This window comes from Pseudomonas sp. P1_A1 (assembly GCF_056406935.1).
On record NZ_JBFTZE010000015.1, the window covers coordinates 1 to 112,704 of the forward strand.

Genomic DNA, 112,704 nt, shown 5'->3' on the forward strand with positions numbered 1-112,704 from the left:
GTATGTTGAGTGCCTTGCAAAAGCTGAGATACAAAATGTCTACGAGCACAGGTTTGTCTCTAGATTTATGAATTTTGCCTCCAGATTGGATCCGGAGTTTTTGAAAAAAACGTCTTTCAAAGAACTCGCTTTGGTTCACGTAAACGCAGGTGAGCCTTACCAGACACATCGTGATCTAATGATGCGTTGTTATACAAAAAGATTTGAAATTCAAAGCGCCCGAATCGATCTGTCCTGATGTCTTATATATAATTTTGACGACTAAGGGTTGGGGCCAACAAAGAGGCAGATTTATTTTCATAAAATAAATCTGTCCCTTTTTATATTTTAACCACGCTTATTGACTTCGTTTGATCGAACGATTTTGCTATCGCTTCAGCTTGTCCGGATATATATCGACACCCATAGCAAATGAAAGACCCTCATCAGCCGCCAATCGTTGCTCTTCGACATGCATAGCAAGGGATAAATAGATCAGCGCGGAGCGACTTAGAATTACCAGTCGCTTAGCCTTTTCAATCAGATCGTCCCTTTCAATTTGATGTGCGAGATAATCCTTAAAAATATCAGCAGGCTCACTGAATCTGGTGAAAGGATCGACTACCTTGGCATACTTGTGCTCTAAGTGATTTCGGAGAATATCAAGATCTTTTGCGCTTGGATGCGCAACGTCGCGTAAATCTTCAGAGTAAATGTCTTGCGCTAGCCAGTACAAACCTCTAAGAGGAAGATTTCGTGACGACTCGAAAATCTCACGAATCTGCTTTGGCTTGCCCTTGCCTTTAGACTCTTCGAACCAGATAGATCTAAAATAGACCTGACGCTCACTGATTCCAAGTTTCCAATAGGCATTAACAAAATATGCGACCTTATCTAGTACTGAGTAAGCGGATCGGAAAGCAGTCTTGATTTTCTCTAAAGCCATGGAATAGAGTGCGTAGTCCGCATTAAAAGACAAAGAAACGTCTCTATCCGCAAAATGTACTGCATGATCTGTGCTCCCTTCATAGAGGCAAAGCCGTGCGTAAGCAAACTCTTGCTTAAGCTGATTGAAGAATGCCAGAAAGGTAATCCCTATGTCGTTTGCGCTATGAGTAGGTAAATTCAGCACATCATGCCCAGCAATTGAATACGCACCTAGATCATTCATTGGATTTAGAAATAGGTTTCGATCCAAGCACCATCGGCGGTATTTTCGCTCTTTCTTAGTTTTACCGATAGACGTCTTATCAAGAACACTTAGCTCGGGAACTGAATCCCCCCTAAGCATGGCCCCGGTCATATCCCTATATACTGTGAAGTATTGAATCGCCTCTTGATACGTGGCTCCGTCTCTACCAACGCCTCCATCAACTGCCGTAGCTAAAGCATCGTGAGCATGCACCAGAAACCAGTATGCATGCCCATCGTCGTAAAGAGCCTGTCCGTATGTGATTAGTCCGCGTCCTAGATTACCTCGGGCCATACCTAAGACGGGTTGTTCAAATAGTGCCTTTCGCCACTCATCCAATGCATCGACAAACCGTCCGGCTGCACTAAGAGAATTGGCAAGGTTGCAGTGGAGCTGTGCTCGACGCGCTGATGGTAATAATGCGTATCCCTCGTGCTGTATAGCCGATCGGAGCCAATATACTTGTTTTAGTAACTCTGGTTGATCCCAAGACCAAGCATCTTCAGGTGACATGCATTCCAAACGATGGAGCGCGGCCCATGCGTTCGAGCAGTTATACCGCACTAGGCAGGCATCAATTGGCATACAGTTCGGCTCGATGAGTGCCGATAACTCAATCGCCCGTTTTAGCACCCGAATGTTACCTTCTTGGTCAGCGGCATCTACCAATTGAGCTAAGGCCTCACATGCCTCGGCAGACGCTCCCGCATCTTCGCAAAAATGCTCAACCGCTTTAATACGCCTGTCGAGGCCGCCCGACTCACATGGTTCGTCGCTTTCCATTCTATTCCCATCCCCGTCGATTTGGATTAGCGAGCCTTATGGCCCCTGAATTCCCCTGAACTTTTAGGTACTCGACGACTTCTTGTAGCCGGAAGCGGGCTTGGGCCGAGTGTCCGCTTAAGGCCGACATTTCCCCCCGGTCACAGTGATTTTTTGACCCATAGTTGTCTTTCGCGAATGACCAACACTATCCAGAAGCGGACGCCAACATGACGTTGCCCATGAATGGTTTGAAGGAGGCGAGGTGAGCCACTCAGATCTTCGCTTCGATTTTCTCGACCATTTCGGCAATACTATCCCCCGTAATTGAGTTGTCTCGCCTCCAGTCTCCTCCATTTTTGGACTTCTGGACATAAAGGCTCTCACCGTCATTGCAAATCCTAAACGAAGTGTTGCCTCTAAGTACTGGCTGTCCTCCGACAACTGACCAGTCAGGAATATCAGATTTAATATTGTTAAGGTGGGTATGAAAAGCAGAGGCTGATGGATACCTTTTCGATGGATCGATATGGGTTGCCTTTCTTATTGCTCTCCTGAGGTTTTCGGGAACCCAAGAGGGAAGTGAAAAAATATTTAAAATCTTTCCTCTTCGGATTTTTTCTCGAATGCATGCATCAATAAAAATAGCCTTGTCGGGCCTGGACGTTAGGCGATCATGCTCGCGTCTTTCTGCTTTGTTTAACCATGCCATTTCCTCATAAGGTAAGTAGCCGCCTAGGAGCTGATAAAGAATTATTCCGCACTGGTATATATCCCCGCCAAATCCATATGAGTCTGCAGCAATCGATTCAGGTGGTCTATAGAGTACAGCATGGCTGGAAGCGGGGATTGAGTTGAGTCCTTCTGGAATATACTTAATTGACCCAAAATCACCGATTATTGATCTTCCGTCCTCGCCCACATATATATTGGACGGCTTCAAATCTCTGTGTAGATAGCGGCGTTGGTGCAGATGAACTACACCACTCAAAATCTGTCTAGTGCGCTCAACGGCCTGCAGGTTGCCATGCTCGGTCTTTTCTAGCGCATCGTCAAGGTCGCCACTTGAACAGCGAGGAGTCACAAAATAGGCCCATTCCCCATCAAGCAAACCAGCATTCTTGACTGGAAGGATGTTAGGCGCCTCAATTGCCGCCAGGGTGCTAGGCTCTGCGTGGTATTTTGCGTCGCCGCCCCAGTAGTAGAACTTTACAGCGACCTCGTTTTTCAGAATCCTATTTTCGCCGAAGAAAAGATAACCGTTTCCACCTTTGGTTATCTCTCGCGTAAACTTTATATCCTTACTTAAGATGTTAAGTTGCGCCTTTATTCGCGGAGGCACACTAACGTTGTCAATGAGGATCTCGCTCATACATCTAGTCTCCGGATGTATAGCGCGGCAGATTTAAATGCGTCCTCTTGATATTTCTTAAGATCTACAGGCAATTCAAATGGAATTTTCTTTTCTGCGGCAGCTATTCCCTGGCCTGTTTCAAATCGGACCTCAGCAATCCCGTTGAGTTGAATAAGTGACTCCATTTTGAATGAAATTGCACCCCCCGCCTTTGGCCCTTTCTGCGCACGCTTCTTAATCACCACCAGGTCAATGTCGTGCTGCCTAGAAAAGTTTTGAAAGGTTTCAAAAAACGACTTAATGTGATCGCTGGACTCGTCATCCCCAAGTTTAATTCTGCGGGGTTCGATATTCAGATGCACGTACCCTAAGTCTGTCTTTTCCAGTAGAACAATAATTGCCTCGGAACCCTTCAATTCGACACCACAGATCTTATCCATGAAATTCCTTTTTAGAGCTAAGAATTGCCGTTGAAAATAATTTTAGAAATTAATTTGTAAAAAGCTAGCAGATGGCCATAGAGACGTCTACGCCACCTTTGGCTGATTTCCGCCGTGCTTCACAGGGCACCAACGAGTCGAATGCAGGCAACCTCGACCGTCCGGCTATTGGCCGATTTCTGCCTGTCGCCACCGGCAGCTATAGGTCGAAACCGACTAGCCCACGGTGGAGAAATCAAGCCAGGCTCCAGCAAAGCCTTCCCCCACGTTTGCCTTTTTTGAGCGAAATTTCTGGGCAAGGTCTTCGGAAGTTTCCTTCAAGTTGTGGCGGTTTTCGTGAACTGGTGCGAAAGGAATTCAACCGATAGCCTTTGGTGGTCACTGCACATTCAGTGGCAGGGTGTAGGAACCCTCCAGACCATGAGAAACGCTTTGGCGTCGACACCTGATTTGCGGCTGTTACCATGCGCCCGTAATATCAGTAGCGGCGGCTGTGCGCGGGCACGCTTCGGTGTGGTCGAGTTCTCTGGTCTCGATATTCCTACCCCGCGTATAGCTGCCACCCAAGCCTGTAGGACGGCCGATGGTAGCTCCACTTCTACCAGAGGTTTAAAAATGAAAAATCTTCATCCTGATCCACCCTACGAAAAACCAATTCCCCACCCCAAAAACCGCTTCATGGCGTTGACCAGCAACTGCACCGACATGCCCACCCTGTTTGTCGACACCCACGCGCCGCTGGACATTCTGACCGAAGCTGCTAGCTACCGAATTCGCGCCGTCACCCAAGTGCTTGAGAACCTGTCCATGCGTGGCTCGGTCGAGTGCGATTCGATGATTCTCAGTGATTTTGCGTTGCTCTGTGCCATTCCGCTGCGCGATGGCTGTGATGTGCTGGATGTGATTGGGCGGCGGTTGCGGGCTCGGTCTTCGGAGTAGCGTCTAGCGGCTTTTGTGGCGAGGGGGCTTGGCCCGTCGCCACAAAAGCAAGGTCAAAAGATCGCAGCCTTCGGCAGCTCCTACGGGATGTACGGCAAATCACCGATGTCCGGCAACCAACGCTTCCTCGGTTGTCGGCACCGCCAGGCTATCAATCACATGCACGCTATACCCCGGCACATTCTTCGCGTGGTGTTTGGCTTGGGAGGCCATTTCCGCTAGCTGGCTCGCGTCGAGTTGTCCGCAGGCCTGTGGATGCAGATGCACCACGCCGATGGACAGCGACAGTAGCGGAAACTCCTGGCGCACACCCTGGCGGTTGGGGGCGATGAAGCAGCCGGCTTCGAGGTGTTCGCTGCGGTAGAAGCGTCGGCATTGGCTGTGGAAGTCGTCCAGCAATTGGTTCAGGCGTTTGCGCCAGTCTTCGGGGCCGAGCACCAGCAGGAAGTCGTCACCGCCGATATGGCCGACGAAGTCGCGGGATGGGTCGACGCGGTCGTTCAGGCATTGCGCCAGGCACAGTAGGACTTCGTCCCCACGACCGTAGCCGTAGATGTCGTTGAAAGGTTTGAAGCTGTCGATGTCCACGTAGCAGATCACCGATTCCCGTTCCTGTTGCAGCAGGCGTGTCAGGCATTGCTGGATGGGCACGTTGCCTGGCAGCAGGGTCAGTGGGTTGGCGTAGCGGGCTTGCTGGATTTTCAGTTCGGTAATCAGTTTGAGCACGTCGATCACTCGGCCCAAGCCCAGATAGCCGCCGTTGAGGGTGATGATGAAGTCTTCTTCGATGCGCTGGCGGGCGCGGCTGGTGATCAGGCGGCTGACCTGTTGCAGCGACTGGCTCAGCTCCACGGCGAGGAAGTCGTCGCTCATCAAGCGGCTGATGGGTTTGCGGGCGAACAGGTCGGTGGCAAAGGGCTTGAGCAGGGCATCCGAAAGCGAATGACAGTGAACGATGCCGCACGGCCGGCCTTGCTTGTCGAGCACCGCCAGGGAGTTCAGGTTGGCTTGGCGGCGGAAGGCTTCCAGTACGGTGGCGGTCGGGGTGTCGCTGGCCATCGCTGGTTGGTCGTTGAGTAGGGCGCTGAGGTCACTGGCGTCCTCGTTCAGCATCGCTGCGGCGGTGTTGGGTTTGGGCATCAAGGTTCGGGCATCGCGGGGCGGATGCTCCTGGGGCCGGCAGAGCAGATAGCCTTGTACAAGATCGACGCCCATTTCGGTCAGCACGGCGAGTTCTTCTGCCAATTCGATGCCTTCGGCGATCACTTTTGCCCGGGACGCCTTGGCGATCTGCAGGATCGAGCCGACGAATTCACGCTTGAGCGCGTCCTGATGAATGCCGTCGATAAAGTGTCGATCGATCTTGACGTAATCCGGGCGCAATTCAGACCACAGCCGCAAGCTTGAATAACCCGCGCCCAGATCATCCAGCGCAATCGAAAAACCCATCGCCCGATAGTGATGCAGGGCGGTTTGCAACAACTGGAAATCGTCGGTCGGGGTCTGTTCGGTGAGTTCGATCACCACCTGGCTCGGCGGTATGCCGAAATCCTGCAGCAGTTGCAGGGTGCGCCCGGGTTGGTGGGCGGCTTCGAGCAGGGATTCCGGTGAGACATTGAGGAACAGTTTGCCGGGCAGTTGCTGTTCATTGAAACGTCGGCAAGCACTTTGGCGGCAAGCGATTTCCAGTTCGCTGAGGCGACCGGCCTGGCGAGCGACCGCGAACAGGGCGATGGGGGAGTGCAGCGGGCTGTTGGAGGGGCCACGGCTGAGGGCTTCGTAGCCGATGATCTGTCGTTCAGAGAGGGAGATGATCGGCTGGAACAGGCTGTGCAAACCGCTTTGAGTCAGTATTGAGCTCAAGGCACTCAGCTGTTCGGTTGTGGTCATGGCGATCTCTGGCGATAAAAAAAGGACCGGGAGCGCAAAGCTCCCGGTCCTTTATTTCACGACAGAATGATGTCTGTTTGATGACGCTCCGGGGAGCGTCAGCATTAAATTGCCATCATCTTGTTTGTAAGCACTTAGTGCTTGGCGACCGCGGTGTTGAGTTTCAAGTAATCCAGCAGAATCCGCCCGGTCTCGCTCAGGTAGGCGTCGTCTTCTGGCTTGGTCTTGTCCGGCTCGGCCGCGATGGCATCTTCGTCTTCTTTCTTCAGCTCTTTGAGCGGCTCTTCACCCTTGGCCTTGCGACGGATGTTTTCCATGGCCAGTTGCTTGGCTTCGATATCGGCGTGTTGTGCACGACGGTCGGCTTCATTGAGGCTGACGGTTTTTTCGGCCATCAGCTTCTGGGCCAGGGCCAGTTTGTCGCGGATGAACACGAACTCCGCGTCTTTGGCCGTGCGCACGTCATGCTCGGACTTAAGCGCTGTGATGAACGGTTTGAACGGGTCGACCGCCGGCTTGATGGCCGCACGGATGGTGTCCCACGGCATGGCTTCCGGCAGGGCGCTTTCGCCGATTTCCTTGGTGTCGATGATCGACGGGTAATCGATGTCCGGCAGTACGCCTTGATGCTGGGTGCTCTGGCCGGAAACCCGGTAGAACTTGGCCAGGGTCAGTTTCAGTTCGCCATGGTTCAGCGGCTGAATGGTTTGCACGGTGCCTTTGCCGAAGGTCTGGCCGCCGATGATCAGTGCACGGTGGTAGTCCTGCATCGCACCGGCGAAGATCTCCGACGCCGAGGCGGACAAACGGTTGACCAGCAACGCCATCGGGCCTTTGTAGAACGCGCCCGGGTTTTCATCTTCCAGCACATCGACCCGGCCGTCGGCATTACGCACCAGCACGGTCGGACCTTTGTCGATGAACAGGCTGGTCAGCTCGGTGGCTTCCTGCAAGGAACCGCCGCCGTTGTTGCGCAGGTCGATAACCACGCCGTCGACCTTGTCTTTCTGCAGCTCGGTCAGCAGCTTCTTGACGTCGCGGGTGGTGCTCTTGTAGTCCGGATCGCCGGCACGGAAGGCCTTGAAGTCCAGGTAGAAGGCCGGGATCTCGATGACGCCGAGCTTGTAGTCCTTGCCATCCTGCTTGAGGCTGAGGATCGACTTCTTCACCGCCTGATCTTCAAGCTTCACCGCTTCGCGGGTGATCGGCACGATCTTGCTGGTCTGGTCATTCGGCGCGTTGCTGGCCGGAATCACTTCCAGGCGCACCACGGTGCCTTTCGGCCCACGAATCAGTTTGACCACTTCGTCCAGGCGCCAGCCGACCACGTCGACCATCTCTTTGTTGCCCTGGGCCACGCCGATGATCTTGTCGGCCGGAGCGACCTGCTTGGTCTTGTCGGCCGGGCCGGCAGGCACCAGGCGCACGACTTTGACTTGATCGTTATCGCTCTGCAACACGGCGCCGATGCCCTCCAGGGACAGGCTCATGTTGATGTCGAAGTTCTCCGCGTTATCCGGTGACAGATAGTTGGTGTGCGGGTCGTACGACATGGCGAAGGTGTTGATGTACGCCTGGAAGATATCTTCCGCGCGGGTCTGATCCAGACGCACCAGCTGATTCTTGTAACGCTTGGTCAGGGTTTCCTGAATCTGCTTTGGCTCTTTGCCGGAAATCTTCATCCGCAGCACTTCGTCCTTGACGCGTTTGCGCCACAGGTCGTCGAGCTCGGCGGTGGTCTTGAGCCAAGGGGCATCCTTGCGGTCGACCAGCAAGGTTTCCTTGGCGGTGAAGTCGATCTTGTCGACGCCCTTGTTCAGCTCGGCAAGGGCAAAGTCCAGACGCGCCTTGACGCGGTCCAGATAGCGCTTGTAGATGGTGAACCCGGCGTTGAGGTCGCCGCTCTTGAGGAAGTCGTCAAACTGGGTTTTCCATTTGTCGAATTCGGCAATGTCACTGGCCATGAAGTAGCTGCGCGATGGATCCAGCAGCTTGAGGTAGCTGTCGTAGATGATCGCGGAGCGCGCATCGTCGAGCGGCGGCTTGCTGTAATGGTGACGCTTGAGCAATTCGACGACGTTCAGACTGGCGATGACTTCGTCGCGATCGGGCTGAAGCTTGTCCCAGCTGTTGGCTGCGAACGAATTGCTCGACATCGGCAAAAGACCGAGACCAATGACAAGAGCGAGGGCGGTGCTGGGGAAAAAATGCTTCATGCTGATTCGACGCGGGGACAATTGATCACGCATATTAGGCCGTCTTTGAAGTCGCCGGTTCCCACAAGGGCCGGTCGCATAATGCAAGAAAGCCCGGCGCTATAGCTTCGGGCTCAGTCCAGACTCACTATGGAGGCACTGTGAAAGCATTGCAAGGCGTTGAGGGGCGAGTGGAGTGGGTTGAGGAGCCGAGTCCTACGTGCGATGTAGGACAAGTTCGTATCCGAGTGGCGGCAGCGGGACTCAATCGAGCCGATTTGTTACAGAAAGCGGGCCTGTATCCGCCACCGCCGGGAGCCAGTCAAGCGCTGGGTCTTGAGTGTTCGGGGGTGATCAGCGAGGTCGGCCCGGGCTCGTCCTGGCAGGTCGGCGATCGGGTTTGCGCCTTGCTGGCCGGGGGTGGGATGGCCGAAGAGGTAGTTGTCGACGGACGGCATGTGTTGCCGGTTCCCGAAGGATTGTCCCTGGCCGAGGCCGCGGCGTTGCCGGAAGTGTATGCGACCGTCTGGCTGAATTTGTTTCAATTGGCTTCGCTCAAACCGGGTGAGAAAGTTCTTCTGCATGCCGGAGCAAGTGGAATCGGTTCAGCTGCCATTCAGCTGTGCAAGGCGTTTGGTAACCCGTGCTGGGTCAGTGTCGGCTCCGAGGATCGTCTGGCCTACTGTGAAGCGCTGGGTGCCCAGGGTGGAGTGGTGCGTAATAAGGATCTGGACCGCCTGAACGATTTGGGGCCGTTCGATGTGATCCTGGATCCGGTGGGTGGCAACTACGCGGCATTGAACCTCAAGCTGCTGGCTCGCGATGGCCGTTGGGTATTGATCGGTTTGATGGGCGGTCGTGAAGCGCAGCTGGATCTGGCGCAGGTGCTGGCCAAGCGCGTGCAACTGCTGGGTTCGACCCTGCGCAATCGCGACGAGCAGTTCAAGGCCGATTTGTTCAGCGATCTCAGCCAGCACGTCTGGCCGCTGTTTGCCGAAGGGCGTTTGAGCCCGCAACTGGCCAGGACGTTTGCGATCGAGGACGCCGAAGCGGCGTTTGCGGAGCTGGCGACCAATCAGGTGTCGGGCAAGTTGGTGCTGGTGATTGACGACAGCCTGAGCTGAAATCGGGTTGGCTGCCAAAAGATCGCAGCCTCGCTTCGCTCGAAGCGAGGCTGCGATCTTTTGCTTTTACTTCCAGATATGGATCGGCCAGCCGGCTTTTTCGGCGTGTTCGAGCAACACTGGATCCGGATTCACCACATGCGGGAAATCCACCTTCAGCAGCAGCGGCAAATCGTTGCGTGAATCCGAGTAGAAACTCGCGCCTTCAAGGTTTTCCTCTTCGGCGTCCAGCCATTCCAGCAAGCGGGTGATCTTGCCTTCGCGGTAGGTCAGGGTGCCCACCGTGTTGCCGCTGTACACCCCGTGCGCCACTTCCAGCTCGATGCCGAGAATTTCGTCGATGCCCAGACGGTCGGCAATCGGCTTGACCAAATGCGTGCCCGAGGCCGAGATCACCAGAATCCGGTCGCCGGCCTTGCGGTGGGCGGCGATGGTTTTGGTGGCGTCGCTGAAAATGATCGGTTCGATGAAATCTTCCACCCAGGGCGCTACCAAGTGCTCGAGCTCTTGCGGCGTGCGACCGATCAGCGGCTCCAGGCTGAAGGCCATGTAGTCCTCCATGGCCAAGTGGCCCCTGCCGTACGCATCCATCAATTCCTTGTCGCGACGCAGGAAGGATTCGCCATCGACCCAGCCGAGGCGGGCCATCTGTTCGCTCCATAGCGAGGCGCAGTCGCCGTGGATCAGGGTTTCGTCCAGATCAAAAATTGCCAGGGCCATCAGTACGGTTCTCTCTTCAACATCAGCAAGGTCATCAGGCTACCTCACACAGGGCTGTCGGATCGATGGAAAGTGCCAGGCGCTGACCATCGGGATGCAGGTCGGACGCCGAGCGGTTCAGCACATCCACCACCAGTTCCACCCCCCGAGCTTCGACCCGATAGCGAATCACGTTGCCCAACAGGCTGTGGCTGCGCACCTGTGCGTCGAGTTCGCCGTTCAGGCTCAGCTCGATGGCCTCCGGGCGGATCGCGATGCGGTGGGTGATCGGCCGCTGCAACAATTTGCTGGCACTGTCGGCGTCCAGCAGGTTGTAGTTGCCGATGAAGCCTGCGGCGAACACGTCGACGGGTGCGGTGTAGAGGGTTTCGGCATCGCCACTCTGTACGATCTTTCCCTGATTCATCAGGAAGATTCGGTCAGACATGGTCAGGGCTTCTTCCTGATCGTGCGTGACGAAGATCGTGGTCAGGCCGAGTTCGCGCTGGATCTGACGGATCTGTTCGCGCAAGTGCTTGCGAATCCGCGCATCCAGCGCCGACAACGGCTCATCCAGCAACAACAGGCGAGGCCGGGTCACCAACGAACGAGCGAGGGCGACACGCTGGCACTGGCCACCGGACAGCTGATGCGGGTAGCGGGCGGCGAAGTCATTGAGCTCTACCAGTCTCAGCACTTCGGCGACGCGTTTTTGGCTGTCGTCGGCGTTGACCTTCTGCATGCGTAAACCGAAGGCGACGTTCTGCTCCACGGTCATGTTCGGGAACAGCGCATAACTCTGGAACACCATGCCGATTCCGCGTTTCTGCGGGCTCAGTGGGACGAGGTCGTGACCTTCCAGCAGAATCTGGCCACCGTCCACCGAGGTCAGGCCGGCGATGCAACGCAGCAGCGTGGACTTGCCGCAACCGGACGGGCCGAGCAGGGTGACGAATTCGCCTTTCCTGATTTCGCAGTTGATGTCGCTGAAGACGGTGGTGCCTGAGTAATCTTTCTGAAGATGTTGGACGCTTACATAGCTCATTCGCTTTTGTCCTTGTTCAAGATATTGGCCACCCAGGTCAGAACCAGCACAAAGAAGAAGTAGGAAATCACCAGCGCACTGGTGAAGTGGCCGCTGCTGTTGCGCATGTTGTTGAGGTAGACCTGCAAGGTTTCATAGCGGGTGCCGACGAGGATGTTGGCGAACACGAACTCACCGAACAGGAACGAGAAGGACAGCAGCAACGCCACCATCAGACCCTTGCGCAGGTTCGGCAGCACCACCAGGAAAGCTGCTTGAAAAGTGCTGGCGCCGAGCAATTGCGCGGCGTCCATCAGGTCGCGCAGGTTGATGGCTTGCAGGTTGTTGGTGATCGCCCGGTACATGAACGGCAGCGCCACGGTGAAGTAGCAACCGATCAGAATCCATGGCGTACCCACCATCGCGAACGGCCCCGAACCGTAGAGCTGCAACAGCCCCACCGACGACACCACCGGCGGCACCGCGAAGGGCAGCAGGATCAGGATGTTCATCAGCGCGTCGAGCTTAGGGAAGTGGTAATGCACCACGAACAGCAGTGGCAGGATCAGCACCACCGACAGAATCAGCGAGCCGATACAAACCAGCAACGACTGACCGAATGCATCGAGAAAGCGCGGATCGCTCCATAGCTGGATGTACCACTTGAAGGTAAAGCCGCTGGGCATAATCGTCGCCGACCAACTGCTGGCGATCGAGTAGATCAAGGTTCCGAGCAGCGGCAACAACAGAATGGCAAACAGCAAATACACGATGACCCGGTGGTAGACACCGACGGGCCCCAGTTCAGCGCGAGACATGGTAGCTCCTCTTCAACAGCAGCTGATGCACGATGGTCACCAGGGTCATCAATGCCACCAGCACCACGGCCAAGGCGCTGGCGAGGTTCGGGTCGAGGGATATGTCGCCGGACACCATGGCCGCGATGCGGATCGGCAACACGTTGAAATTGCCGGTGGTCAGCGCGTAGACCGTGGCGTAGGCGCCGAGGGCGTTGGCCAGCAGAATCACGAACGTGCCCAGCAGTGCTGGAGTCAGCACCGGCAGACCGATGTGCCGCCAGAATTGCCAGCCGTTGGCGCCGAGCAGCGCGGCAGACTCACGCCAGTCTTCGCGCAGGGCATCGAACGCCGGGTAGAGCAACAGCACGCCCAGGGGAATCTGGAAGTAGGTGTAGAGAATGATCAGCCCGGTTTTCGAGTACAGGTTGAAATCCTGAATGATCCCGGCCTGTTTCAGCATGATGGTGAAGGTGCCGTTGAAGCCCAGCAAGATGATGAACGCGAAGGCCAGGGGCACACCGGCGAAGTTGCTGGTCATGTTGGCGAACGCATTCACGAAGTTGCGCAGTTTCGAGTCGACCCGGCGCAGGGAATAGGCGCCGAGCACGGCAATGACGATGCCGAATACGCTGGACCAGAAACTGATCTCGAGGCTGTACTGGATCGCTTGCAAATAGAACTTCGAATTGAAGATTTTGCTGAAGTTGGCCAGGCCCCAACCGAACTCTTCCGATTGCAGGCTGTTGATCATTACCCAGAGCAGCGGGGCGATCTCGAACACGAAGAAGAAAATCGCGAAGGGCACCAGGCACAGAGCGGCCAGCCATTTACCGCGGGTCATGGCATTCACTTGAGCAGCTCCCGGCACACAGGTTTGTCGTGGGGCACGCCCAGCAGTTCGCAGACGGTGCCGCACAGTTCGGTCTGTTTCGGTGCAGCGCCTTGGTTGAAGCTGAAGGCGTCGCCGAGGACGAACAGCGGCACTTCGCGTTCTTCAGGCAGCAGGCCGTTGTGCGAGCGGTCGTTGTTCATGCCGTGGTCGGCGGTCACCAGCACCTGGTATCCGGCGTCGAGCCAGCCTTGCAGGTAGTCGGCGAGGATCACGTCCGCCGAGCGGGCGCTGTTGCGGTACTGTGGGGTGTCGAGGCCGTGCTTGTGCCCGGCGTCGTCGATGTTCATGGGGTGGACCAACAGAAAGTTCGGCGCATGGCGCAGGCGCAGGTTTTCCGCGTCGGCGAACAGGTGCGAGTCCGGGTAATGGTCGCTCCAGTAGAAGTGACCGTGCTGGATCGGCAGTTTCGGGTCGTCGGTGTGACGGTCCCGGGCAGCCACGAACGGTGAACGGTTATACAACTCGCTGACCCAGTGATAGGCCGCGGCGGCGGTTTTCAGGCCGGCGTCGGTGGCGTAATGGTAGATGCTGCGCTGGTTGGACAGGCGTGAGACGTTGTTGTGAACGATGCCGCTGTCGATCGGCGCAACGCCGGTCAGGATGCATTCGTAAAGTGGTCGGGACAGGGCCGGCAGTGCACATTCCAGTTTGTAGAGTGCCGCGCGTCCTGCGCCAACGTAAGCCTGCAGATGCCCCATGGCGTGGCGCGCGACTTCGTAGTTGAGGCCGTCGAGCACGACAAGGATGACGTTGTGCTTCATAGGGGGCGAAGACTCCGAAATCGAAACTGAACGTCGTAGGAGCTGCCGAAGGCTGCGATCTTTTGATCTTTCATTTGAAACTCAAGTGACCCCAAAAAAGATCGCAGCCGGCGGCAGCTCCTACGGCTGTTTTATTACGGCATATTGATGATGACTTCTTCCTGCCACTTCTGAGGCAGCGACTTGGAGGTCTTTTCCCACGCATCCGCGTCTTTGATCGGCGTGACTTTTTTGTACTGCTCGTTAGGCAGCAGCTTGGCCTTGACCTCTTCCGGCAGAGTCAAATGCTCGGCGCGAATTGGACGGGCRTTGCCTTTTGCCAGGTTGATCTGGCCAGCGTCGCTGAAGATGTATTCGCGGGCCAGTTTGGCGGCGTTCGGGTGCTTGGCGTATTTGTTGATGATGGTGGTATAGCCGGAAATCACCGAGCCATCGGATGGAATCAGCACGGTGTAGTCATCCGGATTCGCCATCTTGGCCTTGTAGCTCAGGCCGTTGAAGTCCCAGACCACGCCGACTTCGATTTCACCCTTTTCCATGGTGGCGATCGTCGGGTTGGCCATGGACAGGCGGCCTTGCTTGGCGATGTCAGCGAACAGCAACAGGGCCGGCTGAATGTTTTTCTCGTCACCGCCATTGGCGAGGGCGGCGGCCAGTACACCGTTGGCAGCCTGGGCTGCGGTGCTCACGTCACCGATGGAGACTTTGTACTTGCCGCTCTTGAGGTCGGCCCATTTGGTCGGTGCTTCGGAACCGTGCAGCAGCTTTTTATTGATGATGAACGCGATGGAACCGGTGTAGGCCAGCGCCCAGTTACCGTCCTTGTCCTTGGCCCAATCCGGAACCTGTGCCCAAGTACTCGGCTTGTAAGGTTGCACCACGCCTTGCTTGACCGCGATCGGGCCGAAGGCGGCACCGACGTCGCCGATGTCGGCTGTGGCGTTGTCTTTTTCGGCGGCGAACTTGGCGATTTCCTGGGCCGAGCTCATGTCGGTGTCGATGTGTTTCAGGCCGTATTTCTTGGCCAGGTCCTCCCAGGTGCCTTTCCAGTTGGCCCAGTCATCGGGCATGCCGACGCTGTTGACTGTGCCTTCCGCTTTCGCAGCGGCTTCGAGTGTTTTCAGATCGTTATCCGCCGCCATGGCGGCAGTGCACAGGGCAATGGTCGAGCCTAACAGTGATGCCAGGAAAAACTGTTTCATCCGAAGCTCCTTTGGGCGTTTTCAACGCTGCGATTGCGGTTGTGTTGGTCTAGGTCAGCAATACCTGAGCCAATTTAGGCGTCCTGGATGACATTTTGATGTCGACGACCGGTCGGCCTGAATTTCCTGCGCTCGGATATGCGGGGTGCGAGATAAGCGTAGACCATGGCTAAAGGGCTGATATGAAAGGGACTTGGCCATAAAATTGCAGGTGTCTGGCGCAACCGTTCGGCGGCTTTGTCATCTGTCAGTCATCTGCAGTGCCTAGGCTTGCAGGCAGTTGATGAACCCTGGTTTCAATCACGGTTCTGCCCTGAATCAGTGCTGGTCTAGTCCAGATAGGTAACGTTGATGCGCATCGAGACAACCAAAGCGGTGACAGCGATCGGGCAGGTTCTGCAAGAACAGCTCGACCATGGCCTGTTGGCGCCCGGGAGCAAGTTGCCGGCCGAGCGCAAGCTCAGTGAGTTGTTCGGTACTACGCGGATTACCGTGCGTGAGGCGTTGTTGCAGTTGGAGGCCCAGGGCCAGATTTATCGCGAAGAGCGCCGCGGCTGGTTCGTGTCGCCACCACGGCTGGCTTATAACCTGATGCAGCGCAGCCACTTTCACGCGATGGTCAGCGCCCAGGGGCGGGTGCCGTCCACCGAGGTGATTTCCGCGCGTTTGCAACCGGCATCGGCGGCGGTGTGTGCCTGGCTGCAGTTGCCGGCGCTGTCGAGCGTGATCCAGATCTGCCGCTCGCGACGGATTGACGGGCGATTGGTGCTGTATGTGGAGCACTACCTGAACCCGCAGTATTTTCCGGGGATCCTGGATTTCGATCTGAATCAGTCGATGACCGAACTGTATGCGCGGCATTACGACTTGCACTACGGGCGGGTGCGCTTCGAGATCGTACCGACCGCGCTGTCGGTGGACGCCGCGGCGGCTTTACGGGTGTCGGTGGGCAGCCCGGGGTTGCGGATTGCCCGGGTCAACTACGATCAGCATCAGCGGCTGATCGATTGTGACCTGGAGTTTTGGCGCCATGATGCGATTCATGTCGGGGTGGATGTGGTTTGAACCCCATCTACGCAGATTGTTCGCCACCGGGGGTGATCACCTGAATGCTCATGCGCGGTGTCGCCAGATCCAGTCCGGCCTCATCCAGATGCCGCTTGAGCGACAGGTTGAACGCCCGGGACACTTCCCACTGCTTGATCGGCGCAGTCTTGAAGCGCGCGCGAAGAATCGCATTGCCTGACTCGAAACTTTCGACCCCCTGGATTTCCAGCGGCGACCAGATGTTGCGCCGTTGCAGCGGGTCGGTGCGCATTTTCTGGCCGACGTCGCGCATCAGTTTGATTGCCTCGTCGATGTCCATGTTCGAGGGCACCGCCACCCGGAAGATCGCGTAGCCGAACTCCCGGGAGTAGTTCTTGATGCTTTTGATTTCGCTGAACGGAATGGTGTGGACGATGCCGTCGATGTCCCGCAGGCGCACGGTGCGGATGGTCAGGCCTTCGACGGTGCCCAAGTGACCGCCGACGTCCACATAGTCGTCGATGGCCAGGGAGTCTTCGATGATGATGAACAGCCCGGTGATCAAGTCGGCCACCAGCGATTGCGCGCCGAAGCCGATGGCCAGGCCGATGACACCGGCGCCGGCCAGCAGCGGCGTGACGTTCATGCCCATGTTCGCCAGCGCGACGATCAGCGCAATGATGAAAATCGCCACGAACAGCACGTTGCGGATCAGCGGCATCATCGTCTGCGCGCGGGCGTTGGCCAGGCCTTTGCGTGAGTGGGTGAGGGCGTGATGCACGGCGGTGTCGCTGAGGATCCAGATCAGCCAGGCAAAAATCAGCGTGCCGCCGAGGCTGAACAGTTTGACGCTGACTTCATGGCCTTCGCCTTCGGTGAAGCGAATCAGCGACATGCCCCAGACCCGCAGGCCGAGTTCGATGAACGCCAGCCATACCAGTAGATGGGCGAGGGTGTAGAAGAAGCTTTTCAGACGATCCGAATACAGCGCATGGCGCTTGGGGCCGCGTTGAGGCTTGAGTGAATGACGGCGCACCAGCCCGTTGATGACCATGCACAACACCAGCAGCACGGTGCAGATCAGCGACTGACGCAGCGCGGTGCTGGTGTCGCCGGCAGAGACGAAGGTGGCGAACAGTGAGATGCCCACCAGCACCAGCGCCGGCAGATACCAGAACGTCCCGAGGATTTCGATCGTGTCGCTCAAGGCGCGGCGGGTCAGGCGCCGAGACAGCGGCTGGTTGCGGATCAGGTGCGCGATGGGCCGGCGGAAACGCAGAATGAAAAAACCTGTGAAGATCGCCGCCAGTACATTGGCGAACGTCGCCGCCGTATGGGCCAGATGCTCACCGAGGCTGGCGATCAGGCGCGGGTCGTTCAGGGCTTCACCGAAGGCGGCGAAACTGCCGATCAGCCACAACGGGCGGAAGGCCTGATGCCGCAGGATGTACAGGGCGCGATGACGATGCGGGCCATCGAGCAGGGAAAACGCGATGACGCAGATCGCCGAGAAACAGGTACCGACCACCAGCGCATAAGCCAGCACCATGGCCAGGCTTTTGCCCAATGACGAGGGCAGGGCGTAGGTCATGTAAACCGTCATGACCAAGGCGATCATCCACGGCCCGAGTTTGCGCAAGGCAAAGCGCAGCATGTCCAGGGCCTTGGGGTGTTGCGGCAGTTCTTCGGTGAGGCCGAAGCGCATGCGCACCCGGTGGCCGAGCCAGATCAGGGCGGCGGCCAGCAGGCTCCAGACCATCAGAATCATGGCGAAGGCAAAAATGATTGGCAGCCATTCATTGGCCGGCAGCATGAGTGCCACCAGTTCATCCTTGGCCAGGTCGACTTCTTCGGACCAGCGTGTGAGGGGGCTGTCGGCGCCGGAAAATTGCTTTTCGAAACTGGCCAGGGTGCCGCCGATCAGGCCCAGCACGCCTTCTTCTGTGGTCGGTTGGGCTTTTTTGCTGACGTCGCGCAGCTTTTTCAGGTCCGCCAGCAGTTTGGTCCGCTGCTGATCGTTTTCCAGCGACTTGATGACTTCGTCCAGCGACTGTCCCAGTGGAGCTTGCGCTTCGGGCTGGGTTTTTGCCGAGCCGCTGAGCAGCCCCGGCAAGCCGGCCGCCTGGGCAGGCGTCAGCGGCAGCAGCGTCATCAGGCAGACAAGGAACAAACAGGGCAGGGCAAAAAGACGAGCGAACACTAGGCGGTCAACCTCGGATGAGCGAATCGGCCGAGTGTACGAGCCCGTCAAAATCAATGCGAGCCGGGCGTAAGGATTTATTCGTTGAGTTTGGCGAGGATCTTGTAGATCACGGTGGCGAGGATCATCAGCATGCCGACCCACATCGCGAACACACCGGCGTTCTTGTCGCGAAAGTTGAAACCGATGGCCAGCATGATCATCCCGGAAAGAATCGGGATCAGCATGGCGTGAAACGAAGACATCGAGATCATGGTGACAGCCTTGTCGGAGGGGTTACTGCAAGTCTAGGCGGCTTTCGGACGGGCGTTGGTGATGTGTGGCAGGAATGGATCGCAAGATCATTGTGGCGAGGGAGCAAGCTCCCTCGCCACAAAAGTTGCCTTTTAATCACAAGGGCTATGGCAACTCGTGGCAGGCGTAAAACGCGCTCAGCACTTTGACCAGGTGTGCCAGGTCATGACTGCCGCACAGCTCGCGGATCGAGTGCATGGCGAACGTCGGCAGGCCGATGTCCACGGTGCGCACGCCCAGGTGGCTGGCGGTGATCGGGCCGATGGTCGAGCCACAGCCCATGTCGCTGCGCACCACGAAGCTCTGCACCGGTACTTCTTCGGCCATGCACAAATGACGGAAGAACCCGGCGGTTTCGCTGTTGGTGGCGTAGCGCTGGTTGCTGTTGACCTTGATTACCGGGCCGGCGTTGAGTTTCGGGCCGTGATTGGCGTCGTGCTTGTCAGCGTAGTTCGGGTGCACGCCGTGGGCGTTGTCGGCCGAGACCAGCAGGGATTTCTGAATGGTCCGTACGAATTCATCCCCTTCGGGCAACAGGCGACGCAGGGTTTGCTCAAGCATCGGACCGTCCGCGCCACAGGCCGAGCAGGAACCGACTTCTTCGTGATCGTTGCAGACCAGCACGCAGGTTTCGTCGGTTTCGGTCGTCAGCAATGCTTGCAGGCCGGCGTAGCACGACAACAGGTTGTCCAGGCGAGCGCCCGCGATGAAATCGCCATGCAGGCCAATGACCGCAGCGCTTTGGGTGTCGTAGAAACTCAGCTCGTAATCGAGCACCACGTCGGCGTTCAGGCCATGTTCGCGGGCCAGCTGATCGGTGAGCACGGCGCGGAAGTCCACGCGCTCGTCACCGGCGAATTGCGCGAGAATCGGCGGCAATTCGGTCTGGGCATTGATTGCCCAGCCCATGTTGGCTTCACGGTTGAGGTGAATGGCCAGGTTCGGAATGATTGCAACGGGGGCCTTGAAGTCGATCAACTGGCTCTCGACCTTGCCGTCGCGGCGGAAGGTCACGCGGCCGGCCAACGACAGATCGCGGTCGAACCATGGCGCCAGCAGCGCACCGCCATAGACTTCGACGCCCAATTGCCAGAAGCCCTGGCGTTGCAGTTCCGGCTGGGGTTTGACCCGCAGGCACGGGCTGTCGGTGTGCGCGCCGACCAGGCGAATGCCGCCGTGCAGGGGCGAGTGACGACCCATTTTGAACGCGACGATCGAAGAGTCGTTACGGGTGACGTAGTAACGGCCATTGGCTTCGGTGGCCCACGGCTCGCGCTCGTCGAGGCGCACAAAACCGGCCGCTTCCAGGCGCTGGACAAGGCTTGCGGTGGCATGGAACGGGGTAGGGGAGGCCTTGAGGAAGTCGATCAGGCCTTGGTTCAACTCTTCGCGCATAAGAAGCTCCAGACAGCAGTGGCGCCAGTTTAACGTATTGAAAGCGCAAAGTGCGGTGGGCCTGATGTTGGCGGCGCGTGAGATTTAATGTGGCGAGGGAGCTTGCTCCCGCTCGGCGGCGCAGCGGCCGCAAATCCTGCTTGCGCAAGTGCTCCGCACTCCAGCGGGAGCAAGCTCCCTCGTCACAACAGCCCGCCTCGCCACACAGCTCACTCGCTACAGAGGCTCCCTAGGCACAGTCAGAACGGTGCCGGGCACTCGAAGCGCAGGCGTTCGCCGCTTTGCGGATGAGTGAAGCTCAGCATGCTCGCGTGCAGGCACAGGCGTGGCCAGGCAGCCAGGGCTTGCGGATGGGCGTAGAGCCCGTCACCCAGCAGCGGGTGGCCGATGGAGAGCATGTGCACGCGCAACTGGTGAGAACGGCCGGTGATTGGCGTCAGCTCGACGCGGCACCAGTCGCCACAACGCTCCAGTACACGCCAGAAGGTCAGGGCGTGCTTGCCGAATTCGTGGTCCACCACATGCCGTGGCTTGGTCGGCGGATCGTAGCGCAGGGGCAAGTCGATGCTGCCACTGTCCAGTTCCGGTTGTCCCCAGCACAGGGCGGTGTAGGCCTTTTCGGTTTCGCGGTCGTGAAATTGCCGAGACAGCTCGCGATGAGTGTCCGGGTCACGGGCCAGCAGAATGATGCCGGAGGTTTCCCAGTCCAGCCGATGGACAATTCGCGCTTCCGGGTAGCCGTTTTCTTGCAGACGCGTAATCAGGCAGTCCTTGTTGTCATCGGCCCGTCCGGGAACGGAGAGCAACAGGGTCGGTTTGTCCACCACCAGTACGGCGGCGTCCTGATAGATGATGCGGATGTTGGACAACGGCATTAAAACAGCCTCGTAACAAACGCCAACGGCGACTCAGGCCCCCTCCAGTCATGGAAGGGCCCTGAGCCGCCGTGGCTCCCGCCGGATCGACTCAGCGATCGGGCAGGGTGATATTGAGTTCCAGAATCGAGCAGCTGCCCTGGTTTTCCAGAGCGACGTGCACGTCATCGGACCCGATATTGACGTACTTGCGGATCACTTCCACCAGTTCCTTCTGCAAGGCTGGCAAGTAGTCCGGCGTACTGCGTTGGCCGCGTTCATGCGCCACGATGATCTGTAGACGCTCTTTCGCTACCGAGGCGGTACTGGGCTTTTTGTTGGCACGAAAGAAGTCAAAAAGGTTCATTACCTACCTCCAAAAAGTCGCTCGAAGAATCCCTTCTTCTCGACATCGAGGAAACGATGGTCCACGGTCTTGCCCAACAGACGATCGACAGCATCGCTGTACGCCTGGCCGGCGTCGCTCTGGTCGTCGAGAATCACCGGTACGCCCTGGTTGGAGGCCTTGAGGACGGCTTGCGATTCTGGAATCACGCCCAGCAGGGTCACCGCGAGGATTTCCTTGACGTCTTCGACGCCGAGCATTTCGCCGTTGACGACGCGCGTAGGGTTGTAGCGGGTCAGCAGCAGGTGTTCCTTGATCGGGTCTTCGCCGTTTTCGGCGCGACGGGACTTGCTGGCCAACAGGCCCAGCATGCGGTCCGAGTCACGTACGGAGGAGACTTCCGGGTTGGTTACCACGATCGCTTCATCAGCGAAGTACATCGCCAGGTGGGCACCTTTCTCGATACCGGCCGGGGAGTCGCAGACCACGAATTCGAAGTCTTCTTTCAACTGCATCAGGACTTTTTCTACGCCTTCCTGGGTCAGCGCGTCTTTGTCGCGGGTCTGACTGGCGGCCAGCACGTAGAGGTTTTCCAGGCGCTTGTCTTTGATCAGGGCCTGTTGCAGGTTGGCTTCGCCGTTCACCACGTTGACGAAGTCATACACCACGCGGCGCTCGCAACCCATGATCAGGTCGAGGTTACGCAAGCCGACGTCGAAGTCGACGATAACTGTTTTGTGACCACGCAGAGCGAGGCCGGTACCGATAGCGGCGCTGGTGGTGGTCTTACCCACACCACCCTTGCCGGATGTAACCACGAGAATCTTGGCCAAGGTGTTTTACCCCTAAGGAAAAAGGACGTTTAGCCCCTGAAAAACATCTCTTGAAAAACTACTGCAGTCGGACAGCCTTGGCTGGAATCCGGATCTGAGCGGTACTTACCCCCGGTAAACACTGCTTTTAGCCTTTTTCCTACTTCGTTTGAGCCGTTTTCGCTACGTTTTAGAGATGCTTGGAAAATGCGGCAGTATCCGTTAAAGCCGAATGATGTTCAACACGTCACCCGACAGGCTGACTTGTACGCCTGCGCCCCACAACGGATCGCGGCGCAGGTCCTCGGAAACCTTGTAGTGACCGGCGATGGAGACCAGTTCAGCGGTCATTTGCTGACAGAAAATCCTGGCTTTCGTATCACCTTTGACGCCGGCCAGCACACGACCGCGCATCGCGCCGTATACATGGATGTTGCCGTCGGCGAGAAGTTCCGCCCCCGGGCTGACCGATGAAATCACCACCAGATCGCTGCCCTGGGCATAAATCTGCTGGCCACCACGTACTGGCGACGTGATGATTTTTGTTGGTTTGATGGTCGGCTCCGGTGGTTTTTCCGGTTTCTTCGCTACGACGCCTTCGAGCGGGTCGAGCGGGCGTTCCCGCGCGCCGGACGGCGGCAGCACTGGCAGATCGACCGCAATGGCGGCGGCGATGTCTTCAATGCGGCTGGCACGGATCGCCAGGGTGCGCAGGCCATGCTGGCGGCAGATGCGCATCAATCCCGGCAGGTCGACCGAGCCTTCGCTGGCCGGGAGTTTGTCCAGGGCCAGTACCAGCGGCGCATTACTGAAGAAGTTGGGCGCCTGGGCGACCTTGGCGGCCAGTTGCCGATCAAGGTTCTCGAGGTCGTTACGGGCCAGTTCCAGCACCGTAATGGCCAGCATGCTGCCCTTCAACTGGAACACGGGATCTTGGTCTAGCGGTTCGGTTTGGCTCATGGTCGGCATACAACGGCTTGTCACTAAAAGTGCCGAGACTTATAACGAGAACGCCCGCAGGCCGCAAGCCGGGTCGAACGATGTAGAATGCGCGGCCATTAACTTTCCGGAACCTTTAATGGAACGCCCGCGATTTCGAACAGCATTTCTTTCTCCGCGTTTCTGGCCGCTGTGGTGTGGCCTGGGGCTGTTGTGGCTGATTGTGCAGTTGCCGTATCCGGCGTTGCTGGCGATCGGTCGCGCCCTGGGCGCATTGATGTACCGAGTGGCCGGCGACCGACGGCGCATTGCCAAGCGCAATCTTGAGCTGTGTTTCCCTGAAAAATCCGCTGCCGAGCGCAAGCGCCTGCTCAAGCAAAACTTCGCGTCCACCGGCATCGCCTTCTTCGAGATGGCCATGAGCTGGTGGTGGTCGCGCAAGCGTCTGGCGAAACTGGCCCATGTCGAAGGCCTGGAGCATTTGAAACAGGCTCAGGCGCAAGGCAAGGGCGTGATTCTGATGGCTGTGCACTTCACCACGCTGGAGATCGGCGCGGCGTTGCTCGGTCAGCAACACACCATCGATGGCATGTACCGCGAACACAAGAATCCGCTGTTCGACTTCATCCAGCGCCAAGGCCGCGAGCGGCACAACCTCGACTCGCTGGCGGTGGAGCGCGACGACGTGCGTGGCATGCTCAAACTGCTGCGCGCAGGGAGAGCGATCTGGTACGCACCGGATCAGGACTACGGCGCCAAGCAAAGTATCTTCGTGCCGCTGTTCGGGATTCAGGCGGCGACTGTCACCGCCACCAGCAAATTCGCACGCTTGGGCAAGGCGCTGGTGGTGCCGTTCACCCAGGAGCGCCTGGCTGACGGCAGCGGTTATCGACTGGTGATTCATGCCCCGCTCGAAGGCTTTCCCGGCGAGACGGAAGAGGCCGATTGCATTCGGATCAACCAATGGGTGGAAGGTGCGTTGCGCGAATGTCCGGAGCAATACCTTTGGGCGCATCGCCGCTTCAAGAGCCGCCCACCGGGCGAGCCGAAACTGTACGCCAAACGCGGTTGAGTCACCGATCCCTTTAAGCACCATGGAGTGTTGCAATGAGTCCTGCTGAACCCGTTACAGGGTTGATTCTTTCCGGCGGTGGGGCTCGCGCGGCCTATCAAGTAGGCGTGCTGGCGGCGATTGCCGAGCTGCTGCCGCTGGGGGCGGCGAATCCGTTTCCGGTGATCGTCGGCACCTCGGCCGGTGCGATCAATGCGGTCAGCCTGGCCAGTGGGGCGATGGATTTTCGTGGCGCGATTGAGCGTCTGACAGCCTTCTGGCAAGGTTTTCGCAGCCATCTGGTATTACGCAGCGATTGGCCGGGGGTGATTCATCAGGCCACCCGTTTTGTCAGTCACAACCTGATGGGCATTGGCTCGCCGGTGCCGGTGGCCCTGCTTAACAGTTCGCCGCTGCGCCGCTTGCTCAATCACAAACTGCACATGCCCGGGATCGCCGAAGCGATTGCGCAAAAGCAATTGCGGGCCGTAGCGGTTACAGCGTTCGGCTACGAGTCCGGCCAGGCTGTCACGTTTTATCAGGGCGGCGGCACCATCGAATCCTGGTTGCGCCATCGGCGAGTCGGCGTGCCGACCCAACTGACTGTCGACCATCTGCTCGCCAGTTCCGCGATTCCATTGCTATTCGCACCGGTAAAAATCGGCGAAGAATATTTCGGCGATGGCGCGGTGCGTCAATCGGCACCGATCAGCCCGGCCCTGCACCTGGGTGCCAGTCGCGTGCTGGTGGTGGGCGTCAGCGGCAACCCGCGCGGGATCGATCCGCAACAGCCGCTGCAACGTGCCTACACCGGTCAGCAGCCGACCCTGGCGCAAGTCGGTGGGCACCTGCTCAACAGTACGTTCATTGACAGCCTGGAAAGTGACATCGAGTTGTTGCAGCGTCTGAACCAGTTCAGCCATCTGCTGCCCGACAGCATGTCAAGTCGTGCATTGGGGGCGGCCCCGGTGGAAGTACTGGTGATTTCGCCGAGTCAGCCGATCGATGAGATTGCAGCGCGGCATCGCCAGGAACTGCCGGCGGCCTTGCGCCTGTTTTTGCGCGGGCCGGGGGCGACCAAGACCAGCGGGGCGGGAGTGCTGAGTTATCTGCTGTTCGAGGCGGGGTATTGCAGCGAATTGATTGACCTGGGGCGGCGCGATGCGTTGGCCAAGCGCGATGAGTTGTGCCGGTTTCTGGGGTTGTCATAAAGCAAAAGATCGCAGCCTGCGGCAGCTCCTACCCCGGATGCGCACGTCCGTAGGAGCTGGCGAAGCCTGTGATCTTTTGACTTTAAATCAGAAGTGGAACTTCACCAGGAAGCTCGTGTTGCTCTGATCAGTTTTGAAGTACTGGCTGTCCTTGATCCCGTACTTGTCCGACCAATAGTCGTACTCGACACCCACATACAACTGCTTCTCGCCAATGTTCAACGCTTTGCCCAAGTCGTATTTGATCTGCGGGTTGAAGTGCAGGTTGGCGTGGTAGGTGCCTTTGCTGTTCTGGTCGTTGTCGACCACCCAGTCCATGAAGCCATCGATCAGGATGTTCGAATCGCCCACCGGAATGGTGTAGGACCAGACCGGGGTGATCTGCCAGACGTTGTCACCCGGGCGGCTGCCTTCGGTGTGACGCTGGTAGAAGTTCAGCTGGAAGTAGTCGAAGCCAGGAATCGCCAGGTCGAAACCAGGACCGATCAGGTAAGACTCGGTATCGCCTTCACCGAACTCGTACGTCATGGCCAGCAGCACGTCCTTGACCGGACCGAACTCCAGTTTCTGGTCGAAGATCTTGCCAAACGACAAGCGTGGGCTGATTTCGCCGTAGTAGGTGTTCGAACCGACGCCGGGGTCGTCCTTGCCGTTGTAGAAAATCTTGTCGACGAACACGAAGTTGTCGCCGTATTTCCATGCATCGGCGTGCTCGAAAGTGACGGTTTGCTGAATGCGCGGGTTGACCTGGAAGTCCTTGCCATAGAGGTAGGTCAGGCTGTTGTTCTGCCATTGCAGCAAGTCGCCGGCCATGGCCTGGCCCCCGGCCAGCAAGGATCCCGCGAGCATCAGGCTGGTGCACGTACGTTTCATTCGGTTGCTCCCAAAAAGTAGGTGGTTCCACGTTATTTTTCTAAGGTCGGCGCTCTGGTGTGGCGCCTTTTCTTGCTGCTGTAAAAAAATCATCCATTCGGTCAGCTTTGGTGCTGTTAGCAAGAGCTGAGCCAAGGCTTTCAAAAAGCCAAAAAATGCCCGTTCGGCTGTTCTAAAACAGTCGATCGAGCGTCTTTTCGGGAAGCCTTGGTACTGTCCAGAACCGGGGTAAGTTGGCTTTCTGGTCAGGAATTAAATCCGGGCTTTTTTTTAGACCGGATTCGGGCGGCCGCGGAGAATACTGACTCCTTGGCCAGGTCTCAAGTGCCCCGCAACAGAGCACTGGCGACAGGTGTGGGGCATTGCTGAACGACAGACTTGTCTGGGTACGAATCATCTGTTGCTCCCTCTTGTTTTTATTGTTTTGTGGCGAGGGGGCTTGCCCCCGTTGGGTCGCGAAGCGGCCCCGGTATTTCCCCAGCCATGCCTTGTCGGCAGGTTTTGCGACTGCTTCGCAGCCGAGCGGGGGCAAGCCCCCTCGCCACGGGGAGCGCCTTCACAGGTTCGATTAGTGCGTGTGGGCGTGGCAGTCGTTGACGGCTGCGCGTTCGTGACCGCCGAGGATGTTGAACAACAGGTTCAATGCCAGGGCGCTAAGCGTGGCCATGGCGATGCCGCTGTGGGTGATCGGGCTCATCCACATTGGCAGGTGGGCGAAGAATTCCGGGCGCACCACCGGGATCAGCCCCATGCCGATGCTCACCGCCACCAGCAACTGGTTGCGCCGGTCACCGATGTCGGCTTCCTGAAGAATCTTGATCCCGGTGGCGGCGACCATGCCGAACATCGCAATCGCCGCGCCGCCCAGTACCGCTGGTGGAATCGACGCCACCAGGAACGCGGCTTTCGGCAGCAGGCTCAGCACGATCAGTAAGCCACCGGCGACGATGGTCACCGAGCGGCAACGTACGCCGGTCATTTGTACCAGGCCGATGTTCTGAGCGAATGAGGAGTGGGTGAAGGTGTTGAAGAAACCGGCGAAAAACGAAGCACCGGCATCGCACAGCAAGCCACGACGCAGCATCCGCGGCGTGACGTCCTGGCCGGTGATTTTGCCCAGCGCGAGGAACATCCCGGTGGACTCGACGAAGATGATTACCACCACCAGGCACATGGACAGAATCGGTGCGAGCTCGAATTTCGGCATGCCGAAATGCAGCGGGGTGACGATTTGCAGCCACGGCGCCTGGTCCATCCCGCTGAGGTCGACCATGCCGATCACGCCGCAAATCACATAACCCAGGCACATGCCGATCAGCACCGAAATATTGACCCAGAAACCGCGCATGAAGCGATGGACCAGCAGAATGGTGGCCAACACCAGTGCGGCGATGGCCAGGTAAACAGGCGAACCGAATTGAGCTGCGCCAGCACCGCCACCGGCCCAGTTCACGGCCACGGGAAACAGCGACAAACCGATCGAGGTGATGACGGTACCGGTCACTAGCGGCGGGAAGAAGCGCACGACTTTGGACATGAAGGGCGCGATGAGCATGCCGAAGAAACCGGCGGCGATGGTCGCGCCGAAAATCCCTTGCAGACCGATGCCGGTCATCCCGGCCATGGCCACCATGCTGCCGACCGCGGCGAAACTGGCACCCATCATCACCGGCATGCGAATGCCCATCGGGCCGATGCCCAGCGACTGGACGATGGTGGCGATGCCGGCCACCAGCAGGTCGGCGTTGATCAGGAAGGCGATTTCTTCACGGCTCAGGCCGGCGGCCTGCCCGATGATCAGCGGCACTGCAATGGCGCCGCCGTACATCAGCAGAACGTGTTGCAGGCCGACCAGAATCAGTTGCACAAGGGGTAAACGTTGAATGGCGGGTGCGTCGGGGATGCGCGCTTCGGATAGCTCGGACATGCAACACCTCGGATCTTTTTTATTCTTGTGATTTTTGTATCAGGGGGACCTGTGGCGAGGGAGCTTGCTCCCTCGCCACACAAGCCCTATCTCCATTACTTGGTCGGAGCTCCCTGAACAATCCACGCGCCGATCAGGTCACGTTCCTGCTGGGTCATCTGGGTGATGTTGCCCAGTGGCATGATCTGGCTGGTGACGGCTTGAGCCTGGATGCGCGCAGCGTTTTGGCGGATCTGTTCTGGCGTGTCGAACATCACGCCGGCCGGTGCGGCACTGAACAGCGGGCTGGTGGGTTTGGCCGAGTGACAGACCGCGCAACGCTCCTGAATGACGCTGTGAACCTTGTCGAACGTCGGGCCCTGATTCGAGGCTTGGGCCGGTGCAGCGGCAGGCGCATCAGGTTTCGCCGCTTCGGGTTTGGCATCACCGCCCAGGGCGGTTTCCGGCAGCGGCTGGTACTCGATGGTCCCTGGTGCCTTGGCCACTTCAGGTGCGCTGGACATCGGCGCCGGGCCGGTCACGTAGGCCAGGCAAATCATGCCGACCGCCGCAACGGGCAGGGTCCAGGCGAATTTGTGGCTGTCGTGACGGGTGTTGAAGTAGTGACGCACCAACACCGCCAGCACCGCGATCCCGGCCAGGATCAGCCAGTTGTACTGGCTGCCGTACGTGCTCGGGAAGTGGTTGCTGATCATGATGAACAGCACCGGCAAGGTGAAGTAGTTGTTGTGCCGTGAACGCAGCAAACCTTTGGCCGGCAGCGCCGGGTCGGGCGTGCGGTTTTCGGCGATCGCCGCCACCAGGGCGCGCTGGGCCGGCATGATGATGCGGAACACGTTGCCGACCATGATGGTGCCGATGATCGCGCCGACGTGCAGGTACGCACCACGACCGCTGAACACTTTGCTGAAGCCGTAGGCGGCGCCGATGATCAGCACGAACAGAATTACGCCCAGCAGGGCAGGGCGTTTGCCCAGTGCCGAGTCGCAGAGGAAGGAGTAGACGAACCAGCCGATGAACAGCGAGCCGAGGCCGATGGCCACGCCTTCAGGGCCGCTCAGGGTGCTGCCTGGAGCCAGCAGGTACAGCGTCGGGTTGGAGTAGAACACCACGCACAGCAGCGCGATCCCCGACAGCCAGGTGAAATAGGCTTCCCATTTGAACCAGTGCAGGTTGTCCGGCATGGTCGGCGGAGCCAGTTTGTATTTTTCCAGGTGGTAGATACCGCCGCCATGGATCGCCCACAAATCGCCCGCCAGGCCATTTTTCGGGTTGACCCGATTGAGGTTGTTTTCCAGCCAGACGAAATAGAACGACGCGCCGATCCAGGCCACGCCAGTGATCATGTGAACCCAGCGCACGCTCAGGTTCAGCCATTCCAACAGATGTGCTTCCACAGTCTTTACCTCTCGCCTGTCACCCTTGTTGTCGAGTGATCAGACCTTCTCTTATTGGTGGGGGGCGAGGATCAAACACTCATCCTCTTGGAAAAAATGCTCATCGCAGTTATTGCCTGTGCCACTGCGATCAACCACCAGGAAGTCATCCCGCTTTTCGATCGTCAGCACCGGGTGGTGCCAGACGCCGCGATGGTAATTAATGCCCTGCCTGCCGTTGGTGACGAAGGCGCGGACCAAGCCTGATACAGGTGCATCGCCAAGTGGCGCGACCACGATCAGAAAGGGGTTGCCGAGCAGCGGAATGAACGCCTGACTGCCCAGCGGATGGCGCTCCAGCATGCGTACCGTCAGCGGCATGTCCTGCGCGTCGGCGCGGAAGATGCTGATGATCGCCTTGTCCTCTGGCGTGGCGGTTTCCACCGTCGCCAGTTTGTGGAAGCGCATGGTCGAACCGTTGTTGATCATGAAGTGATCGCTGCCGTCGGTTTCGATCACGTCACCGAAAGGGGCGAAGGCTTCTTTGGTCAGCGGTTCAATCGTCAATGTGCGCATGCTGGTCTTCTTTTCCAAATTCGTTTTCGGTTCACATCGCTCGCGCGTCTTGCGCGATCCCTGTAGGAGCTGCCGCAGGCTGCGATCTTTTGCTTTTGAAGATCAAAAGATCGCAGGCTTCGCCAGCTCCTACAGGGGTTGGCGTTCGGTCGTTATTTAGCGACCTTGCCGAGAACGCGCAGGCGGCTCACACCACCATCCGGGAACACGTTCAGGCGGATGTGGGTGATCGGGCCCAGCGCCTTGATCTGCTCGGCGAAGGTGTGTTCGGCGTGCATTTCCAGCTTCTGGCTTGGCAGCAGTTCGCGCCAGAACAGCGATTGGGTTTCGATCTGGCTGTCGGTGCCGCCCTTCACGAATGCGCCCTGGATCGAGCAACTGTCCGGGTAGTTGCCCTTGAAGTGCAGGGTGTCGACGATGACTTTCTCGACTTCACCGGCATGGCCCAGCGCGACGATCACCCAGTCATTGCCCGGGGTACGACGACGTGCGGTTTCCCAGCCATCGCCCATGTTGATGCCACGGCCCGGGTTGAGGATATTGCTCATGCGGCCGAAGTGTTCGTCGGAGCAGGCGAGGGCGCGACCGCCGTTCAGGGCTGCAGCCAGGTCGACTTGTTCGTTGTCGCCAACGGCCGACCAGTCGCGGAACGGGATGCCGTATACGCGCAGACGGGCCACGCCGCCATCCGGGTAGATGTTGAAGCGCAGGTGGCTGAACGCCTGGTCATTGTTGATTTCGTGGTAGTGGTGGCTGTTGCCTTGCAGCTCGACGGCCGACAGCACTTCAGTCCACTGGGTGTTCTCGTCCGGCTCGCCCGAGGCCAGGAAGCAGGCTTCCAGGGAGGCCGATGGCGGGTAGTTGCCGGTGAAGAATGAAGTGTCGATGTCCACGCCTTTGATCGAACCCGGTACGCCCAGGCGGATCACCGCGCTGTCGTAGCCTTCGAAGCGCTTGCGGCGCGACTCCCAGCCGTCCATCCACTTGCCGTTGTCATCGAACACGCCCTCCTTCCACACGGCCGGGGTCGGCTGGAACAAACGGTTGGCGTCTGCGAACCAGTCATCGGTGACCGAGATGATTTTGGTCCCCAGACGGGCGTCGGCCAGGTTGACGAACTTCTCGAAAGGTACGGCGTAAGCTTTCATTCTTCTTGTCTGCCTTTAAATAAGTTGGCTTGGGATGCTTGCAGGGCCCGGGGCGTTTTTTGCGTTCGTCAACGTCGGGCCAGGCTTGCTATAGGGTCAGTAATCGGAACAACGCGATCTTGTTGATCTCTGCCAGCGCGCATTTGAATTCGGTGTCGACCGGGTTGTGAATGCGCGTTTCGAACGCTGCGAGGATCTGATGCCGGTTGCTGCCTTTTACCGCCATGATGAAGGGAAACTTGAACTTGGCTTTGTAGGCGTCGTTCAGCTCGGTGAAGCGTTCAAACTCATCGCTCGAGCATTGGTGAATACCGGCGCCAGCCTGTTCATGGGTGCTGGCTTCGGTCAGTTGGCCCTGGACGGCAGCTTTGCCGGCCAGGTCCGGGTGCGCGTTGATCAGGGCCAGTTGGCTGGCGTGATCGGCGCTTAACAGGATGTCGCTCATGCGCTGGTGCAGGGTTTCGATCTGGTCGATCGAAGCGTCCTGGCCCAGGTCGAATGCCTTCTCGGCCACCCATGGCGAGTGTTCGTAGATGTCGGCGAAGGCGGCGACAAATGCGTCGCGGCTCAGGGTCGAGGGTTTCAGTGTCTGGAAGTGTCTCATTTGGCAGCCCCTTGGTACGGATGGGTTTGCTGCCAGTGGCGAGCGATGTCGACGCGGCGGCTGAACCACACCTGTTCGTGGCTTTTAGCGTATTCGATAAAGCGTTTGAGCGAGGCCAGGCGCGCCGGACGGCCGATCAGCCGGCAGTGCAGGCCGATCGACAACATCTTCGGTGCCTCGGCGCCTTCGGCATACAGCACGTCGAAGGCGTCCTTCAGGTATTCGAAAAAGTCGTCGCCCTTGTTGAAACCCTGGACCTGGGTGAAGCGCATGTCGTTGGTGTCCAGGGTGTACGGAATCACCAGGTGTGGCTTGCCGGTCGGGTTGTTCGGTTCCCAGTAGGGCAGGTCGTCATCGTAGGTGTCGCAGTCATAGAGGAAACCGCCTTCTTCCATCACCAGCCGGCGGGTGTTCGGGCCGGTGCGGCCGGTGTACCAGCCCAGCGGGCGCTCGCCGGTGATCTCGGTGAGGATGCGGATCGCTTCGAGCATGTGCTCGCGTTCCTGCGCTTCGTCCATGTACTGGTAGTCGATCCAGCGATAGCCGTGGCTGCAGATCTCGTGGCCGGCCTCGACCATCGCGCGGATCACGTCCGGGTGACGCTGGGCGGCCATGGCCACGGCGAAGATGGTCAGCGGAATGTCGAAGGCCTTGAACAGTTTCAGAATCCGCCAGACGCCGGCACGGCTGCCATACTCGTAAAGGGATTCCATGCTCATGTTGCGCTCGCCTTGCAGCGGCTGCGCCGAGACCATTTCCGAGAGGAAGGCTTCGGACTCTTTGTCGCCGTGAAGGATATTGCGCTCGCCACCTTCCTCGTAGTTGAGCACGAAGGACAGGGCGATGCGGGCATTGCCCGGCCAGTGTGGGTGAGGAGGGTTACTGCCGTAACCGATCAGGTCGCGTGGGTAGTCAGCGCTCACTGCAGTCTTCCTTCTTGTTCGTGTCGACTTGGTCAAAGTCAGGGTGTGTGTGGCGGCCTGGCGATGAGAGGGCAGGCTGGCGTCACAGCGATGGGTTGATTGTATACAACTTTATATTCACTTTGTAAGCCTGATTTTTTGCCTTTTTCACTGACCGTCCTCTTTGAAGGATACTGCAAGAAACCTGCCCAAGTGGTCAGCTAATGGATGGAAGGTCCACTGATCTTATGGTTCGACGCAAGATTTGCTGGCAAACCCTGAATGACGTGGACGGTGGTAAAAATGTCGTTTTTATTGTGTACAATTTTTTTGAAAAATGTCTTAATCAGTCGCTCGCCGCAACTTTTCGTGCTCCGAAACGGTGCGGTCTCCTTTTCAACTGACTTCGGGAGGCGCGAGGCCTGACTGCTCCACGCAGGCAGGCGCGCAGAATCAATGGGACGTTTGACTACACACGTTTTGGACGCTGCACACGGTTGCCCCGGCAGTTCGATCAAGGTCGAGCTGTACCGCGTTGAAGGTTCGCAGCTGGAACTGGTCGCCACGGTGCTCACCAACAGCGACGGCCGGGTCGATGCTCCGTTGCTGCAAGGCGATGACTACCGTACCGGGGTCTATCAGCTTCAGTTTCACGCGGGCGATTACTACCGTGCCCGTGGCGTTCAGCTGCCGGAGCCTGCGTTTCTGGATGTGGTGGTGCTGCGGTTCGGTATCTCTGCCGAACAGGATCACTACCATGTGCCGTTGCTGATTTCGCCGTATAGCTATTCGACCTATAGAGGAAGCTAGGACTTTTCCCCCCCCAAAAAATCCTGCGCATATAGCTTCTTTGGTCTTTTGCCCGCTCACACTGCGGGCTTTTTTTGCCTGGTGGAAAGTCAAAAGATCGCAGCCTTCGGCAGCTCCTACATGGAAACGCATTCCCCCTGTAGGAGCTGTCGAGTGCAACGAGGCTGCGATCTTTTGCCCTTAGCGGCTCAACAATGAGGCCGCGCCCGCACCGCTGAACAACCCGGCACTGACCCGGTTAAACCAGCTCTGCCCCTTGCCACTGCGCAGATACCGCGCCGCGCCATGAGCCCCCAGCCCATAAGCCAGCTTGCACAGCAGATCCAGCACGGTCCAGGTGGCAATCATCACCAGCAACTGCGGCAGGAACGGTTGTTCGGCACTCAAAAACTGCGGCAGGAACGCGGCAAAGAACAAAATGTCTTTCGGGTTGCTGGCGCCGAGCATGAACGCGCGCCCGAACAGTGCACGAAAGCGTGGCACCGGCGCAGCCTGGGGCACTTCGGCGCCCTGGGAGGGTTGGCGTGATTGCTGCCAGCTCTGCCAAGCGAGGTAGAACAGATACAGCGCGCCGACGATTTTCAGGGCGCTGAACAGCTGTTCCGACGCCAGCAGCAATGCGCCCAAGCCGAGCGCCGAAGCGCTGAGCAGGCAGATCGAGGCAAACACGCCTCCGAGAAACGCCGGGTAAGAACGGCGCAAACCGTAATTCAGACTGTTGCTGATCATCAGCAAAGACAGTGGCCCCGGTATCAGGATCACCACCAGCGCAGCGCCGCTGAACAGCAGCCAGGTTTCCAGACTCATCACTTTCCTCCCTATGCACAAAAGCCCCACCCGACGGGGTGAGGCTGGTTTGAAACGCGTCCCGCGTGACGCTTACAAGAAGATGAACTTGGCGATGAAGATCGCGCAGAGCACCCACAGACTGACGGATATTTCCTTGTACTTACCGGTGCCGGCCTTCAGCGCCACGTAAGTGATGAAGCCCAGCGCGATGCCGTCGGCGACCGAGAAGGTCAGCGGCATCATGATCGCGGTGACGATCGCTGGAATGCTGTCGGTCGCTTCGTCCCACTCGATGTGCGCCATGCCGCCCATCATCAGCATCGCTACATAAATCAGCGCACCGGCGGTTGCATAAGCGGGGATCATGCCAGCCAGCGGTGCGAAAAACATGGCGGCAATAAATAGCACACCTACGGTCACGGCGGTAAGACCAGTCCGACCACCAGCGGCTACACCCGCGGCACTTTCCACGTAACTGGTGACCGGCGGAACACCCACCACCGCCCCGAAAACACTGGAGGCACTGTCGGCTTTCATGGCGCGGGACAGGTTTTCGATCCGACCGTCAGCGTTCACCAGGTTGGCGCGCTGGGCGACGCCCATCAAGGTGCCGGCCGTGTCGAACATGTGCACGAAGAGGAAGGCCAGCACCACGCTGATCATGCTGACGTTGAACACGCCGGCGATGTTCATGGCCATCCAGGTCGGTGCCAGGCTCGGCGGGGCCGACATGATGCCCTCGTAGTGCACCAGGCCCAGACCCCAGCCGGCCAGGGTCACGGTGATGATGCTGATGAGAATCGCGCCGAACACTTTGTGGTAGCTGAGCACGGCGATCATCAGGAAGCAGATGGCAGCCAGCAGCGGACCGGGCTCGCGCAGGGAGCCGAGCTTGATCAGAGTGGCCGGGCTATCGACGACGATGCCCGCGGTTTTCAGGCCGATCAGCCCCAGAAACAGGCCCACACCCGCGCCCATGGCAAAGCGCAGGCTCACCGGAATGCTATTGAGCAGCCATTCACGAATCCGGGAAAAGGTCAGGAACATGAACAACACACCGGACACGAACACCGCGCCGAGGGCGGTTTCCCAGTTGTAGCCCATGGTGCCGACCACGGTGTAGGTGAAGAATGCGTTCAGGCCCATGCCCGGCGCCAGGCCCACCGGCCAGTTGGCGTACAGGCCCATCAATAGGCAGCCCAGCGCGGCGGCGATGCAGGTGGCCACGAACGCGGCACCGTGATCGATCCCGGCGTCGGCCATGATGTTGGGGTTGACGAAGATGATGTAGGCCATGGTGATGAAGGTTGTCAGACCGGCGATCAGCTCGGTCTTCACCGTGGTGCCGTGCAAGCTGAGTTTGAAGATGCGCTCCAGCCAGCCATTGCGTAACGGCGGCGAGAGTTCCAGCGTCGAGGCTTCGGATTTGCGGCTTTCCACAGCGAGTACTCCTCAAGAGTTTTATTGTTATTTCCAGGGCCGGACCCATGAGGGTGGCAGCGACCCTTTGAGGTACTTGCGAATTTGTTGACCTTATGGTCAGGAACTCGCACGAAGCGAATTATGCTTTTGTATACAAATAAAGCAAATAATGTTTTTGATTTTGTAGACGAAAAGTTTGTTGATTGGGATATATCGGCTATAGACGATCGTTCCCACGCTCTGCGTGGGAATGCCGCCATGGACGCTCTGCGTCCGCCGTTGATGTGACGCAGAGCGTCACGGGATGCATTCCCACGCAGAGCATGGGAACGATCAGCTTGGAAAGACCTGGGCTTTACCCAGCGCGAGATTCACCGTCAACCATCCATTCACCGCTGTCTCCCCAGCCTCGGCAAACACCCGCTCGAGCAATTTCACCTGCTCGCGCCGCAACGACTGCTCGAACCGCGCGCCTTCGACGGTCAGTTCCAGCAGCCGCTTACGCTTGTCGGTCTCGGACGCCACGCTGTTCACCAAATGCATTTCCACCAACTGCCGCAGCGGAATGTTCAGCGCCTGCTTGGTCACGCCGAGCAACGCCAGCAACTCCTTGACGCTCAGGTTCGGATAACGCGCGATGAAAAACACGATGCGCTGATGCACCCGGCTCAAGCCGCGACGCTCGAGCATTTCATCAGCCTTGGCGGTGAAGGCCTGATAGCCGAAGAAGAACGCTTCCATGGCTTGTTGCTGGGTGGTGGGGTTTTTAAGGTCAAGCATGTTGACGTATCCGCTCGGTCTGTCGTAATTTCGGTCAATCAGTTTGACTCATTCTCCTCAGGCCTCGCTACCGGTGACCCCATGGCTTTTTCCGAACGTGTCTCGCGCCTTAAAAGTTCTTTGATCCGTGAAATCCTCGCCGCCGCCCAGCGCCCGGAAGTGATGTCGTTCGCCGGCGGTTTGCCGGCCGAAGCCATGCTGCCGAAAGTCGAGTGGGCGGACATGCCGCTGTCCATGGGCCAATACGGGATGAGCGAAGGCGAGCCGGCACTGCGTGAAGCGCTGGCGGCCGAAGCCCGGGCGTTGGGCGTGCCGTGCGAGGCGAGTCAGGTGCTGGTGGTCAGCGGTTCGCAACAAACCCTCGATCTGGCGGCCAAGCTCCACATCGACAAAGGCACCGAAATTCTGCTTGAAGCGCCGACCTACCTGGCGGCGTTGCAGATTTTTCAGCTGTTTGGCGCCGACTGCATCACCGTCCCGCTGGAGGCTGATGGCCCGAGCCTGGCGCAACTGCGCAGCCGTCTGGAACAACACAAGCCAGCGTTCATCTACCTGATCCCGACGTTTCAGAATCCGTCGGCGGTGCGCTACAGCGAAGCCAAGCGCGACGCGGTGGCAGCGTTGCTCGACGAATTCGGCGTGACCCTGATCGAAGACGAACCCTACCGCGAACTGACCTTCGATGGCGGCAGCGCCACGCCGATCGTCAGCCGCTTGACCAAGGCCAGCTGGATCTACACCGGCACCGTGTCGAAAACCCTGTTGCCGGGCCTGCGGGTCGGTTACTTGATTGCCAGTCCGGATCTGTTCCCGCATTTGCTGCGGCTCAAGCAATCGGCCGATCTGCACACCAACCGCATCGGGCAGTGGCAAGCGCTGCAATGGATCGGTACTGAAAAGTACCAGCAGCACCTGGGCGAGTTGCGGGACTTCTACCGGGTTCGTCGGGATGCGTTCCAGTCGGTACTTGAAAAGCACTTTTCCGATCTGGCGGATTGGAACGTGCCGCAGGGTGGGCTGTTTTTCTGGCTGACGCTCAAGCAGCCGCTGGATACCCGCACGCTGCTCAAAGCTGCGCTGGCGGCGGATGTGGCGTTCATGCCGGGCGAACCGTTTTTCCCTGAGCCGGATAACAACCCCGGCCATCTGCGGCTGAATTTCAGTCACATTGACCCGGCACGGCTGGACGAAGGGCTCAAGCGATTGGCAGCGGTGGTGCGTCAGGCCAAGGCAGCGCAAGCAGCCTGAGGCTGTTGGTGGGAGAGGGGTAGAAACGAATAAACCGGCCAATCGGCCGGTTTATTTTTGTTCGGGTTTTGCGGTGTTTATACCGGCGCCACAGAAGCGTCAGACCGCAGCAAACCGCTTATCCAAATAATCAATGATCACCTTGGACTCATACATCCAGGTGGTCTGACCATTCTCTTCGATGCGCAGGCACGGCACTTTGATCTTGCCGCCTTGCTCCAGCAGGGCCTGGCGATCCTGTTCGTTGTTCTTGGCATCGCGCAAGGCCACCGGAACGTTCAGGCGACGCAGGGTGCGGCGGGTTTTCACGCAGAACGGACAGGCGTGGAACTGATACAGGGTCAGGTCCTTGGCGGCTGCTTCGACCTGAGCCTGAGCGGCGGCGGGGCGCTGCTTCTTGCCAGGGCGGGTGATGAAATCGATGAAGATGATCAGTTGGCCGAGGCCGACACGAAGCGCTTTGACGAACACGGTAGAAGTCTCTCAGGGCAAACAGAAGGCGCGCAGCTTACCTGATTTTTCGCAGGCGAAAAAAAACCGGCGATCAGTGCCGGTTTTCTTCGTGCTGCGAATTACTTGATCAGGCTGAGAAACTCGCTGCGGGTGGCCGCGTTTTCGCGGAACTCACCGAGCATCACCGAGGTGATCATCGTCGAATTCTGTTTCTCCACACCGCGCATCATCATGCACATGTGCTTGGCCTCGATCACCACAGCCACGCCCAGGGCGCCGGTGACTTGCTGGACCGCGTCGGCGATCTGGCGGCTGAGGTTCTCCTGGATCTGCAGGCGGCGAGCGTACATATCGACGATCCGCGCGACTTTCGACAGTCCCAGTACCTTGCCGCTCGGGATGTAGGCAACGTGCGCCTTGCCGATGAACGGCAGCAGGTGGTGCTCGCACAACGAGTAGAGCTCGATGTCCTTGACCAGCACCATCTCGCTGTTGTCGGAGCTGAACAAGGCACCGTTGGTGACCTCTTCCAGCGTCTGTTCATAACCGCGGCAGAGGTACTGCATGGCTTTGGCGGCACGTTTTGGCGTGTCGAGCAGGCCCTCGCGGGAGGCATCCTCGCCCAATTGGCCGAGAATCTCGGTGTAATTCTGTTCCAGGGACATGAAACTACCTGTGGGATTTAACGCAAAGGGCAAGGGTACGGTGGCAAACACGGCGCTGCAAGCGTGAAGCGACAGCTTTACTCGTCGCGACCTTCCATCATGGTTCGTTTAAGCATCACGTAAACCGCTCCAGCGCCGCCGTGTTTCGGCTGGCACGAGGTGAAGCCGAGCACCTGTGGATGCTGACGTAGCCAGGTGTTGACGTGACTCTTGATCATCGGCCGCTTGCCGTCCAGACGCACGGCTTTGCCGTGGGTGACGCGCACGCAGCGGATTTCGAATTTAGTTGCTTCGGCCAGAAACGCCCAGAGGGTTTCACGGGCCTTTTCCACGTTCATGCCATGCAGGTCGAGGCTGCCTTCGAACGGAATCTGTCCGATCTTGAGCTTGCGCATCTGGCTTTCCTGAACACCGTCACGCGCCCACATCAGCTCGTCTTCCGGGCCGACATCAATCACAAACTGATCGGACAGCCCGTCAACGGTGGTCGCATCGGTGCGCACAGTGGCGGCCTGGCGCAGCTTGGCAATTTGCGCGCGGTCGGCCTTGGGTTTGCCGGTTTCGGCGCGATCGTGCTTGATCGGCTTGACGCCTTGGATCGCGCTTTTGAACAGGGAAAAATCGTCGTCTTGCATGTCAGCCTCCGCGAAGGGGGGGCAGTTTACCCAAGTCGGAGCGCTATCCATAACAATTGAGGCCCGTCAAAACGCCGGGCCTTTGATTCAGTCGTGTTTTTTCATCAGGTGCGGGGCGATGTTCAGCTCTCGCGACTGGCGCGAACGGCGACGGCAGCGGCGCCATAGCAACACGCCGAGGTACAGCACGAACACGCCCACCGCCAGAATGATCGACGAGCCCAGCGGGCTGGCATTCAACTCGCCCAACGCCGGTGGCCGCCCCAGCAGGCTGGCCGCGCCGGCCATCGCCAGCAATACACCGCACATCGCCAGCAGGGCAGCGAACGCTGCGCCGAAGCGAAATCGCCAATTGCGTTGGCCCTTGGGCCGCAAGCGGCGTGCATCAAAACCATCGGATAACTTCATTCCGACCTTCCTCAATGGGTATCGGCCCTTCGACCGGGAGTTGACCGGGATGTTCCTGAGGCTAGGGCAATTACGGCAAATGAGAGGCTTTTGCGGATGAGCGGCGGTATGGGCCGCTCATCGACGGTCGATCAGATCAGATCAGATCGCGGGTCAGGGCGAGGGTGGCGAAGTTGTCTGCCATGATCGCCATTTCGGTCTGCTGAACGTGTTCGGCGCTGAGGATCCCGCCCTTGCAAGGCAAATCCCGCGTCGCGCAGGCGTCTTCCACCAGGGTGCAGCGAAAGCCCAGGTTCTTCGCCGCACGCACGGTGGTGCTGACGCTGGAGTGACTCATGAAACCGCAAACGATCAGGTCGAGCGAGCCCAGTTGTTGCAGGCGATCGTACAGTTCGGTGCCGTGAAACGCGCTTGGCAGCAATTTGCCGATGACGGTTTCGTCGCCCTGTGGCTCCAGGCCCGGGATGAACTCACCTCGTTCGCCCTGGGGATCGAACAGCCCACCGACAGTGCCGAGGTGACGCACGTGCACGATTGGCCGACCGGCTGCACGGGCAGCGGCCAGCAGGTGTTTGATGTTCGCGACGGCAGCATCCATGCCGCTCAGGGCCAGCGGACCACTGAGGTATTCTTTCTGGGCATCGATGATGACTAGGGTCGCATGACCCAGATTGGCCGCTGCGTAACCACGGCCGCTGAGTTGAAACATCGTTTTTGGAACGGACATTCTGGGGCTCCTTCGGGTGGGGCTTTTGCGGCATTGTCCTCTGGCTGAGCGCTTCTGTGAATCGCTTCCATCGCAGGCACCGCCGTTGCTGGCTCGCAGCCTTGTCAAGATACTCGTTCTGTTCAATAGCTGGCTGGAAAAATAGAAGGGTCCTACATCTGATCCGGTGTTTTTCCTGCGTCGTCGCGGCGCCTTTTGGCTGTTAGAATCGTCAGTCGTTTTTTCTGGAGTTTACCCCGTGATCACTTCCCGACTTCGTACCCTGCGTGACCATATCCGTTGGGCCGTCAGCCGCTTCCATGGGGAGGATCTGTTTTTCGGCCATGGGACCGACAACGCCTGGGACGAAGCCCGTCAACTGGTATTGGGTGCGCTGCACTTGCCGTGGGAAATCGCCGACAGCTATCTGGACTGCCGTCTGGAGGACGATGAGCTGGTCAATCTGCAACGCTTGCTCAAGCGCCGCATCGAAGAACGCATTCCGACCGCTTACCTGCTGGGCGAAGCCTGGTTCTGCGGCTTGTCGTTCATTGTCGACGAACGCGTGCTGATCCCGCGTTCGCCGATTGGCGAGCTGATTGAAAAACGTTTCGAGCCGTGGCTGGGTGCCGAACCTGCGCGCATTCTCGACTTGTGCACCGGTTCCGGTTGCATCGGTATCGCCTGTGCCTATGAGTTCCAGAACGCCGAAGTGGTTTTGGCCGACCTGTCGTTCGAAGCACTGGAAGTGGCTAACCAGAACATCGAGCGCCACGGTGTCGACGAGCGCGTGTTCACCGTTCAGGGCGATGGTTTCGATGGTTTGCCAGGGCAACGTTTCGACCTGATCGTGTCGAACCCGCCTTACGTCGATGCGGAAGATTTCGCCGACATGCCGGACGAATACCAGCATGAACCGGAGCTGGGCCTGGCCTGTGGCGACGATGGTTTGAACCTGGTGCGCCGCATGCTTGCCGAAGCGGCGGATCATCTGACCGAGAAGGGGTTGTTGATCGTCGAGGTGGGTAACAGCCAGGTTCACGTCGAGGCGTTGTACCCGGAAGTCGATTTCGCCTGGCTGGAGTTCGAGCGCGGTGGGCATGGGGTGTTCATGCTGACCGCCGAGCAGTGCCGCGATCATCAGGCGCTGTTCGCTTCTCGCGTCTGACCGTTAAAAGCAAAAGATCGCAGCCTTCGGCAGCTCCTACAGGTGTACACAAACCAGTGTAGGAGCTGCCGAAGGCTGCGATCTTTTTAGGCCTGGCTCCGATTACCGGTGCGTGGCAATCCAGATCAACAACCCCGCCTGAAACACCGCGAACGCCACCAGACAGGTAATGGTAAAGCGCAACCCGGCGTCTTCACGCTTGTACTTGCTGACCTTTTCTTCGTGTTTCTTCAGTTTGACTTCCTGTTCCGCCAGGTTCTGCTCGGCTTGCTGGAGCATCTGCGCGGCTTCGAGGATTTCCACCTGTTGCAGCTTTTCGCTGTTCCAGTCGCCCAGCAAATCACCGATCTGCACCTCTTTGACGCTGCCCTTCAAATGCTGGGCATCGGCGTAGGCCACGTCAAAACCGTGCACCCGCAGAAAGTGATCGCGGCGCAGGCGCGTGTCTTCGTTCAACGCATCCTTGTTGTTCAGGTCAGTGCCGTCGACGGTGTAGGCGGGCCATCGTTTCTTTGCCCAAGTGATGCCTTGAGCCGCCATATAGCGCCCGATGCCACGGTTCATCGGCTCTATCTGCAAGCCGCTATCCGGAGCGAAATGCACGCGTTTGGCGGCGTGATCGACCCACACATCCAGATGATTCTGTTCTTTGCGTACCCGTTGGCCTGGCAGCTTGATGGCCATGCGCAGCAGGCTGTGCTCCTTGCTGTTGCGTTCGGCGTAACCGAATTCGACAAAGCGCAGCGGTCGGCCGCCGGTGTTACGGTCGGTTTGCAACGGCGCCAGGCGGAGCATTTTGTGGTGCTCGACGTGGACGTCCGCCCACGGCAGCTCGACCGCTGGCGGTGTGTCTTTTTCAGCGGTGGAGTCGGGTGAAGTCTGGGTATCAGTCATAACGGCGAGATCCTGTCCAAGCCCTGTTGCCGCCAGTCATAGCGCTGGCGACAAAGGCTTATCGGCCGTTTTTTTCAGGACTGGAGCTTAACTGGGGCGAAGTCCGTCAATAAATCCGAGGATTCGTGCGCCGAGTTCCGCCGCCAGGGGCAATTGCGGATCTTTATAGGAGGCCAATTGCCGCTTCACGTCGTTGGGCACGATGCGCATGACGTGGTTCATGCCTTCGATCAGTGCCAGTTCGGCGTCCGGTTTGGCGGCTTTGAGCGCCCTGGCGTCACCCACGCCGACCTGGATGTCGTTGCTGCCCTGAATGATCAGTGCTGGCATCTTCAGTTTGGCGAAGGCCGCCGCCGGGTCTTGGCGGAACAGTGAAATCAGGTACGGCTGCACGCTGGGGCGGAAAATCACCTGCAACTGCGGCGGCACGTTGTCGTCGGTGTGGCCGGCCTTGAGGCTGTCGAGCAGTTCATTGCTGCGCAGCATCAATGGCGGTGGCAGGCGATTGCTCAACTGCTGGCGCAGCACTTGATCGATCGGCCGGGCGCTGCCGGACAGGGAAATCACCGCCGCGGCGTCGACACTTGGCGCCGCCAGGCTGGCAATCAATGCACCTTCGCTGTGGCCCAGCAAAATCAGTTTGCCCAGGCGCGGATCGGCCTTGAGCTTCTGCCCCCAGGCCACGGCATCGGCCACATAGGCTTCCACCGACAGGTTGCGTTCATCCGGCGTGGCCGCAAGGCTCGCCGCCACGCCGCGTTTGTCGTAACGCACACTGGCGATGTTGTGTTTGGCCAGCACCCAAGCCAGCCGTTTGAGGCTGTCGTTGCGCCCGCCGTCGGGGTTGTTTCCGTCACGATCCGTAGGACCGGAGCCGGAAATGATCAGGACAACCGGTACTGGCGTGTCGGACTTGGGCAGCAACAGCGAGCCGAAAAGCTCGCCACTGCCGGTGTCCAGGGTGATGGGACGTTGCAGGACGGTGGCCTGGGCTACATTGGAAAGAAGACCGGTAAACAGGGTAAGGCTCAAGGCTAGAACTCGCAGCATCATCACGCCATCATCAACAAGGTGCCGGTTGGACTCGCAGGCACCCATAAGGTTCGAGGATGAACTACTTGGGTAGCCTGCGTATACTGGCGCGCATTACGTATTTTAGGTTCGATTTCACGGAGCGTCCTGCATGTCCGGCAATACCTACGGCAAGCTGTTCACTGTCACCACCGCGGGCGAAAGCCATGGTCCGGCGTTGGTCGCCATTGTCGATGGCTGCCCGCCGGGCCTGGAGATCTCCCTTGAGGACCTGCAGCGCGACCTGGACCGCCGCAAGCCCGGCACCAGCCGCCACACCACCCAGCGCCAGGAAGCCGACGAAGTCGAAATCCTCTCCGGCATATTCGAAGGGCGCACCACCGGTTGCGCCATCGGCCTGTTGATCCGCAACACCGACCAGAAGTCCAAGGACTACTCGGCGATCAAGGATCTGTTCCGTCCGGCCCACGCCGACTACACCTATCACCACAAATACGGTGAGCGCGATTACCGCGGCGGCGGTCGCAGCTCGGCCCGTGAAACCGCCATGCGCGTGGCAGCCGGCGCGATTGCCAAGAAGTACCTGGCCACCCAGGGCATCGTCATTCGTGGCTACATGAGCCAGCTCGGCCCGATCGAAATCCCGTTCAAGACCTGGGATTCGGTGGAAGAGAACGCTTTCTTCAGCCCCGACCCGGACAAAGTGCCGGAGCTGGAAGCCTATATGGACCAGTTGCGTCGCGACCAGGATTCGGTCGGCGCGAAGATCACCGTGGTCGCCGAAGGCGTGATGCCGGGCCTCGGCGAGCCGATCTTCGACCGCCTCGACGCCGAACTGGCCCACGCGCTGATGAGCATTAACGCGGTCAAGGGCGTGGAAATCGGCGCCGGTTTTGCCAGCATCGCCCAGCGTGGCACTGAACACCGCGATGAAATGACCCCGGAAGGTTTCCTCAGCAACAACGCCGGCGGCATTCTCGGTGGCATTTCGTCGGGTCAGCCGATCGTTGCGCACCTGGCGCTCAAGCCAACATCGAGCATCACCACGCCAGGCCGTTCCATCGACATCCATGGCAACCCGGTGGAGGTCGTTACCAAGGGCCGTCACGACCCGTGCGTCGGCATCCGCGCCACGCCAATCGCCGAAGCGATGATGGCCATCGTGCTGATGGACCACTTGCTGCGTCACCGCGGGCAGAACGCCGATGTGCGCGTGAGCACTCCGGTGTTGGGGCAGCTTTAATGGCTGATCTGAAAGCCGCTGCAGTCTGATGACGGTGGCGGCGCTCCCGTACTGGCGGCTTTCCAGCTTCTACCTGTTCTATTTCGCCTTGCTCGGTTCGACAGCGCCGTTTCTGGCGCTGTACTTCGATCATCTGGGTTTCAGCGCCGCGCGCATTGGCGAACTGGTGGCGATCCCGATGCTGATGCGCTGCGTGGCGCCGAATATCTGGGGCTGGCTCGGTGACTACACCGGGGGACGGCTGGCCATCGTGCGTTTCGGCGCGGTGTGCACGCTGCTGACGTTCTCGCTGATTTTCGTCAGTAAAAGCTACGCCTGGCTGGCGATGGTCATGGCCTTGCACGCGTTCTTCTGGCACGCGGTATTGCCGCAGTTCGAAGTCATCACCCTGGCTCATTTGCGGGGGCAGACCTCGCGCTACAGTCAGATTCGCCTGTGGGGTTCCATCGGTTTCATCATCACCGTGGTGGCGCTGGGCCGATTGTTCGAATGGCTGAGTCTCGACATTTACCCGGTGGCGCTGGTGTTGATCATGGCCGGGATCGTCGTCAGCAGTCTCTGGGTACCCAACGCGCAACCGGTTCAGGGTGAACGGTTGACGGGGGAGGGATTCCTCCAGCAATTGCGCAGCCCCGGGGTGTTGGCGTTTTACGCGTGCGTGGCGTTGATGCAAATGAGCCACGGGCCGTATTACACCTTTCTGACCTTGCACCTTGAGCGACTCGGTTACAGTCGCGGGCTGATCGGCATGCTCTGGGCGGTCGGCGTGGTCGCCGAAGTCTTGATGTTTCTGTTCATGAGCAAGATTCTCGCGCGCTTCTCGGTACGCCGGGTGCTGCTGGCGAGTTTCCTGCTGGCGGCCCTGCGTTGGTTGTTGCTCGGTTCGTTTGCCGAGTTCCTTTGGGTGTTGCTGTTCGCCCAGGTGCTGCACGCCGCCACCTTCGGCAGCTTTCACGCCGCTGCCATCCAATTCGTGCAACGTAGCTTCGGCGCGCGCCAGCAAGGGCAGGGCCAGGCGTTGTATGCCGCGCTGGCCGGCACCGGCGGTGCACTGGGTGCGTTGTATTCCGGCTACAGCTGGAATGCCCTCGGCGCCACATTGACCTTTAGTATTGCCAGCCTCGCAGCCTTCGCCGCTGCCGTTATCATTGCCACACGTATGCAAGAGGACAGGCCATGAGCCTTACCCGTGAACACCTCGCCCAGGAAATCATCGACGCCGGGCGCTTTCTGTATGGCCGCGGCTGGTCGCCGGCCACCAGCAGCAATTACTCGACCCGTCTGTCGCCGACCGAAGCCTTGCTGACCGTGTCCGGCAAGCACAAGGGCCAACTGGGCCCGGACGATGTGCTGGCCACCGACTTGTCAGGCAACAGCCTGGAACCGGGCAAGAAACCGTCCGCCGAAACCCTGTTGCACACTCAGCTCTATAGCTGGCGCCCGGAGATCGGCGCGGTGCTGCACACCCATTCGGTGAACGCCACGGTGCTGTCGCGCCTGACGCCGGAAGACTTCATCGAGTTCGAAGACTACGAGCTGCAAAAAGCCTTCAGCGGCGTTTCGACTCACGAGTCCCGGGTGCGCGTGCCGATTTTCGACAACGACCAGGACATTGCGCGGCTGGCCGCCAAGGTGCAGCCTTGGCTCGACGCCCACCCTGATTGCGTCGGCTACCTGATTCGCGGTCATGGCCTCTACACGTGGGGCGCGCGCATGAGCGATGCACTGCGGCAGATCGAGGCTTTTGAATTTTTGTTCGAGTGCGAGTTGAAGACGCTCTCCATCTTGAATCGTTGAGGAATCGCCCATGAGCAGCCTGTCCGTTTACCACGTCAGTAGCCCCGACCTGCCGAACAAGGTGCTGACCCACTTCGAAGACATCGCCTCGACCCTGGCCGAGCAGGGCGTGCGTTTCGACCGTTGGCAAGCCGCGGCGAAAATCCAGCCCGGCGCCAGCCAGGAAGAAGTGATCGCCGCGTACCAGGAGCAAATCGACAAGCTGATGACCGAGCGCGGTTACATCACCGTCGACGTAGTCAGCCTGAACAGCGATCACCCGCAAAAAGCCGAGCTGCGCGCCAAGTTCCTCGATGAACACCGCCATGGCGAAGACGAAGTGCGATTTTTCGTCGCTGGCCGTGGCTTGTTCACCCTGCACATCGACGATTACGTGTACGCCGTGCTCTGCGAGAAGAACGACCTGATCTCGGTGCCAGCCGGCACAAAGCACTGGTTCGACATGGGTGAAAACCCGCATTTCGTCGCAATCCGCCTGTTCAACAACCCCGAAGGCTGGGTGGCCAACTTCACCGGCGATGACATCGCCAGCCACTTCCCGTGTCTTGAGGACTGAACCGATGCCGATCAAAGCGATTCTCACCGACATCGAAGGCACCACCAGCGCGGTGAGTTTTGTGTTCGACGTATTGTTTCCGTACGCGGCCAAACACCTGCCGGACTTCGTTCGCGAAAATGCCGAACGCGCTGACGTCGCCGAACAGCTCGCCGCTGTTCGGCGTGACAGCGGTGACCCGCAAGCCGACGTCGAGCGGGTTATCGACATTCTTCTGGGCTGGATCGCCGAAGACCGCAAGGCCACGCCGCTCAAGGCGTTGCAAGGCATGGTCTGGGAGCAGGGGTATCAGGCCGGGCAGTTGAAAGGCCACGTTTACCCGGACGCCGTTGAAGCGCTGAAGCGCTGGCATCAGGAAGGCTATCAACTGTTTGTTTATTCCTCGGGGTCGATTCAGGCGCAAAAACTGATTTTCGGTTGTTCGGAGGCGGGGGATTTGTCGCCACTGTTCAGCGGCTATTTCGACACCACTTCAGGGCCCAAGCGCGAAGCGCAGTCCTACGAGCGCATCACCCAGGCGATTGGTGTCGAGGCTTCGCAGATTCTGTTTCTGTCCGACATCGTTCAGGAACTGGATGCTGCGCGCACGGCCGGCATGGCAACCTGTGGCCTGGCCCGTGAAGGCGGGGAATTGGCAGGGCATGTGACGGTGGACAGTTTTGCGCGGATCAGTCCTTCTGCCTTTTAAACATCAGCCGTAGAAACAACTCAGGCCGTGAAGCGAAAGCTCTCACGGCCTGATCGTTTATAGCGCTGTGAAGGTTTATGCCGAGTGATAGGTCGGCAGCGCGAACCGTTGCTGGCTTTGCAGCATGGAGATCTGTGGCAGTTCGCTGGCCTGTTCGGCGATGTCACGGCGAATCGCGCTGATCACCCACGACAGCTGATCGCCGGCATGCAATTGCTGGTAGGAAATCGAACGTTTGAAGACTTTGCCTTCCTGACTGCGCAGGGTCAGCAGAATGCCGCCATCAGGGCGTGGCTGGGTGGTCACTTCGAAGTTGGAGAACAGCGACGAAAATTTTTCCTGGATCAGGTTCATGTCTATCGGCTCCGTGATTGCTTGAAGGGCAACATGGAGAGGTAGTTGCAGTGATTGTGCCAGTGTCTGATTTTTTTAAAATCTATATAAATCAATAACTTAAATATTCATGTTTTTTTTGCTTTCGTGCAATTTGCATGAATGACCATCGTGCATCCTGCATTTTGCGTGGTCGCCGTCAACTCGATGGAACCAATCACAACGCCAGTGTTCCGCTTTTCCAATGTTCGGCCGAACGCTTCGGTCGCGGATACAAAACATTGCAAAAACCGCGTGTACAGCTCAAGAAGCCCTGACGTATTTTCGGCCTCAATCAACGCCACCCGACAATAAAAAGATCGAACGGGAGCAACCATGAGCCGCGCGCTGCACGACACGATTACCTGGGGCATGATGCTCCGCAAGCTGCCTTCCATTGCCAAAGCCATCCCCCGCGTGGTGAAGGGCATGAAAGTCGCCAACGTCAAGGATCCGACCCAACCGTGTGGTCTCGGCTGGAGCTTCGAGCAGGCGACGTTGCGCAACCCCGATGGCCCGGCATTGCTGCAGGGCGACGTGATACTTACTTATGCACAGGCCAATCAGTGGGCCAATCGCATCGCCCATCACCTGATTGCCCAAGGCATCGGCAAGGGCGATGTGGTCGCGGTGTTTATCGAGAACCGTGTGGAACTGCTGGTGACGATATTGGCGGTGGCCAAGGTCGGTGCGATCAGCGCCTTGCTGAATACCTCCCAGACCCGCGATACCCTGGCTCATAGCCTGAACCTGGTGGCGCCCGTAGCGATTGTGGTCGGAGAAGAGCTGGTTCCGGCCTTCAATGCGGTCCGCGAGCGGGTGGCCATCGATGCGGCGCGCATCTGGTTTGTCGCCGATCAAGACACTTATCGCGATCCGGGCAAATCGCCCGATGGTTTCATTAACCTGATGACGGCCAGCTGCGGCACGTCCGCCGACAATCCCGCCAGCAGCCGACAGGTTTTTTTCGACGACCCTTGCTTCTATATCTACACCTCGGGCACCACCGGGTTGCCCAAGGCCGGGGTATTCAAGCACGGCCGCTGGATGCGCAGCTCCGCCAGCTTCGGGCTGATCGCCCTGGACATGCAGCCGCAGGACGTCGTCTATTGCACCTTGCCGCTGTACCACGCCACCGGGCTCTGCGTGTGTTGGGGCTCGGCGATCAGCGGGGCGTCGGGGTTTGCCATCCGCCGCAAGTTCAGCGCCAGCCAGTTCTGGAGCGACGTGCGCAAATACCGGGCGACCACCCTCGGGTACGTCGGCGAGCTGTGTCGCTACCTGGTGGATCAACCGCCCAGCGTCGACGACAGTCGGCACAGCGTGACGAAGATGATCGGCAATGGTCTGCGCCCTGGCGCGTGGAGCGAGTTCAAGACGCGGTTTGCCGTCGACCATATCTGCGAGCTGTACGCCGCCAGCGACGGCAATATTGGTTTCACCAACATCCTCAACTTCGACAACACCATTGGCTTTTCCCTGATGTCCTGGGAGCTGGTGGCGTACGATCACGACAGCGGCGCCCCCACGCGGGATGCCAACGGCTTCATGCGCAAAGTGGCCAAGGGCGAGCAGGGGCTGTTGTTGGCGAGGATCGACGACAAGGCGCCTCTGGACGGCTACACCGATCCGCAGAAGACCGCAAAAGTGGTGCTCCATGACGTGTTCGTGAAGGGCGACCGTTACTTCAATACCGGTGACCTGCTGCGCAACATCGGTTTCGGTCACGCGCAGTTTGTCGATCGCCTGGGTGACACCTACCGCTGGAAGGGCGAAAACGTCTCCACCACCGAGGTCGAGAACATCCTGTTGCAACACCCGCACATCGCCGAAGCCGTGGCCTATGGCGTGGAAATCCACAACACCAACGGGCGGGCGGGAATGGCGGCCATTACACCGGCCGAATCCCTGGCGACCCTGGATTTCAGTGAGTTGCTGGCGTTCGCCAGGCAACAAATGCCGGCCTATGCGGTGCCACTGTTCCTACGGGTGAAAGTGAAAATGGAAACCACCGGGACCTTCAAATACCAGAAGACCCGGCTCAAGGACGAAGCCTTCGACCCGAGCCAAACCGGCGATGACCCGATTTATGCCTGGCTGCCGGGCACCGAAACCTACGTGCGAGTCACCGAGCAGGTGCTGGCGGATATTTACGGAGGCAAGTACCGCTATTGAACGTGTCGTTATTGAATCTGGCTATGGTCCTCCATGAGAAAAAACAAGTGACAGGTTCCGGGCTGCTCGGGAAACTATCGGCTTTCCGATTGACCGAATGTGGAGTCCCCAATGTCAGACAAAAGCCGCCAGATGACCCCCGAAGAGGCTGCTGAATTTGCCGAACAGGTGTTCAACAAAGCGCGCGAGGGTGATGCGGCCATGATGGCTGCGCTGCTGACCAAGGGCCTGCCGCCGAACCTGCGCAACCACAAGGGCGACACTTTACTGATGCTCGCCGCGTACCACGGCCATGTCGACACGGTAAAAGTCCTGCTCGAACACAAGGCCGATCCCGAGATTCGCAACGACAACGGCCAGAGCCCGATTGCCGGCGCGGCATTCAAGGGTGATCTGGCAGTGGTCAAGGCGTTGGTTGAGGGGGGCGCTGAAGTGGAAGGTTCGTCCTTCGACGGTCGCACTGCGCTGATGATGGCGGCGATGTTCAACCGCGTCGAAATCATCGACTACCTGATCAGCAAAGGCGCCGATCCGAAAGCCAAGGACGCCAATGGCGTGTCTGCGCTGGACGCGGCCAAGACCATGGGGGCGGTGGATACTACGGCTCAGCTGCAGAAATTGCTCGGCTGATCACATTAAAAGATCGCAGCCTTCGGCAACTCCTACAGAGCGCACGTCATGCCAATGTAGGAGCTGCCGAAGGCTGCGATCTTTTCGTCTTTGCGCTTAACCTGCGCTATCCTTCGCGCCCTCAAAATTCCCTCGCTACAGGATCCACCTCATGAAAACCGCACTCGTCGAACTCATCAGCAAAATCAGCTCCGGGTGCATGGGCGAGGACGAAATCCTGAAAATCGCTGACGAAGCGGCTCAGGCCTACGCCGATCCCGAGGCTTTTCTGGCGGCCAATCCAGACATCAACTACGACGAGACCTTCCCGATCCCGTTGGGCGAGTGGGTTGTCGTCGGCAGTCTGCCGGAAACCGTGCTGTTTCAGGCCGACACCTACATGGACCTGTTCGCGCAGATCGTCGCCTCGTTCGGCCCCGGCGTTGAGTTCAATATCAAGCCCAAGCAACTGGCCAAAACCGAAGCTCTCACGGCACTCAATCGCATTCAGGTGCAGATGAGCAGCCTGAACAAGGAAAACGGTGGCTACACCTTGATGAATTTCAGCCAGTTGCTCGACGACGAGCTGCAAGTGGTGCTGGTCTATGGCAACGACGTGCCACGGGTGCTGGAGTTGTGCGCCGAAGTCGGCATCGCCGCCGCGCCCACCCTGGAAGCCCTGAAAGTGGCCATCCACGTCTGAAGCCGTCTACAACGGTAATAAAACGGAACCCTCGCCAGGCCCGACTATCCTAAGAGTGCCTACCATTTTTTTGGAGCGACACCATGGGTTCCACGTTCAACACCCTGATCGGCCTGATTATTTTTGCCCTGGATATCTGGGCCATCATCAACGTGCTTAAAAGTGGCGCCGAAACCGGGATGAAAGTCCTTTGGGTGCTGTTGATCCTGCTGCTGCCGGTGCTGGGCCTGATCATCTGGGCCATCGCCGGGCCAAGGGGCGATGTGCGGATCTGACCGGTTTCGCGCAAGCAACACCGAACCTGTGGGAGATTCTATGTCGCGGGCAAGTCGAATCGTCGCACCGCCGCTCCCACAGGGATTGGGCCGAGTCATCACGTGAGGTTCGACCTGTCATGTTCCGCGACGTAGAATGCGCGCCTTTCCCGGCCAATCGAGGCGATCGATTGGCCATCATGGGCGGGTAACCGTCCGTTGCCACCCGCATTCATCGGAGCACTTCCCATGAGCAATACCCCAACCAGCGAGTACCTGGAAACCCTCTACGAAGGCTATGGCCAGCGTTTTCGCATGGAAAAACTGCTGCACGAAGTGCGCACCGAACACCAGCACCTGGTGATTTTCGAAAACCCGCGCATGGGCCGGGTGATGGCGCTGGACGGCGTGATCCAGACCACCGAAGCCGACGAATTCATCTACCACGAAATGCTCACCCACGTGCCGATCCTCGCCCATGGCACTGCCAAGCGCGTGCTGATCATCGGCGGCGGCGACGGCGGGATGCTGCGTGAAGTGGCCAAGCACCGCAGCGTCGAACACATCACCATGGTCGAAATCGACGGCACCGTGGTCGACATGTGCAAGGAATTCCTGCCGAACCACTCCAAGGGTGCGTTCGATGATCCACGCCTGAACCTGGTGATCGACGACGGCATGCGCTTCGTCGCCACCACCACCGAAAAGTTCGACGTGATCATTTCCGACTCCACCGACCCGATCGGTCCGGGCGAAGTGCTGTTCTCCGAAAACTTCTACCAGGCTTGCCACCGCTGCCTGAATGAAGGCGGTATTCTGGTGACCCAGAACGGCACCCCGTTCATGCAAATCGAAGAAGTCAAAACCACCGCCGGCCGCCTGCGCAGCCTGTTCCCGGACTGGCACTTCTATCAAGCGGCGGTGCCGACCTACATCGGCGGCGCGATGACCTTCGCCTGGGGCGCAACCGATACCGCCTATCGCAAATTGTCCCGCGAAACCCTGCAACAGCGCTTCGCCGGCAGCGGCATCGTCACCCGCTACTACAACCCGGAAATCCACATCGGTGCCTTCGCCTTGCCGCAATACGTGCTGCAAGCGGTGAACAAACCCAGCAACGACTGACGCTTCGTCGACCGGAAAAGGCCGTCGCCGGTGTGAAGCACGCGGGTGACGGCCTTTTTCATGTCTCGCTTTTAGGATCCCTTGGAACGATCGGCCAATGCACGAGTCGAGATAGATGTAAGCCCATCGATGGGTTTTATCGAGGAGGCACCGATGCAAAAGTGGAAAATCACTTTCGTGGACGATCACGGTGAAACAGTCGACGAACTCTTCGAGTGCGAGGAATGCCCGAACAGCGAGCAAGCCGCCAAACTCATTCTCGACCGGCGCCTGCCGGTCGCTGCCGAACTGGACCTCAATGATCTGGAGGGTCGCACCGATGATCCGACCGTCAAAAGCCTGAAATCCCAGTACAGCATTGAAATCCTCAGTATTACTCCGATCTGATACACCTCTTGTCACATTCACCAGCAGGCCTTGGCAGCGGCTCTGTCTTGCGGCTACTCTGCAAGCGAGATCAGCGAATGACTCGCTAAGGTCTGGTCTTGTCAGCTACATGCTTGTTTCCCGGCGGCAACCTCTGTTGCCGTATCGCTCTCACCAATCGGTTGAAAGTGCAGGGAATACGGAAAGTCTATCCATCAGTCTGAGGGGGACGTTTCATGAGCACAGCCTATCAAGAAGACATCAGCAGCAGCGTGCTGCGCCGCATGAAAGAAGGCGGTTTCGACTTTTCACGTTTCCATCCCATCGAGTTCTACGCCATTTTCCCGGACGAGGAGCGGGCCCGCAGGGCAGCAGGTCATTTTTGTGGTGAATCCTTGAATGCCCAGATCAGCGTGCGTGACGACGGCGCGTGGTCGCTGGAGCTGAGCAAAGTGATGTACGCCACCTACGACGGGATCGGCGACTTTGAGCAGGACTTCGAGGCGGTGGTCGAGCCTCTGGGGGGCATCATCGAAGGATGGGGCGTCAAACAGGAGATACGAGGGCTACTCGCATAAGCTTATGAACAGTGACACTTAGTAACGGCTGACCTTTGGGTTGGCCGTTTTTGTTTCGATCTTTTTATTTCGCCACATTTCAAACGGACAAAAAAAGCCACCTGAACAGGCGGCTAAAAGGGAAGAACGATAAGTTTTGCAACGAATGCACGGATTATCCGCATCTCCCTCCCGAGCAGTGAAATCAACTCTGACTATGCTGCTGATAGGCGACAGCATTGCTTCGCCATGAAGCGGGGGCGATCAGGGTGGGGCAATTACCGCACAGGATTGGTGCGGTGCGCGCAGCGACATTATCCAACTGATTGATATCAAAGCGTTTATGCCGATGGCACGGGCCTTGCGAAGGTCTGGACGTCCGGGTGACAAGGAGTACGGCATGATCCGCACCTATTTTGATGAGATGTACGATGCCGGCGGCCAGGTCCGTCCGCATTATCGGGAGTTTGCCCGTTGGCTGGCCGAAACGCCTGACGAGCTTCTGGCACAACGGCGACGCGAGGCCGATCTGTTATTTCATCGTGCCGGGATTACCTTCACGCTCTATGGTGATGAGCAGGGGACAGAGCGCCTGATTCCCTTCGACACCATCCCCCGCAGCATCCCCGCCAGTGAATGGCGGGTCGTCGAACGCGGCTGCATTCAGCGGGTCAAGGCATTGAACATGTTCCTTGCCGACCTCTATCACGAGCAGCGCATCATCAAGGCCGGCATCATCCCGGCCGAACAAGTGCTGGCCAACGAGCAGTATCAGTTGGCGATGCAAGGTCTGGATCTGCACCGCGATATCTATTCGCACATTTCCGGCGTCGACCTGGTGCGCGATGGCGACGGCACGTACTACGTGCTCGAAGACAACCTGCGTACCCCCAGCGGCGTGAGCTACATGCTCGAAGACCGCAAGATGATGATGCGCCTGTTCCCCGAGTTGTTCGCGGCCCAGCGCATCGCACCGATCGACCACTACCCGAACCTGTTGCTCGACACCCTGAAGAGCTCCAGCCCGATCGACAACCCGAGCGTGGTGGTGCTGACGCCGGGGCGTTTCAACAGTGCGTTTTTCGAGCATGCGTTCCTCGCTCGGGAAATGGGCGTTGAACTGGTGGAAGGCGCGGACCTGTTCGTGCGCGACGACAAGGTGTTCATGCGCACCACGGACGGGCCGAAAGCGGTCGATGTGATCTACCGTCGCCTCGACGATGCGTTCCTCGATCCGCTGGCGTTCAACCCCGATTCGATGCTCGGCGTTCCGGGGCTGCTGTCGTCCTACCGCTCCGGCAATGTGGTGCTGGCGAATGCCATCGGCACCGGAGTCGCGGACGACAAGTCGGTGTATCCCTTCGTCACGGACATGATTCGTTTCTACCTCGATGAAGAGCCAATCCTGAAGAACGTGCCGACGTGGCAGTGTCGTAATCCTTCTGAACTGTCCCACGTGCTGGCCAACCTTCCGGAGCTTGTGGTCAAGGAAACCCAAGGCTCCGGCGGTTACGGAATGCTGGTGGGGCCGGCGGCGACGGCGGCGGAAATCGAGTCTTTCCGCGAGCGGATCAAAGCCAAGCCCCACGCGTACATCGCGCAACCGACGTTGTCGTTGTCGACCTGTCCGACCTTTGTCGAAAACGGCATTGCTCCGCGCCACATCGACCTGCGTCCGTTTGTATTGTCTGGCCGCGAGACCCGGGTTGTGCCCGGCGGTTTGACCCGTGTCGCCTTGCGTGAAGGCTCCCTGGTGGTGAACTCGTCCCAGGGCGGCGGAACCAAGGACACCTGGGTGGTCGAGGATTGAAGGAAGCCTGCCATGTTAAGTAGAACTGCCTCGGATCTGTATTGGATGTCGCGTTACCTGGAGCGGGCGGAAAACCTCGCGCGGATGCTCGACATCAGTTATTCGCTGTCGCTGATGCCCCAGGACGGTCGTGGCGACGGCTTGCACGAACTGGCCATGCCGTTGCTGATCACCGGCACCCTGGACGATTACCTCGCGCGCCACGGCGATCTGCATGCCGAACGGCTGCTGCATTTTTTCGCCCTGGACGCGGCCAACCCGGCGAGCATCTACAGCTGCCTCGGTGCCGCGCGAGCCAGCGCCCATGCGGTGCGTGGGCGAATCACCGCCGACATGTGGGAAAACATCAACGCCACCTGGCTGGAAATTCGCGGGATCGCCGAGCAGGGCTTAAGTCGCTACGGCATGAGCCGTTTCTGCGAGTGGATCAAGGAACGTTCCCATCTGTTCCGCGGCGCTTGCTACGGCACGATCATGCGTAATGACGCGTTCCGCTTCATTCGTCTGGGCACCTTTATCGAAAGGGCCGACAACACCTTGCGCCTGCTTGATGCCCGTTACGAAATGGCCGGCGATCAAGCCGAAGCAGTCAGCGACGGTACGGCCCACGCCTATTACCAATGGAGCGCCTTGTTGCGGGCCTTGTCATCGTTCGAGGCCTACACCGAAATCTACCGCGACGCCCCCGGCGCCCGGCATGTGGCCGAGCTGTTGTTGCTGCGCGCCGATGTGCCGCGATCCCTGCGAGCCTGCACCGAAGAGGTCGATCAGATTCTCGCTCAACTACCGGGGGCCAACGGCCGTCCCGCACAACGCCTGGCGGCGGAAATGGACGCGCGCCTGCGCTACACCGGTATCAACGAAATCCTCGACGAAGGCCTGCACACCTGGCTGACCGAGTTCATCCCGCTGGTGCGCCAGTTGGGCAATGCCATACACAGTTCCTATCTGGAGGCTGCATGAGACTTTCCATTAGCCACGAGACCGCCTATCACTACGAAGATCAGGTGCGGGCGAGCATCCAGTACCTGCGACTGACACCCCACGACAGCGAGCGCCAGCACGTGCTGAGCTGGCAACTCGACCTGCCGCGCCCGGTGCGTGCGCAACTCGATCCGTTCGGCAACATCCTGCATGTGCTGACCCTGGACGAGCCGCATGAGGCGATCATTATCGGCGCCCGTGGCCAAGTCGACATCGACGAGCTGCGCGAAGCCGAGCACGAGAGTCAGTCGGCGCTGCCGTTCCTGCGTTTTACCCGGCTGACCGAAGCCGACGAAGCCCTGCGCGCGTTTGCCGAGAAGGCGTGCAAGCAACGGCGGGATCGCACGGCGCTGATCGATTTGATGCATGGCCTGAACCAGCACATGACCTACACGCCAGGTGCCACCGAAGTGGAGACCAGCGCCGCGCAAGCTTTCGCCGGGCGTTCCGGGGTCTGCCAGGACCATACCCATGCGTTTCTCGCCTGCGCCCGCAGCCTGGGCATCCCCTCGCGTTATGTGTCGGGGTATTTGTACAGCGAGAACAGCGAGCACCTGGCCAGTCACGCTTGGGCGGAAGCCTGGCTGGATGACGCCTGGTATAGCTTCGATGTGACCAACGAACTGGCCCGGCCTGAGCGTCACCTGAAACTGGCCGTGGGTCTGGACTACCTGGACGCCTGCCCGGTGCGTGGCATGCGCCGTGGCGGTGGGTATGAGCAGATGCATGCCAAGGTATCGGTCTCGCCGACGCCTGCGCCGGTGATCTCCGTCCAGCAGCAGTAAGCTACACCGATCGTTCCCACGCTCCGCGTGGGAATGCCTCTACGGACGCTCCGCGTTCGGCTTTGGATGTGACGCAGAGCGTCACGGGCTGCATTCCTTTGCTGCGCGTGGGAATGATCACTGACTACGGCTTCACTTTGCGTCCCGCCATGTGCTTCAAATACCCCACCAACAACTCCAGATCCCCCTCCGGCAACACCGTCGTCGCAAACGCCGGCATCTTCGCCTGCGGCCACTGGCGCAAGCTCTGCGGGTCACGAATGTAACGCTTGAGGAAGTCCGCGCCGAAATACTCGGTCGGGTTGAACGGAATATTCAGGTCCGGCCCGAACTGCGCGTCCCCCGCGCCATTGAGTCGATGACACGCCAGGCAATTCTTCTGAAACAGCGCGAAGCCCTTGTTCACCGGATCGTCCGCCTTCAGCGCAGGATCGGGTAACAGGGCAGGGAAGCGCTCGGCCACCGGGGCCATACGCTTGATGCTCGCGACTTCGAACGGCCATTGCTCGGGGCTGATATTGCCCGCCTGTGGATCGGTCCAGACCAGATAGAACGGCCCGGCACTGGGCTTGCCCTCGGACAGCGGCGGCCACGGCTTGGCCGGGTCTTCAATCGCCAGCCAGGCCCGCGCGCCCTGGGTGTTGAGCAACGGCGCGGCGGCCAGTTCGGCGGCAAAACCGTCCAGGGCCACGGCTTGCAAGTGGTCGTCAGGCTTGATGCCCGTCAACAACGCTGCCAACGGCACGGCGCGATAGCTCATGTCCCGTTTATAGGAAACGTCGTTAGTGATCGTGATGGTTTGAGCCTGAGGATGCTTGAGCAATTCCTCGGTCTGCCAGGTGCGAGGGCTCGCGCCCACCTCGAGATTCAGCTGCGCGGCAGACAGAGGCGTGCTGAGCAGCAAGGCCCCAAACAGAATGAGCGCTTTCAAGTGATCGTCGTCCATGTCGTGGAAGTGCCGCAAAGGTTGGCACAGCCACGCCGGCCCGGATAGCGAGCCAGTCACATTTTTATCAGGCGAAATGAAAACCCCAGCTGCTCGATCAGCCAAGCACCTTGGTCAGGTTCGGCAAAATCAACAACAGCGTAGTAGCAAATAGAATGAGCCCGGCTTGACGTACTTTCGAATGTTTGAACATGGCTTGACCGCCTTTTTTGTTATTTCCTGGTTGCCTGCCTGCATATCTCCATGACGGCAGAGCGCTGCACTTCCTGTAGGACGAGAGCCTCGGCAAAACCCGACGACAACTTCGTACAGGTTTACATTAGGGCCCGCGTCACGCTTGGCTTAGATCCATTTCGTATGGGCTTAGCGCTAATCGCTGCTAAAAAGACATGAGGCCTATGGCCAGCTTCTTGGGCGCCCGTTGGCTAGACAGCTTGGTGACGCGAATCGATTAATCCGATAGCTGACTACCGTTCGTCTGAGCGTGACCGTCAACCCCAATGAGCGCTGTGGTCATTGAATCCACGGCTGCTCGGCATAAGGTGAGGGTATAGAGATCACCCTCAGGTTCGAGAACGCCATGACCCAAGCTTTGATATTCGACGCGTTACGCACGCCCCGTGGCAAAGGCAAGCCCAATGGCGCCTTGCACAGCGTCAAGCCGGTGAACCTGGTGGCCGGGCTGCTGACGGCGTTGCAGCAGCGCACCTCCCTGGACACCAGTCAGGTCGACGACGTGGTGCTGGGCTGCGTGACGCCCATCGGCGATCAGGGCGCCGACATCGCCAAGACCGCCACACAGGTGGCCGATTGGGACGTCAGCGTGGCCGGCATGCAGCTCAATCGCTTCTGCGCGTCGGGGCTGGAAGCAGTGAACCTGGGCGCGATGAAAGTGCGTTCCGGCTTCGAAGATCTGGTGGTGGTCGGTGGCGTCGAGTCGATGTCCCGCGTGGCCATGGGCAGCGACGGCGGGGCCTGGGCGCTGGACCCGGAAACCAACTTGCACAGCCATTTCACACCCCAGGGCGTGGGCGCCGACCTGATCGCGACAATCGAAGGTTTCAGTCGTCAGGACGTTGATGCCTTCGCGTTGCACTCGCAGCAGAAGGCGGCTCGGGCGCGGGCGAATGGTTCCTTCAACAAGTCGCTGGTGCCGGTGCAGGACCAGAACGGCATCATCCTGCTCGATCACGATGAGTTCATTCGCGCCGATTCGACCATGGAAGGCCTGGGCAAGCTCAAGCCGAGTTTCGAAATGATCGGGCAAATGGGCTTCGACGCCACGGCATTGCGGGTGTACAGCCAGGTCGAGCGGATCAACCACGTTCACACACCGGGCAACAGTTCCGGGATCGTTGATGGCGCGGCATTGATGCTGATCGGCTCCGAAGCGAAGGGCCGGGCGCTGGGCTTGCAGCCACGGGCGCGGGTCGTCGCCACGGCGGTCACCAGCACCGACCCGACCATCATGCTCACCGGCCCGGCGCCAGCGACCCGCAAGGCACTGGCCAAGGCCGGGCTGCGGGTCGAAGACATCGACCTGTTCGAAGTCAATGAAGCGTTCGCCTCGGTGGTGCTCAAGTTCATCAAGGACATGGCCATCGACCCGGACAAGGTCAACGTCAACGGCGGCTCCATCGCCATGGGCCACCCGCTCGGCGCCACCGGTTGCGCGATTCTCGGCACGCTGCTCGATGAACTGGAAACCCGGCGCCTGCGCTATGGCCTGGCGACATTGTGTGTCGGCGGCGGCATGGGCATTGCCACCATCATCGAACGCCTCTGAGCCCTAGGAACATTGCCATGACCCAAGCCATTCGTTATGAAAAGGGCCAGGACCGGATCGTCGTCTTGACCATCGACATGCCGGGCCAGAGTGCCAACACCATGAACGCGGTCTACCGCGAAGCCATGGCCACCTGCATCGAGCGTCTGGTCGCCGACAAGGATGCGATTGCCGGCGTGATCATCACCTCGGCCAAGAAAACTTTCTTCGCCGGTGGCGACCTCAATGAGCTGATCAAGGTCGGCAAGCCCCAAGCCAAAGCCTTTTACGACATGGTGCTGACCCTCAAGGGCCAATTGCGCACCCTGGAAACCCTGGGCAAACCGGTGGTTGCCGCGATTAACGGTGCGGCGCTCGGCGGCGGCTGGGAAATCTGTCTGGCGTGCCATCACCGTATAGCGCTCGACAACCCGTCGGTGCTGCTTGGCCTGCCGGAAGTTACCCTCGGCCTGTTACCGGGCGGCGGCGGGGTGGTGCGCATGGTGCGCATGCTGGGCATCGAAAAAGCCCTGCCGTATCTGCTGGAAGGCAAGAAAATCCGCCCGCAACAGGCGCTGCAAGCGCGGTTGATCGATGAGTTGGCCGTCGATCACGATGAGCTGATGGCCAAGGCGCGGGCATGGATTGTTGCTCATCCGGTCGCAGTGCAGCGCTGGGACGTAAAGGGTTATCAGATCCCTGGCGGCACGCCGTCGGATCCGAAAGTCATGCAGATGCTGACCATCACGCCGTCGATCCTGCGCAGTAAAACCCAGGGATGCCTGCCCGCGCCGGAGAAAATTCTCTGCGCCGCAGTGGAGGGTGCTCAGGTGGATTTCGACACGGCGCACCTGATCGAAACCCGCTACTTCACCGAACTGACTACGGGCCAGGTGTCGAAAAACCTCATCGGCACCTTCTGGTTCCAGCTTAATGAGATCAATGCCGGCGGTTCGCGTCCTCAGGGCATAGCGCCTTACGTAACGAAGAAAGTCGGCGTGCTCGGCGCCGGAATGATGGGCGCGGGCATTGCGTTTGTCAGCGCCTCGGCCGGTATCGATGTGGTGCTCAAAGACATCAACCTCGCCGCGGCAGAGAAGGGCAAGGCCCACTCGGCGGCGCTGCTGGACAAGAAGGTTGCTCGGGGCCAGTTGAGCCGGGAGCGGCGCGAGGCGATTCTGACGCGAATCCATACCACCGAAAACGATGCGGACCTGGCCGGTTGCGATTTGATCATCGAAGCGGTGTTTGAAGATCGCGAGCTTAAAGCCAGGGTCTCATCGGCAGCGCAAACCGTCGTCGGCCCAGATGCGGTGATCGCCTCCAACACCTCGACCTTGCCAATCAGTGGCCTGGCCACCGCCGTGCCGGACCAGACGAAATTCATCGGCCTGCATTTCTTCAGTCCCGTGGAGAAAATGCCGTTGGTGGAAATCATCAAAGGCGTCCATACCAGCGACGAAACCCTGGCTCGTGGTTTTGATTTCGTCCTGCAAATCAAGAAAACTCCGATTGTGGTCAACGACAGTCGCGGTTTCTTCACGTCGCGAGTGTTCGGCACCTTCACCCACGAAGGCATCGCCATGCTCGGCGAAGGCGTGAGCGCGCCGATGATCGAGACCGAAGCGCGCAAGGCCGGCATGCCCGTCGGGCCTCTGGCGATCTCCGACGAAGTTTCCCTCAGCCTCATGAGTCATATCCGCCAGCAAACCGCCAAAGACCTGCAAGCGGAAGGGAAACCGCTGATTGAGCACCCGGCGTTCGCCGTGATTGACTTGCTGCTCAAGGAATTCAAGCGTCCGGGCAAGGCCGCTGGAGGTGGTTTCTACGATTATCCGGCCGCCGGGCAGAAACATTTGTGGCCGGAGCTGAAAACCCGCTTCGAGAAAGCCGACGGGCAGATTTCGCCGAAGGATGTGCGTGATCGGTTGCTGTTCATCCAGGCCATCGAAACCGTGCGTTGTGTAGAGGAGGGCGTGCTGACCTCGACGGCGGATGCCAACGTTGGCTCGATCTTCGGCATCGGCTTCGCAGCCTGGACCGGCGGTGCGCTGCAATTCATCAACCAGTACGGTGTGAAAGACTTTGTTGCCCGCGCCCAGTACCTGGCCGAGCAATATGGCGAACGCTTCACGCCGCCTGCGCTGTTGCTGGAGAAAGCCGCCAAGGACGCGTTGTTCTAAGGGGACGTTCTAAGGGACCGATGACGCCTTCCGGGGCTTGCCTTGCCACCGTGTTTCAAGGCAGGCTCTGGGGTGTGCATTATTCCCACCACGTGTCAGGTATTTTTTATGTCGTTACGCATCTGCATTCTGGAAACCGACATCCTGCGTCCAGAACTGGTCGATCAATATCAGGGTTACGGGCAGATGTTCCAGCGTCTGTTTTCGCAGCAACCCATCGCGGCCGAATTCAGCGTGTACAACGTGATGCAGGGCGAATATCCCAGCGATGATCAGACTTTCGATGCATATCTGGTCACCGGCAGCAAGGCCGATTCCTTCGGCACCGACCCGTGGATTCAAACCCTCAAGACGTACCTGCTCAAGCGCTACGAACGTGGCGACAAACTGTTGGGCGTGTGCTTCGGTCATCAATTGTTGGCGCTGCTGTTGGGCGGCAAGAGCGAGCGGGCGACCCAGGGCTGGGGCGTCGGCACCCACAAATACAAACTCGCGGCCAAGGCGCCATGGATGAGCCCGGTGAGGGAAGAACTGACGTTGCTGATCAGTCACCAGGACCAGGTCACCGCGCTGCCGGAAAACGCTACAGTGATTGCTTCTAGCGACTTCTGTCCGTTCGCCGCGTACCACATCAACGATCAGGTGCTGTGCTTCCAGGGGCATCCGGAGTTCATTCACGATTACTCGCGGGCGCTGCTGGATATCCGCCAGGAAGCGCTGGGCGAGCAGATTTATTCGCAAGGTATGGCGAGTCTTGAACACGAGCATCACGGCACTACCGTTGCAGAGTGGATGATGCGGTTTGTGGCGCACAAGCCTGAGACTGACTCGGTTAAGCCTTAAAAGCTTCGCGGGCAAGCCTCGCTCCTACGGATAACCCCGTAGGAGCGAGGCTGCCCGCGAATTTTGCAGACGCCTCGGTTCCGACTACAACCACCCAGACTTTTTGAAGCTCGCCCACAAACCGACGCACCCAACGGTAATAAACCCCAACACCGCGAAATACCCGTAATGCCAAGTCAACTCTGGCATGTCCTGGAAGTTCATCCCGTAAATCCCCGCGATCGCCGTCGGAAACGCCAGAATCGCCGCCCATGCCGCAAACTTGCGCTGCACCACGCTCTGGCGCGACGCCTCCAGCAACACCCCGACCTCGATGGTCTGGCTGGCAATGTCCGCCAGGGTCGTCAGGTCTTCCATCTGCCGCGTGACGTGAATCTGCACATCGCGAAAATACGGGCGCATGTTTTTGTCGATAAACGGAAAACTCAGCTTTTGCAGTTCCTCACCGATCTCCACCATCGGCGCCGCAAACCGGCGCAAGCGCAATACATCGCGACGCAGGCCGTGGAGTTTCTGGATATCGCGCTCGTTCAGCGAACCGCAGAGGACATTGCTTTCCAGCTCATCGATCTCGGCATGAATCGCTTCGCCCATCGGCTGGTAGTTTTCGATCACGAAATCGAGGATGGCATAGAGTACGAAATCTTCCCCATGCTCCAGCAACAGCGGACGTGCCTCACAGCGTTGTCGGACATGGGCGTAGGACGCCGAGTGACCATTGCGCGCGGTAATGATGTAACCCTTGCCGGCGAAGATATGCGTCTCGATGAACTGCAATTTGCCTTCATGGCGGATCGGTGAATACGTGACGATGAACAGCGCATCGCCGAACGTTTCCAGCTTCGGTCGACTGTGTTTTTCCAGGGCGTCTTCGATGGCCAGTTCGTGCAGGTTGAACTGGCGTTGCAGGTTGAACAGCTCCTGCGCATTGGGCTCTTCGAGGCCGATCCACACAAAGTGGCCAGGCTTGGCCGCCCAGGCAGCGCCTTCGTCGAGGGTAATGTTGGTGACTTTCTTACCGGCGCTGTAAACCGCAGCAGCAACGACTCTACCCATGATGGTGATTCACTTCTTATTGGCCGCTTTCTATTGGTAAAGACTGGCGGTGCCAGGCAGGTTTCAGCTTAACCTTGTCTACTGCTTGAGAGTCAGCAAAATCTGCAGAGTTCGCAGGTAAAAGAAAACCCGCACAGGGCGGGTTTCATTCAGGTGGCTTGCAGCTGCCGATCCATCGAGTCGATGCACTCGCGCATCTGTTCGCGGCACTGGGCGATCAGCATCGGCATGTCATCCAGACTCAATCCAGCCGTAGGAATTGCCGGCAATGAACGGATCAGAATTTTCCCACTGCGCCAGCGGTTCAATCGCATGTGTTTGACGTAACTGCTGACACACACCGGCACGATTGGCACACCGGCGGCAATCGCCATCTGGAACGCGCCTTTCTTGAACGGCAGCAGCTCTTCGCCCAAGTTGCGGGTGCCCTCGGGGAAGACCCAGATCGAGGTATCTTCATTTTGCAAGGTGTGAGTGGTGGTCAGCATCGACTGGCGTGCCTTGAGCGCATTGCCGCGATCGATCAACACATTGCCCGCCAGCCAGAACAACTGCCCGAACAGCGGCACCCACTTCAGACTCTTCTTGCCAATGCACACGGTACGGCGGGGCACCACGTTGCCGAACACAAACAGATCGTAGTTGGACTGGTGGTTGGCGATGATCACGCAGCTGTCAGGTTTATCCATCAACGGCCCGACATCGGCCTTCACCCGCAAACGCAAAATACACATTGCCGGCCACGCATACAGACGGGCGCACAAACGGCTGTTGTCTGGATTGAACGGGCGGCACAGCCCGAGAATCACTCCGAGCACACCGGCCAGAATAAAGTGCAGGCCCATCAATAACATACGAAACACAAACAGCATTTAAAGGCCCACCGGGACAAAAGGTGGCGCAGTGTACGGATGTGCACTGTTTTCGGCAATTGCCGCTATAGAAGCGGGAGATAGCCGATGTTTGAGCGCATGTATCCGATTTGTAGGTCAGATGCGGCCTAGAGCGGTTGTAAGGTTTTAAACCAGACACCCAAGAAAAAGCCCGACACGACGGTCGGGCTTTTCGGTGCAACGCGTTCGGGCTTAGCCCATGTGCTCCTGATCCAGGATGATCGCGTTGTCCAGCGTCTCCAGCAGCGCCTTGCGCGTTTTCAACTTGGTGTTCTTGTGGGCGATCATGTTGAGCTTCTTCAACTGACGAGCCGCCGCCAGCGCCGCGCCTTGCAGCTCTTCGGCCGACACCACCTTATCGAGGAAACCGGCATCCACGGCGCTTTGTGGGTTGAACATCTCGGCATTGATCACCGCGCGATGGAACGCCGACTTGCGCAGACGATCACGGGCCAGTTCGATACCGGCGTGGTGCATGGTCATGCCGATCTGCACTTCGTTCAGGCCAATGCTGAACGGGCCATCGACACCGATGCGATAGTCAGCCGACAACAGAAGAAACGCACCCTTGGCCACCGCGTGCCCAGGACACGCCACGACCACCGGGAACGGATGCGACAACAGGCGACGAGCCAGGGTCGAACCGGCAGCCACCAGGGCCATGGCCTCGTTAGGGCCGGCCGTCATCACCTTCAAATCATAACCACCCGACAAAATCCCCGGCTGACCGGTAATGATCACCACCGCCCGATCCGCTACCGCCCGATCCAGCGCAGCGTTAAACGCGACAATCACGTCCGGAGAGATGGCATTGACCTTGCCATTGCTCAAGGTCAGGGTCGCGATACCGTCTTCGAGATGGTAGGAAATCAACTCACTCATGACGCCAATCCTTCTAATAAAGTAGGGCAGACGTTACCCACCGCTGTAGGCCAGGTAAAGCGCCGTGACTGACCCGCCAGTCACCCTTTTCCCGCCCGCCAGGCACAGCCCGCCCCGCCCACCGCGCATTAGCCTCTATATAGAAGGGGAGGCGAAGCCGGAGATTGGCAGGTTTGCCATGCCCTTGAACGCCCCCAAAGCGCTAATCGCGTTAAGCGCATGAAAATTCTGAAAAAAATATTTGCCATCAGAAAAGCTTTCGACTACATTAGCGCGCCTCGACAGACTGAATAAGTCTGACGAGATACGGTGAAGTGTCCGAGTGGCTTAAGGAGCACGCCTGGAAAGTGTGTATACAGGAAACTGTATCGAGAGTTCGAATCTCTCCTTCACCGCCAAATTCGATATACACAAAACCCCTGATTTCGAGAGAAGTCAGGGGTTTTGTGGTTTCTGGCGTCTGGATTTCATGCATTAGACTGCCAAACTCCTCGAGCGGAATCGACCTCGGTGCCCAAACCCTCGCGTCAGTTTCGTTGTTTCAGCCATTGATGACAGCTCTGAACAAGGACATCCCATGATCACCACCACTACCCACACCATCGAAGGTCGTCAAATCACCGCGTACCTGGACATCGTCAGCGCCGAGTCGGTGCAGGGCGTTAACGTGATCCGTGACATGTTCGCCGGGATGCGGGATTTTTTTGGTGGACGCTCTCAGACGTTGGAGCGGGCGTTGAAGGATGCGCGGATTCAGGCGACCGACGAGATCAAGGAGCGGGCACGGGCGCTGCAGGCGGATGCGGTGGTGGGGCTCGATTATGAGATCAGCATGCCGGCCGGCAAGGGTGGGATGGTGGTGGTGTTTGTGACCGGGACGGCGGTCAAGCTGAGGTAGGCTGCGCGGTACTGGCCATTCGTCGGGCATGTAACGATCTGAACCACAAGTCTGGGAATGACCGGCTAGTCTCAAAAACCAGGGTGGTCGATATTTTTCAGGCAAAAAGGGCTTGCCGGTATCGACCCGTTTTGAGAGGAGCGAAGATATGGCTGAGCCGTATATCGAAGACGACGGTGCAGAGTTTCCAATCAATGATTGCGTGCAGTGTGGTCAGACGGACTATGTGCCGAGCTTCGGCGAAGACCGTATCAAAATCAATAAAATCAAATCTGCAGTGCCTAGGACCCGGGGGCCGAAATCGAAATTTATGCCCAAGCTGGGGGCGCCCTCCAGGAAGTAATCCGATCACAGCACGAACCCCGCCATTGAGCGGGGTTTCTTATTTCTGATGGGCAGGAAAGGTGGCTCGGTGGCAATGCCGAGAAATGTCCTACAACTTTGCGAGCGCTGGTATTTTTTTCACAAACTTTTCACACCGGCCTACGTAGGCTCAACTCATCCGTTAGAAAGCAGTACCCTGGCCCGTCTCCCCAGCGGGCTTTTTTTTGCCTGTCATAAAACCTTTTGCATAAATGCTGTCCAACCGTCGCCAATGGCGAGGTTGTTCTGGTTTTGTGTCTGGACTTTCCCTCCGCTAAAGCATTCAATCTCCGGCCTTTCGGTTCCCACTTTTTTGAGGTTCTTGTGATGCGTTTGACACTGCCTGCTCTGGTTCTGGGCCTTTTGGTTGCTCAAGGTGCGATGGCTGCCGGCGACGGCACGGCCGCGCTCGGTGGTGGTCTGGGTGGTGCGTTGGGTAACGTGGTTGGCCAAAAAATGGGCGGCAGCACTGGCGCAGCGATTGGTGCTGGCGTAGCGGGTGCAGCCGGCAGCGCTGTTGCCGCACGTAAAGGCAGCCGCACCAAAGCGGCCATCGGCGGCGGTGTTGGCGCGGCGGGCGGTTCGATAATCGGTAACAGTCTGGGCGGCAAGAACGGCTCTACCATCGGCGCCGGCTTGGGTGGCGCATTGGGCGGCGGCGTAGGCAGCAACCTGTCCAAAAAGCGTCACTGATCCTGAATGATCCGCTGAAAAAGCCCGGCTTAACATGCCGGGCTTTTTCGTTTGGGAACATTTCTCCGACCCGTGGCTCAAATCTCATACAGTCGGTATTGGTTTGCTGTACAACAGACCCAGATGCAGGCTGATGCCTATCCGCGGCATGTTCTTCCCCCAATGCGGAAATTAGAGGTTCATATCATGCGTATGACTTTGTCCACGGTGGTTTTAGGACTTTTAATCGCTCAAGGCGCAATGGCCGCCGGCAACGGCGACGCTGCAGTCGGTGGTGGTCTTGGCGGTGTGTTGGGTAACGTGGTTGGCGGGCAACTGGGCGGCAGCACCGGGGCTGCGGTGGGCGCAGGCGTCGGCGGTGCGGCAGGCAGTGCAGTCGGCGCGCGTAAGGGCAGTCGCACAGAAGCGGCCGTCGGCGGTGGTCTCGGCGCGGCGGGCGGTTCGGTGATCGGCAACAGCCTGGGCGGCTCCACTGGTTCGGCTATTGGCGCAGGCGTGGGCGGCGCAGCCGGTGGCGCGGTGGGCAGCAGCATGGGTGATGACCGCGGCAGTTCGCATTCCGGTGGCGGCTACTACAAACACAAGCATAAAAATAAGTACAAGCATCGCTAACTCGATATCGAGTTAAAGTAAAACCCGGCCGAGTGCCGGGTTTTTCGTTTCTGTCGATAGGACGCTGGAACGATTGGCCGTAGGACCTTTCGAACTTTATAGACACCCTGAACGTTGTGAGGCATGCAATGACTCCGGAAACCGAAGACAAGGAAGAAGAAGGCCCGATCAACGATCCCGGCAACGAAGATCCGGGGTCTCTGATGGACGACGCCACGGTGCCGCTCAACGATGCCGATGACGCGGGCGATGTGGGCAACCTGGAGAATGATGAGTATGACGAGGAAGACGACGAGTGATCGGGCTTCGTGGGCGGGACGACCAATCGTCCTTCTGATCGAACCGCGTCTATTGAGTTGTCCTCGAAATATCAGGATCTGCTTTCCAGGTCCATTGAGAGGTGCGTTATGAACGCTGATCCGAAAGACTCCGATATCGACGATACCCCCGAATACCCGCTGCCTTCACCCACCAACCCCTTGAGTCGCAATCAGCGCCCGCCCGACGATGACGACACGGCTGTGGAGCAAGTACCGGACGATGATGTGAAGCGCGGTAATGTGGAGGCCGACCCGGAAGACCCGGACATTGCCGGTGATGACGCCTCGGGCGAACCGAGCTGAAAGCTGTATGGTGGTGCATCGCAGATTGTCGATTGAGCGACACTTTTAAAAACGATCACTGCCAGAGATCAGGTAACGCACTCTTTAAAGGAGACGCACCATGATCAGGTCAAAATGGAAGGTGTTGACGATGGTCGGCTTATTGTCGATCAGTTCATTGACGGCGTTTGCTGAATCTACCGGTCGCGATGCGCCGGTCGACAAGGGGGGCATGCCGCCTTATTCGGAAATGAATGCGGGTACCTCGGACGGGAAGGCGCTGCCGCCGGACACCATTGGTGGTGGGAAAGTTGGTGATGCCAACGGGAGCAGCATCGACCCGGGGAAGGGCAGCGGGTCGACGAGTGGTGGAAGTTCAATGGGGAGTGGTTCTGGAAGTGGGTCTGGAGGATCAGGTGGTTCTGGGGTGAGTGGAGGCGGTGCAGGTAAAACCGGTAGTTCGGGCGGCTAAGTCAGATTCTTGACTGTAGAACTGAGCCCAGCGTCGGGCTGGGCTTCGGGAGCTTGAAGTTTCTTGATCTCTTTTTTCGACTCGCTAGTCCTCTTCAATCTCTGATTCAAACCAGCGCATAAAGAAGTCTCTCTGAACCTCTGGGTCGTTCGTAAGATTATTTTCTTCATAGTCAAAAATATTTACCAGGTCATTCCTTGTTGCATACTTACCTAGTGTGAGTTCATATGCTTTTACTCCGAGCGACATCTGTGAGGACATGCTGGAGGGGTGTACGTTTATTTTTGCTCCTTTGCACAGGAAGGTCACATCACTATGATCTTGCCTAATATGCCCCAAGCAAATGTAGAAATTATTACCTGCGTATAATTTTCGATATCCATCTTTCATGATGAAAGTAATAGTCAGGTTTTTTGAGTCACAGAGAAGCTCAGCGGATTGAAGCTCGTTATTTTTGACTATCGCAATCGCTACGCTGTCCACGTTTCATTTCCCGCTCGGATTTAAAGGTGATGTTACCTGGTAGTGAGCATTGGCGAAGATGGGGCGTGATGCCGCCCTATTGATTTTGCCTTGGGTTACTTGTTTAGGCTCTGTCAGGCTTTTGGACAGGTCAAATGAAGTTTGTCTTGTTTAAGCTGGATCTGGGTTTGCTGAGTTAGTTTGTTTTTGCCGAAAATGGCTTATCCATTGATGGTAAAATTCAATTTGTTCGGAAATGTCATTAACGATGTTCTGGTCTTCAAAATCAAAAATGTGAACAATATGATCACGTGATGCTGCTTCTCCCAGTATCATTTCATAAGCAATAGCTCCATTGCCCATCTGAGAGCACATACGTGAAGGGAATACATTGAGTTTTGCTCCTTTGCAAAGAAACTTTGTTTCAGGGAAGTCTCGTCGGATTTGTGTCAGGCATAAATACAGACCATCGTCGGTGTAAATTTTTTTGAATCCATTTTCCATTGTGAGCGTCAGTGAGCTAAAGCGCTCTTCGAGAGTTGCGGTTTCAATGGTGTTCCCTACCTTTAGTTTTATGTGGTGTTTCATCGTTGTGCTCCGCGTGTCAGATTTATTAGGTGTGATCAACTGCGGCTGTTGTCTTTAGGTTTTGTTTGGCGTTGTAGTTGTCAGTGATTCGATCCAGTTTTGATAAAAGGTGTTTTGTTCTTCAATATTGTTAGTGATATTTTCGTCTTCGTAGTCGAAAATTCGTACTAGATCCTCGTCTTCACTGGGTTTTCCAAGTTTAAGTTCGTATGCGACTAACCCGCTAGACATTTGGGAGGACATCCGCGAGGGGTGAACATTTATTTTGGCACCTTTGCACAGGAATTTTATTTTCGGGTAGTCGGCTCTTAACATGCCAAAGCATACGTAAAGGTCATAGGCCGTATAAACTTTTGTTAAATCACTTCGCATCGTGAATCTGAGTGTCCGTTTCTTTCTGTCGCATTCGATTGTGGCCGTCTCTACGACCCCATGATTATTTATTAATATTTCTATTGTTTTCATGACTACTTCCTGTAAGGGTTAGGTATTGAGTAGCCCTTGTAGCTACCATCCTCATGGACGGGGGTGGCACCGACGATGTCGTGATTTTTTATTCCACCCGGGAACGCTATCTCAACCTCGCGCCGGTGTGGTGACATCATGCCAAGTTCTTTGTTTACATCGATTCCTCTAATGTTTTTAAGTACATATACATAGCCGTCGGAAAACCAGTAGCCTGTGGCAAACTTTTTTGCCTCATTTTCGCTTGTCGAAGTGCTGACAAAGTAGCTAGGAGGGCTTCTGTTATCCAATGCATGCATGTACAGATCTGTACTGTCTCCCAAGGGTTCAAATCCTGCCTCAAAAATTTCCCATGGTTCTCGGTCGTCACCACGGTACAAATAATAGTTCTCTTGTTTTGGATTTGGGGTTCCGGGCTCCCCCTCATCAACCCCAACCTTACCCGCCGGATCCTCATCCCCAAACGACGGCTTTTTACACCCATCCCCCCCAGGGCACTCACTCAACCCCAGTGGATCAACCCAACCCGCCGGATTGCGCGTGTACTGATAGCCGTTTAACCCGCCCGCCAACTTGCTCGGGTCCGGCGTCAGGTACCGTCCGATATCCGGATTGTAGTAGCGATGCCGGTTGTAATGCAGGCCGGTTTCCGCGTCGAAATACTGCCCTTGAAAGCGTAGCGGTTGATCGAGGACCTGGTGGGTGTCGCGGTTTAGGCGGGTGAGGCGGCCATAGGCGGTGTATCGGGCGGCCCAGATGATTTCGCCGCTGTAGTCGGTGAGTTCTTGCGGTGTGCCGAGGTGGTCGAGTTGGTAGTAGAACGGACAGGCTTTTCTCGGGCCTTTGCCATCGAGCATGGCCAGCGGGCGGAAGGTGCCGGGTTCGTAGACGTAGCTGCGATGGTGGTCCTGGCTGTGTTCGGCGACGAGGTGGTCGCCCTGCCAGAAAAACTCGGTGGTTTTACCGTCGACGGTTTTGGCGATGCGCCGGCCGAAGGCGTCGTAGCGGTAACTGGAACTACGACCGTCCGGCGTGGTGACGCCGATCAGTCGATGCTGGCAGTCATAGCGGTATTCGGTGACGAGTTTCTGCGCGGTACCACGGCGTTCGCGGATGAGGTTGCCGAAGGTGTCGTAGTCGAAGTGGCGATCACCCTGCATCAACAGGCGATTGCCTTTGACGGACGCCGGGCCAGGACGATCCTGCATCAGCAGGTTACCGGCCGGATCGTGGGCATAGCTTTCCGGCTGTTGGTCGCGGGAGTGGCGCACGCGGATCAGGCGATCGAGCGAGTCGTACTGATAGCTGCGCTGGCCATGGCGGGTGTCGGCGATGCTGTCGAGATTGCCATTGAGGCTGTAGGCATAGTCGCGGCGGTAGAGCGGATGTTGGTGCTGGCCGACAGCGTGGGCCTTCAGGCGACCCTGTTCGTCGTAGGCATATTCACTGAGTAGCAGGCCTTGTTGGCGGTTTTGTTCGCGACCGGCGAGGAACGTATGCGAGGTCAGTCGTGCGCCATTGAGGTCGATGGCCGTCAGCGCACCGCCCTTGGCGTGGTGGTAGTCGAGTTTGCTGCCGTCCGGCAGGCGCAGGCGGTGGAGCTGGCCACAGGCGTCGTAGCCATAACGCAAGGTGCCCCAGCCCTGGTGCTCGGTGATCAGCCGGTCCTGTTGGTCGTACTCGAACTCCAGCGGATGGTCGTGGCCGTCGTCGACGCTGGTCAGTCGGCCCAGCGAGTCGTAGCGGTATTCCTCCTCGATGCCATCAGGCAAGGTTTTGACCAGCAACCGCCCGGCCGAATCCCGTTGATAGCCCGTGACCAGCTGCGAGCCGTCATCACCGAGCTCGGTTTTTTCCAGCAGGTGCCCATTGAGGTCGTAGGCGTACGCGGTACGACGGCCGTCGAAGCCGGTTTCCTGTCGGATCAATCCGTTGGGCGTGTAATCCAGCCGATATGTTTCGCCGGATTCGTTCTCGATTTCCGTCAGCAACAGCTGTGCGTTGTCGTAGCGATAACGCAATTGCGTGCCATCGGGGTTGATCCGGCGACTGACCAGGTGCAGGTCGTCGACGTATTCATAGCGGGTGACGCGGCCCAGTTCATCGCGTACGGCGGTGATCTTGCCGTAGGCGTTGTAGCTGAACCCGCGCGTGGCCCCGGTAGGCAACGTCGCCTGGACCAGTCGGCCGACGGCATCCCATTGGTATTGGGTGACGGCACCGTGTTCGTCCTGACGAGTAAGCTGCCGCCCCAGCACGTCGTAGGAAAACCGCCGCTGCCCACCGTCCGGCAGCGTTTCCTCGAGCAACTGCCCCAAGGCATTCCAGACAAAGACATGCCGACTGGTGTCCGGGTAGCGGACCGATAGCAGCCGGCCTTGCTCGTCGTAGTGGTAATGGGTGACCTGACCGTCCGGATCGGTGGCTTCGGTGACGTCACCCTGAGCATTGCGCTGGTATTTCCACACCGCCTGACCGCGATAGCGCGCATGCAGGAAACCGTTGCGATACTCGTAGGACGTCGGTTCGTCCTCCGGTGGAATCAGCGCCACCAGCCGTCCGACGTCGTCATAACGGTATTCGGTGACGGCCCCCAACGGATCCTGCTCGGCAATCAGCCGGCCCTGCTTGTCGTAGGCCTTGAGCTGTTCGCCGCCATCCAGCCCGACCCGGCGCACCAGCCGCGCCCGGTCGTCGTGGACGTAAACTTCTTCGCTGCCGTCGATGTTCCGGACGGTGACGCTGCTCTGGTCATCCCAGACATAGCGCGTGTCCATCTGCGCAAACGACGCCCAATGCCGCACGCAGCGCGCCGACTTGCCAGACCGTTCCCACTCCCAGAAGAAACTCGCGCCGCCGGCCAGTTGCCGCTGCAAAATTACGTGGTGGTCGTCGTAGTCGTAACGCTCGCTTTCCCCGGCGGCATTGATCGCTTCGATCAAGCGCTGGCGGGCGTCGTAGCGGTAGAAAGCCAGCGTTTGCTCTGTACGCCAGGCTTCACCCAAGTCATCGCCGGGGTGAAACGACTGGTATTCGACGGCGATGAGGTGCCTGCGCTCGTAGCACAACAGCAGCGAACGACCGGCACCGTTGTCGAGGCGTTGAATACGCTCCTGGCGGTCGCGAGTGATGTGCAGGCGGTTGTTGTAGGCGTCACTGATCGCCGTCAGTCGACCGTTGTGAAAGTGGTAGAACCGGCTCGTCTCACCGGCCAGCGCGAGAATCAATTCCTCCGGTTCGTCCCCAAGGTAAATCGCCGCTCGCGACAGGCTGTTATGAATGGCCGGGCGCTCGACGCTCGGCAACGGAAACGTCGTACGACGGTTTTCATGGTCGATCCAGACGACCTGTCCAGCGCCCAGCTCCAACCGCTGCGCCAGCGAATGGCTCCAGCCCCAGCCCAGTCCGCAATCGATCTCTACCGCGCTGGTGCGGTAGAGCCGGGTAAAGTCGAACGGCAGCAGCCCGTCCAGAGCACCGTCGGTCAGGGTCAGCAGTTCTTCGCCGCTGACCATCGACACAGGGCAGCCGTTGGTGCAGGTCAGTGCCGCGCAATCGGCGCTGTCGCCATTGGGATTTTTCGCTTGATTCGATGCATCGTCGTGGGGTTCGTGACGGCCCAGCCGGGTCTTGGCTGCAGACTTGTCGCGGGCGATGGCGAGCGGATTGTTCACCTGCACAACCGGTGAGTTGCCGGCGCTGATCTGCAGTGGAACCGTCGGTGCAGGTCTCAACGGTGCATTGCGCGCACTGACCACGAGTGGTTTGAGGACGCCAGCGTGGGCTGTCAGGTCGGATTTGGCCGTCAGTTCGGCCAGTCGCAAACTGGCAGTCGCCAACCATTGTCGAGCCCGATGGGACTTGATCTTGTCCAGCACTTTGGCGCTCATGCCGAGCTTCAGGCCCGTAGGACCTGTGAGGCGCGCCAGCAGGAAGCTGATTAATATTTCCGTACGAACTTGTGCCACGACTTCGGCGATGTACTGTGGCGGCAACATCCTCAGCCAACTGGTGAAGGCTGCGAGATGGATGAACATCAACGGCTCATCGCTCAACATCAGCAACACATTGGCAATGGTTTCAGCTGACGCGTTCAGCAGCGTCTCAAGCTCGCCTTGTGTCAGGTACTCGAGGAGTTTTTCGCTGTTGCCTTGCAGGTCCGCCACCAGGGCGTAGACCTGCTTCACGTCATCCCACAAGCCGTGCAGCGAACGCTCGAAACTGTGCCAGTCAGCCTGTTGCAGCAAGCCGTAGCGTTGGGTGAAACCTGCTTTGGAAAAATCTGCCCATAAAGGCTCGAATTCGCTCGTCCATTCGTTGCGCAACCAGCCTTCCAGCTCGCCGATCACTCCCTGATAGGAGGCGTAGAGCGCTTTGACGTGTTCAGTGGAAACATTGGGAAAGAAGGTGATGCGATAGCGATGGCCGCGCCAGCATTCGGGGATTTCGAGAATGCCGCTGGGGCCGATGGTTGCGTGGACAGGCTCACCGAATGTCAGCTCACCATTGCGCTGCGAGATAGCCGGCTCGAGCATCACCGGTGTATCGCCGATTGGCACGAAACGCGCGGCTTCGAACATATGCACCAGGGTCAACGGACCGCTGGCAGGGCACATGGCGAGTGTCGAACTGACAGGGGCGATGGAGTCCTTCGGTGCGCTGAGCCGGACTTCGTTGCCGACCTTGAACACTTGCTCGACGTTCAGCGCGCCACCGGTCCAGAAGTTCTCCGCCCAGGCCTCGTAGTCGTTGAGGCAGAGTCGGAAATCACCGAGCAGCGCTTTGATGTCCGGCTGTTTGGGGTTCATGGCGGCGACCACCAGCAGACCGATGGCGTTGTTCAAGGCCAGGACCTTGTCAGGTTCGAACATTCGCAATCCCTCGCGCTGATCAATGTGGAGCGAGAGACTTTGCGGGGGATCAAAAAGGAAAGAAGTCGGGAAAGGAGGTGTTTGGTGTAGGGGAAATCGCTAAATCATCGCGGCGCCCTCGGCAGAGGATTTTGTATCCGCCAGGCATTGCCCGTTGCTCTCGACCAATCGCGCTCGCTATGCTGCTGAACCCTTTAATCCATCACGGATCCGGCCGTACCTGGGCCGTCCTGGGATGTCATGAGAAAACGGATCAGATGCGATGAGTGCACCCTTGGATGAGTTCGGTCCGATCAAGGCCGTGATTTTCGATATGGACGGTTTGCTGCTGGACACCGAGGGCATTTACACCGAGGTCACGTCCATCATTGCCGAACGCTATGGGCGGACCTTCGACTGGAGCGTCAAACAGAACATCATCGGCCGTGGCGCGGGTGATCTGGCGCGCTATGTGGTCGAGGCGCTGGACCTGCCGATCACCGCCGAAGAGTTTCTGGTGATCCGCGAGCCCTTGATGCGCGAGCGTTTTCCGACGGCGCTGGCGATGCCCGGCGCAGAGGAACTGGTTCGGCACTTGAAAGCCAACAACATTCCTATCGCGGTGGGCACCAGTTCTTCGCGTCAGTCGTTTGGTCAGAAAACCACTTTGCACCGCGACTGGTTCGCGCTGTTTGACTTCATTGTCACTGCTGACGACCCGGAAGTGGGTGCGGCGAAACCGGCGCCGGATATTTTCCTGACGGCGGCACGACGCCTTGGGGTCGCGCCTCGGGATTGCCTGGTATTCGAGGATTCGCCGTTCGGCGTCACTGCAGCCAAAGCGGCAGGAATGACGGCGATTGCGGTCCCGGATGCGGCGATGGCCGACGAAAAGTACGCACACGCCGATGGCATTCTTCGTACGTTGAAGGCGTTCAAGCCCAGTGCATGTGGCTTGCCGGCGCTTGAATGGGGCTGACCATTCGATAATCCCTGACACAAAAAAACGCCGGCAATTGATTGCCGGCGTTTTGTTTCAGTCGAGCGGTGTATCAGGCGCCGAAACCACCGTCGATGGTCAGGCTGGCACCGGTGATGTAGCCAGCTTCGGGACCTGCGAGATAAGCGACGAAGCTGGCGATTTCTTCCACGTTGCCATAACGACCCACAGCCATCAGCGGGATCAGGCTATCAGCGAAGTCGCCGCTGGCGGGGTTCATGTCAGTGTCGACCGGGCCCGGTTGCACGTTGTTGACGGTGATACCCCGCGGGCCGAGGTCGCGAGCCAGGCCTTTGGTCAGGCCGACCAGCGCCGATTTGCTCATGGCGTACGGGCCGCCACCGGCGAAGGGCATGCGCTCGGCATTGGTGCTGCCGATGTTGATGATGCGACCGCCTTCGGTCATGTGGCGGGCGGCTTCCTGGGTGGCGATGAACACACTGCGTACGTTGATGGCCAGGGTCTGGTCGAAGTCTTCGAGTTTGAAGTCTTCCAGCGGTGCGATGGCCAGGACACCTGCGTTGTTGACCAGGATGTCCAGGCGACCGAAGGCCTCGACGGTGGCGTTGACGGCATTGCGAATGGCAACGGCATCGGCGCTGTCGGCCTTGATGGCCAGGGCTTTGCCGCCGGCGGAGATGATGCTGTTTTGCAGGTCTTCGGCTTTGGCGGTAGAGCTGACATAGGTGAAGGCGACGGCTGCGCCTTCCGCGGCCAGGCGTTTGACGATGGCAGCACCGATGCCGCGTGAACCGCCTTGAATCAGAGCTACTTTACCGCTGAGGTGTTGAGTGGTCATGTCGATCTCCAGAAGTTCAAGGCAGGCTGCCTTGTTGTCGGAGTCGAGTATCGGCTTCGCATTACCCTGCGGGTAGACCGTGATTGCTATAGTCTGTGTAAACCAGAAGTTTATAGTGGCGCTTATGGAAACCTTCAGCAGTATCGAATGCTTCGTGCGCAGCGCTGAGGTCGGCAGCTTCGCCGAGGCTGCGCGGCGCTTGAGCCTGACGCCTGCTGCGGTGGGCAAGAGCGTCGCCAAGCTGGAGGCGCGACTTGGGGTGCGGCTGTTCCAGCGCAGCACGCGTAGCCTGACGCTGACCGAGGCCGGCCAGCTGTTTCTCGGCGAAGTCAGCGCCAGCTTGCACACGATCCAGAATGCCGTGGCCAACCTGGCCAGCGCCGAAGGACGCCCGGCGGGAACGCTGAAGGTCAGCATGGGTACGGTGTTCGGGCGTTTGTACATCGTGCCATTGCTCGGAGAGTTTTTGCGGCGCTTTCCGGCGATCAATCCCGACTGGCATTTCGACAACCGTCAGGTCGACCTGATCGGCCAGGGGTTCGATGCGGCGATTGGCGGTGGATTCGAACTGCCCCAGGGCGTGGTGGCGCGCAAGCTGACGCCCGCCCATCGGGTGCTGGTGGCTTCAACTGGGTATCTGGCCATGCACGAGGCGATCGTCGAACCCGATGACCTTCAGCACCATGATGGCATCTTGATACGGTCGCCGCAGACAGGGCGTGTGCGTTCCTGGCAGTTGACCTGTCGCAACCGGCAACACAACCCGCTGACGCTCAAGGCGCGGATGACCATGAGCGATTCGGAAGCCGCCTGCGCTACCGCCACTCAGGGTTTAGGCATTGCGTTGGTGAGCATGCCATTCGCCGTGGGCTATCTGGACGCCGGAACCTTGCAGCGAGTGTTGCCCGACTGGTACGTCGACGACGGCAACATCTCCATCTATTACGCCGAGCACAAACTGCTGCCGGGCAAGACCCGGGCGTTTGTCGATTTCATCATTGAACAGTTTGCCGAGCAGGGGTTGAGGCAGCGGTTTAGTGCGTTTTGAACAAACCACTGGAACGAGTCCTCACCTCCAGCGCAGGTGTTGTCTTCTGCTCTGGAAGTGAGGGATCGTAAAACAACACTTCATTGTTCTGTTAATGATCGGTAAGGACAACAACGCTTCGGCTTAACGATCAGTACTAAGGGCACCAAGTCGGACCACATGCCAATTGAATGCGGGGGTGTTTTGATGCGTTTTTTAAGGCGGTCGCCGATAGAAAAACGGTTTGTTTTACGGCAATTGCGTTGCGCGCAGCATTCGATGATTTGCCTGGTGTTGACGCCAGACAGGTGCCGACAGATTTAGCATTACTATTGATACATAACTGTTGCGCGGCGCTTGCCGAGGTGGTGTGTAGCATCACCAAGGCACAGCCGAGAGTTAATAGAGTGACGATACGAGTAGGTAACGTTTTCATGTTCAACTTTCCTGGGTTTGTGCAGTAGGAGCAATTCGTTACTACCCAATCCGAATCGCGTGGACTCTAGAGTTACTTGCAAACCGCCGGTGGCACAACTGTCAGAACTATCAGGTACAGAACGAGTGTAACAATGCTATTTATCAGCTTGTAAATGGCTCGACAGCTCTAGAATCATGTGTTTGTACTAATGGTGGAGAATTACCGTATTTTCTCGAGCGGACGAGCGGGAGGCAGACCGACTAACGGCTGCCCATAACAGCAGTGCAACAGTCACCGCCCAAACCGTCCCGCCCAACCAATAATGCTCTTCGGCCGAGGCGTCGCATACGTCCGCACTTTCGACGTCGACAACCCCAACCGCACCAGTGATTCGGCAATGGTCACCGCCGCCGTCACGCCGTCCACCACCGGTACGCCGGTGCGCTGACGAATCTGTTCATCCAGCCCGGCCATGCCGCCACAGCCCAGGCAAATCACCTCGGCCTTGTCCTCGCTCACCGCCAGTTCCGCCTGGCGGACAATCGCCTCCAGCGCACGCTCAGGATCGGATTCCAGCTCCAGCACCGCCAGCCCACTGGCCCGCACTGATGCGCAGCGGTCCCAGAGCCCGGACAATTTGAGGCGATCCTCGATCAGCGRCACGGTGCGGTCCAGGGTGGTGACCACCGAATAGGCATGGCCGAGGAACATCGCGGTGCTGGCGCCGGCATCGGTGATGTCCACCACCGGCACGTTGAGCAACTCCTGCAAACCTTCGCGGCCGTGCTCGCCATAGCCGGCCTGGATTACCGCATCGAAGGGCTGATCGTAGGACATGACCCGGTCCATCACGGCGATGGCGGCCAGGTAGCTTTCGAAATTGCCTTCAATGGAGTCGGCGCCGAAATGCGGGGTCAGGCCGATGATTTCCGTGCCGGGCGCGGCCACGGACTGCGCTTGACGGGCGATGGCCTGGGTAATGGATTCGGTGGTGTTGACGTTGACCACGAGAATTCGCATGGGAGGTCCTTATAGCGAGTGGTTTGCGGCCCAATGTCACCGGGCCGCCAAGAGGATTAATGGCTGACGTTATCGACCGCGATGGCTTCACCACTGACATCGGCGTAGTAAGGCTGCCGTTTGGCGATGATCAGGTAGAGCATCCCTGCAATCCCGGCGCCAATCAGCCAGGAGAATGGCGAGACGCTGTCGAAACCTGGCACCAGGGCCAGGACAATGGCGATCAAGGCTGCCGGAATGAACGCCGCCACGGCGCGCAAATTGACTCCGTGACTGTAGTAATAATCGCCATCGGGATCTTCGCTGTACAACTGCGGCACATTGATCCGGCCTTTCCGTACCTGCCAATAGTCGACCATGATCACCCCGTACAACGGGCCGAGCAGGGCGCCGAGGCCGGACAGGAAATATACGATCACCAGCGGGCTGTTGTAGAGGTTCCACGGCAGGATCAGCACCGCGATGGTCGCGCTGATCAGACCGGCGCGGCGGAAGGTCAGGTACTTGGGTGCCAGATTGCTCAGGACAAAGGCCGGGGCCACGAAGTTGGCCATGATGTTCACCGCCACGGTGACAATCAGGAACGCCAGGCAACCGAGTACCAGAAAGAAGGTGTTGGGAATCGACGCGATGATCTCGGTCGGGCTTTCGATGATCCGGCCATTGATCTGGAATTGCGCACCGCACAGCAGGACGGTGATCCCGGCGAATACCAGAATGTTGACGGGCAGGCCCCAGAAATTTCCGACCCGGATGGTCTTGCGGCAGGGAGAAGAGCGGGCGAAGTCGCAGAAATTGAGGATCAGCGTGCCGTAGATCGACAGCCACAAGGCGCCGCCGGCAAAGATATTGCGCCACATCTCACCGCCACTCAGCGGTTCGCGAATCGACCAGGCGATGGTGGCGTTGGCCTGGAAGTACATCCAGCCGGCGAGGGCGGCGACGGTCAACAAAATCACCGGGCCGGCAAACGCCTCGTAGCGTCGCACCATTTCCATGCCATAGGCCAGGATCGCCAACTGCACGAACCAGATCGCCACGAAACACACCCAGCCCAGGCTCGACAGCCCGAGTATCGAGTTGTGGTCGTAATCGGCGAGCCCGGGATGCACCGCCGTCAGCAATACGCGAAAGACCACCGAAGCCAGGTACGTCTGAATCCCGAACCAGGCAATGGCGATAACGGCGCGAATCAATGCGGGAATCTGCGCCCCGTGGATGCCGAAACTGATGCGGCTGATCACCGGAAACGGCACACCGGTTTTCTGGCCCATGTAACCGGAAAGGTTCATGAAGCAATACACCATCGCTGCACCGATTCCCAGGGACAACAGAATCTGCCAGCCGCCCAGGCCCAACGCGTACAAGCCAATGGCGAAAGAGTAGTTGGCAATGTTGTGCACATCGTTTGTCCACAGGGCAAAGATGCTGTAACGGCCCCAGCGCCGACCTTCGGCCTTGGTCGGCGCGAGGTCCTTGTTGTGCAGGCGGGGGCTGAGCACGACGGGTGGTTGAAACGTTTGATCGTGAATCACGGAGGTAGAAAGAGGAGAGGGCAGATCCAGCGCAATATTGTTATTGGGGAGGCTAGTACGCATTCCGGCAGGCTCCTGAAGCTCGTTGCCGCGATGACTGTGCATGAGCGTGGGCTCGACAAATCTTCGTCGCGGGTGGGAGAGCATCATTGGTTACGGGGCATCTGCAGCCTGTACGGGATAGGGCGCTTCAGGCTTGCGGATCTAAAGTGTGTGTATGTTCATGTATTTATTGTATACAAAACATGTGTTCACTTAAGCCAGATGTGTGCCAGTCGGTGATCTATAAAATTTAACGCTAATTTCGTTTTGTTATTGATTGAAGATAAGTAGTTGAAAAAAAGACGATATAAATTGACCGATTGAACAGGTATTTATTTTGGGCGGGGTTTTGTCGGAGTGGTCGATTGAGGAAGTCAGGACTGGGGAATGTAACTTTTTGGGGCGATGAAACTAAAAGTGCACACAGATATGGCACTTATGGTGACATTTCTGTGTACACATTTTTAAGATCAAAAGATCGCAGCCTGCGGCAGCTCCTACAAATGAACACCATTCCCCTGTAGGGGCTGGCGAAGCCTGCGATCTTTCAGGCTTTGGACTTGCTGATGATGTTCCCGGCATGCAGCCCGCATTCTTTCTGCGTGGCTTCTTCCCACCACCAACGACCTTCGCGCTCATGCTGGTTCGGCAGCACCGGACGGGTGCAAGGCTCGCAACCAATGCTGATGAATCCGCGTTCATGCAGGCTGTTGTACGGCAGCTCCAGCATGCGGATGTAACCCCAGATCTCTTCGCTGGTCATCTGTGCCAACGGGTTGAACTTGTACAGGGTACGTTCCGGGGTGGAAAACGCGGTGTCGATTTCCAGCACCGCGACGGCGCTGCGGGTGCCCGGGCTCTGGTCCCGACGCTGGCCGGTGGCCCAGGCGGTCACGCCAGACAGTTTGCGACGCAGCGGCTCGATCTTGCGAATGCCGCAGCACTCGCCATGGCCATCCTTGTAGAAACTGAACAGGCCTTTTTCCTTCACGAAAGGCTCGAGCTTGCTGTAGTCCGGCGACACCACTTCGATATCGATCTTGTAGTGCTCGCGCACCTGCTCGATGAAGCGGTAGGTCTCGGGATGCAAGCGGCCGGTGTCGAGGCTGAACACTTTGACGTTCTTGTTCAGCTTCCAGGCCATGTCCACCAGCACCACATCCTCGGCGCCGCTGAAAGATATCCACAGGTCATCGCCGAACTCGGCGAACGCGAGTTTCAGGATGTCCTGGGCGGATTTGTTGGCATAGGTCGTGGCGAGTTCCACGACATCGAACGATGGGCTCATCAGGGCGGCTTCCTACAGGTCGGTGGCGCTGGGCGCTCTATATGCGTCGATGGTAACAAAATCCTGCGGCGGCTGGCGCGTCCTCTGCGTTGCACAGAGGGGGACGAGTCGCTAGAGTTCGGCAGTCCTTTTGCTCGCTCGACTCATAAATAATACTAATGGGAGTGTCTTGTGGAAATTGCCTGTCTGGATCTTGAAGGTGTGCTGGTCCCGGAAATCTGGATCACCTTTGCCGAAAAAACCGGGATCGAGTCCCTCCGGGCCACCACTCGGGACATTCCCGACTACGACGTGTTGATGAAGCAGCGCCTGCGGATTCTCGACGAGCATGGCCTGAAGCTCTCCGACATTCAGGAAGTGATCGCTACGCTCAAGCCTCTGGAAGGCGCCAGTGAATTTGTCGACTGGCTGCGTGAGCGCTTTCAGGTGGTGATTCTGTCGGACACCTTTTACGAATTTTCCCAGCCGCTGATGCGTCAACTGGGCTTCCCGACGTTACTTTGCCATCGTCTGATTACTGACGATGCCGGTCGGGTCACGGGCTATCAGTTGCGTCAGAAAGATCCCAAGCGTCAGTCGGTTTTGGCGTTCAAGAGCCTCTACTACCGAGTAATTGCGGCGGGTGATTCCTACAACGACACCACGATGCTGGCCGAGGCGGATGCCGGGATTCTGTTCCATGCGCCGGACAATGTGATTCGCGAGTTCCCGCAGTTCCCGGCGGTGCACAGCTTTGCCGAGTTGAAGCAGGAATTCATCAAGGCTTCGAATCGCAATCTGAGCTTGTAAACCCGATCTGTGGCGAGGGAGCTTGCTCCCGCTCGGCTGCGCAGCAGCCGCATGCGTTATATCTGACGATATGCGGTGTCTGGTTTGGGGGGCGCTTCGCACTGGAGCGCCAGCCCGGCCCAGCGGGAGCAAGCTCCCTCGCCACATAAAAGTGCGGTATCAGAGGTTCTGCAACGTATCGAGCAGCACCTTCACCTTGGTAATCGATTCCTGATACTCCGCCTGCCAATCCGAATCCGCGACGATCCCGCCACCCCCCCAGCAGCACACCTGCCCGTCCTTGACCAGCAAGCTGCGAATGGCGATGGAACTGTCCATCTCCCCGCGTACGTCCAGATACAGCAATGAACCGCAATACAACCCGCGACGGGTCGGTTCCAGTTCATCGATGATCTGCATGGCGCGAATCTTTGGCGCGCCGGTAATCGAGCCGCCGGGGAAGCTGCCGGCGATCAGATCCAGCGCATCCTTGTCATCCGCCAGTTCACCGGTAACGCTGCTCACCAGGTGATGCACGTTCGGATAGCTTTCCAGGCTGAACAGCTCCGGCACCCGTACCGAACCGATGCGGCAGGTACGACCGAGGTCGTTGCGCAGCAGGTCGACGATCATCAAGTTCTCCGCGCGGTCCTTGGGGCTGGCCAGCAGTTCGGCGGCGTTCGCCGCATCTTCGGCAGCGGTCAGCCCGCGGGGGCGAGTGCCTTTGATCGGGCGGGTTTCGACGTGGCGCTCGCTGACTTTGACAAAGCGCTCCGGCGACAGGCTCAGCACCGCGTCGCCGTCGGGCAGGCTCTGGAAGCCGGAAAACGGTGTCGGGCAAGCCGCCCGCAGCGCGCAATAGGCCGCCCACGGATCGCCCTGGCATTGGGCGCGAAAGCGCTGGGCGAAGTTGACCTGATAGCAGTCGCCAGCCTGGATGTACTGCTGAATGCGTTCGAAGGCTTGCCGATAGTCGTCAGCGCTCAGGTCGGCGCTCATCGGGCCGTCCAGCTTGAATGGCTGGATGTTCTCGGTGGTGGGCTGAGTGAACAGTTCGATCAGCCGTTGTTGCTCGCTATCGATCAGCGTCGGGTGGAACACCAATTGGCTGGTAGCCAGATGGTGATCGCTGATCAGCGCCCAGTCATACAGCCCGAAGCGCGCGTCGGGCAATTGCAGATCGTCCCGCGCCTGGCTCGGCAGGTTCTCCAGATGCCGGCCGAAGTCGTAGCTCAGGTAGCCGATCAGGCCGCCGGCGAAGGGCAAGTCGTCAGGGACGGTTGCTTCACCGAGCCGTGTAAGGTTCTTGCGAAGGCGTTGCAGGAAATGGCTGCCGCTTTCATCCGGCAACACGGCCAGTTGCTCCAGCGGCCAGGCGCTGAGCAGGTCAAAACGCCCGCGTTCGGCACTCGGCCGGCCGCTGTCGAGCAGCACGGCACCGGGGGCATGACGAATCGCCGTGAAGTACTCGGCAGGGTTGGCGCGATAGGGCAGCGGGTGTACGGAACAGGTCAACATGGGCGGGGCAGATCAGCCAACGAGGCGGGAGAGCGATTGTAGTCCTCTGCAGGATTTGCTCCTAGAGGGGATGTCGGCAAGAGATACATCTGCGGCGAGGGAAGTTTGCCTGTGGCGAGGGAACAAGCTCCCTCGCCACAAAGAGCCAGAGGGATCAGCCCTCAACCGCCGGAATATGCCCAAACAATTCCTGAACGAACGCCACACGTTCCTGCGCCGTTTCGGTGATCCCGCGCGCCTTCAGCTCTTCGAGTCGCGCCTCGACCGCGTGGGTACGGGACGTCAGCCCGCAATCGTTGGCGATCTGAATGTTCAACCCAGGCCGGGCATTGAGCTCAAGAATCAGCGGCCCTTTCTCCTGGTCGAGCACCATGTCGACACCGATGTAGCCCAGCCCGCACAACTCGTAACAGCCGGCGGCCAGTTTCATGAAACCGTCCCAGTAGGGCAGTTGCACGCCGTCTACCGCGTTGGTGGTGTCCGGGTGTTTGTTGATGATGTTGTTCAGCCAGGTGCCGCGCAATGTCAGGCCGGTGGCCAGGTCGACACCGACGCCGATGGCGCCCTGGTGCAGGTTGGCCTTGCCGCCGGACTGGCGGGTCGGCAGGCGCAACATGGCCATCACCGGATAGCCCATCAGCACGATGATGCGGATGTCCGGCACACCTTCATAGCTGATGCTTTTGAAGATCTGGTCTGGGGTCACGCGGTATTCGATCAGCGCACGGTCGCGGTGCCCGCCCAGGGAATACAGGCCGGTGAGGATGCTCGAGATATGGTGCTCGAGTTCCTCATGGTCAATGATCTTGCCGGACACTGTGCGATAGCGCCCCTCGAACCGGTCGGCAACCACAATGATGCCGTCGCCGCCGGCGCCCTGGGCCGGTTTGATCACGAAGTCGGTGCGCCCGCCGATGATCTCCTTGAGGTTATCGATTTCCTTCTCGGTGGAGATCACGCCGTACAGCTCCGGCACGTGAATGCCGGCGGCAATGGCGCGTTCCTTGGTGATGATCTTGTCATCGACGATCGGGTACAGGCTGCGCTTGTTGTACTTGAGCACGTAGTCGGCGTTACGCCGATTGATCCCCATGATGCCCCGGGCCTCCAGGGCTTTCCAGGTCTTCCAGAGACCGAACATCAGGCGTCAGCCTCTTTCAGGAAAGCCTTGAAACGCACCAGTTCGGTCAGGCGGTAACCACGATAGCGACCCATGGCCAGCATGAAAGCCACCAGAATCAGCAGGACCGCCGGGAAGGTGAACACGAAGTACACCAGCTCCGGCACGCTCATGATCAGGTGCGCCAGGGAGGCGGCGAACAGCGTGCCGATCGCCACTTTCATGGCATGGCCGCCACCGCGCTCTTCCCAGGTGATCGACAGGCGTTCGATGGTCATGGTCAGAATCACCATCGGGAACAGCGCCACCGACAACCCGCGCTCCAGGCCGAGTTTGTGGCTGAACAGGCTGATCGCCGCGATCAGCACCACCACGAAGGTCAGCACCACCGACAATCTCGGCAGCATTTGCAGTTTCAAGTGCTCAAGGTAGGAACGCAGCGACAGCCCCAGCGCCGTGATAATGGTAAACAGCACGATGCCGAAGCCGAGCTGGGTTTCCCGGAAGGCGAGGGCGATCAGCACCGGGGTAAAGGTGCCGAGTGTCTGGATGCCGATCAGGTTGCGCAGGATCAGGATCACCAGCACGCCGATCGGGATCATCACCATGATCATGAAGGTCTGCTGGGTTTGCAGCGGCAGGCCGTACAGCGAGTAGTCGAGGAAGTTGGCGTCGGAGTTTTCGTCAGTCAGCTTGGCCAGGCGAATGGCGTTCATTTCGCTGTTGTTCAGACTGAAGGTGACGTTGGCTTTCTTGCCGCCATCGACAGTGATCAGGTTTTCATCGCCGGTCCACCACAGCAAGCGGTCGGTGGGCAGGCCCTGTTCGCCGGTTTCCGGGTTGAAGTACAGCCAGTCGGTGCCGTTGAAGCTGCGCAGCCAGAGCTCAGGCATTTGCGGCTGATCGGCCACCAGGCGGATGGTGTGGACCTTTTCCACCGGTACGTGGGCGATGGACAGAACCAGCTCGACGATTTTGGCTTTGTTCGCGGTGGACGGATCGCCGGCCAGCAGCAGTTTCACGTTGTCGTCGTTGAGGTTGTTGACACGCTTGATGGCTTCGCCGATGAAAGTTTCGACGTCAGCCGAATGCTGACGGATCGGCGCGAGCAAGGCTTCGGCGGCGATTTTTTCCGGGCCTTCGACGGCGATGCTGTCGCGGAAGGTCGCCCCTTTGACCTTGGATTTTTCGCCGGTGTAGCGCTTGGTCAGCACCAGACGGTAATAAAGGGTCTGGTTGCCCTTGGCCCGACGCGCCGACCAGGTGACCTTGCGGTTGCCGTCGACACGGTTCACTGCCACACCGTAATTATTGGAAATGAAACTCTCGTTAAGGCTCACGTAGTCGCGGCTCAGCGGCGGCACGAACATCTGGATCTTGATCGGGTCTTTGGCGTTGGCGACGAACTCGACCTTGGCGTCGATGTTCCACAAATCATCGGTGGCGTCTTCAGTCACCGGAATACCGAGCACGAAAATCTGATAGGCCGTAACTGAAATGCCCAGCACCACCAGGATGGCGATCAGCAATTTCAGATGGAGGGTAAGAGAGCGCATTGGAATTACTCTGCGGTATGTGCGTCGGTGGCGCAGGCAGGTTTGCCAGCAGCGTATTTAAGACTTGGATCGACCAGCGCATCGAAACGCTTGAGTGCCTCGGAGCCGATCAAGAGCGGGTATTGGAAGGCGCTGCGGTCGGTCAGGTTCACTTCAATACTGCGTAAAGCCGACCCCATGCAGATATCCAGCTCGATGACCGGACGGGCGGTGTACTTCTTGCCTTCTTCCGGGTCGTAGTCACCGGCCCGGCGCTTGATCTTGCTGACACGGGCCAGCGGTCGTTCGATCGGGTGCGAATGCGCGGCGTCGATGGCCAGATAGAAGCGCACCCAGGATTCGCCATTGCGTTTGAAACGTTTGATGTCGCGGGCGCTCAGCGAGGCGGTTTTCGCCCCGGTGTCGAGTTTGGCGGCAACTTCCAGGTTGATGCCATCCAGCGACGCGTACTCATTGAGGCCGTACACAGTCTTTTCCCCTGCCGCGGCAAAACCTGACAGGCCAAGAAGACAAAGAAATGTGGTGAAGAGCTTGAGTCTCATAAATCCTGATGCGCAGCGGTCCGTTTCTCAATTCAAGGCCCTGGCATTGCTGCACAAGCTCCCTCGTATGCCTATCCTTTTTTTATGACAGGCAATGCAGATGACAAGCAAATGCGGGCGGCATTCTAGCACGGTGGTTTTATGGCGCCAGCGCTGGCGGACGGCTGTAACGGGGGGTGCTGCTTCTTTATGGTGCAAGCGGTTATTAGACGATTGTCGACAATGTCTATTTATCCTTTGACGTAACCGGCCTTATTCGCTAATTTTTGCGGCATTGCTTTTAAAGGTGTCGACAATATGCTGGATCAACTCGATCCCCCGGTCACGGTTCAGGACGACTCGGAAACACTTTCCGAAAACGTCTTTCGACGCATTCAGGCGGCCATCGTCAAGGGTGAGATCGCCCCGGGCAGCAAGATCTCCGAGCCGGAGCTGGCGCGCACCTACGGCATCAGCCGCGGGCCGTTGCGTGAGGCGATCCACCGTCTGGAAGGCCAGCGCCTGCTGGTTCGCGTGCCGCACGTCGGGGCGCGGGTGGTGTCGTTGAGTCACGCCGAATTGCTGGAACTCTACGAAATCCGCGAATCCCTGGAAGGCATGGCGTGTCGTCTGGCGGCTGAACGCATGACCGTTGAAGAAATCGACGAACTGCGCCGGGTGCTGGAAACCCACGAGCGCGATGCGGCGTTTCAGGCAGGCGTCGGCTATTACCAGCAGGAAGGCGATTTCGACTTTCATTACCGGATCATCCAGGGCAGCGGCAACCGCACCCTGACCCAGATGCTCTGCGGCGAGCTCTATCAACTGGTGCGCATGTACCGCATCCAGTTTTCCACCACACCCAATCGGCCACGCCAGGCGTTTGCCGAACACCACCGCATTCTCGACGCCATTGCCGACCGTGACGGTGAACTGGCCGAGTTGTTGATGCGCCGTCACATTGGCGCCTCCAAACGCAATATCGCCCGTCACTACCAGGACGGCGCTAACCCGACAGCCACTGAACGAGGTGAGTCATGAGTTCCAACAAGAGCACTCCAGGCCAGCGTTTCCGCGATGCGGTCGCCAGCGAGCATCCGCTGCAAGTGGTCGGCACGATCAACGCCAACCACGCGCTGTTGGCCAAGCGCGCCGGTTTCAAGGCTATCTACCTGTCGGGGGGCGGGGTGGCTGCCGGCTCCCTCGGCGTGCCGGACCTGGGCATTACCGGCCTGGATGATGTGCTGACCGATGTGCGCCGCATCACCGACGTTTGCGACCTGCCGCTGCTAGTGGACGTGGACACCGGTTTCGGTTCCTCTGCGTTCAATGTCGCCCGTACCGTGAAGTCGATGATCAAGTTCGGCGCGGCGGCGATTCACATCGAAGACCAGGTCGGCGCCAAGCGCTGCGGTCACCGTCCCAATAAAGAGATCGTTTCGCAGCAGGAAATGGTCGACCGCATCAAGGCGGCCGTCGATGCCCGCACCGACGACAGCTTCGTGATCATGGCCCGCACCGACGCCCTGGCGGTGGAGGGTCTGGAATCTGCGCTGGATCGCGCCGCCGCGTGCATCGAGGCCGGCGCCGACATGATCTTTCCGGAAGCGATCACTGAACTTGAGATGTACAAACTGTTCGCCAGCCGCGTGAAAGCGCCGATCCTGGCCAACATCACCGAGTTCGGCGCGACACCGCTGTACACCACCGAGCAGCTCGCCGGTGCCGATGTATCGCTGGTGTTGTACCCGCTGTCGGCGTTCCGCGCGATGAACAAGGCGGCCGAAAACGTCTACACCGCGATCCGCCGCGACGGCACGCAACAGAACGTCATCGACACCATGCAGACGCGCATGGAGCTTTACGATCGCATCGATTACCACACCTTCGAGCAGAAGCTCGATGCGTTGTTTGCGGCGAAGAAGTAAGGCGCAATCCCCCACAACTTGCCGATTCCCTAACAAATTCAAGATTGGAGACAGCAATGGCCGAAGCAAAAGTACTCAGTGGCGCCGGGCTCCGTGGCCAGGTGGCCGGGCAAACCGCACTGTCCACCGTGGGCCAGTCGGGCGCCGGCCTGACTTATCGCGGCTACGACGTGCGCGAACTGGCGGCTGACGCACAGTTCGAAGAAGTGGCTTACCTGCTGCTGTACGGCGAACTGCCGACCAAGGCACAACTCGCGGCCTACACCCAGAAACTGAGCAAACTGCGCGACCTGCCGCAAGCGCTGAAAGAAGTGCTGGAGCGCATCCCCGCCGACGCTCATCCGATGGATGTGATGCGCACCGGTTGCTCGTTCCTGGGCAACATCGAGCCGGAGAAAGACTTCTCCGAGCAGCACGACAAAACCGACCGCCTGCTGGCCGCGTTTCCGGCGATCATGTGCTACTGGTATCGCTTCAGCCACGACGGCAAACGCATCAATTGCGTGACCGACGAAGCCTGCATCGGCGGCCATTTCCTGCACCTGTTGCACGACAAGAAGCCGAGCGAGTTGCACGTCAAGGTGATGAACGTTTCGCTGATCCTCTACGCGGAACACGAATTCAACGCCTCGACCTTCACCGCCCGGGTGTGTGCCTCGACGCTGTCGGATCTGTATTCCTGCATCACCGCTGCCATCGGTTCYCTGCGCGGTCCGCTGCATGGCGGCGCCAACGAAGCGGCAATGGAAATGATCGAGCGCTTCAGCTCGCCGGAAGAGGCGGTCGAGGGCACCCTCGACATGCTGGCACGCAAGGACAAGATCATGGGCTTCGGCCACGCGATCTATAAGGACAACGATCCGCGCAATGAGGTGATCAAGGGCTGGTCGAAAAAACTCGCCGACGAAGTGGGCGACACGGTGTTGTTCCCGGTTTCAGAAGCCATCGACGCAACCATGTGGGAACAGAAGAAACTGTTCCCGAACGCCGACTTCTACCACGCCTCGACGTACCACTTCATGGGCATCCCGACCAAGTTGTTCACACCGATCTTCGTCTGCTCACGCCTGACCGGCTGGGCGGCCCACGTGTTCGAGCAACGTGCCAACAACCGCATCATCCGCCCGAGCGCCGAGTACGTCGGCGTCGAACAGCGCAAGTTCGTGCCAATCGAACAACGCTGACCGGGGAGGGCGCCGGTACTGGTTACTGAAAGAACCGGGAACCCCGCAGGTCGGGGTTCAGCCCGGTGCCAGGCGCCCACCTATTGAAATTACCGTGACCGAGTCCTGACGATGAATACTGAATTCCGCAAACCGCTGCCCGGCAGCTCTCTGGATTATTTCGACGTCCGTGCGGCGGTCGATGCCATTGCGCCAGGCGCCTACGACACCCTGCCGTACACCTCCCGCGTGCTGGCGGAAAACCTCGTGCGTCGCTGCGACCCGGCCACGCTCACCGACTCTCTGAAGCAACTGATCGAGCGCAAACGCGACCTCGACTTCCCCTGGTTCCCGGCCCGCGTGGTGTGCCATGACATTCTCGGCCAGACCGCCCTGGTGGACCTTGCCGGCTTGCGCGATGCCATTGCCCTGCAAGGCGGCGACCCGGCGCAAGTGAACCCGGTGGTGCCGACGCAATTGATCGTCGATCACTCGCTGGCCGTCGAGTCCGGCGGCTTCGATCCCGAGGCGTTCGAAAAGAACCGCGCCATCGAAGACCGTCGCAACGAAGACCGTTTTCACTTCATCAACTGGACCAAAAAGGCGTTCAAGAACGTTGATGTGATCCCGCCGGGCAACGGGATCATGCACCAGATCAACCTGGAGAAAATGTCGCCGGTGATCCAGGTGCGCGACGGCGTGGCTTTCCCTGATACCTGCGTCGGCACCGACAGTCATACCCCGCATGTCGATGCGCTGGGCGTGATCGCCATTGGCGTTGGTGGTCTGGAAGCGGAAAGCGTGATGCTCGGTCGCGCCTCGTGGATGCGTCTGCCGGAAAGTGTTGGCGTCGAACTCACCGGCAAGCTGCAACCGGGCATCACCGCCACCGACATGGTGCTGGCGCTGACCGAATACCTGCGCAAACAGAAAGTCGTCGGCGCGTGGCTGGAGTTCTTCGGTGAAGGCGCATCAAACCTGACCCTCGGCGACCGCGCGACCATTTCCAACATGGCCCCGGAATACGGCGCCACGGCGGCAATGTTCTACATCGACCAGCAGACCATCGACTACCTGAAACTCACCGGCCGTGAAGACAAGCAAGTGCAGCTGGTCGAGAACTACGCCAAACAGACCGGCCTGTGGGCCGATAGCCTCAAAGGCGCGCAATACGAGCGCGGGTTGAGCTTCGATCTGTCCTCGGTGGTGCGCAACATGGCCGGCCCGAGCAACCCGCATGCGCGTGTTGCGACCTCGGATCTGGCTGCCAAAGGCATCTCCGGCCAGTGGGAAGACGTGCCTGGCCAGATGCCGGACGGCGCGGTGATCATCGCCGCCATCACCAGTTGCACCAACACCAGCAACCCGCGCAACGTCATTGCCGCCGGCCTGCTGGCGCGCAATGCCAACAAGCTTGGGCTGACCCGCAAGCCATGGGTCAAGTCGTCCTTGGCACCCGGTTCGAAAACCGTGGCGCTGTATCTGGATGAAGCTGGCCTGACCAAAGAGCTGGAGCAACTCGGCTTCGGCGTCGTGGCCTTCGCCTGCACCACCTGCAATGGCATGTCTGGTGCGCTGGATCCGGTGATCCAGCAAGAGATCATCGACCGCGACCTGTACGCCACCGCCGTACTCTCCGGCAACCGCAACTTCGACGGGCGGATTCACCCTTACGCCAAGCAGGCGTTCCTCGCCTCGCCGCCATTGGTGGTGGCTTATGCCATCGCCGGCACCATCCGTTTCGACATCGAAAAAGATGTACTGGGCGTGGTCGATGGCAAGGAAATCCGCCTGAAAGACATCTGGCCGAGCGATGAAGAAATCGGCGCGGTGGTCAAGGCCTCGGTCAAGCCGGAGCAGTTCCGCCAAGTGTACATTCCGATGTTCGCCATCCACGAAGACACCGGCCCGAAAGTCACGCCGCTGTACGACTGGCGCGAGATGAGCACCTACATCCGTCGTCCGCCGTACTGGGAAGGCGCGCTGGCCGGCGCGCGTCCGCTCAAGGGCATGCGCCCGCTGGCGGTGCTGCCGGACAACATCACCACCGATCACCTGTCGCCTTCCAACGCGATCATGCTCGACAGCGCGGCGGGTGAGTACCTGGCGAAAATGGGCCTGCCGGAAGAGGACTTCAACTCCTACGCCACACACCGTGGCGACCACTTGACCGCGCAGCGCGCAACCTTCGCCAACCCGAAACTGTTCAATGAAATGGTGCAGGAAAACGGCAAGGTCAAGCAGGGTTCGCTGGCGCGGGTCGAACCGGAAGGCAAAGTGATGCGCATGTGGGAAGCGATCGAGACCTACATGGAGCGCAAGCAGCCGCTGATCATCATTGCCGGCGCCGACTACGGCCAGGGTTCGTCCCGGGACTGGGCGGCCAAAGGCGTGCGTCTGGCGGGTGTGGAGGCGATTGCCGCCGAAGGTTTCGAGCGCATTCACCGCACCAACCTGGTGGGCATGGGCGTGTTGCCGCTGGAGTTCCTGCCGGGTACCAATCGTAAAACCTTAGGGATAGATGGCAGCGAAACCTATGACGTGATCGGCGATCGCACCCCGCGCGCGACGCTGACGCTGGTGATCAACCGCAAGAACGGTGAACGCGTCGAAGTGCCGGTGACCTGCCGCCTCGACACCGCCGAAGAAGTGTCGATCTACGAGGCCGGCGGCGTGTTGCARCGTTTCGCTCAGGACTTCCTCGAAGAGTCGGCGGTTGCCGTTTAATACGACGAGCCGCGCGGGATTTCAAGTCCCGCGCTGGCCATACAGGATCAATATGGCTCACGCATCTCAGATAAAAATCCCTGCCACCTACATGCGCGGCGGCACCAGCAAAGGCGTGTTCTTCAGCCTCAAGGATTTACCCGAAGCGGCGCAGATGCCAGGCACCGCCCGCGATGCCTTGTTGCTGCGCGTGATCGGCAGCCCCGATCCGTATGAAAAGCAAATCGACGGCATGGGCGGCGCGACATCCAGCACCAGCAAAACCGTGATCCTGTCAAAAAGCATCAAGGCCGATCACGACGTCGATTACCTGTTCGGTCAGGTCGCCATCGACAAGCCCTTCGTCGACTGGAGCGGTAACTGCGGCAACCTGTCGGCGGCGGTCGGTTCGTTCGCCATCAGCAATGGCCTGGTGGATGCCAGCCGCATTCCGCACAACGGTGTGGCGGTGGTGCGCGTGTGGCAGGCCAACATCGGCAAGACCATCATCGCCCATGTGCCGATCACCAATGGCGAGGTGCAGGAAACCGGTGATTTCGAACTCGATGGCGTGACCTTTCCGGCCGCTGAAGTGCAGCTCGAATTCATGGATCCGGCGGCGGAAGAAGAGGGTGGCGGTGGCTCGATGTTCCCCACCGGCAATCTGGTGGACGACCTTGAAGTGCCAGGTGTCGGCACGCTCAAGGCTACCCTGATCAACGCTGGCATCCCGACCATATTCATCAACGCCGAAGACATCGGCTACACCGGCACCGAGCTGCAGGGCGCGATCAACAGTGACCTGGAGGCTTTGGCAATGTTCGAAACCATCCGCGCTTACGGTGCGCTGCGCATGGGGTTGATTCAGCACCTGGATGAAGCCGCCAAGCGCCAGCACACACCGAAGGTCGCGTTCGTTGCCCCACCTGCGGATTACATTGCATCCAGCGGCAAGAAGATCGCAGCCACCGACATCGACCTGCTGGTGCGCGCGTTGTCCATGGGCAAGCTGCACCACGCCATGATGGGCACGGCGGCGGTAGCCATCGGCACGGCGGCGGCGATTTCCGGCACGCTGGTCAATCTGGCGGCGGGCGGTATCGAACGCAACGCCGTGCGCTTCGGCCATCCGTCCGGCACCTTGCGCGTGGGCGCCGAGGCCGCAAAGGTCAACGGTGAGTGGACGGTGAAAAAAGCCATCATGAGCCGCAGTGCGCGGGTGTTGATGGAAGGTTATGTCCGGGTGCCGGGGGATTGTTTCTAACCTCAATCCAGGCATACACAAATCCCTGTGGGAGCGCCGCTCCCATAGGTGATGCATTTCCAAAACAAGAGTGTTGTACCGACTGAGACTACCCTGAACCGAGGTCCCATCAACGAACCACTTCAAGAGTGAATCGAACATGAGCGCCAACGTCGACCTGAACACCCGCCCCGACTACGACACGGTCCTGCAGGACATCGCCGACTACGTCCTCAATTTCAACATCCAGTCGCCCGAGGCGCTTGATACTGCCCGCAATTGCCTGATGGACACCCTCGGCTGCGGCTTGCTGGCGCTGCGTTTCCCCGAATGCACCAAACACCTGGGCCCCATCGTCGAAGGCACTGTCGTTCCTTTCGGCGCCCGCGTGCCTGGCACCAGCTATCGTCTCGACCCGGTCAAGGCCGCTTGGGACATCGGTTGCATCGTGCGCTGGCTCGATTACAACGACACCTGGCTCGCCGCCGAATGGGGCCATCCGTCCGATAACCTCGGCGGCATTCTCGCGGTGGCCGACCACCTGTCGCAAAAGCGCCTGGCCAATGGCGACGCCCCGTTGACCATTCGCGCCGTGCTGGAAGCCATGATCATGGCGCACGAGATTCAAGGCGTGATCGCCCTGGAAAATTCGTTCAACCGCGTCGGTCTCGATCACGTGATTCTGGTGAAAGTCGCCTCGACCGCCGTCACTGCCAAACTCATGGGCGCCAATCGCGAGCAACTGCTGTCGGCGTTGTCCCATGCCTTTGCCGACGGCCAGGCGCTGCGCACTTACCGGCATGCGCCGAACGCCGGGTCGCGTAAATCCTGGGCGGCAGGGGATGCGACCAGTCGGGGCGTGCGTCTGGCGGACATTGCGATGCGCGGTGAGATGGGCATCCCCGGCGTACTGACCGCCAAACAATGGGGGTTCTACGACGTGCTGTTCAGCCACACCAACAACGACCTGGGGCTCAAGCCTGAAGGCAAACGCGCTTTCAGTTTTTCCCGGCCGTTCGGCAGCTACGTGATGGAAAACGTGCTGTTCAAGATCAGCTTTCCCGCCGAGTTCCACGCGCAAACGGCCTGCGAGGCCGCCGTCACCCTGCATCCATTGGTCAGGAATCGCCTGCACGAAATCGACAAAATTGTCATCACCACCCACGAGTCAGCGATTCGCATCATCTCCAAGGTCGGCCCGCTGGCCAACGCCGCGGACCGCGATCACTGCCTCCAGTACATGACCGCCGTACCCTTGGTGTTCGGCAATCTGGTGGCGGAGCAATATGAGGATGACTTCCACGCTGTGCATCCGATCATTGATGTGCTGCGCGACAAAATGGTCGTCGTCGAAGACCCGCGCTTCACCTGCGAATACCTGGAGCCGGACAAACGCTCCATCGCCAATGCACTGCAGGTGTTCTTCAAGGACGGTTCCAGCACCGAAAACGTGGTGGTGGAGTACCCGATTGGTCATCGCCGGCGCCGTGCGGATGGCATTCCGTTGCTGGAAGACAAGTTCAAGGCCAACCTGGCGACGCGCTTCACGGCTCTGCGAAGTGCCGAGATCTTTGCGCTGTGCAAGGATCAGGCAGCGCTTGAGGCAACGCCGGTTAACCGGTTTGTGGAGTTGTTTGTTATSTGAGCCGGGTGTACACGGAACTCCGTAGGAGCTGCCGCAGGCTGCGATCTTTTGATCTTGCTTTAAAAGCCAAGTCAAAAGATCGCAGCCTGCGGCAGCTCCTACTTAAAGCGCCGCTCCACACCTTTCTCCACCAGAATCTTCGCCGAAATCTCTTCCACCGAGAAATGCGTGGAGTTGATGTGGGGAATGTTCTCGCGTCGGAACAGATTCTCCACCTCGCGCACTTCGAATTCGCACTGTGCGTAGCTCGAATAGCGGCTATTGGGCTTGCGCTCGTTGCGGATCGCGGTGAGGCGGTCCGGGTCGATGGTCAGGCCGAACAGCTTGTGCTGATGGGCGCGCAGGGCGGTCGGCAGTTGCAGGCGCTCCATGTCGTCTTCGGTCAGCGGATAGTTGGCTGCGCGGATGCCGAATTGCATGGCCATGTACAAACACGTCGGTGTTTTGCCGCATCGCGACACGCCTACTAGTATCAGGTCAGCTTTGTCGTAATAGTGCGTACGGGCGCCATCGTCATTGTCGAGGGCGAAGTTCACCGCCTCGATGCGCTCCATGTAATTGGAGTTATGGCCGATGGAGTGGGATTTGCCGACGGTGTAGGAAGAATGCTCGGTCAGCTCCTGTTCAAGGGGCGCCAGGAAGGTCGAGAAAATGTCGATCATGAAACCATTCGACGTTGCGAGAATCTCACGAATGTCCTGATTGACAATGGTGTCGAAAATAATCGGACGAAAACCATCGTTTTCGGCGGCTTTGTTGATTTGTTGTACCATTGCCCGCGCTTTATCAGCGTTGTCGATGTACGGTCGTATGATTTTGCTGAAGGTAATGTTTTCGAACTGCGCCAGCAGGCTTTGGCCGAGGGTTTCGGCGGTAATGCCGGTGCCATCGGAGATAAAGAAAGCAGATCGTTTCATTTGCACCTTGGGCCTTAAGCTAGTGACGATTCTTGGATATAGTAGACGCGATTTGTCGGCCGCCAATGGCCCGCATTCTCACTTATTTTCCAGGTCCAGGCCATACAGCCGGCAAAGGCTCCCCCGAGTCGCCGGCTTCTGAGCTTTTCCAACACAGTTAGTGGAGAGATCACCTTGGTAGAGTACGTAGTTTCCCTCGATAAGCTCGGCGTCCATGATGTAGAGCATGTGGGGGGCAAGAACGCATCCCTGGGCGAGATGATCAGTAACCTTGCAGGTGCCGGTGTATCGGTGCCCGGTGGCTTTGCCACGACAGCTCAGGCTTATCGTGATTTTCTGGAACTGAGCGGTTTGAACGATCAGATCCATGCCGCCCTCGACGCCCTGGACGTCGATGATGTAAACGCCCTGGCCAAGACCGGCGCCCAGATCCGTCAATGGATCATGGAAGCCGAGTTCCCCGAGAAGCTCAACGCCGAGATCCGTACCGCGTTCGCCACGCTGTCGGCCGGCAACCCTGACATGGCCGTGGCCGTGCGCTCTTCCGCTACCGCCGAAGACCTGCCGGACGCTTCCTTCGCCGGTCAGCAGGAAACCTTCCTGAACATCCGTGGTGTCGAGAACGTCATTCGTGCCGCCAAAGAGGTGTTCGCCTCGCTGTTCAACGACCGCGCTATTTCCTACCGCGTCCACCAGGGCTTCGACCACAAGCTGGTGGCCCTGTCGGCCGGCGTGCAGCGCATGGTCCGCTCCGAAACCGGCACCGCCGGCGTGATGTTCACCCTCGATACCGAATCGGGCTTCCGTGACGTGGTGTTCATCACCGGCGCCTACGGCCTGGGTGAAACCGTCGTACAAGGCGCGGTGAACCCGGATGAGTTCTACGTCCACAAAGGCACGCTGGAAGCCGGTCGCCCGGCCATCCTGCGCCGCAACCTGGGCAGCAAAGCCATCAAGATGATCTACGGCGACGAAGCCCGCGCCGGTAAATCGGTCAAGACCATCGACGTGGACAAGGCCGATCGCGCACGTTTCTGCCTGACCGACGCCGAAGTCAGCGAGTTGGCCAAACAAGCGATGATCATCGAGAAGCATTACCAGTGCCCGATGGACATCGAATGGGCCAAAGACGGCGACGACGGCAAGCTCTACATCGTGCAGGCTCGTCCGGAAACCGTGAAGAGCCGTACCCAGGCCAACGTCATGGAACGTTACCTGTTGAAAGAAACCGGCACCGTGCTGGTGGAAGGTCGTGCCATCGGCCAGCGCATCGGCGCCGGCAAGGTGCGGATCATCAAGGACGTGTCCGAGATGGACAAAGTCCAGCCGGGCGACGTTCTGGTTTCCGACATGACCGACCCGGACTGGGAACCGGTCATGAAGCGCGCCAGCGCCATCGTCACCAACCGTGGCGGCCGTACCTGCCACGCGGCGATCATCGCTCGCGAGCTGGGCATCCCGGCCGTGGTCGGTTGCGGCAACGCCACCCAGCTGTTGAAAGACGGCCAGGGCGTGACCGTTTCCTGCGCTGAAGGCGACACCGGTTACATCTTCGAAGGCGAACTGGGCTTCGACATCAAGAAAAACTCCGTGGATGCCATGCCGGAGCTGCCGTTCAAGATCATGATGAACGTCGGCAACCCGGACCGCGCCTTCGACTTCGCGCAACTGCCGAACGCCGGTGTGGGCCTGGCCCGTCTGGAATTCATCATCAACCGCATGATCGGCGTGCACCCCAAGGCGCTGTTGAACTACGGCGGCCTGCCGCAGGAAATCAAGGACAGCGTCGACAAGCGCATTGCCGGTTACAACGACCCGGTCGGCTTCTATGTCGACAAACTGGTCGAAGGCATCAGCACCCTGGCGGCAGCGTTCTGGCCGAAAAAGGTCATCGTGCGTCTGTCGGACTTCAAGTCCAACGAATACGCGAACCTGATCGGCGGCAAACTCTACGAGCCGGAAGAAGAAAACCCGATGCTGGGCTTCCGTGGCGCTTCGCGTTACATCAGCGAATCGTTCCGTGACTGCTTCGAACTCGAATGCCGCGCCCTCAAGCGCGTGCGTAACGAGATGGGCCTGACCAACGTTGAAATCATGGTGCCGTTCGTTCGTACCCTGGGCGAAGCGAGTCAAGTGGTCGATCTGCTGGCTGAAAACGGTCTGGCCCGTGGCGACAACGGTCTGCGCGTGATCATGATGTGCGAACTGCCGTCCAACGCGATCCTGGCTGAAGAGTTCCTCGAGTTCTTCGACGGCTTCTCCATTGGTTCCAACGACCTGACCCAACTCACCCTGGGCCTGGATCGTGACTCCGGGATCATTGCTCACCTGTTCGACGAGCGAAATCCTGCGGTCAAGAAACTGCTGGGTAACGCCATTGCCGCGTGCAACAAGGCGGGCAAGTACATCGGCATCTGCGGTCAGGGCCCTTCGGACCACCCGGACCTGGCCAAGTGGCTGATGGAGCAGGGCATCGAAAGCGTTTCGCTGAACCCCGATTCCGTACTGGAAACCTGGTTCTTCCTGGCTGAAGGTCAGGCTTCGGCCTGATGGTGTGAGTGAAAGGGCCGATCTGTGATCGGCCCTTTCAGAGATTCTGTGTCCTATCTCGGCAATGCGTTCAATTTTGACGTGTGGATTTTGCTGGCAGGCAAGGCGCCGTGACGAGTCATAGCTTGCTATGGGGAGGAACGGCAACGCAGCATGCCAGCAAAAGACGCTGTCAAAATTGAACAGTTATTGCCGAGATAGGACTCGTGGGCGGGCTCCTCTGGATGCCGCCCTTTTTTGTGCAAGAGCATATGCAAAGTAGCAGCAACCTATTTCCTGTCGCCCTGATCAGCGCCGAGCGGCGCGGCGATCTGAGCGAAGACGTCTATCGTTTGAAACCCGGCAACAGCCCCGACGGCACCGTCGAACTGGCTGTGACGCGCCTGGGCATGGCCGATGAGCCGGCGGTGCGTGGCGTGCCGGTGATTCTGCTGCACGGCAGCTTTTCCAATCGGCGGTTCTGGTTCTCTCCCAAAGGTTTGGGCCTGGGCGCTTACCTGACGCGTCTGGGATTCGATGTGTGGATTCCGGAAATGCGCGGTCACGGCCTGTCTCAGCGCAACCAGAACTATCGCCAGAACAGCGTCGCCGACTATGCGCGTTACGATTTGCCGGCCATTGGCGCGTTCGTGCGCGAGCAAAGCGGCCAGATCCCGCACTGGATCGGTCATTCGTTGGGCGGCATTACCCTAGCCGCGGCGTTGGGCGGCCAGTACCTGGGCGAGCCCGCCGTGGCTTCCGCGGCGTTTTTCGGCACGCAGGTCAGCCGTACTTACTGGCCGTTGAAGTTTCCACCGGTGGAATGGAGCGGGCGCTTCATTCTCAAGCGTTTTGCCCAACTGTCGGGCTCACGGCTCAAGCGCGGCCCGGAGGACGAGCCGATTGGCCTGGCCCTGGAAAGCATGCGCTGGTACGGGCTGTTCGGTCGTTTCGGCGATGCCGACAAAGACTGGTGGGCGGGTTTGGCTGAGGTGCAATTGCCGGTGCTGGCCGTGAGTGCCGCGGGCGATCATCAGGACCCGACCTGGGCTTGCCATAAGCTGTTCGATCAAGTCGGCTCCGAGCACAAGCAGTTCATCACCCTTGGCCGCGAGCAAGGCTTTGGCGATAATTTCGGTCACGTGGAAATGCTGGTCAGCAAGGCTGCGCAGGCTGAAGTCTGGCCGTTGGTGGCTCGCTGGCTGGCGGATCAACAGACGCCTTTACTGGGTGAAAAGCCGGATTTGGCCGCAGCGATTTGAGCCTGATGCTCTAACAAGGGCATTTCTCTCTGGTCGGCTTGCGGCTAATATGTGACGCATTGAGTGGTTCTGGTCACTTTGAGTGACTGATGCGGTCGCTGTGTTCGTGCGAGCGGAGCGATTTGCAACCGTCCAGCCTTGGCCCGAGTATGCTGCATACTCGATTGTCTTCCTTGTTGCAGGAGTTTCTCGATGAACCATTACCTTACGCCTGACCTGTGCGACGCCTATCCGGAGCTGGTGCAGGTGCTGGAACCGATGTTCAGCAATTTCGGCGGCCGTGATTCTTTCGGCGGCGAAATCGTGACCATCAAATGTTTCGAAGATAACTCGCGGGTCAAGGAGCAAGTCGAGCTCAAGGGCAACGGCAAGGTGCTGGTGGTCGACGGTGGCGGTTCCCTGCGCCGCGCGCTGTTGGGCGACATGCTGGCCGAGAAAGCCGCGAACAACGGTTGGGAAGGGCTGGTGATCTACGGTTGCATCCGCGACGTCGACGTCATCGCACAAACCGATCTGGGGGTTCAGGCCCTGGCCAGTCACCCGATGAAAACCGACAGGCGCGGTGTTGGCGATCTCAACGTTGCCGTGACCTTCGCGGGCGTGACCTTTCACCCGGGCCACTACGTTTATGCGGATAACAACGGCGTGATCATCTCGCCAAGCCCGCTGAAAATGCCTGAATAAGCGCTGCCGGCTTTTTGTTTCAAGAATAGGGGTGAGGATGTTCGAGGAAGAAAACGCGCAGTGGGGGCTGGTGCATGCCCTGGTGCTGGACGGTAAAGGCGGTGCGCGTTCGATAGCCCGGACTGAACTCGATGACTTGCAGCTGCAGGCCCATGAAAGCCTGTGGCTGCACTGGGATCGCAGTCACCCGCAAACCCAGACCTGGCTGCGCAAATCCAGCGGGCTGAGTGAATTTAGTTGCGACTTGTTGCTGGAAGAGAACACCCGACCGCGTCTTTTGCCGCTGCCGGACTCTGAACTGCTGCTGTTTCTGCGCGGGGTCAACCTGAACCCGGGCGCGGAGCCGGAAGACATGGTCTCGGTGCGGATCTTCGGTTCGGCCCAGCGGGTGATTTCCCTGCGTTTGCGGCCGTTGCGCGCCACCGAAGAGTTGTTGGTGCAACTGGCCGACGGCAAAGGGCCGAGATCCGCTTCCGAGCTGATCCTGTATATGGCGCAATACCTCACCCATAAAGTGCAGAATCTGGTCAGCGACCTCTCGGAAGTTGTCGATGAGGAAGAAGAAAAGCTGGATGCCGACGAACGGTATACACCTGAGCATGGGGCTGTTTTGCAGATCCGCCGCAGGGCCGCTGGACTGAAGCGTTTTCTGGCGCCGCAGCGGGATATTTTCGGTCAGCTGACGCGGATAAAACTGCCGTGGTTCTGCGAAGACGATGGCGATTACTGGAACGAATTGAACAACAGCCTGACCCGTTACCTCGAGGAGCTGGAATTGACCCGGGAGCGCGTGGGGCTGGTCCTGGACGCTGAAGACCGGCGTTTGAGCGTGCGCATGAACCGCACGATGTACCGCTTCGGGATCATCACCGGGATCTTTTTGCCGATGAGTTTTCTGACCGGTCTTTTGGGCATCAACGTCGGCGGTATTCCGTTCTCTGCCAGCCCCTACGGCTTCCTGATCGCCTGCCTGTCGATGATCTTGGTGGCGCTGGGGCAGTGGTGGTTATTCCGACGTTTGCGCTGGGTCTGACGATGAGCCATGTGACCCGAGCAAATTTGACCGCGTCTTTCACAGATATCACGAGAGGTGCGTATGCACGATCCGTTTGAACAGTCTTTGCGTGACATGCTCAAAGCTTCGCCGTCCAGTCGTGACGACGATGCCTGCCTGGGTCGCGTGCTCAAAACCGCCAACCGCCAGGTCGGTGCCGGCGATCTGTTCAGCCTGCTGGGCCGTTGGCTGCCCGCGCTGATGATCGCCCTGAATAACGGATCGGCCCATGTCGCGCCGGTTTCTCGTCTGCGTAAACCTACCGCTCGCACTGCTGATAAGGCTGATTGAATATGGAACTTGATCTCTGGACTCAGAGCCTCGTCACTGCAATGACTGCGTTGTGGACCAAAGTTGCGAACTTCATTCCGAACCTGTTCGGCGCACTGGTTGTGCTGCTGCTGGGTTTTGTCGTGGCCAAGCTGCTGGACACGCTGCTCTCAAAATTGCTCGCCAAATTGGGTCTCGATCGCTTGATGGGCGGCACCGGACTGACCAAATTGCTGTCCCGCGCCGGCCTCCAGGTGCCTATTTCGACGCTGATCGGCAAAATTGTTTACTGGTTCGTCCTGCTGATTTTTCTCGTTTCTGCCGCAGAATCCCTTGGACTTGAACGAGTTTCGGCTACGCTGGACATGCTGGCGCTGTATGTTCCGAAAGTATTCGGCGCGGCGCTGGTGCTGCTGGTGGGTGTCTTGCTGGCGCAACTGGCCAATGGGCTGGTGCGTGGCGCGGCAGAAGGCGTAGGGCTGGATTACGCTGCGGGACTGGGGCGGATTGCCCAGGGCCTGGTGATCATCATCAGTATTTCGGTTGCGATCAGCCAGTTGGAGGTCAAGACAGACCTGCTCAACCACGTGATTGTGATCGTCTTGATTACCGTTGGTCTGGCGGTTGCGCTGGCCATGGGGTTGGGAAGCCGGGAAATTGCCGGTCAGATTCTTGCGGGAATCTATGTGCGTGAGTTGTATCAGGTTGGGCAACAAGTGCGTGTTGGCGAGGTCGAAGGGCAGATCGAAGAGATCGGCACGGTGAAAACCACGGTGCTGACCGACGAGGGTGAGCTAGTCTCTCTCTCGAATCGGATTCTCCTGGAGCAGCATGTGAGTAGCCGCTAACCCGGCAAATCCTGCTAATGTATGCCGCCGCAAAATGCCCTGAGGGGTTGCGGCGGACATTGACCTGACTGTCGGCCCGACTTGTTTTGAATAAAGCTCAATCGCTCTCCACGCGCTACGACCCCCGCGAGCTCTCTGATGAGGAGTTGGTCGCGCGCTCGCATACCGAGCTGTTTCACGTAACGCGCGCCTATGAAGAACTGATGCGGCGTTACCAGCGAACATTATTTAACGTTTGTGCACGATATCTGGGGAACGATCGTGACGCAGATGATGTCTGTCAGGAAGTGATGTTGAAGGTGCTGTACGGCCTGAAGAACTTCGAGGGGAAATCGAAGTTCAAAACGTGGCTCTACAGCATCACGTACAACGAATGCATCACGCAGTATCGGAAAGAACGGCGAAAGCGTCGCTTGATGGACGCTTTGAGTCTGGACCCCCTCGAGGAAGCGTCTGAAGAAAAGGCGCCGAAACCCGAGGAAAAGGGTGGACTTGATCGCTGGCTGGTGTATGTGAACCCGATTGACCGTGAAATTCTGGTGCTACGTTTTGTCGCAGAGCTGGAGTTTCAGGAGATCGCAGACATCATGCACATGGGTTTGAGTGCGACAAAAATGCGGTACAAACGCGCTCTGGACAAATTGCGTGAGAAATTTGCAGGCATTGCCGAAACTTAGTTTGGCGCAAATATCTCTTACGTGTAGGCAAGTTCTGATAGACTTGCCGCCGAGTTGTCCCCCGGTTTGCGGGACTGCTTCACAATCACCAGATGGGGATTTAACGGATGAAACTGAAAAACACCTTGGGCTTTGCCATTGGTTCTCTTATTGCCGCTACTTCGTTCGGCGCGCTGGCACAAGGCCAAGGCGCAGTTGAAATCGAAGGCTTCGCCAAGAAAGAACAGTACGACAGCGATCGTAACTTCAAGAACAACGGCAACCTGTTCGGCGGCTCGGTTGGTTACTTCCTGACCGACGACGTAGAACTGCGTCTGGCCTACGACGAAGTGCACAACGTACGTGCAGATGATGGTCGCAACGTAAAGGGCGCTGATACCGCTCTGGACGCTCTGTACCACTTCAACAACCCAGGCGACATGATCCGTCCATACGTTTCTGCCGGTTTCTCGGACCAGAGCATTGGCCAGAACGGTTCGGGTCGTAACCGCTCCACTTTCGCCAACGTTGGCGGCGGTGCCAAGCTGTACTTCACCGAGAACTTCTACGCCCGTGCCGGCGTTGAAGCTCAGTACAACATCGACCAGGGCGACACCGAGTGGGCTCCTAGCGTCGGTATCGGTGTGAACTTCGGTGGCGGCTCCAAGCCTGCTGCTGCTCCAGTTCCAGCACCGGCTGAAGTTTGCTCCGACAGCGACAACGATGGCGTTTGCGACAACGTTGACAAGTGCCCAGACACCCCAGCCAACGTAACTGTTGACGCTGATGGCTGCCCGGCAGTTGCTGAAGTTGTTCGTGTTGAGCTGGACGTGAAATTCGACTTCAACAAGTCGGTAGTCAAGCCTAACAGCTACGGCGACATCAAGAACCTGGCTGACTTCATGAAGCAGTACCCATCCACCACTACTGTTGTTGAAGGTCACACTGACTCCGTCGGTCCTGACGCTTACAACCAGAAACTGTCCGAGCGTCGTGCAAACGCCGTTAAGCAAGTTCTGACCAACCAGTACGGTGTTCAGTCGTCCCGCGTTCAGTCTGTTGGCTACGGCGAATCCCGCCCAGTTGCTGACAACGCTACTGAAGCTGGCCGTGCTGTAAACCGTCGCGTAGAAGCGAAGGTTGAAGCTAACGCTAAGTAATTAGCTCGCAGCTCAAGAAAAGCCCGGCTTAGGCCGGGCTTTTCTTTGTCTGCGATTTGGGTTTCAGAGTTGATTTTGCGCTGCTGCCAAAAGCTCGCAGCCTTCGGCGGCTCCTACAGGACCGCGCCGATGCATCGCTCCACGGTAGGAGCTGCCGCAGGCTGCGATCTTTTGATCTCATCGCAGGCCGCCACAGCACCGATCACCAGGATCGCCGGGCTTTTCAACTGGAAGCTGAGGGCATCGTCTTCCATCGCTGTCAGGTCGCTCCGGCATTCCCGTTGGTGCGGCAGCGAAGCATTTTCGATCATCGCCACGGGTGTATTGGCTGCCATTCCACCGGCCAGCAGTTGCTCGCGGATTTCACTGAGTTTCGCCACGCCCATATAGACCACCAACGTGGTGCCGCCTTGAGCCAGGGCCTGCCAGTTCAGGCTACTGTCATCCTGAGTGTGGGCCGTGACCAGTGTCACGCCACGGGCGACTCCCCGCAGCGTCAGGGGAATATCACATTGGGTCGCGCCGGCAAGGCCAGCGGTAATGCCATTGACCAGCTCAACCTCGACGCCACGCTCACGCAACCACTGCGCCTCTTCACCGCCGCGTCCGAAAATGCACGGATCGCCACCCTTGAGCCGCACCACGCATTTGCCGTGGCGGGTATAACGCAGCATCAGGCGATGAATGAAGGCTTGAGGCGTGGAGCGACAGCCGCCGCGCTTGCCCACAGGGATAATCCGCGCATTCGGGCAATGCTCCAACACCGCAGGATTGACCAGATCGTCGATCAACACCACGTCCGCTTCGCGCAACGCGCGAACCGCCTTGAGGGTCAGCAATTCCGGATCGCCGGGACCCGCACCCACCAGCCAGACTTTTGCGCTCATAGTGTTTTCCTCACGAGGTGACGGCGACTGGCTGCGCAGCGGCGGCCAGTAAACGCTTGATTTCCGGGACGCAGGAACCGCATTGCGTACCGCAGCCCAATTCTTGTTTCAAACCCTGCAAGTCCAGGCCTCGGCTGATGCCGGCGCAGACTGCGTTCTGGCTGACGTTCATGCAGTTGCACAGGGTCTTGCTGCCGGATGCCGGGGCGCCAGCGTTGCCTGGTGGCGCACTCAACGGTGCCAGCAGCCAACGGCGCAGCTGTTCGTCGGCGCGACCTTCGAGCCACAGGCTTTGCAGCCAGTGCTGGGCGAGCGTTTCACCGGCCAGGCGAATCGCGGTGATCCGGCCGTTCTCGATACGTACCCGTTTACCGATCGAACGCCGGGGATCGTCGTAGGCCAATACCGGGCCGTCGTTGAGCCCCAGGCACTGATCGATATCACGCAACAACTGCGGCTCTGGCGCGGTGGTGCTGGCGGCGCGTATCAGCAGCGCAGGGCGCTCACGGCCAGCCAGGCTGAGGCTGGCGTAGGAAAACGCCTCGCAGAGTGGTCGCAACGTCTCCAGATGCTGTTGAACATCGCCTTCGATCAGGGCGAAAAGCTGCCAGGGCAAATTCACAGGCTCGAGTCGCACGCCGCTGTGTTTGAGTTCCGGTTGCTTCGACAACGGATCGAAGGCGGGAAGGGTGAGGGTATTCACACCGCCCTTGAGAAAACGGTCGCCCCAATGCATCGGCAGGAAAGCCTGGCCCGGACGTACGCTGTCGTCGCTGCTGACCGGCAGGATCACCGCGCCCCGGCGACTTTTCAGATTGATCAGGTCGCCAGGTTGCAGGCGATGCCGACGCAGTTCATCCGGGTGCAGGCTCAACACGGCTTCGCTGACATGGCCGAACAGCTGCGCGGCGGTGCCGGTGCGGCTCATGCCGTGCCATTGATCGCGCAGGCGGCCGGTGATCAAGGTCAGCGGGAAGCGGGCATCGCGTTGTTCCTTGGCGGCGCGATAGGGGTCGGCCACGAACTGCGCACGCCCGTTGGCGGTCGGGAAAACCCCGTCGAGGTACAACCGCGCCGTGCCCTCGCGGGCTCCGGCGGGGAAGGGCCATTGCTGCGGTCCGAGCTGGTCGATCAACTCATGACTGATCCCTGACAGGTCGAGGTCGCGGCCGCGAGTCAGTTGTTTGTATTCGTCGAAGACCTGTGCCGGGGTTTCAAAGGTAAACAGGCTGGAGGCTCCAGGACGCAGATGTTTTTCCAGGCGCTGTGCGAAATCCACGGTGATTGCCCAGTCGGGCCGTGCTTCACCGGGTGCGCCGATGGCTCGGCGGACGTGGGAAATGCGCCGCTCGGAGTTGGTAACCGTGCCGTCCTTTTCACCCCAACTGGCAGCGGGCAGCAGCAGGTCGGCGAACGCGGCGGTTTCGGTGGTGCGGAAGGCTTCCTGCAGCACCACGAACGGGCAGGCTTGCAGTGCCTCGCGCACAGCGGTCTGGTCCGGCATTGACTGGGCAGGGTTGGTGCAGGCGATCCACAGGGCTTTGATCTTGCCGCTGCGCATCTGCTCGAACAGTTCGATGGCGGTTAGCCCGGTGTTTTCGGGCAGTTGATCGACGCCCCAGTAGGCGGCCACTTGCGCGCGGTGTTCGGCGTTGGCCGCTTCACGATGGCCTGGCAGCAGGTTCGACAAACTGCCGGTTTCCCGACCGCCCATGGCATTAGGCTGACCGGTCAGCGAGAAAGGTCCTGCACCGGGCCGGCCGATTTGCCCGGTGGCCAGGTGCAGGTTGATCAGCGCGCTGTTCTTCGCGCTGCCGGCGGTGGACTGATTGAGCCCCATGCACCACAGCGACAGGAAGCTCGGTGAAGTGCCGACCCATTGCGCGCATTGCTGCAGTTGCTCGACGCTGATGCCACAGAGTTGCGAAACCATTGTCGGGGTGTAATCGCGCACCAGGTTTTTCAGCTCTGCCAGGCCTTCGGTATGGGCCTTGATGAAGTCGCGGTCGATCCAGTCTTCCCACAGCAGCAAGTGCAAAATCCCATGGAACAAGGCGACATCGGTACCGGGCAGAATCGCCAGGTGCAGGTCAGCCAGATCGCAGGTGTCGGTGCGCCGTGGGTCGATGACGATGACTTTCATCTGCGGACGGCGGGATTTGGCTTCTTCCAGGCGACGAAACAGGATCGGGTGGGCGTAGGCCATGTTACTGCCGACGATCATCACGCAGTCGCTCAGTTCCAGGTCTTCGTAGTTGCAGGGCGGAGCATCGGCGCCGAGGCTGCGCTTGTAGCCGACCACCGCTGAAGACATGCACAGCCGTGAATTGCTGTCGATGTTGTTGGTGCCCACCAGCGCCCGCGCCAGTTTGTTGAAGGCGTAGTAATCCTCGGTCAGTAATTGCCCGGAGATGTAGAACGCGACGCTGTCCGGGCCGTGTTCGGCGATGGTTTGGGCGAAGACGCTGGCGGCGTGATCGAGGGCGCTGTCCCAATCGGTGCGGCTGCGTGCCAGGCCCTTGCCCAGGCGCAGTTGCGGGTACAAGGCGCGGGCCGTCAGGTCGCCGGTCAGATGCAAGGTCGAACCTTTACTGCACAATTTGCCGAAGTTGGCCGGGTGCGCCGGATCGCCGCTGACGCCGAGAATGCGCTCGCCGTCGTGCTCGATCAGCACGCCGCAGCCGACCCCGCAATAGCAGCAGGTGGAGGCGGTGATTTGACGGTCCATCAGCTTGCTTCCCGCAGGGCCAGCAACACCCGGCCATTCTCGACCCGTGCCGAGTGATGGTGGGCGCAGCCGATATCGGGAGCCTGGGCCTCGCCGGTTTCCAGATCGATCTGCCAGTTGTGCAGCGGGCAGGCGACCCGTTTGCCGTAGATCAAACCCTGGGACAGCGGCCCGCCCTTGTGTGGGCAACGGTCGTCGAGGGCGAAAACCTCATCGTCGCTCGTACGAAAAATCGCGATGTCGCCTTTCGGGCCGGCGATGATTCGCGAGCCGAGGGCATTGATCTCTTCCAGTGCGCAGATATCCAGCCAGTTCATACCGACACCTCCAGGTTCTTCACGGGAATGACCTCGAATTCTTTTTTCAGCAGTGGCTGTTCGAGGCGTTCCTTCCACGGGTCCTGTTCGAACGACAGGGAGAATTGCAGGCGTTCGTTGAGTGCCTTGCGTCGTACCGGGTCTTCCAGCACGGCTTTCTTGATGTGTTCCATGCCAACCCGCTGCAGGTAATGCACGGTGCGCTCGAGGTAGAAGGCTTCTTCACGGTACAGCTGCAGGAAAGCGCCGTTGTATTCGCGCACTTCTTCAGCGGTTTTCAGCTTGACGAAGAATTCTGCGACTTCGGTCTTGATCCCGCCGTTGCCACCGATGTACATCTCCCAGCCGGAATCCACGCCGATAATTCCGACGTCCTTGATCCCCGCTTCCGAGCAGTTGCGTGGGCAACCGGATACAGCCAGTTTCACTTTGTGCGGCGACCACATATTGAACAGGTCATGTTCGAGCTCGATGCCCAGTTGCGTGGAATTCTGGGTGCCGAAGCGGCAGAACTCACTGCCGACACAGGTTTTCACGGTGCGGATGGATTTGCCGTAGGCGTGGCCGGACGGCATGTCCAGGTCTTTCCAGACGCCCGGCAAGTCTTGCTTTTTGATCCCCAGCAAGTCGATGCGTTGGCCGCCGGTGACCTTGACCATCGGCACGTTGTACTTGTCGGCCACGTCGGCGATGCGCCGCAGTTCTGAAGGATTGGTCACACCGCCCCACATCCGCGGGACGACAGAGTAAGTGCCGTCTTTCTGAATGTTGGCGTGGGCGCGTTCGTTGATCAGGCGCGATTGCGGATCGTCCTTGGCTTCGCCGGGCCAGGTGGAAATCAGGTAGTAGTTGAGCGCCGGGCGGCAGGTGGCGCAGCCGTTCGGCGTGCGCCAGTTCAGGTAGCTCATGGTGCCGGCGATGGTCAGCAGATGCTGGTCGCGGATGGCCTGGCGGATTTGCCCGTGGTTGAGGTCGCTGCACCCGCAGATGGCTTTTTCGCTTTTCGGTTTGACGTCTGCCGCACCGCCCACGGTGTTGATCAGGATCTGTTCGACGAGGCCGGCACAAGAGCCGCAGGAGCTGGCGGCCTTGGTGTGTTTCTTCACGTCGTCGACGCTGAACAGCCCGTGTTCCTGAATGGCTTTGACGATGGTGCCTTTGCACACGCCGTTACAGCCGCAGACTTCGGCGGTGTCGGCCATGCTCATGGCTTTGTCCTGGCCTTGATGTCCTACATCGCCTAAAGCATTTTCGCCAAACATCAGGTGATCGCGGATCTCGCCGATGGCATGGTTCTCACGGATCTGCCGGAAATACCAGCCGCCGTCTGCCGTATCGCCGTACAGGCAGGCGCCGACCAGCACGTCATCCTTGATCACCAGTTTTTTGTACACCCCGCCGATCGGGTCGGAGAGGGTGATGGTCTCGGTGCCTTCGCCGCCCATGAAGTCGCCGGCGGAGAACAGGTCGATGCCGGTGACTTTCAATTTGGTCGACGTCACCGAGCCCTTGTAAGTGGCGAAGCCCAGTTGGGCGAGGTGGTTGGCGCACACCTTGGCTTGTTCGAACAGCGGTGCGACCAGGCCGTAGGCGGTGCCGCGGTGGCTGGCGCATTCACCGATGGCGTACACACGAGGGTCGTAGGTTTGCATTGTGTCGTTGACCAGAATCCCGCGGCTGCAAGGGATGCCGGCTTTTTCC

General features: G+C 58.9%; 109 protein-coding genes and 1 tRNA gene (1 of these 110 only partly in view). 52 read left to right on the plus strand and 58 right to left on the minus strand.

Annotated elements, in window-relative coordinates; genetic code table 11:
• A partial coding sequence (locus AC1D2Q_RS20870; protein ID WP_477814404.1) for a hypothetical protein occupies positions 1-238 on the plus strand: 238 nt, incomplete at its 5' end.
• Between the two features lie 129 nt (positions 239-367).
• Here AC1D2Q_RS20870 and AC1D2Q_RS20875 read toward each other — a convergent pair.
• The 3 genes from AC1D2Q_RS20875 to AC1D2Q_RS20885 all read right to left on the minus strand — a co-directional run bounded on the left by AC1D2Q_RS20875 (position 368) and on the right by AC1D2Q_RS20885 (position 3,727).
• Positions 368-1,954: an LA2681 family HEPN domain-containing protein gene (locus AC1D2Q_RS20875; RefSeq protein ID WP_477814405.1), complete on the minus strand. Its 1,587-nt coding sequence runs from the start codon at positions 1,952-1,954 to the stop codon at positions 368-370.
• A gap of 253 nt (positions 1,955-2,207) precedes the next feature.
• A complete protein-coding gene (locus AC1D2Q_RS20880; protein ID WP_477814406.1) occupies positions 2,208-3,305 on the minus strand; it encodes a serine/threonine protein kinase in 1,098 nt (365 codons plus the stop codon).
• Positions 3,302-3,727: a DUF3010 family protein gene (locus AC1D2Q_RS20885; protein ID WP_477814407.1), complete on the minus strand. Its 426-nt coding sequence runs from the start codon at positions 3,725-3,727 to the stop codon at positions 3,302-3,304. Before AC1D2Q_RS20885 ends, AC1D2Q_RS20880 begins: the two co-directional genes overlap by 4 nt.
• Before the next feature lie 615 nt (positions 3,728-4,342).
• On the opposite strand from AC1D2Q_RS20885, the gene AC1D2Q_RS20890 reads away from it, so the two are divergent.
• Positions 4,343-4,666 (plus strand): hypothetical protein, encoded by a 324-nt coding sequence (locus AC1D2Q_RS20890; protein WP_477746400.1) that lies wholly within the window; start codon positions 4,343-4,345, stop codon positions 4,664-4,666.
• A 99-nt stretch (positions 4,667-4,765) separates the two neighbouring features.
• On the opposite strand, the gene AC1D2Q_RS20895 is transcribed toward AC1D2Q_RS20890, so the two are convergent.
• Together AC1D2Q_RS20895 and AC1D2Q_RS20900 are read right to left on the minus strand one after the other, a co-directional pair.
• Positions 4,766-6,556, minus strand: coding sequence for a bifunctional diguanylate cyclase/phosphodiesterase (locus AC1D2Q_RS20895; RefSeq protein ID WP_477814408.1), 1,791 nt, complete (start codon positions 6,554-6,556; stop codon positions 4,766-4,768).
• A 134-nt stretch (positions 6,557-6,690) separates the two neighbouring features.
• Complete coding sequence (locus tag AC1D2Q_RS20900; protein ID WP_477814409.1) at positions 6,691-8,772, minus strand: carboxy terminal-processing peptidase; 2,082 nt, start codon at positions 8,770-8,772, stop codon at positions 6,691-6,693.
• 140 nt (positions 8,773-8,912) lie between these two features.
• Here AC1D2Q_RS20900 and AC1D2Q_RS20905 point away from each other — a divergent pair, with 140 nt between their 5' ends.
• Entirely contained in the window at positions 8,913-9,875 is a 963-nt protein-coding gene (locus tag AC1D2Q_RS20905; protein ID WP_026286337.1) for a zinc-binding dehydrogenase, read from the plus strand.
• Positions 9,876-9,941: 66 nt separating this feature from the next.
• Here AC1D2Q_RS20905 and AC1D2Q_RS20910 read toward each other — a convergent pair whose 3' ends face one another.
• The 6 genes from AC1D2Q_RS20910 to AC1D2Q_RS20935 form a co-directional block, all read right to left on the minus strand.
• Entirely contained in the window at positions 9,942-10,595 is a 654-nt protein-coding gene (locus AC1D2Q_RS20910) for an HAD family hydrolase (protein WP_007936171.1), read from the minus strand.
• 34 nt (positions 10,596-10,629) lie between these two features.
• On the minus strand, positions 10,630-11,619 hold the full coding sequence (locus AC1D2Q_RS20915) for an ABC transporter ATP-binding protein (RefSeq protein WP_007936172.1): 990 nt from the start codon (positions 11,617-11,619) through the stop codon (positions 10,630-10,632).
• Positions 11,616-12,416, minus strand: a complete 801-nt coding sequence (locus AC1D2Q_RS20920) for an ABC transporter permease (RefSeq protein WP_105339723.1) — start codon at positions 12,414-12,416, stop codon at positions 11,616-11,618. Before AC1D2Q_RS20920 ends, AC1D2Q_RS20915 begins: the two co-directional genes overlap by 4 nt.
• The gene (locus AC1D2Q_RS20925; protein ID WP_167331172.1) at positions 12,403-13,239 is read right to left on the minus strand and encodes an ABC transporter permease; all 837 of its coding nucleotides are present in this window, start codon (positions 13,237-13,239) and stop codon (positions 12,403-12,405) included. Before AC1D2Q_RS20925 ends, AC1D2Q_RS20920 begins: the two co-directional genes overlap by 14 nt.
• A 5-nt stretch (positions 13,240-13,244) precedes the next feature.
• Positions 13,245-14,051, minus strand: a complete 807-nt coding sequence (locus AC1D2Q_RS20930; protein WP_096479753.1) for an alkaline phosphatase family protein — start codon at positions 14,049-14,051, stop codon at positions 13,245-13,247.
• Positions 14,052-14,185: 134 nt separating this feature from the next.
• On the minus strand, positions 14,186-15,253 hold the full coding sequence (locus AC1D2Q_RS20935) for an ABC transporter substrate-binding protein (protein ID WP_477814410.1): 1,068 nt from the start codon (positions 15,251-15,253) through the stop codon (positions 14,186-14,188).
• Positions 15,254-15,604: 351 nt separating this feature from the next.
• Between AC1D2Q_RS20935 and AC1D2Q_RS20940 the strand changes: the two genes are divergently transcribed.
• A complete protein-coding gene (locus AC1D2Q_RS20940) occupies positions 15,605-16,318 on the plus strand; it encodes a UTRA domain-containing protein (RefSeq protein ID WP_007940851.1) in 714 nt (237 codons plus the stop codon).
• A gap of 7 nt (positions 16,319-16,325) precedes the next feature.
• Here the strand turns inward: AC1D2Q_RS20940 and AC1D2Q_RS20945 are convergent, their stop codons facing one another.
• From AC1D2Q_RS20945 to minC, 7 genes are all read right to left on the minus strand, one after another.
• Positions 16,326-18,479, minus strand: a complete 2,154-nt coding sequence (locus AC1D2Q_RS20945; RefSeq protein WP_477814411.1) for a mechanosensitive ion channel family protein — start codon at positions 18,477-18,479, stop codon at positions 16,326-16,328.
• Positions 18,480-18,556: 77 nt separating this feature from the next.
• On the minus strand, positions 18,557-18,733 hold the full coding sequence (locus tag AC1D2Q_RS20950) for a hypothetical protein (protein WP_008005668.1): 177 nt from the start codon (positions 18,731-18,733) through the stop codon (positions 18,557-18,559).
• A 145-nt stretch (positions 18,734-18,878) separates the two neighbouring features.
• The gene (locus AC1D2Q_RS20955) at positions 18,879-20,168 is read right to left on the minus strand and encodes a M18 family aminopeptidase (protein ID WP_019579692.1); all 1,290 of its coding nucleotides are present in this window, start codon (positions 20,166-20,168) and stop codon (positions 18,879-18,881) included.
• 239 nt (positions 20,169-20,407) lie between these two features.
• Complete coding sequence (locus AC1D2Q_RS20960) at positions 20,408-21,043, minus strand: RluA family pseudouridine synthase (protein WP_018925180.1); 636 nt, start codon at positions 21,041-21,043, stop codon at positions 20,408-20,410.
• A 91-nt stretch (positions 21,044-21,134) separates the two neighbouring features.
• Positions 21,135-21,389, minus strand: coding sequence for a cell division topological specificity factor MinE (gene minE, locus AC1D2Q_RS20965; RefSeq protein WP_007940845.1), 255 nt, complete (start codon positions 21,387-21,389; stop codon positions 21,135-21,137).
• Positions 21,389-22,201, minus strand: a complete 813-nt coding sequence (gene minD / locus AC1D2Q_RS20970; protein ID WP_007940844.1) for a septum site-determining protein MinD — start codon at positions 22,199-22,201, stop codon at positions 21,389-21,391. The genes minE and minD overlap by 1 nt, the downstream gene beginning before the upstream one ends.
• A 201-nt stretch (positions 22,202-22,402) precedes the next feature.
• A complete protein-coding gene (minC, locus tag AC1D2Q_RS20975; RefSeq protein WP_026331736.1) occupies positions 22,403-23,140 on the minus strand; it encodes a septum site-determining protein MinC in 738 nt (245 codons plus the stop codon).
• Positions 23,141-23,258: 118 nt separating this feature from the next.
• On the opposite strand from minC, the gene AC1D2Q_RS20980 reads away from it, so the two are divergent.
• On the plus strand, positions 23,259-24,191 hold the full coding sequence (locus AC1D2Q_RS20980) for a lipid A biosynthesis lauroyl acyltransferase (protein WP_477814412.1): 933 nt from the start codon (positions 23,259-23,261) through the stop codon (positions 24,189-24,191).
• Between the two features lie 35 nt (positions 24,192-24,226).
• Positions 24,227-25,381, plus strand: a complete 1,155-nt coding sequence (locus AC1D2Q_RS20985) for a patatin-like phospholipase family protein (protein WP_477814413.1) — start codon at positions 24,227-24,229, stop codon at positions 25,379-25,381.
• A gap of 87 nt (positions 25,382-25,468) precedes the next feature.
• On the opposite strand, the gene AC1D2Q_RS20990 is transcribed toward AC1D2Q_RS20985, so the two are convergent.
• From AC1D2Q_RS20990 to puuE, 7 genes are all read right to left on the minus strand, one after another.
• A complete protein-coding gene (locus AC1D2Q_RS20990) occupies positions 25,469-26,254 on the minus strand; it encodes an outer membrane protein OmpK (RefSeq protein WP_007940840.1) in 786 nt (261 codons plus the stop codon).
• 568 nt (positions 26,255-26,822) lie between these two features.
• Positions 26,823-28,181, minus strand: a complete 1,359-nt coding sequence (locus tag AC1D2Q_RS20995) for a nucleobase:cation symporter-2 family protein (RefSeq protein WP_477814414.1) — start codon at positions 28,179-28,181, stop codon at positions 26,823-26,825.
• Between the two features lie 95 nt (positions 28,182-28,276).
• The gene (locus AC1D2Q_RS21000) at positions 28,277-29,578 is read right to left on the minus strand and encodes a urate hydroxylase PuuD (protein WP_477814415.1); all 1,302 of its coding nucleotides are present in this window, start codon (positions 29,576-29,578) and stop codon (positions 28,277-28,279) included.
• Between the two features lie 51 nt (positions 29,579-29,629).
• Positions 29,630-30,133: an ureidoglycolate lyase gene (locus tag AC1D2Q_RS21005; RefSeq protein ID WP_018925187.1), complete on the minus strand. Its 504-nt coding sequence runs from the start codon at positions 30,131-30,133 to the stop codon at positions 29,630-29,632.
• 152 nt (positions 30,134-30,285) lie between these two features.
• A complete protein-coding gene (gene alc / locus AC1D2Q_RS21010) occupies positions 30,286-31,281 on the minus strand; it encodes an allantoicase (protein ID WP_007940834.1) in 996 nt (331 codons plus the stop codon).
• 88 nt (positions 31,282-31,369) lie between these two features.
• Entirely contained in the window at positions 31,370-31,885 is a 516-nt protein-coding gene (gene uraD, locus AC1D2Q_RS21015) for a 2-oxo-4-hydroxy-4-carboxy-5-ureidoimidazoline decarboxylase (RefSeq protein WP_477814416.1), read from the minus strand.
• The gene (puuE, locus tag AC1D2Q_RS21020; protein ID WP_105339712.1) at positions 31,882-32,808 is read right to left on the minus strand and encodes an allantoinase PuuE; all 927 of its coding nucleotides are present in this window, start codon (positions 32,806-32,808) and stop codon (positions 31,882-31,884) included. Before puuE ends, uraD begins: the two co-directional genes overlap by 4 nt.
• A gap of 435 nt (positions 32,809-33,243) precedes the next feature.
• Between puuE and uraH the strand changes: the two genes are divergently transcribed.
• Positions 33,244-33,597 carry a hydroxyisourate hydrolase gene (uraH, locus tag AC1D2Q_RS21025; protein ID WP_028941054.1) on the plus strand — a complete coding sequence of 118 codons (354 nt, stop codon included), beginning with the start codon at positions 33,244-33,246 and terminating at the stop codon, positions 33,595-33,597.
• A 180-nt stretch (positions 33,598-33,777) separates the two neighbouring features.
• Here the strand turns inward: uraH and AC1D2Q_RS21030 are convergent, their stop codons facing one another.
• From AC1D2Q_RS21030 to AC1D2Q_RS21040, 3 genes are all read right to left on the minus strand, one after another.
• Complete coding sequence (locus tag AC1D2Q_RS21030) at positions 33,778-34,404, minus strand: LysE family translocator (protein ID WP_019579700.1); 627 nt, start codon at positions 34,402-34,404, stop codon at positions 33,778-33,780.
• A gap of 72 nt (positions 34,405-34,476) precedes the next feature.
• Complete coding sequence (locus tag AC1D2Q_RS21035) at positions 34,477-35,826, minus strand: NCS2 family permease (RefSeq protein ID WP_019648216.1); 1,350 nt, start codon at positions 35,824-35,826, stop codon at positions 34,477-34,479.
• 315 nt (positions 35,827-36,141) lie between these two features.
• Positions 36,142-36,588: a MarR family winged helix-turn-helix transcriptional regulator gene (locus tag AC1D2Q_RS21040; protein ID WP_477814417.1), complete on the minus strand. Its 447-nt coding sequence runs from the start codon at positions 36,586-36,588 to the stop codon at positions 36,142-36,144.
• A gap of 81 nt (positions 36,589-36,669) precedes the next feature.
• Between AC1D2Q_RS21040 and AC1D2Q_RS21045 the strand changes: the two genes are divergently transcribed.
• Positions 36,670-37,836, plus strand: a complete 1,167-nt coding sequence (locus AC1D2Q_RS21045) for an aminotransferase-like domain-containing protein (protein ID WP_477814418.1) — start codon at positions 36,670-36,672, stop codon at positions 37,834-37,836.
• Positions 37,837-37,935: 99 nt separating this feature from the next.
• Here the strand turns inward: AC1D2Q_RS21045 and AC1D2Q_RS21050 are convergent, their stop codons facing one another.
• From AC1D2Q_RS21050 to AC1D2Q_RS21070, 5 genes are all read right to left on the minus strand, one after another.
• Positions 37,936-38,307 (minus strand): glutathione S-transferase N-terminal domain-containing protein, encoded by a 372-nt coding sequence (locus AC1D2Q_RS21050; RefSeq protein WP_018925194.1) that lies wholly within the window; start codon positions 38,305-38,307, stop codon positions 37,936-37,938.
• 101 nt (positions 38,308-38,408) lie between these two features.
• Positions 38,409-38,954, minus strand: a complete 546-nt coding sequence (gene folE / locus AC1D2Q_RS21055) for a GTP cyclohydrolase I FolE (RefSeq protein ID WP_007940820.1) — start codon at positions 38,952-38,954, stop codon at positions 38,409-38,411.
• A 77-nt stretch (positions 38,955-39,031) separates the two neighbouring features.
• Positions 39,032-39,589 carry a Smr/MutS family protein gene (locus tag AC1D2Q_RS21060; RefSeq protein WP_008005647.1) on the minus strand — a complete coding sequence of 186 codons (558 nt, stop codon included), beginning with the start codon at positions 39,587-39,589 and terminating at the stop codon, positions 39,032-39,034.
• Positions 39,590-39,676: 87 nt separating this feature from the next.
• Positions 39,677-39,997: a hypothetical protein gene (locus tag AC1D2Q_RS21065; RefSeq protein ID WP_019579704.1), complete on the minus strand. Its 321-nt coding sequence runs from the start codon at positions 39,995-39,997 to the stop codon at positions 39,677-39,679.
• A 136-nt stretch (positions 39,998-40,133) separates the two neighbouring features.
• Entirely contained in the window at positions 40,134-40,724 is a 591-nt protein-coding gene (locus AC1D2Q_RS21070) for a cysteine hydrolase family protein (RefSeq protein WP_007940817.1), read from the minus strand.
• Between the two features lie 238 nt (positions 40,725-40,962).
• Here AC1D2Q_RS21070 and prmB point away from each other — a divergent pair, with 238 nt between their 5' ends.
• Positions 40,963-41,871, plus strand: a complete 909-nt coding sequence (gene prmB / locus AC1D2Q_RS21075) for a 50S ribosomal protein L3 N(5)-glutamine methyltransferase (protein WP_028941057.1) — start codon at positions 40,963-40,965, stop codon at positions 41,869-41,871.
• 102 nt (positions 41,872-41,973) lie between these two features.
• Here prmB and AC1D2Q_RS21080 read toward each other — a convergent pair whose 3' ends face one another.
• Both AC1D2Q_RS21080 and AC1D2Q_RS21085 read right to left on the minus strand, forming a co-directional pair.
• A complete protein-coding gene (locus tag AC1D2Q_RS21080) occupies positions 41,974-42,765 on the minus strand; it encodes a hypothetical protein (RefSeq protein WP_019648220.1) in 792 nt (263 codons plus the stop codon).
• Between the two features lie 87 nt (positions 42,766-42,852).
• Positions 42,853-43,863 (minus strand): alpha/beta hydrolase, encoded by a 1,011-nt coding sequence (locus tag AC1D2Q_RS21085; protein ID WP_477814419.1) that lies wholly within the window; start codon positions 43,861-43,863, stop codon positions 42,853-42,855.
• Between the two features lie 85 nt (positions 43,864-43,948).
• Between AC1D2Q_RS21085 and aroC the strand changes: the two genes are divergently transcribed.
• From aroC to mtnC, 5 genes are read left to right on the plus strand one after another with little or no spacing between them, the layout of a single operon-like run.
• On the plus strand, positions 43,949-45,040 hold the full coding sequence (aroC, locus tag AC1D2Q_RS21090; RefSeq protein WP_477814420.1) for a chorismate synthase: 1,092 nt from the start codon (positions 43,949-43,951) through the stop codon (positions 45,038-45,040).
• Positions 45,041-45,068: 28 nt separating this feature from the next.
• Complete coding sequence (locus AC1D2Q_RS21095; RefSeq protein WP_477814421.1) at positions 45,069-46,220, plus strand: MFS transporter; 1,152 nt, start codon at positions 45,069-45,071, stop codon at positions 46,218-46,220.
• The gene (locus AC1D2Q_RS21100; RefSeq protein ID WP_477814422.1) at positions 46,217-46,837 is read left to right on the plus strand and encodes a methylthioribulose 1-phosphate dehydratase; all 621 of its coding nucleotides are present in this window, start codon (positions 46,217-46,219) and stop codon (positions 46,835-46,837) included. Before AC1D2Q_RS21095 ends, AC1D2Q_RS21100 begins: the two co-directional genes overlap by 4 nt.
• A 10-nt stretch (positions 46,838-46,847) precedes the next feature.
• The gene (locus AC1D2Q_RS21105) at positions 46,848-47,393 is read left to right on the plus strand and encodes a 1,2-dihydroxy-3-keto-5-methylthiopentene dioxygenase (protein ID WP_477814423.1); all 546 of its coding nucleotides are present in this window, start codon (positions 46,848-46,850) and stop codon (positions 47,391-47,393) included.
• Positions 47,394-47,397: 4 nt separating this feature from the next.
• Positions 47,398-48,081 (plus strand): acireductone synthase, encoded by a 684-nt coding sequence (gene mtnC / locus AC1D2Q_RS21110; protein ID WP_477814424.1) that lies wholly within the window; start codon positions 47,398-47,400, stop codon positions 48,079-48,081.
• Between the two features lie 75 nt (positions 48,082-48,156).
• Here the strand turns inward: mtnC and AC1D2Q_RS21115 are convergent, their stop codons facing one another.
• Positions 48,157-48,435 carry a DUF3509 domain-containing protein gene (locus AC1D2Q_RS21115; RefSeq protein WP_477814425.1) on the minus strand — a complete coding sequence of 93 codons (279 nt, stop codon included), beginning with the start codon at positions 48,433-48,435 and terminating at the stop codon, positions 48,157-48,159.
• 354 nt (positions 48,436-48,789) lie between these two features.
• Between AC1D2Q_RS21115 and AC1D2Q_RS21120 the strand changes: the two genes are divergently transcribed.
• The 10 genes from AC1D2Q_RS21120 (at position 48,790) to AC1D2Q_RS21165 (ending at position 57,821) form a co-directional block, all read left to right on the plus strand.
• On the plus strand, positions 48,790-50,628 hold the full coding sequence (locus AC1D2Q_RS21120; RefSeq protein ID WP_477814426.1) for a long-chain-acyl-CoA synthetase: 1,839 nt from the start codon (positions 48,790-48,792) through the stop codon (positions 50,626-50,628).
• Between the two features lie 111 nt (positions 50,629-50,739).
• A complete protein-coding gene (locus AC1D2Q_RS21125; protein WP_477814427.1) occupies positions 50,740-51,258 on the plus strand; it encodes an ankyrin repeat domain-containing protein in 519 nt (172 codons plus the stop codon).
• A 151-nt stretch (positions 51,259-51,409) separates the two neighbouring features.
• Positions 51,410-51,940 carry a hypothetical protein gene (locus AC1D2Q_RS21130; protein ID WP_477814428.1) on the plus strand — a complete coding sequence of 177 codons (531 nt, stop codon included), beginning with the start codon at positions 51,410-51,412 and terminating at the stop codon, positions 51,938-51,940.
• A gap of 83 nt (positions 51,941-52,023) precedes the next feature.
• On the plus strand, positions 52,024-52,215 hold the full coding sequence (locus AC1D2Q_RS21135) for a PLDc N-terminal domain-containing protein (RefSeq protein WP_007940802.1): 192 nt from the start codon (positions 52,024-52,026) through the stop codon (positions 52,213-52,215).
• Positions 52,216-52,443: 228 nt separating this feature from the next.
• Complete coding sequence (speE, locus tag AC1D2Q_RS21140; RefSeq protein WP_007940801.1) at positions 52,444-53,319, plus strand: polyamine aminopropyltransferase; 876 nt, start codon at positions 52,444-52,446, stop codon at positions 53,317-53,319.
• A gap of 153 nt (positions 53,320-53,472) precedes the next feature.
• Positions 53,473-53,706 carry a hypothetical protein gene (locus AC1D2Q_RS21145; RefSeq protein WP_477814429.1) on the plus strand — a complete coding sequence of 78 codons (234 nt, stop codon included), beginning with the start codon at positions 53,473-53,475 and terminating at the stop codon, positions 53,704-53,706.
• 215 nt (positions 53,707-53,921) lie between these two features.
• The gene (locus AC1D2Q_RS21150; RefSeq protein ID WP_477814430.1) at positions 53,922-54,263 is read left to right on the plus strand and encodes a ribonuclease E inhibitor RraB; all 342 of its coding nucleotides are present in this window, start codon (positions 53,922-53,924) and stop codon (positions 54,261-54,263) included.
• 379 nt (positions 54,264-54,642) lie between these two features.
• A complete protein-coding gene (locus AC1D2Q_RS21155) occupies positions 54,643-56,052 on the plus strand; it encodes a circularly permuted type 2 ATP-grasp protein (protein ID WP_007902187.1) in 1,410 nt (469 codons plus the stop codon).
• A 12-nt stretch (positions 56,053-56,064) separates the two neighbouring features.
• Positions 56,065-57,015, plus strand: a complete 951-nt coding sequence (locus AC1D2Q_RS21160; RefSeq protein WP_026286340.1) for an alpha-E domain-containing protein — start codon at positions 56,065-56,067, stop codon at positions 57,013-57,015.
• Positions 57,012-57,821, plus strand: coding sequence for a transglutaminase family protein (locus AC1D2Q_RS21165; RefSeq protein ID WP_477814431.1), 810 nt, complete (start codon positions 57,012-57,014; stop codon positions 57,819-57,821). Before AC1D2Q_RS21160 ends, AC1D2Q_RS21165 begins: the two co-directional genes overlap by 4 nt.
• A 124-nt stretch (positions 57,822-57,945) precedes the next feature.
• Here the strand turns inward: AC1D2Q_RS21165 and AC1D2Q_RS21170 are convergent, their stop codons facing one another.
• The gene (locus AC1D2Q_RS21170) at positions 57,946-58,767 is read right to left on the minus strand and encodes a c-type cytochrome (RefSeq protein WP_477814472.1); all 822 of its coding nucleotides are present in this window, start codon (positions 58,765-58,767) and stop codon (positions 57,946-57,948) included.
• 580 nt (positions 58,768-59,347) lie between these two features.
• On the opposite strand from AC1D2Q_RS21170, the gene AC1D2Q_RS21175 reads away from it, so the two are divergent.
• The 3 genes from AC1D2Q_RS21175 (at position 59,348) to AC1D2Q_RS21185 (ending at position 63,558) form a co-directional block, all read left to right on the plus strand.
• A complete protein-coding gene (locus AC1D2Q_RS21175; protein ID WP_477814432.1) occupies positions 59,348-60,553 on the plus strand; it encodes an acetyl-CoA C-acetyltransferase in 1,206 nt (401 codons plus the stop codon).
• A gap of 17 nt (positions 60,554-60,570) precedes the next feature.
• Positions 60,571-62,715: a 3-hydroxyacyl-CoA dehydrogenase NAD-binding domain-containing protein gene (locus AC1D2Q_RS21180; RefSeq protein WP_477814433.1), complete on the plus strand. Its 2,145-nt coding sequence runs from the start codon at positions 60,571-60,573 to the stop codon at positions 62,713-62,715.
• Between the two features lie 108 nt (positions 62,716-62,823).
• Complete coding sequence (locus AC1D2Q_RS21185; RefSeq protein ID WP_111454656.1) at positions 62,824-63,558, plus strand: amidotransferase; 735 nt, start codon at positions 62,824-62,826, stop codon at positions 63,556-63,558.
• A gap of 84 nt (positions 63,559-63,642) precedes the next feature.
• Here the strand turns inward: AC1D2Q_RS21185 and AC1D2Q_RS21190 are convergent, their stop codons facing one another.
• The 3 genes from AC1D2Q_RS21190 to AC1D2Q_RS21200 all read right to left on the minus strand — a co-directional run bounded on the left by AC1D2Q_RS21190 (position 63,643) and on the right by AC1D2Q_RS21200 (position 66,389).
• Complete coding sequence (locus AC1D2Q_RS21190) at positions 63,643-64,614, minus strand: magnesium and cobalt transport protein CorA (RefSeq protein WP_019579723.1); 972 nt, start codon at positions 64,612-64,614, stop codon at positions 63,643-63,645.
• A gap of 149 nt (positions 64,615-64,763) precedes the next feature.
• Positions 64,764-65,486: a 1-acylglycerol-3-phosphate O-acyltransferase gene (locus tag AC1D2Q_RS21195; RefSeq protein ID WP_477814434.1), complete on the minus strand. Its 723-nt coding sequence runs from the start codon at positions 65,484-65,486 to the stop codon at positions 64,764-64,766.
• Between the two features lie 213 nt (positions 65,487-65,699).
• A complete protein-coding gene (locus AC1D2Q_RS21200) occupies positions 65,700-66,389 on the minus strand; it encodes a crotonase/enoyl-CoA hydratase family protein (RefSeq protein WP_018925220.1) in 690 nt (229 codons plus the stop codon).
• A 308-nt stretch (positions 66,390-66,697) separates the two neighbouring features.
• On the opposite strand from AC1D2Q_RS21200, the gene AC1D2Q_RS21205 reads away from it, so the two are divergent.
• The 8 genes from AC1D2Q_RS21205 to AC1D2Q_RS21240 all read left to right on the plus strand — a co-directional run bounded on the left by AC1D2Q_RS21205 (position 66,698) and on the right by AC1D2Q_RS21240 (position 70,029).
• A tRNA-Ser gene (locus AC1D2Q_RS21205) sits at positions 66,698-66,787 on the plus strand.
• Positions 66,788-66,966: 179 nt separating this feature from the next.
• Positions 66,967-67,287: a YbjQ family protein gene (locus AC1D2Q_RS21210; protein ID WP_105339643.1), complete on the plus strand. Its 321-nt coding sequence runs from the start codon at positions 66,967-66,969 to the stop codon at positions 67,285-67,287.
• Positions 67,288-67,435: 148 nt separating this feature from the next.
• Positions 67,436-67,630, plus strand: coding sequence for a hypothetical protein (locus AC1D2Q_RS21215; protein ID WP_007940781.1), 195 nt, complete (start codon positions 67,436-67,438; stop codon positions 67,628-67,630).
• A 347-nt stretch (positions 67,631-67,977) separates the two neighbouring features.
• The gene (locus AC1D2Q_RS21220) at positions 67,978-68,343 is read left to right on the plus strand and encodes a glycine zipper domain-containing protein (RefSeq protein ID WP_019648242.1); all 366 of its coding nucleotides are present in this window, start codon (positions 67,978-67,980) and stop codon (positions 68,341-68,343) included.
• A gap of 186 nt (positions 68,344-68,529) precedes the next feature.
• On the plus strand, positions 68,530-68,955 hold the full coding sequence (locus tag AC1D2Q_RS21225) for a glycine zipper domain-containing protein (protein ID WP_305411711.1): 426 nt from the start codon (positions 68,530-68,532) through the stop codon (positions 68,953-68,955).
• Positions 68,956-69,083: 128 nt separating this feature from the next.
• The gene (locus AC1D2Q_RS21230) at positions 69,084-69,254 is read left to right on the plus strand and encodes a hypothetical protein (protein WP_007940775.1); all 171 of its coding nucleotides are present in this window, start codon (positions 69,084-69,086) and stop codon (positions 69,252-69,254) included.
• Between the two features lie 108 nt (positions 69,255-69,362).
• On the plus strand, positions 69,363-69,578 hold the full coding sequence (locus AC1D2Q_RS21235) for a hypothetical protein (protein WP_477814435.1): 216 nt from the start codon (positions 69,363-69,365) through the stop codon (positions 69,576-69,578).
• Positions 69,579-69,678: 100 nt separating this feature from the next.
• Positions 69,679-70,029, plus strand: a complete 351-nt coding sequence (locus tag AC1D2Q_RS21240; RefSeq protein WP_477814436.1) for a hypothetical protein — start codon at positions 69,679-69,681, stop codon at positions 70,027-70,029.
• Between the two features lie 84 nt (positions 70,030-70,113).
• On the opposite strand, the gene AC1D2Q_RS21245 is transcribed toward AC1D2Q_RS21240, so the two are convergent.
• The 4 genes from AC1D2Q_RS21245 to AC1D2Q_RS21260 all read right to left on the minus strand — a co-directional run bounded on the left by AC1D2Q_RS21245 (position 70,114) and on the right by AC1D2Q_RS21260 (position 76,415).
• Complete coding sequence (locus tag AC1D2Q_RS21245; protein WP_477814437.1) at positions 70,114-70,512, minus strand: hypothetical protein; 399 nt, start codon at positions 70,510-70,512, stop codon at positions 70,114-70,116.
• Positions 70,513-70,662: 150 nt separating this feature from the next.
• Entirely contained in the window at positions 70,663-71,079 is a 417-nt protein-coding gene (locus tag AC1D2Q_RS21250; protein WP_477814438.1) for a hypothetical protein, read from the minus strand.
• A 54-nt stretch (positions 71,080-71,133) separates the two neighbouring features.
• Positions 71,134-71,544 (minus strand): hypothetical protein, encoded by a 411-nt coding sequence (locus tag AC1D2Q_RS21255; RefSeq protein ID WP_477814439.1) that lies wholly within the window; start codon positions 71,542-71,544, stop codon positions 71,134-71,136.
• Positions 71,545-71,546: 2 nt separating this feature from the next.
• Entirely contained in the window at positions 71,547-76,415 is a 4,869-nt protein-coding gene (locus AC1D2Q_RS21260; RefSeq protein WP_477814440.1) for an RHS repeat-associated core domain-containing protein, read from the minus strand.
• A 262-nt stretch (positions 76,416-76,677) separates the two neighbouring features.
• Here AC1D2Q_RS21260 and AC1D2Q_RS21265 point away from each other — a divergent pair, with 262 nt between their 5' ends.
• Positions 76,678-77,373, plus strand: a complete 696-nt coding sequence (locus AC1D2Q_RS21265; protein ID WP_018925242.1) for an HAD-IA family hydrolase — start codon at positions 76,678-76,680, stop codon at positions 77,371-77,373.
• Between the two features lie 73 nt (positions 77,374-77,446).
• On the opposite strand, the gene AC1D2Q_RS21270 is transcribed toward AC1D2Q_RS21265, so the two are convergent.
• The gene (locus AC1D2Q_RS21270; protein WP_477814441.1) at positions 77,447-78,193 is read right to left on the minus strand and encodes a 3-oxoacyl-ACP reductase family protein; all 747 of its coding nucleotides are present in this window, start codon (positions 78,191-78,193) and stop codon (positions 77,447-77,449) included.
• A gap of 124 nt (positions 78,194-78,317) precedes the next feature.
• On the opposite strand from AC1D2Q_RS21270, the gene AC1D2Q_RS21275 reads away from it, so the two are divergent.
• Positions 78,318-79,241: a LysR family transcriptional regulator gene (locus AC1D2Q_RS21275; RefSeq protein WP_477814442.1), complete on the plus strand. Its 924-nt coding sequence runs from the start codon at positions 78,318-78,320 to the stop codon at positions 79,239-79,241.
• A 136-nt stretch (positions 79,242-79,377) separates the two neighbouring features.
• Here the strand turns inward: AC1D2Q_RS21275 and AC1D2Q_RS21280 are convergent, their stop codons facing one another.
• The 4 genes from AC1D2Q_RS21280 to AC1D2Q_RS21295 form a co-directional block, all read right to left on the minus strand.
• Positions 79,378-79,656: a hypothetical protein gene (locus AC1D2Q_RS21280; protein ID WP_477814443.1), complete on the minus strand. Its 279-nt coding sequence runs from the start codon at positions 79,654-79,656 to the stop codon at positions 79,378-79,380.
• Positions 79,657-79,929: 273 nt separating this feature from the next.
• Positions 79,930-80,658: an aspartate/glutamate racemase family protein gene (locus AC1D2Q_RS21285; RefSeq protein ID WP_477814444.1), complete on the minus strand. Its 729-nt coding sequence runs from the start codon at positions 80,656-80,658 to the stop codon at positions 79,930-79,932.
• Positions 80,659-80,714: 56 nt separating this feature from the next.
• Positions 80,715-82,256, minus strand: coding sequence for an NCS1 family nucleobase:cation symporter-1 (locus tag AC1D2Q_RS21290; protein WP_477814445.1), 1,542 nt, complete (start codon positions 82,254-82,256; stop codon positions 80,715-80,717).
• A gap of 526 nt (positions 82,257-82,782) precedes the next feature.
• Complete coding sequence (locus AC1D2Q_RS21295; RefSeq protein WP_007942164.1) at positions 82,783-83,523, minus strand: phosphoadenylyl-sulfate reductase; 741 nt, start codon at positions 83,521-83,523, stop codon at positions 82,783-82,785.
• A 171-nt stretch (positions 83,524-83,694) separates the two neighbouring features.
• Here AC1D2Q_RS21295 and thrH point away from each other — a divergent pair, with 171 nt between their 5' ends.
• Positions 83,695-84,312, plus strand: coding sequence for a bifunctional phosphoserine phosphatase/homoserine phosphotransferase ThrH (gene thrH / locus AC1D2Q_RS21300; RefSeq protein WP_477814446.1), 618 nt, complete (start codon positions 83,695-83,697; stop codon positions 84,310-84,312).
• 159 nt (positions 84,313-84,471) lie between these two features.
• Here the strand turns inward: thrH and pabB are convergent, their stop codons facing one another.
• From pabB to rloA, 4 genes are all read right to left on the minus strand, one after another.
• On the minus strand, positions 84,472-85,809 hold the full coding sequence (gene pabB / locus AC1D2Q_RS21305) for an aminodeoxychorismate synthase component I (RefSeq protein WP_477814447.1): 1,338 nt from the start codon (positions 85,807-85,809) through the stop codon (positions 84,472-84,474).
• Positions 85,810-85,963: 154 nt separating this feature from the next.
• The gene (locus AC1D2Q_RS21310) at positions 85,964-86,950 is read right to left on the minus strand and encodes an alpha-L-glutamate ligase-like protein (protein WP_138866058.1); all 987 of its coding nucleotides are present in this window, start codon (positions 86,948-86,950) and stop codon (positions 85,964-85,966) included.
• Positions 86,950-88,485: an osmotic stress tolerance membrane protein RloB gene (gene rloB, locus AC1D2Q_RS21315; protein ID WP_477814448.1), complete on the minus strand. Its 1,536-nt coding sequence runs from the start codon at positions 88,483-88,485 to the stop codon at positions 86,950-86,952. The genes AC1D2Q_RS21310 and rloB overlap by 1 nt, the downstream gene beginning before the upstream one ends.
• A 5-nt stretch (positions 88,486-88,490) precedes the next feature.
• Entirely contained in the window at positions 88,491-89,027 is a 537-nt protein-coding gene (gene rloA / locus AC1D2Q_RS21320) for a retropepsin-like aspartic peptidase RloA (protein WP_019579744.1), read from the minus strand.
• A 297-nt stretch (positions 89,028-89,324) separates the two neighbouring features.
• Between rloA and AC1D2Q_RS21325 the strand changes: the two genes are divergently transcribed.
• From AC1D2Q_RS21325 to prpD, 6 genes are all read left to right on the plus strand, one after another.
• Positions 89,325-90,047 carry a GntR family transcriptional regulator gene (locus AC1D2Q_RS21325; RefSeq protein ID WP_007902102.1) on the plus strand — a complete coding sequence of 241 codons (723 nt, stop codon included), beginning with the start codon at positions 89,325-89,327 and terminating at the stop codon, positions 90,045-90,047.
• Positions 90,044-90,934, plus strand: a complete 891-nt coding sequence (gene prpB, locus AC1D2Q_RS21330; protein ID WP_018925250.1) for a methylisocitrate lyase — start codon at positions 90,044-90,046, stop codon at positions 90,932-90,934. Before AC1D2Q_RS21325 ends, prpB begins: the two co-directional genes overlap by 4 nt.
• A gap of 56 nt (positions 90,935-90,990) precedes the next feature.
• Positions 90,991-92,118, plus strand: coding sequence for a bifunctional 2-methylcitrate synthase/citrate synthase (gene prpC / locus AC1D2Q_RS21335; protein ID WP_477814449.1), 1,128 nt, complete (start codon positions 90,991-90,993; stop codon positions 92,116-92,118).
• 111 nt (positions 92,119-92,229) lie between these two features.
• Positions 92,230-94,824, plus strand: coding sequence for a Fe/S-dependent 2-methylisocitrate dehydratase AcnD (acnD, locus tag AC1D2Q_RS21340; RefSeq protein WP_477814450.1), 2,595 nt, complete (start codon positions 92,230-92,232; stop codon positions 94,822-94,824).
• A 52-nt stretch (positions 94,825-94,876) separates the two neighbouring features.
• Positions 94,877-96,067, plus strand: coding sequence for a 2-methylaconitate cis-trans isomerase PrpF (gene prpF, locus AC1D2Q_RS21345; RefSeq protein WP_477814451.1), 1,191 nt, complete (start codon positions 94,877-94,879; stop codon positions 96,065-96,067).
• 139 nt (positions 96,068-96,206) lie between these two features.
• Positions 96,207-97,691, plus strand: a complete 1,485-nt coding sequence (gene prpD / locus AC1D2Q_RS21350; RefSeq protein ID WP_477814452.1) for a 2-methylcitrate dehydratase — start codon at positions 96,207-96,209, stop codon at positions 97,689-97,691.
• A 98-nt stretch (positions 97,692-97,789) separates the two neighbouring features.
• Here the strand turns inward: prpD and ppsR are convergent, their stop codons facing one another.
• The gene (ppsR, locus tag AC1D2Q_RS21355) at positions 97,790-98,608 is read right to left on the minus strand and encodes a posphoenolpyruvate synthetase regulatory kinase/phosphorylase PpsR (protein ID WP_477814453.1); all 819 of its coding nucleotides are present in this window, start codon (positions 98,606-98,608) and stop codon (positions 97,790-97,792) included.
• 174 nt (positions 98,609-98,782) lie between these two features.
• On the opposite strand from ppsR, the gene ppsA reads away from it, so the two are divergent.
• The 8 genes from ppsA to AC1D2Q_RS21395 all read left to right on the plus strand — a co-directional run bounded on the left by ppsA (position 98,783) and on the right by AC1D2Q_RS21395 (position 107,071).
• Positions 98,783-101,158 (plus strand): phosphoenolpyruvate synthase, encoded by a 2,376-nt coding sequence (gene ppsA, locus AC1D2Q_RS21360; protein ID WP_477814454.1) that lies wholly within the window; start codon positions 98,783-98,785, stop codon positions 101,156-101,158.
• 251 nt (positions 101,159-101,409) lie between these two features.
• The gene (locus AC1D2Q_RS21365) at positions 101,410-102,399 is read left to right on the plus strand and encodes an alpha/beta fold hydrolase (RefSeq protein ID WP_477814455.1); all 990 of its coding nucleotides are present in this window, start codon (positions 101,410-101,412) and stop codon (positions 102,397-102,399) included.
• A 192-nt stretch (positions 102,400-102,591) separates the two neighbouring features.
• Positions 102,592-103,083, plus strand: a complete 492-nt coding sequence (rraA, locus tag AC1D2Q_RS21370; RefSeq protein ID WP_018925259.1) for a ribonuclease E activity regulator RraA — start codon at positions 102,592-102,594, stop codon at positions 103,081-103,083.
• Positions 103,084-103,120: 37 nt separating this feature from the next.
• Positions 103,121-104,116, plus strand: a complete 996-nt coding sequence (locus tag AC1D2Q_RS21375; RefSeq protein WP_477814456.1) for a zinc transporter ZntB — start codon at positions 103,121-103,123, stop codon at positions 104,114-104,116.
• A gap of 63 nt (positions 104,117-104,179) precedes the next feature.
• Positions 104,180-104,428: a hypothetical protein gene (locus tag AC1D2Q_RS21380; RefSeq protein ID WP_007940635.1), complete on the plus strand. Its 249-nt coding sequence runs from the start codon at positions 104,180-104,182 to the stop codon at positions 104,426-104,428.
• 2 nt (positions 104,429-104,430) lie between these two features.
• The gene (locus AC1D2Q_RS21385; RefSeq protein WP_007940637.1) at positions 104,431-105,255 is read left to right on the plus strand and encodes a mechanosensitive ion channel family protein; all 825 of its coding nucleotides are present in this window, start codon (positions 104,431-104,433) and stop codon (positions 105,253-105,255) included.
• A gap of 86 nt (positions 105,256-105,341) precedes the next feature.
• A complete protein-coding gene (gene sigX / locus AC1D2Q_RS21390; RefSeq protein ID WP_017337463.1) occupies positions 105,342-105,932 on the plus strand; it encodes an RNA polymerase sigma factor SigX in 591 nt (196 codons plus the stop codon).
• A 107-nt stretch (positions 105,933-106,039) separates the two neighbouring features.
• Positions 106,040-107,071 (plus strand): OmpA family protein, encoded by a 1,032-nt coding sequence (locus AC1D2Q_RS21395; RefSeq protein WP_477814457.1) that lies wholly within the window; start codon positions 106,040-106,042, stop codon positions 107,069-107,071.
• Positions 107,072-107,184: 113 nt separating this feature from the next.
• Here the strand turns inward: AC1D2Q_RS21395 and cobA are convergent, their stop codons facing one another.
• The 4 genes in view from cobA to nirB are tightly spaced (at most 10 nt apart) and all read right to left on the minus strand, a layout consistent with a single transcriptional unit that may run on beyond the window.
• Positions 107,185-107,958 (minus strand): uroporphyrinogen-III C-methyltransferase, encoded by a 774-nt coding sequence (gene cobA / locus AC1D2Q_RS21400; RefSeq protein WP_477814458.1) that lies wholly within the window; start codon positions 107,956-107,958, stop codon positions 107,185-107,187.
• 10 nt (positions 107,959-107,968) lie between these two features.
• A complete protein-coding gene (locus AC1D2Q_RS21405; protein ID WP_477814459.1) occupies positions 107,969-110,686 on the minus strand; it encodes a nitrate reductase in 2,718 nt (905 codons plus the stop codon).
• The gene (gene nirD, locus AC1D2Q_RS21410) at positions 110,686-111,003 is read right to left on the minus strand and encodes a nitrite reductase small subunit NirD (RefSeq protein WP_008146292.1); all 318 of its coding nucleotides are present in this window, start codon (positions 111,001-111,003) and stop codon (positions 110,686-110,688) included. Before nirD ends, AC1D2Q_RS21405 begins: the two co-directional genes overlap by 1 nt.
• On the minus strand, positions 111,000-112,704 hold the 3' portion of the coding sequence (gene nirB / locus AC1D2Q_RS21415) for a nitrite reductase large subunit NirB (RefSeq protein ID WP_007940642.1). The gene runs 749 nt beyond the window's last position; the window shows 1,705 of its 2,454 coding nt (coding positions 750-2,454); its start codon lies off the right edge, out of view; the stop codon is at positions 111,000-111,002. Before nirB ends, nirD begins: the two co-directional genes overlap by 4 nt.

What these genes read in the sequence shown, in the direction of transcription:
- AC1D2Q_RS21240 (WP_477814436.1), top strand. Translation starts at nt 69,679, where the DNA reads ATGATCAGGTCAAAATGGAAGGTGTTGACGATGGTCGGCTTATTGTCG.
- mtnC (WP_477814424.1), top strand. Translation starts at nt 47,398, where the DNA reads ATGCCGATCAAAGCGATTCTCACCGACATCGAAGGCACCACCAGCGCG.
- AC1D2Q_RS21380 (WP_007940635.1), top strand. Translation starts at nt 104,180, where the DNA reads ATGCACGATCCGTTTGAACAGTCTTTGCGTGACATGCTCAAAGCTTCG.
- rloB (WP_477814448.1), bottom strand. Translation starts at nt 88,485, where the DNA reads ATGCGCTCTCTTACCCTCCATCTGAAATTGCTGATCGCCATCCTGGTG.
- minC (WP_026331736.1), bottom strand. Translation starts at nt 23,140, where the DNA reads ATGAGCCAAACCGAACCGCTAGACCAAGATCCCGTGTTCCAGTTGAAG.
- AC1D2Q_RS21100 (WP_477814422.1), top strand. Translation starts at nt 46,217, where the DNA reads ATGAGCCTTACCCGTGAACACCTCGCCCAGGAAATCATCGACGCCGGG.
- AC1D2Q_RS20950 (WP_008005668.1), bottom strand. Translation starts at nt 18,733, where the DNA reads ATGATCTCGATGTCTTCGTTTCACGCCATGCTGATCCCGATTCTTTCC.
- AC1D2Q_RS21045 (WP_477814418.1), top strand. Translation starts at nt 36,670, where the DNA reads ATGGCTTTTTCCGAACGTGTCTCGCGCCTTAAAAGTTCTTTGATCCGT.
- AC1D2Q_RS21165 (WP_477814431.1), top strand. Translation starts at nt 57,012, where the DNA reads ATGAGACTTTCCATTAGCCACGAGACCGCCTATCACTACGAAGATCAG.
- AC1D2Q_RS20885 (WP_477814407.1), bottom strand. Translation starts at nt 3,727, where the DNA reads ATGGATAAGATCTGTGGTGTCGAATTGAAGGGTTCCGAGGCAATTATT.
- AC1D2Q_RS20890 (WP_477746400.1), top strand. Translation starts at nt 4,343, where the DNA reads ATGAAAAATCTTCATCCTGATCCACCCTACGAAAAACCAATTCCCCAC.
- speE (WP_007940801.1), top strand. Translation starts at nt 52,444, where the DNA reads ATGAGCAATACCCCAACCAGCGAGTACCTGGAAACCCTCTACGAAGGC.
- AC1D2Q_RS21265 (WP_018925242.1), top strand. Translation starts at nt 76,678, where the DNA reads ATGAGTGCACCCTTGGATGAGTTCGGTCCGATCAAGGCCGTGATTTTC.
- AC1D2Q_RS20910 (WP_007936171.1), bottom strand. Translation starts at nt 10,595, where the DNA reads ATGGCCCTGGCAATTTTTGATCTGGACGAAACCCTGATCCACGGCGAC.
- AC1D2Q_RS21175 (WP_477814432.1), top strand. Translation starts at nt 59,348, where the DNA reads ATGACCCAAGCTTTGATATTCGACGCGTTACGCACGCCCCGTGGCAAA.
- AC1D2Q_RS21250 (WP_477814438.1), bottom strand. Translation starts at nt 71,079, where the DNA reads ATGAAACACCACATAAAACTAAAGGTAGGGAACACCATTGAAACCGCA.
- AC1D2Q_RS21235 (WP_477814435.1), top strand. Translation starts at nt 69,363, where the DNA reads ATGAACGCTGATCCGAAAGACTCCGATATCGACGATACCCCCGAATAC.
- AC1D2Q_RS21255 (WP_477814439.1), bottom strand. Translation starts at nt 71,544, where the DNA reads ATGAAAACAATAGAAATATTAATAAATAATCATGGGGTCGTAGAGACG.
- AC1D2Q_RS21085 (WP_477814419.1), bottom strand. Translation starts at nt 43,863, where the DNA reads ATGGGTGCCTGCGAGTCCAACCGGCACCTTGTTGATGATGGCGTGATG.
- AC1D2Q_RS21280 (WP_477814443.1), bottom strand. Translation starts at nt 79,656, where the DNA reads ATGAAAACGTTACCTACTCGTATCGTCACTCTATTAACTCTCGGCTGT.
- alc (WP_007940834.1), bottom strand. Translation starts at nt 31,281, where the DNA reads ATGAAAGCTTACGCCGTACCTTTCGAGAAGTTCGTCAACCTGGCCGAC.
- ppsR (WP_477814453.1), bottom strand. Translation starts at nt 98,608, where the DNA reads ATGAAACGATCTGCTTTCTTTATCTCCGATGGCACCGGCATTACCGCC.
- cobA (WP_477814458.1), bottom strand. Translation starts at nt 107,958, where the DNA reads ATGAGCGCAAAAGTCTGGCTGGTGGGTGCGGGTCCCGGCGATCCGGAA.
- AC1D2Q_RS21385 (WP_007940637.1), top strand. Translation starts at nt 104,431, where the DNA reads ATGGAACTTGATCTCTGGACTCAGAGCCTCGTCACTGCAATGACTGCG.
- AC1D2Q_RS21030 (WP_019579700.1), bottom strand. Translation starts at nt 34,404, where the DNA reads ATGAGTCTGGAAACCTGGCTGCTGTTCAGCGGCGCTGCGCTGGTGGTG.
- AC1D2Q_RS21105 (WP_477814423.1), top strand. Translation starts at nt 46,848, where the DNA reads ATGAGCAGCCTGTCCGTTTACCACGTCAGTAGCCCCGACCTGCCGAAC.
- AC1D2Q_RS21150 (WP_477814430.1), top strand. Translation starts at nt 53,922, where the DNA reads ATGAGCACAGCCTATCAAGAAGACATCAGCAGCAGCGTGCTGCGCCGC.
- AC1D2Q_RS21395 (WP_477814457.1), top strand. Translation starts at nt 106,040, where the DNA reads ATGAAACTGAAAAACACCTTGGGCTTTGCCATTGGTTCTCTTATTGCC.
- AC1D2Q_RS21270 (WP_477814441.1), bottom strand. Translation starts at nt 78,193, where the DNA reads ATGACCACTCAACACCTCAGCGGTAAAGTAGCTCTGATTCAAGGCGGT.
- AC1D2Q_RS20930 (WP_096479753.1), bottom strand. Translation starts at nt 14,051, where the DNA reads ATGAAGCACAACGTCATCCTTGTCGTGCTCGACGGCCTCAACTACGAA.
- AC1D2Q_RS21070 (WP_007940817.1), bottom strand. Translation starts at nt 40,724, where the DNA reads ATGTCCGTTCCAAAAACGATGTTTCAACTCAGCGGCCGTGGTTACGCA.
- AC1D2Q_RS20995 (WP_477814414.1), bottom strand. Translation starts at nt 28,181, where the DNA reads ATGTCCGAGCTATCCGAAGCGCGCATCCCCGACGCACCCGCCATTCAA.
- AC1D2Q_RS20900 (WP_477814409.1), bottom strand. Translation starts at nt 8,772, where the DNA reads ATGAAGCATTTTTTCCCCAGCACCGCCCTCGCTCTTGTCATTGGTCTC.
- prpB (WP_018925250.1), top strand. Translation starts at nt 90,044, where the DNA reads ATGAGTTCCAACAAGAGCACTCCAGGCCAGCGTTTCCGCGATGCGGTC.
- AC1D2Q_RS21290 (WP_477814445.1), bottom strand. Translation starts at nt 82,256, where the DNA reads ATGCGTACTAGCCTCCCCAATAACAATATTGCGCTGGATCTGCCCTCT.
- AC1D2Q_RS21295 (WP_007942164.1), bottom strand. Translation starts at nt 83,523, where the DNA reads ATGAGCCCATCGTTCGATGTCGTGGAACTCGCCACGACCTATGCCAAC.
- AC1D2Q_RS21405 (WP_477814459.1), bottom strand. Translation starts at nt 110,686, where the DNA reads ATGGACCGTCAAATCACCGCCTCCACCTGCTGCTATTGCGGGGTCGGC.
- AC1D2Q_RS21125 (WP_477814427.1), top strand. Translation starts at nt 50,740, where the DNA reads ATGTCAGACAAAAGCCGCCAGATGACCCCCGAAGAGGCTGCTGAATTT.
- uraD (WP_477814416.1), bottom strand. Translation starts at nt 31,885, where the DNA reads ATGAGACACTTCCAGACACTGAAACCCTCGACCCTGAGCCGCGACGCA.
- folE (WP_007940820.1), bottom strand. Translation starts at nt 38,954, where the DNA reads ATGTCCCTGGAACAGAATTACACCGAGATTCTCGGCCAATTGGGCGAG.
- AC1D2Q_RS21215 (WP_007940781.1), top strand. Translation starts at nt 67,436, where the DNA reads ATGGCTGAGCCGTATATCGAAGACGACGGTGCAGAGTTTCCAATCAAT.
- AC1D2Q_RS20955 (WP_019579692.1), bottom strand. Translation starts at nt 20,168, where the DNA reads ATGCGCGAAGAGTTGAACCAAGGCCTGATCGACTTCCTCAAGGCCTCC.
- AC1D2Q_RS21310 (WP_138866058.1), bottom strand. Translation starts at nt 86,950, where the DNA reads ATGTTCGGTCTCTGGAAGACCTGGAAAGCCCTGGAGGCCCGGGGCATC.
- AC1D2Q_RS21120 (WP_477814426.1), top strand. Translation starts at nt 48,790, where the DNA reads ATGAGCCGCGCGCTGCACGACACGATTACCTGGGGCATGATGCTCCGC.
- rraA (WP_018925259.1), top strand. Translation starts at nt 102,592, where the DNA reads ATGAACCATTACCTTACGCCTGACCTGTGCGACGCCTATCCGGAGCTG.
- AC1D2Q_RS21230 (WP_007940775.1), top strand. Translation starts at nt 69,084, where the DNA reads ATGACTCCGGAAACCGAAGACAAGGAAGAAGAAGGCCCGATCAACGAT.
- AC1D2Q_RS21155 (WP_007902187.1), top strand. Translation starts at nt 54,643, where the DNA reads ATGATCCGCACCTATTTTGATGAGATGTACGATGCCGGCGGCCAGGTC.
- AC1D2Q_RS20940 (WP_007940851.1), top strand. Translation starts at nt 15,605, where the DNA reads ATGCGCATCGAGACAACCAAAGCGGTGACAGCGATCGGGCAGGTTCTG.
- AC1D2Q_RS21225 (WP_305411711.1), top strand. Translation starts at nt 68,530, where the DNA reads ATGCGTATGACTTTGTCCACGGTGGTTTTAGGACTTTTAATCGCTCAA.
- AC1D2Q_RS20915 (WP_007936172.1), bottom strand. Translation starts at nt 11,619, where the DNA reads ATGAGCTATGTAAGCGTCCAACATCTTCAGAAAGATTACTCAGGCACC.
- minE (WP_007940845.1), bottom strand. Translation starts at nt 21,389, where the DNA reads ATGAACCTTTTTGACTTCTTTCGTGCCAACAAAAAGCCCAGTACCGCC.
- AC1D2Q_RS21200 (WP_018925220.1), bottom strand. Translation starts at nt 66,389, where the DNA reads ATGAGTGAGTTGATTTCCTACCATCTCGAAGACGGTATCGCGACCCTG.
- AC1D2Q_RS21210 (WP_105339643.1), top strand. Translation starts at nt 66,967, where the DNA reads ATGATCACCACCACTACCCACACCATCGAAGGTCGTCAAATCACCGCG.
- AC1D2Q_RS21325 (WP_007902102.1), top strand. Translation starts at nt 89,325, where the DNA reads ATGCTGGATCAACTCGATCCCCCGGTCACGGTTCAGGACGACTCGGAA.
- AC1D2Q_RS21170 (WP_477814472.1), bottom strand. Translation starts at nt 58,767, where the DNA reads ATGGACGACGATCACTTGAAAGCGCTCATTCTGTTTGGGGCCTTGCTG.
- AC1D2Q_RS21195 (WP_477814434.1), bottom strand. Translation starts at nt 65,486, where the DNA reads ATGCTGTTTGTGTTTCGTATGTTATTGATGGGCCTGCACTTTATTCTG.
- AC1D2Q_RS21135 (WP_007940802.1), top strand. Translation starts at nt 52,024, where the DNA reads ATGGGTTCCACGTTCAACACCCTGATCGGCCTGATTATTTTTGCCCTG.
- AC1D2Q_RS20920 (WP_105339723.1), bottom strand. Translation starts at nt 12,416, where the DNA reads ATGTCTCGCGCTGAACTGGGGCCCGTCGGTGTCTACCACCGGGTCATC.
- aroC (WP_477814420.1), top strand. Translation starts at nt 43,949, where the DNA reads ATGTCCGGCAATACCTACGGCAAGCTGTTCACTGTCACCACCGCGGGC.
- AC1D2Q_RS21160 (WP_026286340.1), top strand. Translation starts at nt 56,065, where the DNA reads ATGTTAAGTAGAACTGCCTCGGATCTGTATTGGATGTCGCGTTACCTG.
- AC1D2Q_RS20980 (WP_477814412.1), top strand. Translation starts at nt 23,259, where the DNA reads ATGGAACGCCCGCGATTTCGAACAGCATTTCTTTCTCCGCGTTTCTGG.
- AC1D2Q_RS21065 (WP_019579704.1), bottom strand. Translation starts at nt 39,997, where the DNA reads ATGAAGTTATCCGATGGTTTTGATGCACGCCGCTTGCGGCCCAAGGGC.
- AC1D2Q_RS21095 (WP_477814421.1), top strand. Translation starts at nt 45,069, where the DNA reads ATGACGGTGGCGGCGCTCCCGTACTGGCGGCTTTCCAGCTTCTACCTG.
- pabB (WP_477814447.1), bottom strand. Translation starts at nt 85,809, where the DNA reads ATGTTGACCTGTTCCGTACACCCGCTGCCCTATCGCGCCAACCCTGCC.
- AC1D2Q_RS21365 (WP_477814455.1), top strand. Translation starts at nt 101,410, where the DNA reads ATGCAAAGTAGCAGCAACCTATTTCCTGTCGCCCTGATCAGCGCCGAG.
- nirD (WP_008146292.1), bottom strand. Translation starts at nt 111,003, where the DNA reads ATGAACTGGCTGGATATCTGCGCACTGGAAGAGATCAATGCCCTCGGC.
- AC1D2Q_RS21220 (WP_019648242.1), top strand. Translation starts at nt 67,978, where the DNA reads ATGCGTTTGACACTGCCTGCTCTGGTTCTGGGCCTTTTGGTTGCTCAA.
- AC1D2Q_RS21375 (WP_477814456.1), top strand. Translation starts at nt 103,121, where the DNA reads ATGTTCGAGGAAGAAAACGCGCAGTGGGGGCTGGTGCATGCCCTGGTG.
- AC1D2Q_RS21060 (WP_008005647.1), bottom strand. Translation starts at nt 39,589, where the DNA reads ATGCAAGACGACGATTTTTCCCTGTTCAAAAGCGCGATCCAAGGCGTC.
- AC1D2Q_RS20960 (WP_018925180.1), bottom strand. Translation starts at nt 21,043, where the DNA reads ATGCCGTTGTCCAACATCCGCATCATCTATCAGGACGCCGCCGTACTG.
- AC1D2Q_RS21185 (WP_111454656.1), top strand. Translation starts at nt 62,824, where the DNA reads ATGTCGTTACGCATCTGCATTCTGGAAACCGACATCCTGCGTCCAGAA.
- AC1D2Q_RS21260 (WP_477814440.1), bottom strand. Translation starts at nt 76,415, where the DNA reads ATGTTCGAACCTGACAAGGTCCTGGCCTTGAACAACGCCATCGGTCTG.
- AC1D2Q_RS21130 (WP_477814428.1), top strand. Translation starts at nt 51,410, where the DNA reads ATGAAAACCGCACTCGTCGAACTCATCAGCAAAATCAGCTCCGGGTGC.
- uraH (WP_028941054.1), top strand. Translation starts at nt 33,244, where the DNA reads ATGGGACGTTTGACTACACACGTTTTGGACGCTGCACACGGTTGCCCC.
- AC1D2Q_RS21180 (WP_477814433.1), top strand. Translation starts at nt 60,571, where the DNA reads ATGACCCAAGCCATTCGTTATGAAAAGGGCCAGGACCGGATCGTCGTC.
- AC1D2Q_RS20875 (WP_477814405.1), bottom strand. Translation starts at nt 1,954, where the DNA reads ATGGAAAGCGACGAACCATGTGAGTCGGGCGGCCTCGACAGGCGTATT.
- AC1D2Q_RS20895 (WP_477814408.1), bottom strand. Translation starts at nt 6,556, where the DNA reads ATGACCACAACCGAACAGCTGAGTGCCTTGAGCTCAATACTGACTCAA.
- AC1D2Q_RS20925 (WP_167331172.1), bottom strand. Translation starts at nt 13,239, where the DNA reads ATGACCCGCGGTAAATGGCTGGCCGCTCTGTGCCTGGTGCCCTTCGCG.
- AC1D2Q_RS21190 (WP_019579723.1), bottom strand. Translation starts at nt 64,614, where the DNA reads ATGGGTAGAGTCGTTGCTGCTGCGGTTTACAGCGCCGGTAAGAAAGTC.
- AC1D2Q_RS21275 (WP_477814442.1), top strand. Translation starts at nt 78,318, where the DNA reads ATGGAAACCTTCAGCAGTATCGAATGCTTCGTGCGCAGCGCTGAGGTC.
- prpF (WP_477814451.1), top strand. Translation starts at nt 94,877, where the DNA reads ATGGCTCACGCATCTCAGATAAAAATCCCTGCCACCTACATGCGCGGC.
- AC1D2Q_RS21145 (WP_477814429.1), top strand. Translation starts at nt 53,473, where the DNA reads ATGCAAAAGTGGAAAATCACTTTCGTGGACGATCACGGTGAAACAGTC.
- AC1D2Q_RS21115 (WP_477814425.1), bottom strand. Translation starts at nt 48,435, where the DNA reads ATGAACCTGATCCAGGAAAAATTTTCGTCGCTGTTCTCCAACTTCGAA.
- AC1D2Q_RS21040 (WP_477814417.1), bottom strand. Translation starts at nt 36,588, where the DNA reads ATGCTTGACCTTAAAAACCCCACCACCCAGCAACAAGCCATGGAAGCG.
- AC1D2Q_RS20990 (WP_007940840.1), bottom strand. Translation starts at nt 26,254, where the DNA reads ATGAAACGTACGTGCACCAGCCTGATGCTCGCGGGATCCTTGCTGGCC.
- AC1D2Q_RS20880 (WP_477814406.1), bottom strand. Translation starts at nt 3,305, where the DNA reads ATGAGCGAGATCCTCATTGACAACGTTAGTGTGCCTCCGCGAATAAAG.
- AC1D2Q_RS20985 (WP_477814413.1), top strand. Translation starts at nt 24,227, where the DNA reads ATGAGTCCTGCTGAACCCGTTACAGGGTTGATTCTTTCCGGCGGTGGG.
- AC1D2Q_RS21080 (WP_019648220.1), bottom strand. Translation starts at nt 42,765, where the DNA reads ATGACTGATACCCAGACTTCACCCGACTCCACCGCTGAAAAAGACACA.
- AC1D2Q_RS21005 (WP_018925187.1), bottom strand. Translation starts at nt 30,133, where the DNA reads ATGCGCACATTGACGATTGAACCGCTGACCAAAGAAGCCTTCGCCCCT.
- rloA (WP_019579744.1), bottom strand. Translation starts at nt 89,027, where the DNA reads ATGAGACTCAAGCTCTTCACCACATTTCTTTGTCTTCTTGGCCTGTCA.